Annotated in this window: 89 protein-coding genes and 3 pseudogenes (2 of these 92 cut by a window edge); 35 read left to right on the forward strand and 57 right to left on the reverse strand. The window is 50.5% G+C overall.

Translation table 11 applies throughout. From position 1 onward, the window contains the following. From H6F76_RS21580 to H6F76_RS31595, 4 genes and pseudogenes are all read left to right on the forward strand, one after another. Positions 1–297, forward strand: partial view of a hypothetical protein gene (locus H6F76_RS21580; RefSeq protein WP_190511401.1) — the 3' end only. The gene continues 540 nt to the left of window position 1, outside the view; 297 of the gene's 837 nt are visible here — the last part of the coding sequence; its start codon lies beyond the left edge, outside the window; its stop codon occupies positions 295–297. Between the two features lie 767 nt (positions 298–1,064). Further along, on the forward strand, positions 1,065–1,832 hold the full coding sequence (locus H6F76_RS21585; protein WP_190511403.1) for an alpha/beta hydrolase: 768 nt from the start codon (positions 1,065–1,067) through the stop codon (positions 1,830–1,832). 32 nt (positions 1,833–1,864) lie between these two features. Then, positions 1,865–1,993, forward strand: a pseudogene (locus tag H6F76_RS30650) (DUF1016 N-terminal domain-containing protein); the annotation flags it as partial. Then, a pseudogene (locus H6F76_RS31595) lies at positions 1,987–2,100 on the forward strand (type II toxin-antitoxin system HicA family toxin); the annotation flags it as partial. The pseudogenes H6F76_RS30650 and H6F76_RS31595, both read left to right, overlap by 7 nt. Positions 2,101–2,121: 21 nt before the next feature. Here the strand turns inward: H6F76_RS31595 and H6F76_RS21600 are convergent. The 3 genes from H6F76_RS21600 to H6F76_RS21610 form a co-directional block, all read right to left on the reverse strand. Further along, a complete protein-coding gene (locus H6F76_RS21600; protein WP_190511405.1) occupies positions 2,122–3,654 on the reverse strand; it encodes a pentapeptide repeat-containing protein in 1,533 nt (510 codons plus the stop codon). Between the two features lie 144 nt (positions 3,655–3,798). Then, positions 3,799–7,785, reverse strand: coding sequence for a magnesium chelatase subunit H (locus H6F76_RS21605; RefSeq protein WP_190511407.1), 3,987 nt, complete (start codon positions 7,783–7,785; stop codon positions 3,799–3,801). A 418-nt stretch (positions 7,786–8,203) separates the two neighbouring features. Beyond that, complete coding sequence (locus H6F76_RS21610; RefSeq protein ID WP_242036787.1) at positions 8,204–8,587, reverse strand: hypothetical protein; 384 nt, start codon at positions 8,585–8,587, stop codon at positions 8,204–8,206. A 398-nt stretch (positions 8,588–8,985) separates the two neighbouring features. Between H6F76_RS21610 and H6F76_RS21615 the strand changes: the two genes are divergently transcribed. From H6F76_RS21615 to H6F76_RS21625, 3 genes are all read left to right on the forward strand, one after another. Then, the gene (locus H6F76_RS21615) at positions 8,986–11,100 is read left to right on the forward strand and encodes a GAF domain-containing protein (RefSeq protein WP_190511409.1); all 2,115 of its coding nucleotides are present in this window, start codon (positions 8,986–8,988) and stop codon (positions 11,098–11,100) included. Positions 11,101–11,144: 44 nt separating this feature from the next. Then, entirely contained in the window at positions 11,145–12,536 is a 1,392-nt protein-coding gene (locus tag H6F76_RS21620; RefSeq protein ID WP_190511411.1) for a 16S rRNA (cytosine(967)-C(5))-methyltransferase, read from the forward strand. A gap of 87 nt (positions 12,537–12,623) precedes the next feature. Further along, positions 12,624–13,049 carry a TerB family tellurite resistance protein gene (locus tag H6F76_RS21625; RefSeq protein ID WP_190511413.1) on the forward strand — a complete coding sequence of 142 codons (426 nt, stop codon included), beginning with the start codon at positions 12,624–12,626 and terminating at the stop codon, positions 13,047–13,049. A gap of 120 nt (positions 13,050–13,169) precedes the next feature. Here the strand turns inward: H6F76_RS21625 and H6F76_RS21630 are convergent, their stop codons facing one another. Next, on the reverse strand, positions 13,170–13,376 hold the full coding sequence (locus tag H6F76_RS21630) for a hypothetical protein (RefSeq protein ID WP_190448902.1): 207 nt from the start codon (positions 13,374–13,376) through the stop codon (positions 13,170–13,172). Between the two features lie 304 nt (positions 13,377–13,680). Between H6F76_RS21630 and H6F76_RS21635 the strand changes: the two genes are divergently transcribed. Together H6F76_RS21635 and rimM are read left to right on the forward strand one after the other, a co-directional pair. Continuing rightward, entirely contained in the window at positions 13,681–14,979 is a 1,299-nt protein-coding gene (locus H6F76_RS21635; protein WP_190511415.1) for a valine--pyruvate transaminase, read from the forward strand. Further along, complete coding sequence (gene rimM, locus H6F76_RS21640) at positions 14,976–15,662, forward strand: ribosome maturation factor RimM (protein WP_190511417.1); 687 nt, start codon at positions 14,976–14,978, stop codon at positions 15,660–15,662. Before H6F76_RS21635 ends, rimM begins: the two co-directional genes overlap by 4 nt. A gap of 77 nt (positions 15,663–15,739) precedes the next feature. On the opposite strand, the gene H6F76_RS21645 is transcribed toward rimM, so the two are convergent. Next, positions 15,740–16,414, reverse strand: coding sequence for an HAD hydrolase-like protein (locus tag H6F76_RS21645; RefSeq protein WP_190511419.1), 675 nt, complete (start codon positions 16,412–16,414; stop codon positions 15,740–15,742). Between the two features lie 326 nt (positions 16,415–16,740). After that, positions 16,741–18,561 (reverse strand): ABC transporter ATP-binding protein, encoded by a 1,821-nt coding sequence (locus H6F76_RS21650; RefSeq protein WP_190511421.1) that lies wholly within the window; start codon positions 18,559–18,561, stop codon positions 16,741–16,743. Between the two features lie 377 nt (positions 18,562–18,938). Between H6F76_RS21650 and H6F76_RS21655 the strand changes: the two genes are divergently transcribed. Next, on the forward strand, positions 18,939–22,658 hold the full coding sequence (locus H6F76_RS21655; protein ID WP_190511424.1) for a glycerophosphodiester phosphodiesterase family protein: 3,720 nt from the start codon (positions 18,939–18,941) through the stop codon (positions 22,656–22,658). Between the two features lie 83 nt (positions 22,659–22,741). Here the strand turns inward: H6F76_RS21655 and H6F76_RS21660 are convergent, their stop codons facing one another. Beyond that, positions 22,742–23,446 (reverse strand): CADD family putative folate metabolism protein, encoded by a 705-nt coding sequence (locus H6F76_RS21660; protein ID WP_190511426.1) that lies wholly within the window; start codon positions 23,444–23,446, stop codon positions 22,742–22,744. 130 nt (positions 23,447–23,576) lie between these two features. Here H6F76_RS21660 and H6F76_RS21665 point away from each other — a divergent pair, with 130 nt between their 5' ends. The 3 genes from H6F76_RS21665 to H6F76_RS21675 all read left to right on the forward strand — a co-directional run bounded on the left by H6F76_RS21665 (position 23,577) and on the right by H6F76_RS21675 (position 24,717). Further along, a complete protein-coding gene (locus H6F76_RS21665; RefSeq protein WP_190511428.1) occupies positions 23,577–23,903 on the forward strand; it encodes an SMI1/KNR4 family protein in 327 nt (108 codons plus the stop codon). Positions 23,904–24,273: 370 nt separating this feature from the next. Further along, entirely contained in the window at positions 24,274–24,519 is a 246-nt protein-coding gene (locus H6F76_RS21670; protein WP_190511533.1) for a DUF1902 domain-containing protein, read from the forward strand. Continuing rightward, positions 24,520–24,717 (forward strand): type II toxin-antitoxin system HicA family toxin, encoded by a 198-nt coding sequence (locus tag H6F76_RS21675; protein ID WP_190511430.1) that lies wholly within the window; start codon positions 24,520–24,522, stop codon positions 24,715–24,717. It abuts the gene before it with no gap. A 25-nt stretch (positions 24,718–24,742) separates the two neighbouring features. Here the strand turns inward: H6F76_RS21675 and hisG are convergent, their stop codons facing one another. Further along, on the reverse strand, positions 24,743–25,390 hold the full coding sequence (gene hisG, locus H6F76_RS21680) for an ATP phosphoribosyltransferase (RefSeq protein ID WP_190511432.1): 648 nt from the start codon (positions 25,388–25,390) through the stop codon (positions 24,743–24,745). A 74-nt stretch (positions 25,391–25,464) separates the two neighbouring features. Between hisG and rppA the strand changes: the two genes are divergently transcribed. Then, positions 25,465–26,157, forward strand: coding sequence for a two-component system response regulator RppA (rppA, locus tag H6F76_RS21685; RefSeq protein WP_190511434.1), 693 nt, complete (start codon positions 25,465–25,467; stop codon positions 26,155–26,157). Positions 26,158–26,424: 267 nt separating this feature from the next. Continuing rightward, positions 26,425–27,627 carry a septal ring lytic transglycosylase RlpA family protein gene (locus H6F76_RS30035; protein WP_190511437.1) on the forward strand — a complete coding sequence of 401 codons (1,203 nt, stop codon included), beginning with the start codon at positions 26,425–26,427 and terminating at the stop codon, positions 27,625–27,627. Here H6F76_RS30035 and H6F76_RS21695 read toward each other — a convergent pair. From H6F76_RS21695 to H6F76_RS21710, 4 genes are all read right to left on the reverse strand, one after another. Next, positions 27,622–28,254, reverse strand: a complete 633-nt coding sequence (locus H6F76_RS21695; protein WP_190511439.1) for a Crp/Fnr family transcriptional regulator — start codon at positions 28,252–28,254, stop codon at positions 27,622–27,624. The two genes, H6F76_RS30035 and H6F76_RS21695, sit on opposite strands and share 6 nt — an antisense overlap. Before the next feature lie 210 nt (positions 28,255–28,464). Further along, on the reverse strand, positions 28,465–28,947 hold the full coding sequence (locus H6F76_RS21700) for a hypothetical protein (protein WP_190511441.1): 483 nt from the start codon (positions 28,945–28,947) through the stop codon (positions 28,465–28,467). Between the two features lie 96 nt (positions 28,948–29,043). Beyond that, positions 29,044–30,372, reverse strand: a complete 1,329-nt coding sequence (locus H6F76_RS21705) for an aspartate aminotransferase family protein (protein ID WP_190511443.1) — start codon at positions 30,370–30,372, stop codon at positions 29,044–29,046. 143 nt (positions 30,373–30,515) lie between these two features. After that, positions 30,516–30,707, reverse strand: coding sequence for a hypothetical protein (locus tag H6F76_RS21710; protein ID WP_190448889.1), 192 nt, complete (start codon positions 30,705–30,707; stop codon positions 30,516–30,518). Between the two features lie 535 nt (positions 30,708–31,242). Between H6F76_RS21710 and H6F76_RS21715 the strand changes: the two genes are divergently transcribed. Further along, positions 31,243–31,524, forward strand: a complete 282-nt coding sequence (locus tag H6F76_RS21715) for a hypothetical protein (RefSeq protein WP_190511447.1) — start codon at positions 31,243–31,245, stop codon at positions 31,522–31,524. An 18-nt stretch (positions 31,525–31,542) separates the two neighbouring features. Here the strand turns inward: H6F76_RS21715 and H6F76_RS21720 are convergent, their stop codons facing one another. Continuing rightward, complete coding sequence (locus H6F76_RS21720; RefSeq protein ID WP_190511448.1) at positions 31,543–37,359, reverse strand: alpha-2-macroglobulin; 5,817 nt, start codon at positions 37,357–37,359, stop codon at positions 31,543–31,545. Between the two features lie 301 nt (positions 37,360–37,660). On the opposite strand from H6F76_RS21720, the gene H6F76_RS21725 reads away from it, so the two are divergent. After that, positions 37,661–38,017, forward strand: a complete 357-nt coding sequence (locus H6F76_RS21725; protein WP_190448887.1) for a hypothetical protein — start codon at positions 37,661–37,663, stop codon at positions 38,015–38,017. 88 nt (positions 38,018–38,105) lie between these two features. Here H6F76_RS21725 and H6F76_RS21730 read toward each other — a convergent pair whose 3' ends face one another. The 3 genes from H6F76_RS21730 to H6F76_RS21740 form a co-directional block, all read right to left on the reverse strand. Next, a complete protein-coding gene (locus H6F76_RS21730; RefSeq protein WP_190511450.1) occupies positions 38,106–38,840 on the reverse strand; it encodes a DUF4079 domain-containing protein in 735 nt (244 codons plus the stop codon). A 334-nt stretch (positions 38,841–39,174) separates the two neighbouring features. Next, a complete protein-coding gene (locus H6F76_RS21735) occupies positions 39,175–39,861 on the reverse strand; it encodes a ferritin-like domain-containing protein (protein ID WP_190511452.1) in 687 nt (228 codons plus the stop codon). A 399-nt stretch (positions 39,862–40,260) separates the two neighbouring features. Continuing rightward, complete coding sequence (locus H6F76_RS21740; protein ID WP_190511454.1) at positions 40,261–41,253, reverse strand: homogentisate phytyltransferase; 993 nt, start codon at positions 41,251–41,253, stop codon at positions 40,261–40,263. A 194-nt stretch (positions 41,254–41,447) separates the two neighbouring features. Here H6F76_RS21740 and H6F76_RS21745 point away from each other — a divergent pair. Continuing rightward, positions 41,448–41,614 (forward strand): annotated as a pseudogene (locus tag H6F76_RS21745) (methionine gamma-lyase family protein); the annotation flags it as partial. Between the two features lie 303 nt (positions 41,615–41,917). Beyond that, positions 41,918–42,625, forward strand: coding sequence for a DUF3592 domain-containing protein (locus H6F76_RS21750; RefSeq protein WP_190511461.1), 708 nt, complete (start codon positions 41,918–41,920; stop codon positions 42,623–42,625). A 316-nt stretch (positions 42,626–42,941) separates the two neighbouring features. Here H6F76_RS21750 and H6F76_RS21755 read toward each other — a convergent pair whose 3' ends face one another. From H6F76_RS21755 to H6F76_RS21765, 3 genes are all read right to left on the reverse strand, one after another. Beyond that, a complete protein-coding gene (locus tag H6F76_RS21755; protein ID WP_190511462.1) occupies positions 42,942–43,757 on the reverse strand; it encodes a hypothetical protein in 816 nt (271 codons plus the stop codon). Positions 43,758–44,102: 345 nt separating this feature from the next. Next, on the reverse strand, positions 44,103–45,053 hold the full coding sequence (locus tag H6F76_RS21760; protein ID WP_190511463.1) for an SPFH domain-containing protein: 951 nt from the start codon (positions 45,051–45,053) through the stop codon (positions 44,103–44,105). Positions 45,054–45,128: 75 nt separating this feature from the next. Further along, positions 45,129–45,554 (reverse strand): NfeD family protein, encoded by a 426-nt coding sequence (locus H6F76_RS21765; protein WP_190511464.1) that lies wholly within the window; start codon positions 45,552–45,554, stop codon positions 45,129–45,131. A 428-nt stretch (positions 45,555–45,982) separates the two neighbouring features. Here H6F76_RS21765 and H6F76_RS21770 point away from each other — a divergent pair, with 428 nt between their 5' ends. Further along, on the forward strand, positions 45,983–47,911 hold the full coding sequence (locus H6F76_RS21770) for a PP2C family serine/threonine-protein phosphatase (RefSeq protein ID WP_190511465.1): 1,929 nt from the start codon (positions 45,983–45,985) through the stop codon (positions 47,909–47,911). A gap of 92 nt (positions 47,912–48,003) precedes the next feature. Further along, complete coding sequence (locus tag H6F76_RS21775; RefSeq protein ID WP_190448836.1) at positions 48,004–48,243, forward strand: ferredoxin-thioredoxin reductase variable chain; 240 nt, start codon at positions 48,004–48,006, stop codon at positions 48,241–48,243. Between the two features lie 141 nt (positions 48,244–48,384). Here H6F76_RS21775 and H6F76_RS21780 read toward each other — a convergent pair whose 3' ends face one another. The 8 genes from H6F76_RS21780 to H6F76_RS21815 all read right to left on the reverse strand — a co-directional run bounded on the left by H6F76_RS21780 (position 48,385) and on the right by H6F76_RS21815 (position 62,369). Beyond that, on the reverse strand, positions 48,385–48,609 hold the full coding sequence (locus H6F76_RS21780; RefSeq protein ID WP_190511467.1) for a hypothetical protein: 225 nt from the start codon (positions 48,607–48,609) through the stop codon (positions 48,385–48,387). Positions 48,610–48,652: 43 nt separating this feature from the next. Next, the gene (locus H6F76_RS21785; RefSeq protein WP_190448809.1) at positions 48,653–49,144 is read right to left on the reverse strand and encodes a hypothetical protein; all 492 of its coding nucleotides are present in this window, start codon (positions 49,142–49,144) and stop codon (positions 48,653–48,655) included. A 99-nt stretch (positions 49,145–49,243) separates the two neighbouring features. Further along, positions 49,244–56,728, reverse strand: coding sequence for a hybrid sensor histidine kinase/response regulator (locus tag H6F76_RS21790; protein ID WP_190511469.1), 7,485 nt, complete (start codon positions 56,726–56,728; stop codon positions 49,244–49,246). 263 nt (positions 56,729–56,991) lie between these two features. Further along, positions 56,992–59,883, reverse strand: coding sequence for a methyl-accepting chemotaxis protein (locus H6F76_RS21795; RefSeq protein ID WP_190511471.1), 2,892 nt, complete (start codon positions 59,881–59,883; stop codon positions 56,992–56,994). Further along, positions 59,867–60,025, reverse strand: coding sequence for a hypothetical protein (locus H6F76_RS21800; protein ID WP_190448806.1), 159 nt, complete (start codon positions 60,023–60,025; stop codon positions 59,867–59,869). Before H6F76_RS21800 ends, H6F76_RS21795 begins: the two co-directional genes overlap by 17 nt. A 13-nt stretch (positions 60,026–60,038) precedes the next feature. Continuing rightward, the gene (locus H6F76_RS21805; RefSeq protein ID WP_190448805.1) at positions 60,039–60,569 is read right to left on the reverse strand and encodes a chemotaxis protein CheW; all 531 of its coding nucleotides are present in this window, start codon (positions 60,567–60,569) and stop codon (positions 60,039–60,041) included. 9 nt (positions 60,570–60,578) lie between these two features. Continuing rightward, positions 60,579–60,944 (reverse strand): response regulator, encoded by a 366-nt coding sequence (locus H6F76_RS21810; RefSeq protein ID WP_190448804.1) that lies wholly within the window; start codon positions 60,942–60,944, stop codon positions 60,579–60,581. Positions 60,945–61,052: 108 nt separating this feature from the next. Further along, the gene (locus tag H6F76_RS21815) at positions 61,053–62,369 is read right to left on the reverse strand and encodes a response regulator (protein WP_190511473.1); all 1,317 of its coding nucleotides are present in this window, start codon (positions 62,367–62,369) and stop codon (positions 61,053–61,055) included. Between the two features lie 914 nt (positions 62,370–63,283). On the opposite strand from H6F76_RS21815, the gene hmpF reads away from it, so the two are divergent. Beyond that, the gene (gene hmpF, locus H6F76_RS21820; protein WP_190511475.1) at positions 63,284–65,041 is read left to right on the forward strand and encodes a pilus motility taxis protein HmpF; all 1,758 of its coding nucleotides are present in this window, start codon (positions 63,284–63,286) and stop codon (positions 65,039–65,041) included. Positions 65,042–65,089: 48 nt separating this feature from the next. On the opposite strand, the gene tilS is transcribed toward hmpF, so the two are convergent. The 6 genes from tilS to H6F76_RS21850 form a co-directional block, all read right to left on the reverse strand. Then, positions 65,090–66,130, reverse strand: coding sequence for a tRNA lysidine(34) synthetase TilS (gene tilS, locus H6F76_RS21825; RefSeq protein ID WP_190511477.1), 1,041 nt, complete (start codon positions 66,128–66,130; stop codon positions 65,090–65,092). Then, positions 66,130–66,495, reverse strand: coding sequence for a KGK domain-containing protein (locus tag H6F76_RS21830; protein WP_190511479.1), 366 nt, complete (start codon positions 66,493–66,495; stop codon positions 66,130–66,132). Before H6F76_RS21830 ends, tilS begins: the two co-directional genes overlap by 1 nt. Positions 66,496–66,642: 147 nt before the next feature. Next, positions 66,643–67,674: a c-type cytochrome biogenesis protein CcsB gene (ccsB, locus tag H6F76_RS21835; protein WP_190511481.1), complete on the reverse strand. Its 1,032-nt coding sequence runs from the start codon at positions 67,672–67,674 to the stop codon at positions 66,643–66,645. Positions 67,675–67,750: 76 nt separating this feature from the next. After that, entirely contained in the window at positions 67,751–69,505 is a 1,755-nt protein-coding gene (locus tag H6F76_RS21840; RefSeq protein ID WP_190511483.1) for a DUF3352 domain-containing protein, read from the reverse strand. Between the two features lie 177 nt (positions 69,506–69,682). Further along, a complete protein-coding gene (locus H6F76_RS21845; protein WP_190511485.1) occupies positions 69,683–72,484 on the reverse strand; it encodes a DUF3769 domain-containing protein in 2,802 nt (933 codons plus the stop codon). Between the two features lie 105 nt (positions 72,485–72,589). Next, positions 72,590–72,706: a photosystem II reaction center protein I gene (locus tag H6F76_RS21850; RefSeq protein ID WP_106254363.1), complete on the reverse strand. Its 117-nt coding sequence runs from the start codon at positions 72,704–72,706 to the stop codon at positions 72,590–72,592. Positions 72,707–73,191: 485 nt separating this feature from the next. Between H6F76_RS21850 and H6F76_RS21855 the strand changes: the two genes are divergently transcribed. Then, positions 73,192–74,367 carry a glycosyltransferase family 4 protein gene (locus H6F76_RS21855; RefSeq protein WP_190511487.1) on the forward strand — a complete coding sequence of 392 codons (1,176 nt, stop codon included), beginning with the start codon at positions 73,192–73,194 and terminating at the stop codon, positions 74,365–74,367. A 208-nt stretch (positions 74,368–74,575) separates the two neighbouring features. On the opposite strand, the gene hpsE is transcribed toward H6F76_RS21855, so the two are convergent. Continuing rightward, a complete protein-coding gene (gene hpsE, locus H6F76_RS21860) occupies positions 74,576–75,580 on the reverse strand; it encodes a hormogonium polysaccharide biosynthesis glycosyltransferase HpsE (protein WP_190511489.1) in 1,005 nt (334 codons plus the stop codon). A 277-nt stretch (positions 75,581–75,857) separates the two neighbouring features. Between hpsE and H6F76_RS21865 the strand changes: the two genes are divergently transcribed. The 3 genes from H6F76_RS21865 (at position 75,858) to H6F76_RS21875 (ending at position 78,624) form a co-directional block, all read left to right on the forward strand. After that, entirely contained in the window at positions 75,858–76,418 is a 561-nt protein-coding gene (locus H6F76_RS21865) for a DUF1499 domain-containing protein (RefSeq protein WP_242036789.1), read from the forward strand. A gap of 89 nt (positions 76,419–76,507) precedes the next feature. Next, complete coding sequence (locus tag H6F76_RS21870; RefSeq protein ID WP_190511491.1) at positions 76,508–77,254, forward strand: sucrose-phosphate phosphatase; 747 nt, start codon at positions 76,508–76,510, stop codon at positions 77,252–77,254. Positions 77,255–77,496: 242 nt separating this feature from the next. Next, positions 77,497–78,624 carry a hypothetical protein gene (locus tag H6F76_RS21875; protein WP_190511493.1) on the forward strand — a complete coding sequence of 376 codons (1,128 nt, stop codon included), beginning with the start codon at positions 77,497–77,499 and terminating at the stop codon, positions 78,622–78,624. A 55-nt stretch (positions 78,625–78,679) separates the two neighbouring features. On the opposite strand, the gene H6F76_RS21880 is transcribed toward H6F76_RS21875, so the two are convergent. Then, positions 78,680–79,222, reverse strand: a complete 543-nt coding sequence (locus H6F76_RS21880; protein WP_190511535.1) for a phycobiliprotein lyase — start codon at positions 79,220–79,222, stop codon at positions 78,680–78,682. Positions 79,223–79,456: 234 nt separating this feature from the next. Further along, entirely contained in the window at positions 79,457–81,271 is a 1,815-nt protein-coding gene (locus H6F76_RS21885; RefSeq protein WP_190511536.1) for an ABC transporter ATP-binding protein, read from the reverse strand. Between the two features lie 630 nt (positions 81,272–81,901). Between H6F76_RS21885 and H6F76_RS21890 the strand changes: the two genes are divergently transcribed. Next, the gene (locus tag H6F76_RS21890) at positions 81,902–85,054 is read left to right on the forward strand and encodes an MFS transporter (protein WP_190511495.1); all 3,153 of its coding nucleotides are present in this window, start codon (positions 81,902–81,904) and stop codon (positions 85,052–85,054) included. A gap of 189 nt (positions 85,055–85,243) precedes the next feature. Here the strand turns inward: H6F76_RS21890 and H6F76_RS21895 are convergent, their stop codons facing one another. The 4 genes from H6F76_RS21895 to H6F76_RS21905 form a co-directional block, all read right to left on the reverse strand. Next, a complete protein-coding gene (locus tag H6F76_RS21895) occupies positions 85,244–85,747 on the reverse strand; it encodes an NINE protein (protein WP_190448790.1) in 504 nt (167 codons plus the stop codon). A 140-nt stretch (positions 85,748–85,887) separates the two neighbouring features. Beyond that, positions 85,888–86,871 carry an alpha-ketoacid dehydrogenase subunit beta gene (locus tag H6F76_RS21900; RefSeq protein WP_190511497.1) on the reverse strand — a complete coding sequence of 328 codons (984 nt, stop codon included), beginning with the start codon at positions 86,869–86,871 and terminating at the stop codon, positions 85,888–85,890. Between the two features lie 141 nt (positions 86,872–87,012). Further along, positions 87,013–87,144 (reverse strand): hypothetical protein, encoded by a 132-nt coding sequence (locus H6F76_RS31145; protein WP_277881264.1) that lies wholly within the window; start codon positions 87,142–87,144, stop codon positions 87,013–87,015. A 145-nt stretch (positions 87,145–87,289) separates the two neighbouring features. Beyond that, positions 87,290–87,454, reverse strand: a complete 165-nt coding sequence (locus H6F76_RS21905) for a hypothetical protein (RefSeq protein WP_190511499.1) — start codon at positions 87,452–87,454, stop codon at positions 87,290–87,292. Positions 87,455–87,751: 297 nt separating this feature from the next. Here H6F76_RS21905 and H6F76_RS21910 point away from each other — a divergent pair, with 297 nt between their 5' ends. Both H6F76_RS21910 and nrtS read left to right on the forward strand, forming a co-directional pair. Next, complete coding sequence (locus tag H6F76_RS21910) at positions 87,752–88,639, forward strand: PhzF family phenazine biosynthesis protein (protein WP_190511501.1); 888 nt, start codon at positions 87,752–87,754, stop codon at positions 88,637–88,639. A gap of 23 nt (positions 88,640–88,662) precedes the next feature. Continuing rightward, a complete protein-coding gene (nrtS, locus tag H6F76_RS21915; protein WP_190511503.1) occupies positions 88,663–88,941 on the forward strand; it encodes a nitrate/nitrite transporter NrtS in 279 nt (92 codons plus the stop codon). A gap of 101 nt (positions 88,942–89,042) precedes the next feature. On the opposite strand, the gene H6F76_RS21920 is transcribed toward nrtS, so the two are convergent. The 6 genes from H6F76_RS21920 to H6F76_RS21945 all read right to left on the reverse strand — a co-directional run bounded on the left by H6F76_RS21920 (position 89,043) and on the right by H6F76_RS21945 (position 98,158). Beyond that, complete coding sequence (locus tag H6F76_RS21920) at positions 89,043–90,530, reverse strand: hypothetical protein (RefSeq protein ID WP_190511504.1); 1,488 nt, start codon at positions 90,528–90,530, stop codon at positions 89,043–89,045. A 400-nt stretch (positions 90,531–90,930) separates the two neighbouring features. After that, complete coding sequence (locus tag H6F76_RS21925; protein ID WP_199322279.1) at positions 90,931–91,899, reverse strand: HetZ-related protein 2; 969 nt, start codon at positions 91,897–91,899, stop codon at positions 90,931–90,933. A gap of 375 nt (positions 91,900–92,274) precedes the next feature. Continuing rightward, the gene (locus H6F76_RS21930; RefSeq protein ID WP_190511505.1) at positions 92,275–92,991 is read right to left on the reverse strand and encodes a class I SAM-dependent methyltransferase; all 717 of its coding nucleotides are present in this window, start codon (positions 92,989–92,991) and stop codon (positions 92,275–92,277) included. A 2-nt stretch (positions 92,992–92,993) separates the two neighbouring features. After that, a complete protein-coding gene (locus H6F76_RS21935; protein WP_190511506.1) occupies positions 92,994–93,335 on the reverse strand; it encodes a hypothetical protein in 342 nt (113 codons plus the stop codon). 158 nt (positions 93,336–93,493) lie between these two features. Then, on the reverse strand, positions 93,494–93,970 hold the full coding sequence (locus H6F76_RS21940; protein ID WP_206756031.1) for a MarR family transcriptional regulator: 477 nt from the start codon (positions 93,968–93,970) through the stop codon (positions 93,494–93,496). 162 nt (positions 93,971–94,132) lie between these two features. Continuing rightward, a complete protein-coding gene (locus tag H6F76_RS21945) occupies positions 94,133–98,158 on the reverse strand; it encodes a hydantoinase B/oxoprolinase family protein (RefSeq protein ID WP_190511507.1) in 4,026 nt (1,341 codons plus the stop codon). A gap of 213 nt (positions 98,159–98,371) precedes the next feature. Between H6F76_RS21945 and H6F76_RS21950 the strand changes: the two genes are divergently transcribed. Together H6F76_RS21950 and rpsD are read left to right on the forward strand one after the other, a co-directional pair. Next, positions 98,372–98,614, forward strand: coding sequence for a YkvA family protein (locus tag H6F76_RS21950; protein WP_190448782.1), 243 nt, complete (start codon positions 98,372–98,374; stop codon positions 98,612–98,614). Positions 98,615–98,724: 110 nt separating this feature from the next. Further along, entirely contained in the window at positions 98,725–99,333 is a 609-nt protein-coding gene (gene rpsD, locus H6F76_RS21955) for a 30S ribosomal protein S4 (RefSeq protein ID WP_190448781.1), read from the forward strand. A gap of 187 nt (positions 99,334–99,520) precedes the next feature. On the opposite strand, the gene H6F76_RS21960 is transcribed toward rpsD, so the two are convergent. Then, the gene (locus tag H6F76_RS21960) at positions 99,521–99,892 is read right to left on the reverse strand and encodes a hypothetical protein (RefSeq protein ID WP_190511508.1); all 372 of its coding nucleotides are present in this window, start codon (positions 99,890–99,892) and stop codon (positions 99,521–99,523) included. 212 nt (positions 99,893–100,104) lie between these two features. Next, positions 100,105–100,968, reverse strand: a complete 864-nt coding sequence (aroF, locus tag H6F76_RS21965; protein ID WP_190511509.1) for a 3-deoxy-7-phosphoheptulonate synthase — start codon at positions 100,966–100,968, stop codon at positions 100,105–100,107. An 836-nt stretch (positions 100,969–101,804) separates the two neighbouring features. Between aroF and H6F76_RS21970 the strand changes: the two genes are divergently transcribed. Then, positions 101,805–102,104 carry a hypothetical protein gene (locus H6F76_RS21970; RefSeq protein ID WP_190511511.1) on the forward strand — a complete coding sequence of 100 codons (300 nt, stop codon included), beginning with the start codon at positions 101,805–101,807 and terminating at the stop codon, positions 102,102–102,104. A gap of 153 nt (positions 102,105–102,257) precedes the next feature. Here H6F76_RS21970 and H6F76_RS21975 read toward each other — a convergent pair whose 3' ends face one another. After that, the gene (locus H6F76_RS21975; protein WP_190511513.1) at positions 102,258–103,205 is read right to left on the reverse strand and encodes an alpha/beta hydrolase; all 948 of its coding nucleotides are present in this window, start codon (positions 103,203–103,205) and stop codon (positions 102,258–102,260) included. Positions 103,206–103,344: 139 nt separating this feature from the next. Between H6F76_RS21975 and H6F76_RS21980 the strand changes: the two genes are divergently transcribed. Continuing rightward, positions 103,345–104,220 carry an NAD(P)-dependent oxidoreductase gene (locus tag H6F76_RS21980; RefSeq protein ID WP_190448776.1) on the forward strand — a complete coding sequence of 292 codons (876 nt, stop codon included), beginning with the start codon at positions 103,345–103,347 and terminating at the stop codon, positions 104,218–104,220. Positions 104,221–104,301: 81 nt separating this feature from the next. Here H6F76_RS21980 and H6F76_RS21985 read toward each other — a convergent pair whose 3' ends face one another. The 3 genes from H6F76_RS21985 to H6F76_RS21995 form a co-directional block, all read right to left on the reverse strand. Continuing rightward, positions 104,302–104,784 carry a glutathione peroxidase gene (locus tag H6F76_RS21985; RefSeq protein WP_190511515.1) on the reverse strand — a complete coding sequence of 161 codons (483 nt, stop codon included), beginning with the start codon at positions 104,782–104,784 and terminating at the stop codon, positions 104,302–104,304. A 141-nt stretch (positions 104,785–104,925) separates the two neighbouring features. Continuing rightward, positions 104,926–105,990 (reverse strand): potassium channel protein, encoded by a 1,065-nt coding sequence (locus H6F76_RS21990; RefSeq protein WP_190511517.1) that lies wholly within the window; start codon positions 105,988–105,990, stop codon positions 104,926–104,928. Positions 105,991–106,172: 182 nt separating this feature from the next. Continuing rightward, on the reverse strand, positions 106,173–106,322 hold the full coding sequence (locus H6F76_RS21995) for a hypothetical protein (RefSeq protein ID WP_190511518.1): 150 nt from the start codon (positions 106,320–106,322) through the stop codon (positions 106,173–106,175). 146 nt (positions 106,323–106,468) lie between these two features. Between H6F76_RS21995 and H6F76_RS22000 the strand changes: the two genes are divergently transcribed. Beyond that, positions 106,469–107,854, forward strand: a complete 1,386-nt coding sequence (locus H6F76_RS22000) for an S-layer homology domain-containing protein (protein WP_190511519.1) — start codon at positions 106,469–106,471, stop codon at positions 107,852–107,854. 214 nt (positions 107,855–108,068) lie between these two features. Here the strand turns inward: H6F76_RS22000 and H6F76_RS22005 are convergent, their stop codons facing one another. The 3 genes from H6F76_RS22005 to rimO form a co-directional block, all read right to left on the reverse strand. After that, on the reverse strand, positions 108,069–108,854 hold the full coding sequence (locus H6F76_RS22005) for a 3'-5' exonuclease (protein ID WP_347276092.1): 786 nt from the start codon (positions 108,852–108,854) through the stop codon (positions 108,069–108,071). 200 nt (positions 108,855–109,054) lie between these two features. Continuing rightward, on the reverse strand, positions 109,055–110,515 hold the full coding sequence (locus tag H6F76_RS22010; RefSeq protein ID WP_190448772.1) for a DEAD/DEAH box helicase: 1,461 nt from the start codon (positions 110,513–110,515) through the stop codon (positions 109,055–109,057). A 115-nt stretch (positions 110,516–110,630) separates the two neighbouring features. Next, the gene (gene rimO / locus H6F76_RS22015) at positions 110,631–111,986 is read right to left on the reverse strand and encodes a 30S ribosomal protein S12 methylthiotransferase RimO (protein ID WP_190448771.1); all 1,356 of its coding nucleotides are present in this window, start codon (positions 111,984–111,986) and stop codon (positions 110,631–110,633) included. A 655-nt stretch (positions 111,987–112,641) separates the two neighbouring features. Between rimO and btpA the strand changes: the two genes are divergently transcribed. After that, on the forward strand, positions 112,642–113,487 hold the full coding sequence (gene btpA / locus H6F76_RS22020; RefSeq protein WP_190448770.1) for a photosystem I biogenesis protein BtpA: 846 nt from the start codon (positions 112,642–112,644) through the stop codon (positions 113,485–113,487). Between the two features lie 146 nt (positions 113,488–113,633). On the opposite strand, the gene H6F76_RS22025 is transcribed toward btpA, so the two are convergent. Both H6F76_RS22025 and H6F76_RS22030 read right to left on the reverse strand, forming a co-directional pair. After that, the gene (locus H6F76_RS22025; protein ID WP_190511520.1) at positions 113,634–114,212 is read right to left on the reverse strand and encodes a CDP-alcohol phosphatidyltransferase family protein; all 579 of its coding nucleotides are present in this window, start codon (positions 114,210–114,212) and stop codon (positions 113,634–113,636) included. Positions 114,213–114,418: 206 nt separating this feature from the next. Next, positions 114,419–115,343 carry part of the coding region annotated (locus H6F76_RS22030) for a S41 family peptidase (protein WP_206754403.1) on the reverse strand (this coding region is incomplete at its 5' end). The annotated region continues 376 nt past the right edge of the window, so 925 of the 1,301 annotated nt are shown.

Raw genomic sequence — 115,343 nt, forward strand, 5'->3', positions numbered from 1 at the left:
AAGCAAAGCACACCGTTGCTCAGCGCACTGCCGCCGTTACCAGTGGCAAGCCTAGCAAACGCGGTAGAAGTCAGTGGTGTGGTCGTGGTTGGCAGCGTGGCTCATGCGATCGTTAAAGCACCCAATGAAGCCAGCAGTCGCCATCTTCAAGTGGGGCAACGTTTTTCCAATGGGCAGGTGTTGATCAAGCGCATTGAGGTCAAGACTGGCTTTGATCCCATCATTATTCTTGAAGAAAATGGTATTGAAGTGGCTAAAGCAATTGGTGAAGCCATACAGACCCCCAACCCTGCCTAGTTGTAGCGACTCCAGAGAGAGACCCCGAATTGGCAATGCCAGAGTGAGCGGTCGTTAACTTGAGCTTGAGTGGAGTGGTTTGCCTCTTCTTTGCACGCGAAAGCCCGGTGCCAGCGACCGGGCGCTGTAAAGTACAAGTAGGGTGCCTCTAGGACTAGGCTAGCAGTCTTAGTGGTACCCAAGGCAGCTTTAGACGCTGAGCACTGGTATGGCAAAAACGATTTTCAAAACTGTCTTTTGGCTGACCGCTCTCAGCCTGATTACGCTGGGTGTGTTGAGCTACAGAGATGGCGGCAGCCCTACCCGTAACAAGCAAACAAGGTTGGACCACATGTTGTGTCGACTGAACCCCAGTCAGTGTTAAACATGCAACTAAGCTTATGTCGCTGAGGCAATAAGCTTTGGCAGATTTTAACCAACATCACTGGCAAACCCTGTGCCAAGTGTTGGCGCTTCCCAGCAGCACGAAGACTATGCCCGTCCTGGTGATAGCGCCCCGGTGATGTGGTACAACTACTCATTGAACCCCGATACGCCTTTTCTTCTCCTTAACTCATACACCATAAATAACCATAGCTCTTTCAGTTCTTCCCTCAGGCTGGTGGCTATAGCCCTATGAAATCTGCCTGTAAAGTTCCGGTCGTTAAACCAGTGACAAACTTAAAGATTGCTTCTGAAGCTTACATTGCTCAGCTAAGCCTTCTGTCGCTGAGTTTGGAGTGATGAACAACCAACTTGTACCTAATCTTGAAAGGAGCTTTGCCACGATGACACAACCCATTCTTGCCCACGAAATTATCGGAGAGGGACCAGAAAAAGTCATTGTGATGGGCGGTTGGTTAGGTGACCATACAGTGTTTCAACCGATTTATCACTGGCTCGATCGCGCGACGTTCACGTATTGTTTTGCCGATCCACGCGGTTACGGTGATTCTAAAAGCATGGTAGGAAACTACACAAATGCAGAAGTGGCAGGAGATGTAATGACACTGGCAGCTATGCTAGGTTGGGAAGCATTTCACTATATCGGGCATTCGATGATGGGCAAAGTCGCCCAATACTTGAGTGCTCATTACAGCACCCACCTTAAGTCTGTGATAGGAGTGACCCCAGTACCTGCAAGCGCTGTCCCCTTTGATGAAGAGACCCAAAAGTTGTTTGCTACTGCCTGGGAAGTACCAGCCAATCGCGGCACCATTTGTATGATTACGACTGGCAATCGCTATACGAAAGTCTGGGAGCGGTACATGGTCAATGAGTCATTGAGAACTACTCATCCTGATGCTTATCGTAAATACTTTAAGATGTGGTCGGCAGAAGACTTTGCGGCTGAAGTCAATGGTTGCGAAGTCCCCTTCCTGGCTATTACAGGTGAACACGATGCCGCAATAACGACTGCTCTCGTCGAAAGCACAATCCTACAGTGGTTTAAGAAGGCTGAGTTGCACGTCATGAGCAATGCAGGGCACTATCCGATGCAAGAGGTGCCAATTCAGCTTGTAACTGTATGCGAAGCATTCATGAATCGATTTTAGAGGCTGTCTGAAAAGTTGGCGTGAAACGGGATCCCGATAGCAAAGAGTTTTCATCGCGAAAGCTCAAATATATGAGGGCATTCGCTGAAGCTTATCCCAACAAGCAAATTGTGCAGCAGGTTGCTGCACAAATTCCCTGGTTCCATAACTGCGTTCTAGTCGCTACACCACCATTCCCAATCATCCAGGCGATATGTCAGAAGGAACGCTAAGAGCCATCCTGAAACAAGCAAACATCTCACCTAATGATTTTCTGGACAGTGAGTGAGACTAAGAACGCGCTGTCCGTTTATTCAGCTTCCTGCCATCCTTCTAACGCAGCCAGCAAAACATTTACCAATGGATTATCGATCAATTCTTTTAAGGTTTCTATACCTCCCGCTTTAAGCGCACCAACTACTCGCGCTTTTAGTGTTGGATTTTTCTCAATTGCTTCTACCGCTTTTGTCACCAGCGCCATTTTTTCGGTTTGCGTAGTGGTTGGATAGGATTGAGAGAGTTGTTCAAGCAACTGCTGAATTTCTGCGGCGGCTTCTGCTAAGGTTTGACGCTGTTTTGGTGCATAGTTGTGCAGAATTGCCTGCTGCCGAGCATTGTCTTGCAGCTTATTGGCGTAGTTGGTGATGTTTGCGCCACGTAGATCGGTATTGAAGGTTTCTGACATCAGCCTACTCTCCGCTGTTGCTATTGCTTGAACATTGATAGGTCGATTAATCGCCCATTCAGCCAATCTCATTATGTTTGTGTTCTCCCGACGGTAGCTTTCAATTTCAATATCTTTTGCTTTTAGTTCATACCGATACTTTTCACCCAGTACTTTCAGCGCCAACTCATACTCGTGCTTCAAACGGATCTCAACCGTTGCTTTGTCTGCATCAGGTGGCACGTTGACCCGTACCACAAAAGCACCATCATTTTTGTTTTCAATTGCATGAATTGATAGCTCTGCTCCTTCTGCTTCAACTCGCAGTTTTTCTAACGAGATGAGTAAAGCTGCCCAATCAACACCATTACGGAAGATGAGATCAACAGTGCTAAGCGCTTTTTGAAGGAGTTTTGTAAACTCGCCTTGAGCAAATTTTTGGTTGGGATTACTAGGACGGCGCTCAAAAAAGTTGCCTTTTATCTCTTCATCTTCTTCGTACCAATCAACCCTCAAATAAATATAATCACATTCAGCCTTCTCTAACTTTGTTTCACTGTTGATATTCCAATCCTGCAAACACGCTTCAGTAAATATTGCTTCAGTAAAATCAGTTGCCAGTGCTTCAGTTGCTATTAATATAGCTCCTGTAAGATCAGCACGACTTAGATTTGAGTAACTAAGACTTGCTCCGCTCAAGTCAGCTCCAACCAGAATCGACATAAAAAGATTAGCCTCGCTGAGACGGGCTTGGTCGAGTTGAGTTGATGCTAGGTTAGCCATGAAAAGTTGAGAACTCTGTAGGCTTGCTCTGCTGAGATCAGCCTCAAAAAAGTTTGCTTCACGAAGGTCAGCTAAAATGAGGTTTGCCTTGTAGAGATAAGCCTGGCTGAAATTGGTCAAGATACAAATTGAGTGGCTTAAATCGGCTTTAATAAGGTCAGCTTCAGTGAGGTCAGCATAACTCAGATCTGAATGGCTCAAGTTAGCTTCACGGAGCTTAGCCCCACTGAGGTCAGCCGCGATAAGGCTAGCCCCGCTGAGGTCAACCCCGCTAAGGTCAGCCGCGATAAGGCTAGCCCCGCTGAGGTTTACTTTTACTGCTAAATTATTTCTGCGCCATTCATTCCAGACTTCTACTCCCTGCTTGAGCCGATTGACCTGTTTCTGATTTGCCACAACGACTCCGTTGCTTTTGTTGACGCGGCTGTTACAGCTCTAATTTCTACTATTCAGCTTTAAATCTGCAAATATCAAGCTTAAATCCTGGAGTAATAAAAAAGGTGGTCATTGACCACCCTTTGTACTGAATCTATTAACGGACTATTCGATGCCTTCGATGCGGTCTTCGACTTCTTGATAGAGTTCGCGGAGGCGATCGAGGTTTTCCTCAGTGGTTTCCCAATAGCCGCGACCGTTGGCTTCAAGCAGCGTCGTCACCATCTTGCGGTAGGAGCTGGGGTTGAGGTCGAGCAAGCGTTTCGACATTTCCTCATCTTTGAAGAACGTCTCATTTGCGTCTTCATAGACCCAGTTATCTACTGCGCCTGCCGTTGCCGACCAGCCCATCGTGTTTACCAACCGCTTTGATAGTTCCCGCACGCCTTCGTAGCCGTGGCTCAGCATCCCTTCGTACCATTTGGGGTTAAGCAATTTGGTACGGGCATCCAGACGAACGGTTTCCGAAAGGGTACGAACTTGGGCGTTGGCGGTTGTAGTATCCGCGATGAAGGAAGTAGGCGCTTTGCCATCATTCCGTAGGCGCGACACAACCTTAGTGGGGTCAGAGTCGTAGTAGTGAGAGACATCCGTCAGCGAGATTTCTGACGAGTCCAGGTTCTGGAAGGTGACATCCGCCGTCTTGAGGGCAGACTCGAAGATCTGGCGGTTCTGATCCATCGTGCCAGGGTTATCTGACGAGAAGGCGAAGGATTTCCGCGCCAGGTACATATCCTGAAGCTCGGCTTCGCTTTCCCAGGTGCTGTTTTCCACCGCCAGGTTGATGTTGGAGGAATAGGAACCAGAGGCGTTGGAGAAAACGCGAGTGGCAGCCTGACGCAGGTTAATGCCCATTTCTTCGGACTGCTTGAGGGCGTGCTTGCGGACGAAGTTCATTTCCAGTGGCTCATCGGCTTCGGCTGCCATTTTCACGGCGCGATCGAGCAGTGCCATCTGGTTAATAAACAAATCGCGGAACACACCGGAGCAGTTCACCACTACATCAATGCGAGGACGACCGAGTTCTTCAAGCGGGATCAGTTCCAGCTTGTTCATTCGTCCCAGCGAGTCGGGCAACGGAGCCACACCGAGCATCCAGTAGATTTGCGCCAGCGATTCACCATAAGTCTTGATGTTGTCGGTGCCCCAGAGAACCGCCGCGATCGTTTCTGGATACTCTCCATCATTCTCCGCGCACTGACGGGCAAGCAGGCGATCAACTACCACTTTGGCAGACTTCACGGCTGCGGAGGTCGGAATTGCCTGTGGATCGAGGGCGTGGATGTTTTTGCCAGTCGGCAGCACATCAGGGTTGCGAATCGGGTCGCCGCCAGGACCAGGGATGACGTATTCGCCTTCCAATGCCGTGAGCAGGGCACCGAGTTCGTTATCCGCCACGATCTGCTTCAGGCAGAATTCTAGATAGTTGAACAGTGGTTTGATTTGCTCAACGTCCACCTTGGGATAGCCTGCCTGGTGCAAGGCTTCTACCCAGGGTTCTTTCTTGCCCATGTTGAAGAAGTTGAGCCTAGAAACTCTGGAAACGCGACCATCGGCATCGACCTGAGCCTGCACCAGTGATGCAACAGACGATCGGGTTGCCAGGGTAATGTCTTGCAGTAACTGCACGTCTTCTAGCACACCGCGATCGCTGCCCTGATAGATTGCTTCCATTGTGCGCCCCAGACTGTTCGCAATAATGCTGGGCAGGCTGAGAATGTTGTCTTCAGGACGATCGAGGCTAGCAATGTTGACTAGAGTGGCGATCGCTTCTTCTGCCGTTGGGGGTTTGCCGATGACGTGTAGACCACAGGGCAACAGACGCGACTCGATCTCCATCAGCTTGATGTAGACCTTGCCGACCACCGTATCGCGGGCTTCTGGCTCCAGTTCCTTCGCGCTTTCAGGAAACTCAATATCCTTGTCCAGGTTGCAGATCCGCGCTTTGTCCATAATCGAATCAACGATCTGGGCACCGCGTCCCGTGTCTTTCAAGGTCTGGTAGGACGCAACCAGTTCACCCAGTTCCTTCAAACCCTTATACAGTCCGGCGTTTTCAGCGGGTGGTGTGAGGTAGCTGATCGTTTCCGCGTAGGAGCGACGTTTGGCGATCGTCGCCTCCGAGGGATTGTTCGCTGCGTAGTAATAGAGGTTTGGAATAGTGCCAATCAGACTATCGGGGAAACAGGTATCGGACATCCCAATCTGCTTGCCGGGCATGAATTCTAGCGATCCATGAGTGCCGAAATGCAAGACGGCATCCGCTTTCCAGATTTGCTCCAGGTAGGTGTAGTAGGCGGCGAACCCATGATGGGGGCTGGCAGACCGTGAGAACAACAGCCGCATGGGATCCCCTTCATAGCCAAAGGTCGGCTGCACGCCAATGAAGACGTTGCCAAACTCTTTGCCAAAGACCAGCAGATTCTGCCCATCGGTGTTGAGGTGTCCGGGCGGTGGTCCCCAGGATGCGTGAAGACGCTCGGAGTACGGGGTCAGCGCTTCATATTCTGGCACCGACATCCGGTAGGCAACGTTTAGTTCAGGGCTGTTGTACTGAGCGCGGGCATCATGCAGCACTTCTAACATCAGCGCTTCTGCCGTTTCGGGCAAGTCTTTCACGTCGTAGCCGTTGTGCTGCAAGGCTTCCATCACTTTGTAAATGGAACCAAACACGTCCAGATACGCTGCTGTGCCAACGTTGCCTTTATCGGGTGGAAAGCTGAAAACGGTGATCGCCACTTTCTTGGTCAGCTTGGGCTTGCGGCGCAGGTTTGCCCACTTCATAGCACGCTGAGTAATCGCTTCTACCCGATCTTGCAGGGCGATCGCGCGTCCCGTCATGCCATCCCGACCCGAAAGAATGATGGGTTCGATCGCGCCATCCAGTTCGGGCAACGCAATTTGGAGCGCTACCTGAATCGGGTGCAGACCCAGATCGCTGTCCTCCCATTCTTCGGTGGTTTGAAACACCAGGGGCAGCGCCACCATATAGGGACGGTTAAGGCGCTTGAGGGCTTCGATCGCCTTTGGATGATCCTGCTTGGCGGGTCCACCCACCAGGGCAAACCCAGTCAGCGAGATCACGACATCCACAATGGCGTTCTGATTTTTAGAAAGGGGATCGTAGAAGAACGCTTCAACGGGCTTGGAAAAGTCCAGGCCGCCTGCAAACACCGAAATCACCCGTGCACCCATGCTTTCGAGTTCCTGCACCATCGCTACATAGTGGGCATCGTCGCCCGTTACTAAGTGCGTCCGTTGCAGCACCAAACCCACGCAAGGGGCAAGGGGATCTTTCAGTTCGTCCGAAATATCAGTGCGCGAGTTAAACCAGTTGAGGTACTCCTTCACGTCCTCAAACATGGTGGGCGCGAGGGGATGCCAGATGCCCAAGTCAGGATAGGTGACGGGATCACGATACTGCAAGGCACCGCTGTCTGTGTCGAGTTCTTTGTATACGTAGCGATCGGCAAGCATCAGCAGGAAGTTCTCTAGATTTTCCTGCGAACCACCGAGCCAGTATTGAAAGCTCAACATGAAATTACGGGCATCCTGCGCTTTGTCCATTGGCAGGTATTTCAGCACTTTGGGCAGCGTGTTCAGCAGCTTTAGCATCCCATCCTGAAAGCCAGACCCGGATTTCTCCTTACGCTTTTTCATAAACTGGGCGATCGCGCTCTTGGATTGCCCTAGCTGCGCCATCGAAAAACTGCCCATCTTGTTTAGGCGCATCACCTGCGGCATGGAGGGGAAGACAACTGCCACATCCAGGCGATCGCGGTGTGGCTCTACCGCTGCCACTACTTTGTCTGCCAGATCTTCTAGAAAAATCAGCGATGCAATGAAAATGTTTGCCCGCGCCACGTCACGCTGAAAGGCTTCGTAGTTATCCGAATCGCGGAGTTCCTCGATCAAATAGCCGCTAATTTCGACAGCCAGATTGGGATGGTTCTGGTTAATGGCGCGAACCGCTGCCGAAAGCGAACTCTGATACTGAGGCTCTAGCACGACATAGACCACTCTAAGCAGAGCGCGTCCCCGTAGATCATCGGGTGTGACGTGTCTGATGGTGGGCTTGACGTGTGTGAACATGCAGTTAAGCTCCTTAGTCTGGTAATGCGCGAGGTATGCGGGGCAGTCACGAGCAGGCAGTCAAATTGGCACCACACCATCTTTCAGGAGTATGGGTTGCGGATGACTAAATACTGACCGTTACAATAATCGCATACACACCGTTGTACCAGAAAACCAGTCCACATAAGCGTTCTAGGAAATATCCGACACAATTTGATAAGGATGTCTTAAGTATTTTGTTACATCGAACCCATTCTTTCTGAGCAGTTACTCCGCTAATTTGTTGCAAAAATTCATCAACTCCCTGACCTTTGGGCATCAGACTTTTCTACCAACTCTTTCGGTTGGATAAGGTGTGACGTGCAAGGGCGATAGCACTGATCGCCCAGCGCGTTAAAGCAGGTAGCGCTTAAAGTTCCCGCCTGATGCCGCTTCACTAACGGACTGGTAAGAACGGAAAAAAGGTTTTGATAAATCTGCGGAGACGCAGCAAATTAAGGTTCTTTTCAAGTGGTCGCCCCACTTGCGGTCGAGAGGGTCCGGGCGTTTGCAACTCTGCCTGAAGCTGAGCATACTCACTTGCCGTAATCGGTTTGCCATCAAGCGGCGATCGCGCTCCAGTAATGACTTCCAACCGCAGCACTTCTTCAGGTTTATCCTCTGGATTAGGTAATGCCAGTACTGGTTCGATCGCGACCAAGCCCAGCCCCATCAGAAGCAGGAGCACCGTGAGTTGATTGACTTGACGGCGATCGGTCGCCAATACCACACTCAACGACTGTGTTAGAGACTCTTGAAGATTAGGTTGTGTCTGTTTCATACTATTGCTCGGTTTCATCGCCTTGCTGAGACAAAACACGTCTTTTGGCGGGTGACTTAAATCTAACGAACTAATAGAGCGTACGTTTGAATACAGCTTCAGTGCCTTCAAACTTCTAACATAGCTATACAGTGTTGCTTTATACAGTGTTAAGTAACAAAACAGCGTTAATTGACAAAACAGGGGCATCTTTACTGTAGTGCTTAGGCTCTACGGTCTTACAGATTTTTAAACAGCGGTTTCCGGTCGAGTGGAGTGCTGTTGCGATTAGGTAAAGGCAGGGAACAGATGGCAGGAGCCTTGCTGCTTTCTCTTTCTCTCCAATGCTTTGTCTCATCTTTAAGCGACTCGAAAAAAATGTGATGCCCTTTTGGACGAGTAACTCGCCCTAATTATTCATGCTGTCTGCCTTTTTTACCCTGCCTCGTGTGTTTCCTAAATTTCGTTTGGCTAAAGTATCACCAAGTAATTGGTTGGAGTATCCCGAAAAACAAAATGCCCAACTACGGCGGATTGTTGACCGTGTTCGCAATTCTCTAGAGTTGCGGGTTGTGCTGCAAACGGCAACCGATGAACTGGCAACCTTACTCAAGTTGGATCGCTGTAGTTTCTTGTGGTATTTTCACGACACTAAGCGGGTTCAGCTTGTCTGTGAGAGTGGTAATGTCGATCGCCTGCACCGAAAAGCTTTCGCACCAGGCTACTATCCGCTGGCTATGTTTGGCTTCACAGCGACCGCAATCGCCCGTGGCGAACTCAGCATCACTAGTGGGTTGAGTAGTGGCACTTCGCTGGTGCGATCGCTCAGGCACTGGATACTACCCTGGCGCAAACGTGATGAACAACCGCCTCCGCTAGTATTGGGCGCGATCGCTAATTTGTTGGTGCCCGTCAACTCGCAGGGCGGCTCGAATGGGTTTATCGCTTGCCTGTCTGACAAGCCCCGCCACTGGTCACCCGGAGAAGTGGAGTTTATTCAGTCGATCGCTCAGCAACTTGAGATTGCAATCCGGCAGGCGCAGCTTTATGAACAAACCCAAAAGCAGGCGCAGCGAGAGCGTTTGGTAAACCAGATCACTGCCCAGACGCGCCAAAGCTTTGAACTAGGAACGATTCTCAGTGGCGCGATCGCTCAACTGCTAGAGGCGCTCAAGGTCGATCGCTGCCTGGTGCATCTGGTTGAAGATCCTGGCGATTACGAGAGCGAACCCGTTGTTGAAGCGGTGATGGATGAAACCAACGATCGTGCTGCCTTTCGGCTCCAGCATCTGTATGAAGTCTGCCGTCCACCCTTTACAGGCACCATTGATGCGTTTGACACTAATGGTCCGATTACCCGCTGGGTGATTCAAAATCGCCGTCGCGTTGTCATTGCTGATGTGACTCAGGACGATCGCATTGGTCCCCACAACGAGGAGTATCAGCAGGCGGAAATTAAATCATCGCTGGTGGTGCCCGTGCAGAACAAGGAAAAACTGCACGCTATTCTCTATCTCAATCAGTGTTCTCACACGCGCTATTGGTCAAAGAACGACCAAAAACTGACACAAGCAGTGGCAGATCAGTTAGCAATTTCGATTCAGCAGGCGCATCTTTATGCTCAGACAAAGCAGCAGGCAGCAGAAAGTGCAGCACAGGCACACCATCTTGCAGAAACGCTGAACGAGCTACGTTTAACCCAAGCACAGCTTATTCAGAGCGAAAAAATGTCTAGCCTAGGGCGCTTGGTGGCAGGAGTGGCTCACGAAATCAATAATCCGATCAACTTCATCTACGGCAACGTGCCCTATGTCGAAACCTATATTCACGATCTGCTCCAGTTACTGAAGGAGTATGAGGCTCGCACACCAGAGCCAGATGAAGCTTTACAGGCAATGATTGCTGAAGTTGAACTCGATTTTTTGCGGGGCGATTTGCCTCGCATCCTCGACTCCATGCGATCGGGTGCCGAGCGCATTCGTCAAATCGTGCTCTCACTCCGCAACTTCTCGCGGTTGGATGAGGCACAGCGCAAACGGGTCAATCTCCACGAAGGCATTGAAAGTACGCTACTCGTACTCAAAACCCACTTCAAAGAAGACATCGAAATCATTCGTCAATATGGTGATTTGCCCCTGGTGGAATGCTATCCCGGCGACCTCAATCAGGTGTTTCTCAACCTGTTGCTGAATGCGATCGAAGCATTGAGTACCTGGCAGGGCAAAAAGGCGATCGCCATTTGCACCGATATGATTGCAGCCACAAACAACCAACCCGAAATGGTTCGCGTTGTCATCACTGATACAGGACCGGGCATTCCCCACAACCTGCAACACCAAATTTTTGATCCATTCTTCACCACAAAAGAGGTGGGGCAGGGGGTTGGGTTAGGGCTAACGGTGAGCTATCAAACTATTGTCAACCAGCACCACGGCTACCTGAAGTTTTACTCTGAACCAAAATTTGGTGCCGAATTTATGATCGAAATTCCTGTCCATCATGCACCCGTCCATCATCCGGCAGACTCAAAGTAACCGCGTACCGAGCTATCCTAGGAACGGTGTTTTAAACCACGATTGTGACCCAAAATCCTCGTCAGTTGGCTTTTTTGGCACTGCGATCGGTGCATCAGGGAGCCTTTGCCGACGTGGCGCTGGACAAAACGCTGCGGCAGGCAAAGCTCACTAATCTTCTCGATCGTCGCTTGCTGACCGAGCTAGTGTATGGCAGCGTTCGTAGGCAGCGGACGTTAGATGCGCTCATTGACCAACTGGCGAAAAAGCCTGCCCATCAGCAACCGGCTGATCTCCGCACCATCCTCCATTTGGGACTCTACCAACTGCGCTTTTTGAATCAAATTCCAGCCTCTGCTGCGGTGAATACAACCGTTGATCTGGCGAAGCAAAACGGCTTTGCTGGGTTAACAGGCTTTGTGAATGGCTTGTTGCGGCAGTATGTTCGTTTGAGGGAGGCAGAGGGAGCGGAGGGCGCAGGGGCGGCAGAGGGAGTAGGGGAAGCAAGGCAAAACTCCTCACTCCTCACCTCGCCCTCCCTCATTACCCGCCTTGGCATCCAACACAGTTATCCTGATTGGCTGGTGGCGCTTTGGCTGGAGCAGTTGGGGGTAGAAGCAACAGAGCAACTGTGTCAATGGATGAACCAGCCGCCCCATATTGATTTGAGGGTGAATACACTTAAGGCTTCGGTTGAAACGGTCGAGTCGGCAATGCAGACCGCAGGCGTTGCAGTAAGCCGTATTCCACACCTTCCACAGGCGTTGCGCTTGCCCGAAGCCGCAGGGGCAATTCAGCAGCTACCAGGCTTTGACGAGGGCTGGTGGATTGTGCAGGACAGTAGCGCTCAGTTAGTGGGCTATCTAGTCGATCCACAGCCTGGAGACGTGGTTATGGATGCGTGTGCAGCACCAGGCGGCAAAACCATGCATCTGGCAGAGTTGATGCACGATCGTGGTACGGTGTGGGCGTGTGATCGTGCTGCCTCTCGGTTAAGAAAGCTCAAGCAAAATGTCGATCGTCTGGGTTTGCAATCGATTCAACTGTGTGAGGGCGACAGCCGCAACCTGCCGCGATTTGTAGGGCAATGCGATCGTGTGCTGGTTGATGCTCCTTGCTCTGGCTTGGGCACACTCCATCGCCATGCTGATGCTCGTTGGCGACAAACGCCTGAAACTGTGCAGCAACTGACGCAATTACAAACAGAACTGTTGGATCAGGTAGCGTTATGGGTTAAGCCTGCTGGCAGTTTGGTTTATGCTACTTGCACCCTGCATCCGGCAGAAAATGAGGCGATCGTGCAGAGCTTTCTGGCTCGTCATCCTGACTGGGCGAGCGAGCCACCGCAACCGCATACGCCACCGGCGGCATTCGTCACTTCAGACGGATGGATTAAGATTTGGTCGCAGGAACACGATATGGATGGCTTTTTTATGGCGCGCTTGAAGAAGCGTTAAGTAACGGTGGGTATGGGTAGGGTGCAGGGTGTAGGGTGTAGGAAGCCTGCTCAGGTTGCTTGGCTCATTTACCTTTGTACCAGACCTATGACAACAGATCCTAAGGTTACAACGCTGCTAAAAATTCTCATTGGTGTCGCCTGGATTGATGGTCAAATTCAACCAGAAGAACGCGAGTATCTGCACCGCATTGCTGAAGAAAAGGGGTTAGAAAACGAGCCAGAGCTTCAGCCGTTGCTTCACGAATTTAGACCTGTAAAAGCAGCAGAATGCTATAGCTGGGTGAATGAATATCTGGGTGAACAGCCGACCTCAGAAGCTTGCCAGCAGCTTATCGAGGCTATTAGTGGGCTGATTTATAGTGATGGCACCGTAGATACCAGCGAGGCAAAACTGCTAACTGATCTCCAGCTTTTAGATACATCGCACCCGCCCTCTGAATCAGTGAAAAATTCAGTGCTTACAGCGATTCGTAATATTTACCAACGCTGGGTAGCTACTCTAAATGCATAAGTGATGTTATTTCATAGACATTTTTTGTTTTAGCGATCAGCTATCAGCTTCAAAGCTAGAGCTAACGGCTGACGGTTGAGAAGGCTCTCAACCGTTGTCCTTATTGATCGCCCAAAAACCTTACAACCCAGGAGTTTCCTCTTTCTTTACTTCAGGTACTGCATCAGGACGATCCTTGCCTTCCCAGCCAGGTGGACGCTTGGAGTTATACCAGGCGATCGAACCGATCGAAACGGCTGCAATAAACCCAACAACATAAACCAACGTAAACGAAACTGGAAACTGCATACCCGTGCTTGCAGCATCCGCAACCATTAATATATTCATCAGCAACACTCCATATTATTTTGAAATTCTACAGCTAAGGATAGAACTGTGGATCAGTCAACACATCTTCCACAGGGTTAGTTCTTGCCATCGGCTATCAGATAGAGTTTGGCAAGTTCAATTGAGCTGTGAACATTAGTCAGACAGGCTTTAGGGCTAGTGCTTGCTGCTTGAAGGACAGACTGAACACAATAAGCAAATCAATGGCAACGGTCATCTACTTGGTAAAGTGTGTGAACAATTGAGTAGCATTGGTGAACGTTAGAAAGACGCTTTACAATCCCCACACTTTGCAATTTTTACTATGAAGCCTGCCCTGACTCAACTTGGCAACCAAATGACCCGCCTGACTGGTGTGCGGGCAATTATGAAAGATATTGCTGAAACGTTGCGATCGGGTGCAGGACAGGACTTTATCAATTTAAGCGCAGGCAATCCGTTGATTTTGCCCGAAGTTGAACAACTCTGGCGCGATTGCACTGCCGACCTGTTGGCGAGCGCTGAGTATGGTGATGTAGTGTGTCGTTATGGTGCAAGTCAGGGCTACCAACCGCTGATTGATGCCATTGTGCAGGATTTTAATCGGCGCTATGGGTTGCAGTTGACCGAGCGCAACGTGCTGATTACACCTGGTAGCCAGAGCCTTTATTTTTACGCTACTAATGCGTTCGGTGGCTATACCGAAAGCGGCACCTTAAAAAAAGTTGTTTTGCCTCTGAGTCCCGACTACACAGGCTATGGTGGCGTAGCGCTCGCTCCAGATTCACTGTTTGCCTACAAGCCGTCCTTAGATATTGATACGGCTGCCCATCGCTTTAAGTATCGCCCCAACTTTAGCCAGTTGACGATCGCAGAAGATACAGGCTGTGTCCTTTTCTCTCGCCCCTGTAACCCAACTGGTAACGTTCTGACTGATGACGAAGTGCAGAAAATTGCAGCCTTGGCGGCTCCTCATCATGTGCCTGTCCTGATTGATTCTGCCTATGCACCACCATTTCCGGCGCTCAACTTTACCGAGATGACTCCGCTGTTTGGCGAAAACATTTTGCACTGCATGAGCCTTTCTAAAGCGGGGCTTCCCGGCGAGCGCATTGGTATTGCGATCGGTAACGAACAACTCATTCAAGTGCTGGAATGCTTCCAGACCAATATGTGCATCCATTCACCTCGCTATGGGCAGGCGATCGCCGCTCGTGCCATCAACTCTGGCGCGTTGGCAGACATTGCGGCTCAGGTGATTCGTCCCTTCTATCAGAAGAAAGTTGCGATCGTTGAAACAACGCTTGATCAGGCAATGCCTGCTGTGCCCTGGTTCTTACATCGCGGCGAAGGTGCTATTTTCACCTGGCTGTGGCTCAAAGATTTGCCCATCACTGACTGGGAGTTTTACCAAGAGCTAAAGCAGGTCGGCGTGATTGTTGTTCCTGGCAGTTCCTTCTTTCCGGGGCTGCATGAAGATTGGGAGCATACTCGTCAGTGCGTTCGCATTAGCCTGACTGGTAGCGATCAGGAGCTTGAAATAGCGATGCAGCGTTTAGCAGCAGTGGTCGAACGTGTGTATCAACAGTCCATAATCGGTAAGCAAGCAGTGGTGGCATCGTGAGCGATCGCAATTTAGAACGTAAAGAACCCGTAGCGCCAGACAGCACCAGACAAAAGGCAAAAACTAAAAGTAAAAAGGCAGAAGGCAAACGGCAAAAGGCAGAAGGGCGAGCACAAAAGACAGATGCACTTCAACCTTCACTCCTACCTCCTCACTTCCTCCCCATCGGTAAAATTGTGGCAGCGCAGGGCATGAAGGGCGAAGTGCGCGTCTACCCAGAATCGGATTTTCCAGAGCGCTTTTTAATACCAGGAACGCGCTGGCTCCAGCGATCGCCGTCCACAGCACCAGAACCGATTGAGTTGGTGCGGGGACGCTACCTGGATGGCAAAGGGCTGTACGTAGTGCAATTTGCCGGAGTGATCGATCGCGACCAAGCTGAAGCCTTGCGAGATGGTCAACTGTTTGTACCAGAGGGCGATCGTCCCCCTTTAGAAGAAGGTGAATTTCACATACTCGATTTGATTGGGCTAGTAGTGTTCGATCAAGCTACACAAGTGCTCATTGGCACCGTGAGCAGCATCATTCAGGCAGGCAACACCCTTTTAGAAGTGCAACGCAATGCAGTAGAAGCAACGAAACAACCTACTGTGTTGATTCCCTTTGTGGAGGCGATCGTGCCGCTTGTCGATTTACAGCAGCGCCGCATTGAAATCACACCACCACCCGGATTGATTGAGTAGAGCGGCAGCGCTTCGACATTGAATTCCTATTGCACTGAATTTAGTAGCCAGGTACGCTCTGTTGACGATCGCCGTTGCTATGAGAAGTTAGTTGCCGTCACTAACTCTGCGGGGTCAGTGATCAGAAAATCGGGTTTTTGTGCTCCTAACACCTTGCAGGAGTTGAAGCCCCAACAAACCGCAATGACTTTAATGCCTATTTTGCGGGCGGCTTCAACATCTCTAGTTTCGTCTCCGACATAAATAGCGGTGGCAGGATCAATTCGGTTATGGCGCAGAATTTTTTGAATAATTCTGCCTTTGCCAAAGAGCGTCAAGCCAGAATCGACGAAATCAAAGACCTCTCTCATGTCTTGAGCTGCCAAAAAAGCGATGACATTCTGTCTGGAGTTAGACGTAACAATACCTAGATGATGCCCCTGCCGTTTTAGTTCTAGCAACGCCTCTTTAATGCCAGCAATTGGTTGAAGTCCAGCAATCTCCTGGTTAAGTTCAAAGCGTAGCCGCCGCAATAAAAAGGGTAGTTTAACGAATGGTACGTTCGATCGCCTGAGAATTTCTTGAGAACTTAAATTCTTCAAAGCATCTACATCTTCTAACGGTGTGATTGGAAAACCAAACTCATCTGCCAATCGGTTGCTAATGGCAAACACAGTGTCAAAAGAATCAGCGATCGTGCCATCAAAGTCAAAAATAACTGTCTTCGCAGTGTGATTTGGCACTAGCGGCAGGGATTGCTCTAAAGTCTGCATGTTTTATGAAAGTGAGTGCTAAAAGTGGATCGAAAGATAGAGAACGGAGAAACAGTGAGCGATGATGTCTTTTTAATTAATACCTTTTTGATTTGATGTCTTTTGGATCATGACGGTCTGCAATAGACAATAGCGTACCCATAAGCTGCTTTTTACAAACTTATGTCATGCCGTCTTTGGCGATCGCTAACGTCAAGGAACGCGATCGTAACGTCTTGACCAACTTAGGATCATCAGTCTGACGATTCAGGGTTTGCTACACGAATCACTCCTTTCACTCCTCCACAAGAACGATGGTTTACATTGCTAAAACGTGCTGTTGCACCTCACGTTTCCAACATTTGTAATTGATATAAGCTGGCGTAGAGTCCACCCTGACGGAGTAACTCGTCGTGGTTACCAGATTCGACAAGCTGACCGCGCTTGAGGACGAGAATGCGATCGCAGTTGCGAATTGTAGACAAACGGTGAGCAATGATAATTGCCGTGCGGTTTTTTAGTAAATGGTCAAGCGCATCTTGAATCAGTGCCTCGGTGCCTACATCCAGACTAGCAGTTGCTTCATCTAATACGAGAATGCGCGGTTCGCGGATAGCCGCACGGGCAAACGCTAACAGTTGTTTTTGCCCACCTGAAAGATTAGTGCCTCGTTCGCGCAGAGGGGTATCGTAACCTTGTGGTAGTTGCTCAATCAGGGCAGAAACATTGGTGCGTTCAGCCGCAGATTGAATGGCTGCAAAGGGGTACGTTTCGCCCAAGGTAATGTTGCTCTTAACATCGCCTGCGAACACAAAGCCATCTTGCAGAATCACGCCCATGTGACGGCGTAGTTCCGTTTGTGGCAGATCGCGGACGTTCACCCCGTCTACCAAAATACAGCCTTCGGTGGCTTCATATAAACGGCTGAGTAGGCGAATGATGGAGCTTTTGCCTGCGCCTGTGGGTCCGACGAGCGCTACTTTTTCACCAGGACGAATCGTGAAGTTAAGGTCTCGCAGGACATAATCGCCTTCTTTGTAAGCAAACGAAACGTGCTCAAAGCGAATTTCGCCAGTGGTGGATTCGGGGCTGCTGTCTAGCGTTTTGGGGTGTTCGGGGTCACGAATGTCGATCGGCTCGTTAAAGATATCGCTGACTCGTTCCACTGCTGTAAAGCCTGCCTGAATCGCCGTGAACTTTTCGGCAAACTGACGCAGCGGATCGAAGAGGCGTTGGGCAAAGAGGATGAACGTTGAGAGTTGTCCGAGGTTAAGGGTTTCTCTCAGAATTAGGTTGCCACCCAGCCACAGCACAGCAGCGATCGCGGCTAGTGAGATCCACTCCAGCGTGGCGGAGATTGCCGAATCGTGAAAGATAGTTTTGTCAACTTCTTTGATGTAGCGCTTGTTAATCGTGCGAAACAGGTCAGCGTTGAAGGCTTCGCGGCGAAAAAGCTGCACAACATTAATGCCGACAATGTTTTCTTGTAGGGTCGAGTTGAGTATCGATAGTTCTTCGCGCGCTTTGTAGTTGGCTTTGCGATACTGCTGCTGAAAGTAAATAATTAGCGCTGTAGCGGGAACCAACATGGCTGTGAGCAAGAGCGCCAACTGCCACTGCAAAAGAAACATGGCGATCGCAATCACAATGATCGAAAAGAAATCGCCCAGAATGCCGATCGCACCGGTGGAAAAGACATCGCCTAACGCTTCTACATCGCTAGTGAGGCGGGTAATTAACCGTCCGACGGGCGTGCGATCAAAAAAGCGCATTGCTAACGACGTAACGTGGTGAAACAAATCTTGCCGAATATCTGCCGTGATGCGCTGCCCCATCTTTTGCACAAGGAATCCCTGCCGCGAATCAAAGATGGTTCGCAACACCAGCGTCAAGAGCAGCAACCCTGCCAGCGTATTGATGCCATCTGTCAGAGGCATCTGCCGCAGAAACGTCCAGCCCGTTGGCTCTTGCCGAATAAGGGAAATAGCTTCGCCAATGAGGATGGGCTGCATCGCTCCCGCGATCGCCGTCGGCACTAGGAGCGCAAATGACCATGCCAGCAACCGCTTATCGCGTAACCCGTACTCTGCCAAACGCATAAACAAGCGCCAGTCTGTCTCTCGCACGCGGCGATCGGGTTTCGTTTGGGGTGCGATCGAGCCAGTCATAGGTAGAGTCAGCTAAAAGGACGAGTGAAAAGAAACGTGTCTTCCAACTGTAGCGTAGTCAATTTTACTCGTACCAGGTAACGACTGCTACGTCTACATTTGCCAGGAGAATCAGTCAAGTCTTTTAAGCAATAGTTCATCAAATCTACACATTAATAATTCAGTAGAATTACTGGCTTGTTAACGGTGCGTTAGACCTGTCTTAAAGTCTCTGTGGGATTTATGGAGGGTGGTAGGCATCTACCTCCCCTTCTGTAAATGGATGAAGGCAGTTTAGCCATCAATGGCGGAAGGGGTGACACGAAGAACCTTTTACCTTCGTTTTGTTAGCGCGTCTACGATTCCGCACATCTACCTTCATCACATCTAAACGAACTATGGCAGACGTAACACTTAAAGGTTTTGCATCGCTTCCAGCCGATACGTTTGCTGAGGGACCTCCAGCGGGTAAGGGCATTGTTGCTAATGGGCGCACGGGTCCTTTTCCTGGTCAGCCAGTACAGGGCTTTAGCAGCGTGCAGTTTGCCGATGAAAACCGCTTCTGGTTTCTGTCAGATAACGGCTTTGGCGCCAAGAACAACAGCGCTGATTTTCTGTTGAGAATCTATCAGGTAGACCCCAGCTTGCAGGGCGCAGAACCTTCTGGTGACGGCAGCGTGGCGGTTAGAAAATTCATTCAACTACGCGACCCAGACAACAAAATTCCGTTTGAAATTACGAACGCTACAGGCGATCGCTTCCTGACAGGTGCAGACTTTGACGTTGAATCCTTTGTGATTGCCAAAGACGGCACCATCTGGGTGGGCGAAGAATTTGGTCCCTTTTTGCTGCACTTCGACGCAACAGGTAAACTGCTGGATGCACCGATCGCCACGCCAAATCTAGTTAACCTCAACACACTGGACGGCAAGCAGCCGATCGTCATTGGGCATCGCGGTGCCAGCGGCGAACTGCCAGAGCATACGTTGGAAGCGTACAAACTGGCGATCGAGCGCGGTGCCGATTTTATTGAACCGGACTTGGTGGCGACCAAAGATGGTGTGTTGATTGCTCGCCACGAACCCATTTTGGGTGGCACGACTGATGTTGCCAACCGTCCAGAGTTTGCCGATCGCAAGCGCAGTGGTACGGTAGATGGCGTGCTCTACGAAAACGAGTTTTTTGCTTCTGACTTCACCCTGGCAGAGATCAAAACCCTGCGGGCAATCATGCCTCAAGGTTTCCGTACCCAGGCATTCAACGGTGTCTTTGAAATTCCCACGCTGCAAGAAGTGATTGAGCTGGTGCAGCAAGTTGAGAAAGACACAGGCAAAAAAATCGGCATCTATCCCGAAACCAAGCACCCAACCTATCACGATGATTTAGGGCTCTCGCTGGAAGAACCGCTGCTAGCAACGCTAGAGCAAACAGGCTTCACCGACCCCAGCCGCGTCTACATCCAGTCGTTTGAAGTCTCCAACCTGAAGGAACTAAACACTAAGACCGACATCCCTCTGGTGCAATTGCTGGATGCTTATGATGTGGACTACAACACGGGCGAACTCCTTTATCAGGATGTCAATGCACGTCCTTATGATTTTGCAGTGGCAGGCGACACTCGCACCTATGGCGATTTGCAAACTCCCGCAGGCTTGGCGGAAATTGCCACCTATGCAGATGGTATTGGTCCCTGGAAGCGAATGATTGTGTCGCTCAAGAATGTGGATGCCAACAAGGATGGGCAACCAGACGACCTGAATAACGATGGCACGATTAACGACGCTGATCGCGTGACCCTGACTCCTACCAGCTTGGTCTCAGACGCTCACACGGCTGGTCTCCTAGTGCATCCTTACACCTTCCGTAACGAAGGACGCTTTCTGGCTTCTAACTATCAGGGCAATCCAGCGAAAGAGTTTGAGCAATTCATCAACCTGGGCGTGGACGGCTACTTTACTGATTTCCCTGGTACGGGTGATTTAGTGCGCGATCAAATTACCAGTCCCTTTGTCCGATCGCCCCAAAATCCTGATGTTCTCGCTACTACCGAGTTCAACACATTGGATGGCAAGCCGCCGATCGTCATTGGTCATCGCGGCGCAAGTGGCGAACGTCCCGAACACACACTGGCGGCTTACAAAAAAGCGATCGCCGATGGTGCTGACTTTATCGAACCCGATTTAGTAGTTACCAAAGACGGCATTCTCATCGCCCGTCACGAGCCAATGTTAGCCGTGTTGAATGCGAATGGCACTCTTAACACCACCGACACCAGCACCGATATTTACCTGCGTCCTGAGTTTGCCGATCGCAAAGCGACCAAAGTATTGGATGGCAACACAGTGACAGGCTGGTTTGCCGAAGACTTCACTCTGGCAGAGATCAAAACGCTGAACGCGATCGAGCGCATTCCAGCCATTCGCGGTACAGCCTTCAACAACGATGGGCTAAAAGTACCGACCCTGGATGAAGTGATCGACCTTGTGCAGCAAGTGGAAGCCGAAACGGGACGCAAAATTGGCATCTATCCCGAAACTAAGCACCCCACCTTCTTTACGGCGCAGGGCTTCAACACCAGCCAGTTACTCGTGGATACGCTGGTAGCGCAGAACTTCACCGATCCATCACGGATCTACATTCAATCTTTTGAAGTCGCCAACCTGAAGGCATTGAACACAACGATTCTGCCAAACGCAGGCATCGACATCCCCCTGGTGCAACTGTTTGGCGGCTCTGGTCGCCCCTATGATTTTGTCGTGAGTGGCGACACACGCACCTACACCGACCTCTCGACCCCAACCGGACTGGCAGATATTGCCACCTATGCGCAGGGCATTGGTCCCAATAAGCAACGAATTGTGCCGCTAGCTACCGTCGATCGCAACAACGATGGTCGTCCCGATGATCTGAATGGCGATGGGGCAATTAGCGACGGCGATCGCATCACAGGCACTCCAACCTCGCTTGTCACCGATGCTCACGCGGCTGGCTTGCTGGTGCATCCCTACACCTTCCGCAACGAGAGCTTCTTCTTGCCCAACAGCTACAACGGCGACCCGCTGGCGGAATTCAAGCAATTCATCGAACTGGGTGTAGATGGCTACTTCACCGACTTCCCCGGCACAGGCGAAGATGCCCGCAGCACCTTCATCACCCCACCAGCAGTCGCTAACCTTGGTCGCTCCCAAGGGTTTGAAGGCTTGGCAATCAGCCCTGACAAGTCTACGCTATACCCCTTACTGGAAGGCACGGTCGTCGGTGATCCGGCAGGCTCACTGCGGATTTACGAGTTTGATATGGCAACCAAACAATACGAAGGCTTGGTCGGCTACTACAAGCTGGAAAATCCCGCAAATGCGATCGGCGATATCACCGTCGTTAACAGCAACGAATACCTGATCATCGAGCGTGATAACAACCAGGCAGGTGCCGCCCAGTTCAAGAAGATCTTTAAGGTCGATTTTTCTCAGCAGGATGCCAACGGGTTTGTTGCCAAAACGGAAATTGCCAACTTGCTGGACATCAAAGACCCTGATGATCTCAACAAGGACGGTAGCACCAGTTTCAACTTCCCGTTCCAGACCATTGAAGATGTGTTGGTGCTTGATGCCAACACCATTCTGGTAGCGAATGACAACAATTATCCGTTCTCAGTTGGTCGTCCGCCCGCGATAGACAACAACGAAATCATCGTCCTGCAACTGGAGCAACCCCTCAAGCTCGACCCACGCATGGGTGTGGCAGGGTTAAATGTCAGATCCTATGAAGGCACCGAGGAGAACGATCGCCTGCGGGGAACGAAACGCAATGACTACATCGAAGGTGGTGCAGGCAATGATTTTCTAAGCGGCGTCAAAGGCAACAACTTCCTCGTTGGCGGTGAAGGACGAGATCTTTTCGTACTCGCGAAGGGTGGTACACAAACGATTGCCGACTTTGAGAACGGCACAGATCTCATTGCGCTGCCAGCGGGCTTGGGCTTTAACAGGCTCTCGATTCTGCAAGGCACTGAACTGAATGCTAATGACACACTGATCAAACGTCAGGGTGCAACGTTGGCAGTACTGTCGGATGTGCAGGCAAACAGTCTCACCGCCAGCAACTTCATCTCGATCTAAACGATCGAGTAATAAAAAAGTGGGGCAGAGCGTAAATTCTCTGTCCCACTTTTTTATCATCAAAGCGACGGAAGTGAACTGGCTTACGCTGCTACAGGCTCAGGCATGATGTCCTGGCAGTAGGTTTCGTACACGCCATCTAGGAATTGCCAGAGCGCATCGGCGGCTTTTTCAGCTACTTTCAGTGCTTCAGCTTGCTTTTCAGGTGTATCGGCGTACTGCTCAATGAGCTTCTGTGAGGTTGCGGTGTGCCACACGTCTGCCTGCTGATGCACCGTGAAAAACTGATAGTCGTCAGGGTTCGTCATGCCATAGAACTGTTTGAGTCCATCCACTTTGACGGCTGCAATGTCGGGAATTTGTGACTCGTAGGCATAGAGTGCTGCCAAGCCTGCGTAGAAGGGCGATGTCAGGCAAAGCTGACGGAAGGTCTCTACCAGGTTCGTTGTTGTTGCCAAGGCAGACGTTGCTGCTAGGTCAGCTTCCGTTGCACCAAGGGCTTCCGCAAACCGCTTCCATAAGGCAGGATGGTTGGTTTCGCCACGCTCTTCTTCGATCAGGTTTTCGAGAATTTCTTGGCGAACGGCAATTGCGTTGTCAAAGGAGGGCGTGTTGAAATGCACTGCACTCAGATAGGTCGGAAACGCCAGCACATTCTGAAAATACTGGATCGCGTAATGCTTCAGGTGTGTGCGAGTGAGCTTACCTTCTGTCCAGGCAATGTAAAAGGGATGGGTCAAAAGATGCTTGCGATCGACGATCGACTTCAGGTCTTCACAAAATGCCATATAGCTTCCACCAGCTAGAATATGACTGGAGTTTACCTCACTCAGCCGCCATTTTGAGCCATCCAAACACCTGATTCGCGGTTGTAAGAGTTGTGTTGGCGATCACTCTGTTCTTCGTGTAGTGCTACATATGTACTTAGATCAAGCAAAAGCACGTTTCTCAGAGTTTTATCAAACCATCCCCGAAAAGCACAAGCCTGCCTCTCCTTACGTTGCAGTACCAAGCAGCGAAGCTGAAATCAAAGCAATGGAGAAGGCCCTGAAGCTGTCTTTCCCTGCTGCTTATCAAGAATTTCTGCTGTGGATGGGAAAGGACATTCCTTCTTTTATGAATTCTGAGGTTTTTAGCCTCCGTACTTTGCCCCGCAATCGAGAGGATGCGATCGAATTGCTAGAGGAAAATGAGTGCAATGACAGTCTGCCCGATGATGCAATTGTTTTTGCCTGGTATCACTAGGGGGGAAGTTTTCACTTTATCCGAGCCTCTGAGGGAGATAATCCACCTGTTCACTTTTACTACGAAGGTAAAGATGATGGTAAAAGCATCACTTGGAATGCTTCTCCAAACTTGGAGGCTTTTGTCATTCTTTATATGGATAACTTCCTGTCCAACATAGCGCGATGGGAAGAGTGGAGCCGATCATTGAATAATGGTTAATGTGCTTGCGTCGTGAGTCAGCGCGTCTACTAACTTCTCCTCAAGCATCTTCATTACCAACTGTCTTTTACTTGTAAGCACAAATTCCCAGTGAGCAAGGGCGATGTTTTACACTCAAGAAACGAATCGCTCTCGGCTCAAACGCGAAATACTCAAATGTGAGGTCAGCATGGTACAGGCAGTTTATCAAGTTGATGCCCTCTGGGATAACGATGCGGCTGTTTGGGTGGCAACCAGCGACGATGTACCAGGATTAGCAACAGAAGCTGACACACTTGAGGCATTGAGCCAAAAGCTGCGGAATATGGTGCCTGAATTGCTGCGCCTCAACCATGTCATTACGGCTGATTATGTTGGTGCGATCGCGATTCAACTCACTAGCCAGCGACAGGAACTCATCGAGGTTGCATCATAAGTGGCTGTATCGCTCACGCCATTGCTCAAGAAACTATTGTCAGAATCTGGTTGTTTCTTTGAACGTCAAGGCAAAGGCGATCACGAAATTTGGTACAGCCCTATCACAGAGCGTCGATTTGTGGTGGATAGTGCAATCAAATCGCGTCACACAGCTAATGCAGTGCTAAAGCAAGCAGGCTTACCGAAGACGTTTTAGCGTTCTGACGTGCTGTTTATACTGCTCAAGTAGCCACGATCGTTACCTGCGATCGCAGTTTTTCAATCCACTCGCTTAAACCATCGGTGTTGAGACGGTAACTCAGGGGATGCGCGATCAGGCGGGCAGTCGTTTCAAAGAGGATATCGGTTTCAATCAAGCCGTTTTCGCGGAGAGTCGTGCCTGTAGCGACCAAATCAACGATCGCCTCAGACATCCCTGTAATCGGTCCCAGTTCCACCGAGCCGTTGAGTGGCACAATCTCGACGGGCAAATCCAAACTGTCGAAATATTCGCGGGCACAGTGGACAAATTTGGAGGCTACTCGCCCATACAACGGTAAGTCTAATGCCGATCGATAGGGGCTAGACTGCTTCACCGCTACAGACATCCGACATTTGCCAAAGCCAAGATCAGCAAGATGCGCGACCTGAGGGACTTTCTCTCGCAGTACGTCATAGCCAATGATTCCTAGCTGCGCCTGACCGTATTCCACATACACTGGCACGTCGTAGTTCCGCACCAGGAATGCTTTTGCCGTTCCAGTGGGGTCAGTAATTTGCAGCAAGCGGTTGGCTGGATCGAGAAACACGCTGAAATCTAGTCCCACTGCCTTCAACAGTCGAATGCTGTCTGGTAGGAGAGCGCCTTTGGGGAGTACAACAGTCAGCATAAACAGTCTTCAGTGATCGGCAATCAGCACGATAATAATAGCTGAAAGCTGATGGCTAGAGGCTAATCGCGCTGATGCGGATTCTTTTGGTGGATGACGAAGTAGAAATGGCAGACCCGTTAAGCCTCCTTTTGACCCGTGAAGGCTATGCAGTGGATGTGGCGTATGACGGCGATCGTGGCAATCAGTTGGCACAGCAGGAGCACTACGATCTGCTGATTCTAGACTGGATGTTGCCCTGCTATTCGGGGTTAGAGATTTGTCAGCAAGTGCGATCGCGCGGTGATACGACACCCGTTCTGTTTTTGACGGCAAAGGACACTATCGACGATCGGGTAGAGGGGTTGGATGCTGGAGCCGATGATTATCTCATCAAACCGTTTGAGCTGCGAGAACTGCTTGCTAGAGTCCGGGCATTGCTGCGCCGTCCCGCCACCTTAGAGCCTGTTGCACCAACTCAACGGTTGCAGGTGGATGATTTAGAACTCGACATCAGCAATCAGCTTGCCTACCGTCAGGGGCGGGCGATCGAGCTTTCCGAAAAAGAAGCACAATTGCTGGCATACCTGATGCGCCTGCCTAACCAACTTCTCACCCACGAGCAAATCCACCAGCATCTCTGGGGCGACAGCGTAGAAAAACCTACCAGCAACGCTCTTGCCGCTCAGATTCGGCTCCTACGGCGCAAAATTGAAGCCAATGGTGAACCGCCCTTAATCACCACCGTCTACGGAAAAGGCTATCGGTTTGGCGTTTCGGCTGAGTAACCGTTGGTATGTAGAGCAGACATCTGCTCTGAAAGAGGACTGGGAATGACCCTTTGGCACTGTCTTAGTGCCCTCTGCTAAAGGCTTTCGCCCTTATCGCTTATAACGTTCACAAATCCCTAATTTCCTAAAATAAGTCTGTTTACTGGGTCACCTTCACGATAATTATCCCTGGGGTAGAGATTTAAAGGTTTGATGAAAGGTAAGATAAAATCCCGTTTTTGATTTTGTAGTGCATACTACCGTTCACTAAACCACAGATTATTCATGCCAATTTTCGGACTTGTATGGGTTGCCTCGTGGGTTGGTTGCTTTTTTTCGTCTAGCCAAGACCTCTTACGAGCGCCTGCTGCTTTAGCCCGTGTTCTACCACTTCAAGCCGTTTACAGGGTAAGTGGTGCTCGTGACGAACGATCAGTTGCTGCCAGCCGCGATCAGGTCATCTCCGTGCTGCCCTCGCAGCAAGTGCAACCATTTGGCTCCATGATGCCAACTGTGCCTCAGGCTCAAGCCCTTTCTTTAGCGCTGGCGTTTGATGCCAGTAGTATTCTGTCAGCCCCAGTTGATTTTCTAGGCGCGTTTAAGAACCTCTTCTCAAGCTTTCAGAAATTTACAGCGTCTCGCTCTACTCCACCTGTCGTTGTGGTTCAGGCAGAACCTAAGAGAGAGACCAAAACGAGCATTAAGCAGGTCAGCTCTGGGCTAGGCTTTGGTCACTGTCTGTCGATCGCTCAACGTAATGCCAAAGGTGGTACAAACCCCCGCCTTAAGCATCAGACCAAAAGCCTGTTTCAGGTCAAGATTAAAGACTCTATTGTTGGCTCTGTCTTTAGTCAACGGCAGGCAAAGCAACTTGCTAATCACCTTGAGCAGGCTTTGGACAGTGCCACTGCAAGTGAGGCTAAAGTCCCCTTTGACCAGTTGCAGCCTGGTTTAATCAATGGTGTGCCTGGTGGAAAATTGGGCGATCGCATATTGTTTACTGTGGATCAGCAGATGGCTAACCAGTGGGACTGTCACCCCGAAGTTTTAGCAATTCAGTGGGTTAACGCTTTGCGAACAGCGTTAGCCGAGCCGCCTCTGGCACTTGCCGACGCGCAGGCAAAAATGCGTGGCTTGCAAGCAACTGGGGAGCGATTGGAAGGTATTGCCTCCTGGTATGGTCCCTATTTTCATGGGCGGCAAACAGCGACAGGCGAACGGTTTAACCAAAATGACTTCACCGCCGCTCATCCATCGCTGCCCTTTGATACCTATCTGAAAGTAACCAACCGCAACAATGGAAAAGCTGTCATTGTACGAGTCAACGATCGCGGTCCTTACTTTGACAACCGTACGTTGGACCTGTCTCGGGAAGCTGCTCGGTCTCTGGATAGCGAAACTAATGGTGTTGTACCAGTAGAAGCTGAAATCATGCAGCCCGCCACGTCAACTGCTGACCTAAGTAAGTCGATCGCTCGCAGGCTATAGCGTTGCGCTGAGCGGCAAAATAATATGGCGGTTTGCATCAATGATCAGCCGCCCTTCGCTACGAAGCTGACCCAGTAGCCGAGTGACAGTGACGCGAGTGGTACCGATGGCACTTGCTAGGTGTTGATGGGTTAGCCGTACGCTGAGGCGAGTGCCACCAGCAACTGGCTGCCCGACTTCCATTTGTAGCAACAGCAGCAATTGCCGTAGCCGATCTTCCACCCGTCGATAGCCTGCCATTGCTAGCATTGCTTCGGTTTGCCGCAGTCGGCGTACTGTATGACGACCCACTTCTTGAGCTAGTATGGGGGATTGATCGATTTCGGTGATCGTCAGACCCATGACATCAACATCTGACAGCGCTGTTGCTTGGTAGGGATAAATGAGCGTTAGCGGCAATCCGAACGGCATAGAAGGACCTGCTAACCCTAGCAAGGCATCGTCACCATTTTGATACAGGGTACTAAGCTGCACTACACCCCGGCAGACAACCCACACATCCTGAGGATTCATGGGAACTGTTTGTCCGGCTCGGAAGGAACTCAGGCTTCGCCCTTGATAGAGTTCTTCCAGAAAATGACGCAGATCAGGCTGAACAGCATCTCTAGAAGCGTAGGCTTGCAGCATAGAGCTTATAAATGTGATGAGGAGCACCACAAGCCTAGAACCTGTATTTCAAGGGAAGTTAATTAGAAGGTTGGCTTTAGGTTAAGTTTTGCTGATGGGGCACGATTGCCAGCAGCCCATAGCGTAATGAAGCTGACACTGTTACAGACCTACTCCTCACTCCGTTCGGTTGAGCGCTTACGTCGAAGCCCTAGTCCCTATCTCCATTCCTTACTCCCTTTCCTTCCACGCATCAATCAACTCATCCATTGACAGACCCAAAATGCGTGCCAACGGGTTAAGTTGGTTATTCTCAATATCTTCGTTTCGATAAATCGCTTGTAGCTCAGCGCGGGACAGTCGAAACGTATCGCAGAACTTGGCAAACTCCTCATCGTTTAAGTCCAAGTCTTCCTGGCGTTGTTTTAATAACAGAGCGACTAAAGCCGTACCACTTGTGGGGCTTACTGCTTTAGCCATGTACTGCTGCACTAGCTCGCCAACACCCATTGCACTACCACCCGATCGTGCTGTCAAGTCATAGCAAGCCAACTCTAGCGCTTTATACAACTGTTCTCCCTCAGTCAACTGTTTCACGATATAACGAGCATAGGCTGGCTGGCAAAAGCCAACCACCTTACCCTTATGCGTCAGAGGAATGAAAGATTCATGGTCATTAAAAGCCCAGGACGACGGCTGTGGTGTCTTCGCCATGTAATTCTCCGAGAAGCATAAAGGATGATAAATGGTGAGTGGCACTCATTGAGCCATTTTATTGCTTCACCCACTATTTATTCATCCTTCACCGAATTACGGTAGCGCTTTAAGCACTTTTGTAAGCTGTTCAATCAGTTGATCAATGTGGCTTGTCTCGATCGTGAGTGGTGGCGACAGGGCAATAATATCGCCGGTTGTGCGGATCAACAACCCTTGCTCAAAGCAGTTGACGAGGCATTCGTAGCCACGGGCACCGGGAGTGCCAGACGATGCCAATTCAACACCAGCGACCAAACCCATATTGCGAACATCAATCACGTGGGGTAAGCCTTTAAGCGAATGAACAGCGTTTTCCCACTCGCTAGAGAGCCGACGGGCGCGATCGAACAAGCCCTCTTTTTCGTAGATGTCCAGTGTCGCTTCAGCAGCAGCACAGGCAACAGGATGACCAGAGTAGGTGTAGCCGTGGAAGAGTTCGATCGCGCTGTCGGGTCCATGCATAAAGGCATCATGAATGCCCTGCCGTGCAAACACTGCACCCATCGGGACGGTGCCATTGGTAATGCCTTTTGCTACCGTCACCAGATCGGGCATCACGCCAAAATGCTCGGTTGCAAAGCCCGAACCCAAGCGCCCAAAGCCCGTAATTACTTCATCAAAAATCAACAGAATACCGTATTTGTCGCAGATGGCTCGCAAGCGTTCGAGATAACCTTTGGGGGGCACTAGCACTCCTGTTGAGCCAGCCAGCGGTTCGACAATCACAGCGGCGATCGTGGAGGCATCATGCAGCGTTACAATGCGTTCCAGTTCATCTGCCAAATGTGCGCCCCACTCAGGCTGACCACGAGTAAACGCGTTGTGTTCCAGATTATGCGTGTGCGGCAAGTGATCCACACCAGGAATCAGGCTACCAAAAAACCTACGGTTGGGTGCAATACCACCCACTGAGATACCACCAAAACCAACGCCATGATAGCCACGCTCTCGCCCAATCAACCGGGTACGCGCGCCTTCTCCCCGCACACGATGGTACGCCAGCGCTATTTTGAGGGCAGTATCTACCGACTCAGAACCAGAATTGGTAAAAAAGACGTGGTTTAGATCGCCCGGAAGCATTTTAACCAGTCGATCGGCAAGGGCAAAAGGACCTGGATGCCCCATCTGAAACGTCGGTGCAAAATCCAGTTCCATCACTTGGGCGTGTACGGCTGCCGCAATCTCTTCGCGACCATGCCCTGCATTGACGCACCACAAGCCAGCAGTGCCATCCAACACTTCACGCCCATCGACTGTTGTGTAATACATCCCTTTTGCTGCCGCCATCAATCGGGGCTTGGCTTTGAACTGCCGATTGGCGGTAAAGGGCATCCAAAACGCATCAAGGGATGCAGGGTGAGTGGTCGGTTGCTCTGGTTGCATAGCGGTAACTAAGGGCGATCGGCTTCCATCAGCTTACCTTGGAAGCAGCCATCCAATTAGGTGAGCGATCGTTGGCTTCTGTCCACCTTCAGCCTACGCTTCAAGAAGCAAGCCACAGCTTGAAAGCGCACGCTGGCAGTTTGCTAGTGATAGAACGCTGCGAACGCAAAGGCAGCTAGTAACGGTATAAGGATGGGTACTGTGACGACAAGCCCCCATTTACCCAGCCGAATGGGTTGACCGTCTGCCTTCATGAGAGCAATCACAGCCGCTCCTCCCATGACGACCCAGAGCAAGCCAAAGGCAAGAAAAATAGCGTAAGTAGAATCTTCCATCTTCTTGTTTTAGCGCATGAGTAGAATTATCACTAGCATAAATTTATGCAAGAGGGAAAGGTTCAATATTGGCGATCGCCTTCTTAATTGCAGCACCCATCAGGATAAGTGATCAGTTGCTTCGTTGGCTTGGCAGTTACTAAGAGCGATCGCGTTTCAACCGATGGCATTAAGTTTCAAAAGATAAACTTTGATTTCAACCCTAGAAATCACAATAGAAGGGGAGTATTCTAAAAACAAGAAGCAAAGAAAGGAGGCTTCTTAATTCAAAATAAATGGTTCAGCTTACGTTAAACAGGAGGTTTTTATCGTTTTAACGTCTGAATCGATCTCGTCAATATGTGCAGCATTCAACCAGGTTGTTGATACCTCTTCATCTGCAACATCGAGAGTAATGCAATAGATACCTAAATACCCAAAAACAACTCAACGACGGTATCGCAGCAGCTCTAATTATGATCGTCATAAGCGAGGAGATCCCTCATCTTAGCCGTTCTAAGTGCTGTACAACCTTTAATTTGTTGCTTTTGATCCATTGATTGAAAGCCTAGATAGCCCCGACTATAGCAATATATGGTCGGGGTTACCTTTTGTTTGTGTTGCGCTGCATCCTCGAACCACGATCGCAGACGTAACCTCTAACTCAGTGCCAACGCTTTGCAACCATCCGCTGCAAAAACTTCGTTCTAAGGGTGCGATCGCTCAATCTGATGAAATTAGGATTGCTTCATCATTTGCAGAAGCCTCGTCGCAGAAACGTACGAAAATCTCAAAATGGAGCGGCGGTGAATGCATTGCCGCTCCACAATTAGGTTGAAGCATCAACTCAAGCGGTTTACTTCTCCGTCACGACAAGGCTTGAGGAAGCTGATCGCCCGAATTCTTCTGGGGCGTATTGCAGATGTGCCTCAGCACCAGGATAGACGAACGTGCCGGGCGTCACGGAGCGCACTAGATAATGCAGGGTGTACACGCCTGGATCAAGCTTATCACCAAAGGCAACCACGCGATCGTGGTAAATCGTTTGATAGGCAAGCTGCCAGCTATCACCTTGTGACTGGAAGTAGGGTGTCGTTGTCTGGAAACTGTCATCCACCGCTTCAAAGCCTGCAGGTAGCGGATCAGTGACGACCACATGATCCACTGAATGATCGGCAATGATCTCTAGCCCAATGTCGTAGACTTGCCCCACTGGAACAGTCAGTGGTTCTGGTGCATAAAGCCCGGTTTTGTATACCACTTTGTCTTCGTTGGCAGGACGAATAGTGCGGGTGATTCTTAACCCGTTAAGTTTACCGGGTTGGTTGCCCTGTAGACGATAGCGGTAGGCAACAAGGTAATGCAGAGTGCCCTGGCCCGTCTTAGTGAGGATCAGGTCATTGCGATCGCGCGGTAACGCAGCCATTTCTACTTTTTCGGTCGTGCTGGGAGTACGGTAGCCTGAAAATTTAGCAGTGGCGATCGGTTTACCCGCAAGTGCAGCGGTAGCTTCAAACGTGGGTGGTGTCGGTTGGAGTTGGCTATATGCCACCAGAGCCGTGAGCGCTTCGGCGTTATCGTGGGTGCTTTGCCAGGTGCCGTTACGCCGCTGAGATAGTAGCCCTTGCAGGAGTCGATCGGTGTCCTCAGCTTTAGCTTTTTGAGCGACAAAGAGCCGTAATGCCTGAGCCTGAGCCGTTGTAGGAGAGTTGAGCCAGCGCCAGTTAGACGGCAAGTTGACGGTGGCGTTACGTCCCGTTTGGTAAATCGTTTCCTGAAGCTGATTCACCATGGTGGTGGCTTCTTGCTGCCAGTCGGGAAACTGAGACAGATACCGCGCTAGCTTGATCTGGCTAACGGGGTCAAACTGGCTCCGCTGGCTGTAGAGGTCAGCAAGGAAGTCGTTGCGTCGATCGCCCAGGTCTGCAAGAGCAATCAACGTTTCCAGACGAACCTGATTTTTGCACAACGCTTGTTTGCAGAAATCGTACTGTCCGGGGTCGGCAAGAAGCTTCTTGAGATAGGCGGTGAGAGGGGAGAGGAGTGAGGGGGAAGGAGTGAGGGGAGAGGAGTCAGTTTTACTAAAGGCACGATCAGCAAGGGCGATCGCTTGGGCAGCGTGGGGAGTGATAAACGGATCAGAGGTCTCCTGTCCAGGGTAGGCGGCGAAACCGCCATCGGGTTTTTGGAGGGTTTGCAGGCGATCGAGCGCTTGGGTTGCCTGCTGAGTGGGGTTAAAGCTGGCAAAGGTTTGCCCATAGGTTTGGGTAAGAGTTTGCAGGTTGGCGGCGATCGCGAGCTGACTGGCAGCAGGCTCCAAGAAGGGTAGGTTGGTTTCGTCTAGCACTTGCCTTGCGGGAGCAACCAGGGTGGGAATCAAACTGCTGGCAAGGGAAATGTCCAGTCCACCTGCATCAGGCGCTACATTTTTATCTACGTTCAGGGGAATGGTCGCGCGATCAGTCGTGGTGCCTGCTTCCACCACTTGTTCGGTTACGTCTAGCGGCTTCACGTCTAGCGGCAGTTCAAAGACATCGGTGGCGCTGCCAAGCTGAGTAGTGAATTTCACCATTGCTTCGCCTGCTGACTGCACGACAACTGGAAAACGATACGCCTTCGTGCCAGCTTCCACCTGCGCTTGCTGCTGTCCTGAGTTATCTAGCTTGAGCGGCTCGGTAACGGTGCCATTTACTGACAGGTTACCGTTTTGTCCCGTGTTGTTGGTGACAGAAACGCCTGCCTGAAAGCGATCGCCCGGTCGAGCAAACTGTGGCAGCAAGGGATTTGCTAGCAGCGGTTTAGTCGTCACAAAGGTGGCATCGCCGTTGCCAAAATGCATATTCTCATCGGTAGCGACTGCCATCACGCGCCAGGTGGTCAGGTCATCCGGCAGCTTGAATTTGACTATAGCGTTGCCGATCGCATCTGTTTTCACCGAGCCGTTGTAGTATGCCAGCGCTTTGAAGTTGGTGCGAATTCGCGTATTGCCAGCGCCTGCCGACGAACCACCGCCATAGCCCCAGCCTTTTTGTAAGGGCGATGCCTGTGGTTGCAGCACTACGTCGGGTCGATTGTCGCTCAAGCGGACTGAGACGGGTTGTTCCGCATAGACGGTCTTCACCAGATCAGGCGGACGGTAGCCGGTCAGTTGCAGAACGGCTTCATTCACGACCATCAGTGTGACTTGCCCTTTCGCCGGTTGGTCTTGTGCAGAGACTCGTACCTGCACCGTTTGTTCGTCTCCCGGCTGCAATGAGGGCGCAACGGTAGCTTCTACCTTCAAATACTGAGGAGCAAGGCTCGTTTCAAAGGGTGCGAAGCCAATGCGAACGAGTTGATCCAGGCTACCAGGTTCCACCTGTTCTAACGGTTTGCCCTGACGCACCAGCACAGCTTCGATCGCTGCATTGGGCAGCATTTCGGGTGTCACCTGAAACTGCACTTTAGGCGCACCACCCTGTACTTTTGTCAGTGTTTTGTAAAGGGTGTTGTGGCGCACGACAGCAAAGTAAAGTTCACCATCGGCATAGGGCGACTGGATCAGCGCTGTAGCCGTTTCGCCGACTTGGTACTGCTTTTTGTCAAGCTTGATTTCAAGTCGATTGTTGCGGTAGCGGTTGCCCCATGCAGCCGCATCCCCCGTTGCCCAAAGCTGTACTTCGGTAGCGCTGACCACGTTACTGCCTGCAAACGTTGCCTGTAGGCGATAAGCACCAGCGGTAGTAGGCTTGAGGGTTGCACCTTTCGGACTGACATCAGACTGGATATCCGCAGTGGCGACGGTTTTGTACTCGACCTGATCTTGCTGAGTGCGGCTGCCTTCCACCAGTTTCGACACGCGGCTGTAGTTCATCTGCTGGAGTTCCAGATGCACTTTTTGATTCAACACTGGCGCACCTGCGGGGTCGGTAACGATGACTTTGACAGGGAAATCCTGCCCTGCGGTCGCTACAAAATCGCTTTGCAGCCCAATGAATTTGTCTGTCGGTAATGCCAGAAAGGTCTTGGAGTCAGAAACCGAGAGGTTTGACACATCCGATACCTGGGCATCAACGCGATACGCCATCGGGTAGGGCAACTCTTTTTCAACCGTGACGGTCTGACTGCTATCCCCGTTTTGACTCAACACTTGATTGGTTTGCAGTACGTCGCTGGTGACGGTGGGCGCTTCTTCGGGCCAGAACCACTGCCGCCCAAAGGCAAAGCCATCCCAGCCCTTGGGTACGAACTCTGCTTGCTTGCGGGTGACATAGTAATTAACCTTGCCGCCCTCTACAGGCGAGCCAAAGAGGTAGTTGCTCTGGGTCTTGGCGGTGATGGTTTGACCAACGGTGGCGATCGCATCAAAGTTTTGAGTTTCGGCTGGTGAGTTTTGCGTTGCATTTGATGGCTCAACAGGTTTACTACCTTCTAACGTCAACGCCACTTTGAAGTTAGGTGGCTTAAATTCGGCAACGCGGAATTCGCCTGTAATTTCAACGCCACGATCGTTTTTGGCAAGAATCGCATAGTAACCAAGGGGCTGGTTTTTGGCGACTGTCCACTCCTTAGAAAACGTGCCGAATTCATTGGTCGTCTGAGTGCCCAGGCTGGTTTCCTGTCCGTTGGAGTCCCGCAGTGTGAGGGTATAGCGGGCGTTTTTGTCTTGCTTTAAAGCACCGTTTTGCAGGTAGTAGGCGGCTCCGGTAAACCAGGCAGTTTCACCCGGTTGATAGAGATTGCGATCGGAGAAAACTACACCCCGTGACTCAGGGGCGCTGCCCTGCCAGCCAGCATCAATCCCGTACCCATAGGCACCGCTATATTCCGTCGTGCGGGTAAACGCCCAGTCCTTGCCTTCTTGCGCCACAACTAGCAGGTTAGGTGCATTGGCAAAGCGTCCGGCTCCACCCATGCAGGTTTGTAAGGTTGAGCGATCGAGCAATAAGGTGCCGGTCTTGTCGGTTTTGCCAGTTGCACAGGCGCTTGGAGTGGGCTGGTCTTTCGCCTCCAGTTTCGATTGATAAACTTGCACAGCGGCATTTGCAACAGCCGATCCGTCTGAGAGATGGCTGACTCGCACCATGCCCGATTCAGGGAACCATTGGGCAAATACGCCCAAATTGGTCAACTGCACCAAGCCATAGGTGGTCGGTTCGCGCCACTTTTGCTGTTTGCCGTCTTGATATTGATTAGTGCGTGCCTGAACGCCATAGGCCAGCATCCCAGTAGTGCTGCCCAATTGTTGTTGCAGCGGTATAGTTGTGTCGATCGCCTGATTCTTTTGCCCCTTCAAGGACGCACGTTTCCACGCAGAGGGACTGGGCAACAGGCTGCCACCATTGGCGTTGGGGTAGGCAGAGTCGGTATAGACCAGATCCGTCGGCTGGACGATCGCAAAGGCAGCTTTGTAACTGGGAAGATTAACCGTTGAGAGATTTAGTTGAAGATTCTTGCCTGTCGGGAAAATATTTAGCCCAGAGGGTGCCCACAGGTCAGCCCCAACATCGCCAGTTTGGTAGTCTACCGTCATTGGCTTGCCGAGGGTTTGCCCAAATTTATCCTTTAGGTCAGCACCCAGTTTGATCGTGTATTTGGTCGCTGGCTCCAGTGCCCAGGGATTAAGGTTGACCAGACGCTCGCCCTCGTAGACCCGCACTAGGGGCACATCTTTTTTCGGGGGCGGTTCAACGGAAATGTTGGCGATCGCGGCTTCTGCATCTAGTTCGTTATTGAACTCCAACTGACCACTGCCATTGACAAAGCGTCCCGTTGTCCCGCCTGCATCGGGTTGCCCGTAGTAGTTTAGTTTCTGAAATGCTAGCGGTGCGTAGGTTTCCACCTGGCTAGCAAACATACTCTCGCTAGCCAGATTGCCTTTTGCTGCCGCTAATCCTGGCGTGATTTCCAGACGATAACGAGTGGCTTTGGCAAGTGCTTGCTGGGGTTCCAGTGTATAAATCCAGTCGCGGGCGGAGGGATCAAATTGCGCATCGGGTGTACTTTCGGGGTACTGCTCCTTTGACTGTTCTTCACTCTTCTCCAACGCCGCATTCATCGTTACGCCCTTGTTCGCCTTTGGCTCGTTGGCTGGAACCAACTTGACGCGCTCTTTCAGCGATGCCAGATTTAGCTCAACGTTGGAGGTAAATTTGAGGACAGGCTTGAGATCTAGTGGTCTTGCTGCCTCTGCCGCCTCTCCGGGAACAGACATCCCGGGCAAGTTAGATAATTTAATGGCTTCAGTATTGAATGTCCAGGCAAGATCCTGATCTAGTCGATGATTTTTTAGATCTGCCAACCCAGCTTTAAGCTTGACTTGAACACGAGTCGCTTTTGGTATTGCCTGATCACCCTGGAAGCCAACCATGCGAGGGGTAAGAAAACGAAACGTTCCCGGCAGCGGTGGCACAACCTCAAATTTCTTCAGCAGTTCCTGTGACCCGTTCTCCAGGTTTTCCAGTGGAATGATTGGTTCCTTAAAGCGAATGCGGATCTGTGCGGTTGTAGCAGCGTCTCCGAGCGGGCTAATCTGCTCAATCCAGTCTGGCAATTTAGGCACTGGTAAGGCGGCAACCAATGGCTGCGGGCTGGTATTGGAGGTGATGTTGGCGAAGCTACAGCCTTTGATGGTAAGGGCAACGCATAGAGCCAGCAAAACAAACCAGGGCTTAACGCCACTGCCACTTCTCATCACCATTCTCCCCGCTTCCCTACTCTATGAATGATCGCTGCTAACAAACAATTTGTTACCACAACCATTCCTACTCGCAAGGATAGGTCGATTCCGATGTTGACTATAAATCTTTACGATTTGACAAGCTGGACGGTAGCAGGGACAGCAGTCAAAACGGTTGTTGGCTTGTCTTGTTTGAACACCAACCTACAGTTCATCTAGCGTTACGAAAAGGCGAATCTCATCCTAGTTATTTATACTGATGAGTAGGGTGACTAGCTGATAGGACGTAACCAGCAATAAGTAGGAGTCACGTAAGATGTTTCGTACTGCTCTGTCTTTAATTTGCGCGATCGCCATTGCAGCACCTACAGGGGTACTGGCTGGCGAACGGTATGAGCGTGGCTACTCCCGCGATGGGGGCTACAATCGTGGCTACTCCCGCGATGGGGGCTACAACCGTCGAGTCATTCAACGAGTTTATACGCTTGATGGCTACGACCGTAATCGTTCCGTTCTTAGACGCGATCGCCGCAGTTGGGATCGTCGTGATTGGGAACGGGAACGCTACTTGCGTGATCGTCGTGACTACCGCGATTACGGCGATCGTCGTGACTATAAGCGCGATCGGTACAGCCGTCCCAGCATTATTATCATTCCGCGCATCTCGTTCTAAGAAAAGCGTGATTGCTTCAAGTCGTGGCGTAGAGGTGCAGGCGCTTCCCTATGCTCTATGAAGAGATCAATGCTTACATCAGGGGCAACTACTTTGATGGCGCAAGCGGTGGGCAGGTTTTGTATGCAGGCGATAGTTTGTCAAAGTTGCATTGGTAAATCGTGCTTTTCTGCCAGCTTGGCGGGATTTCTAGAAGGTCGCGGGTGCCTGTGATTCCTTGACCCACAAAGAGCAATAGTGCGACGCCGTTCAACACAATATGGGTAGTACGCCAGCGGTTTGCCCGATCCTGGTAGATGTCACGGACGATCGCCAGTGAAAAAATCATCAGCAACGCTGCTATTAACCCATAGTAAAAGTGAGACAAAAACCAGTATTTATCAAGACGATACACGCCATCCTGACAGCCGAGAACCACTAGTCCAATCCCGGTCAGAGTAGCGAAAACGCCACGCCAAAGCTTTTCTTGCGCGCGGTACAAAAAGACAAGTGAGGCGATCGTCGCAATATAGAAGAGCACAATCAAAATGACTTGCTGTGGTGCTTTAGCAAAACCCTCTTCCTTCTGGATTTGTTCAAAAATCGGGAATGTGATGCCAAGAAAGTAGATACCAACCACGGCACCTGTGAGCCAGCGACCGAGTTGAAGATGCTCTTGCCCAACTGCTGACGGGATTTTACTCTTGTTGTCTGCCTTCACTTCCAGGCGACGTGCCCGTGTCTGCCATGCCAGTCTTACAACCATGCCAATCAGAGGAAACACGACTGTTACTGCGATCGCTGGATGCAGTAAAAGAACAATATCCTCAAAATTAAGATCCATACTGCTTCTCTCAAGTTGAGCGTAGAACAGCTTGAGATGCAAAAGCATCCAAGAATGCTAGTAGATTATCAGGTCAAACTAAGAGTCTGCTGAGTTACAGCAAATTTTCAACGGGTAAGCCACTGTCTCTGACAGTACGTGAAGAGGTTAAAAAGTGAAGGGTGGAAAAGTTTGGCTTTTGCAAACGGAAATGCTTGTAAGCTGTGGCTTGCAGCAATCCTCCAAAAAAGAGGGGTAAGCTTGCTTGCCTTAACTTCGAGTGCTAAGTACAACATTCAAAGCCCAAGCATTGCCGCATCCCCTTTACTAATTGCTCAAACGTCTAAGCTGCAACTTATACCTTCAGTACCCAGTTACTGCGCGTATCAGCGCTGATAAAGGGAACAGGTATAACCGCCAGGTCAACCCCCAAGGCTTTGAAAGCAGAGCGAATCAAGGTCGCATGAGACGCTTCGACTGCTCCAATGCTGGCTCCGGCTGTGATGAGCGCTGGAGTTTTGAGTTTAGCTGCCTCTTGACCATAGGCGATCGCCGCATCGGTTTCGAGCGCCAACGCTAACTTTGCAATGTTGACATCAGAGTCGAGTGCGCCCTCACCTGCCTTCAAATAAGACGATAAATCGTACTGCTTTTGAGCTGCAACAGGAGTCCCACCCAATTGCTTGATGACGGTTACCAGAGTATCACGATGTTTTTGGTGGTCTGCCTGGTTCGCCAAGGCAACAGCCAGCACTGCTTTACCCACATCTGTACTGGTCAGCTTAGTTGCTGCAAAACTGTATGCCCAGATTGCTTGATGCTCATAAAACAGCGCTCCGTTTAGCACCTTAGCATCGTTGGCATTGTTCGCGTTTTTGGGTTTTTGGGCTGGGGCAGCATCAACCTGCTTCACTATTGCGGGAATGCTGATCGCGGTAGCAGCAGCACCGACAACAGCGCCTGTTCGTAGCAGATTGCGGCGCGACCAATGCTTGGCACGGCGGGCGCTTACGTCAGACAGCATCTCTCTTTCCTGATCCATGTTGGTGTTCTCCCAAGTAGTGTACGAATCGGCTCACGTGCAACTCACGTCTGAACGTCTAACGGCAGCACCAACTTTGGTTGCAAACAAAGCGTTCACAACCAGAGCAATCGCCCTGACACTCAAATAATTCATCGCCGAACGGTGCTTAAACCCGTTTAGCCTGCTTCTTCAGAGCCAATAATGCACACGCAATCTGCTTTGATAGATAACCAGATTGACGCATAAGCACTTGCATTCAAAAGGTGATACGCAATCCCTTTGAATTCGGATCTGTTACACACAAAACCGAACTTAGCTTTCGTTCTATAGGAGCTTTGATCAGGCTCTTGCTGCATTCAAAAACGAAGGTTCCGTAAGGCGGGAGGCTGGTTACTGCATCACGCTAGGCACACTGAATTAAGCCAATAAACACGCGATCGGAAACATCAAATACTCAAGGAAAAACAGCTTCCAGATAAATTGGTAATAAGAGCTGATAGATGATTGCGTAGTTAGATCGACTTGAGTGCTACGGAGCCACAGCAACCCCAACGCAACAAGATGAAAGACCACCAAAACTAAATGATTGCTGCCAGGAAGCCCTAATAGTCCTGCCAGAACCATGCCTAAGTAGCTGCTTGTAATGACCCAAAGCGCAAGACGAAAAACAGCCCCTTGCCCCAGACGCAGCGTAAAGGTCTTAATGTTGTACTGGCGATCGCCCTCCATGTCGGGAATATCTTTAAAGATGGCGATCGCAAACGTGAAAACCAGCACAAAAAGGGTCAGTGCCCAAACCGAGGGCAAAATCGGTAAGCGACCTTGAAAATGCAGAAAGAGTCCGAGATTGACGATCATCCCTCGCACTGTGAAAATGCAAAGCGAAGCCCAAACTGGAAACCGCTTGAGCCGGATGGGTGGCAGCGAATAGGCAGTGCCAATCAACACGCTTATCCCCACCGTTGCCAGCAAAAACAGACCTTGTGAGAGTGCCAACAGCAGCGCTAATACACCCGCAATCGCCACAATAATGCTGCCCTGCCGACGCGAAAACTCTCCCGATGCTAGCGGCAGGTCTGGTTTGTTGATGCGATCGATCTCAATATCTTCAAGCTGGTTCAGTCCCACAATGTACACGTTGCCGCACAAACAGGCGAGCAGAGGCGGCAAAAGTACCGTTACAGCAGAAAAAAAGTCGGCAGGGACTAAGCTCGTTGCAGTGCCGAGCGCCGTGTCACTACCTGCAACAGCCAGCAAATACAGCCCGAGGACACTTAGACTAGTGCCGATAATAGTGTGTGGACGTGAAAACTTCCAGAACGCATACAGCCAGGGGGCATAGCGCTGAAGCAAACTATGCTTTTTAAACTGACGCGAGGTAAGAGAAGGTTTTGAGACAGTCCGGCTCATGTGTACCCTTAAAAGAAGCAACTTTAAACTCTGGACTGTAGACGTTTCGTTACGCAAAGTCTAGTAGCTTCAGTCTGGTCATACTGGTAGCAGGCGTACAGCACCATACGTACTGTTGGAGAACCTGCTGGCAGCCCGCGATGCGCTTCCATCTTGACCCCCTACTTAGCTGCAATATCCCGGTCACAACAAGGGGTTATGAAAGCCAGTTGGTGCTAGCAGGCGGCACCTTTATCGACGGCAGCACCTCCAAATTTTCCGCTGATGTCTACTCCGAGAACCCTACGTTGTTTTTCGTCAGGGTGGCACTACTTGGACGTATGGAGCGATCGCCCTGGAAGCCACGATTGACGCGATCTAACTGTTGAGGGAGTGCAAAGAATTAGGCGAAATTGATGAACTAGAAGCATTACACCCAGTTAACAAATCCTACGTAAAGGGCACTATAGGAGAAATCATACTGCGCTCAGTAACACTACACGGAATCAGTCCTGATAATAGAAACCCTTCAGTGTTATACGGAAAAAACCATTAGCCGCTGATTCCAATTGTACAGCGAGGTTCTGATAACCTTCTTGGTCAAGTTCTTTTGGAAGAAGCCCGATGTATCAACAGTTAGGGTTGCAGCTAAAGTGCTGAATCTGTTCTCAACTGAGGTTAAACGATGAAATCAGTCGATCCAATGAAACTAGTTAAATATACTTTCCTGGCAACTGGTATTGGTATGCTAGCAGGCACAGTCTTTCTATACTTAAATACTAGTGCGTTCCTCAAAAATGCCATAAAAGCAGAAGGAACGGTGATAGAGCTGATACCATCTTACTCGGATGGCTCCACGACATATCGACCAGCCGTACGTTTTATTAACCAACAAGGTAAAGAAATCAAGTTTGCATCGTCGTCAAGCTCTAACCCACCAAGTTACTCAGAGGGTCAAACGGTAGAGATTCTTTATCGACCAGAAGAGCCACAGAAAGCAGAGATTAATAGCTTTTTTTCACTATGGGGTGCTCCGACCATTTTGGGCGGTTTAGGTAGTGCTTTCTTCACAGTTGGTGCTGTTCTCCTCGCTGTGCCTAAGCTTAAAGGACGTGAAGAAAAATATTTGAAACAGCAAGGAACCCCCATTGAGGCTGAATTTCAGAGTGTAGAGATCAACACTATGCTGTCAGTGAATGACAGGCATCCTTTCCAGGTCATAACGCAGTGGAAGAACCCGTCTACTTCGGAAATACATGTCTTTGAAAGCGGCAATATATGGTACGACCCATCAGAATTTATTACAAACCAGAAAATTACGGTCTACATCGAGAAAGAAAATCCTAATAAATACTGGGTTGATCTTTCGTTTCTTCCCAGGATGGCTGAATAATAAGCCACACAGTGAGTTAGCTAATAAAAACACTAGAGTGATCGCCTTCTGCATAGCGATCGCTCTAGAAGCCGCGATCCAATATGCATAGGTAAATAGAGCATTCTATATAAGGGGTGATCGTGCTGCATCTGTACTGCAATGTTTAAGAAAGCTGCCGAAAAGTGGATACTATACGAAAACTTTTAGATCATCGTTTCAGAAAGTATTTATTCCGCAGCTTTCAGGTATAAATGCCGAGAAATAAGGGTTCTATTGGAAATTTTAGTAAAACAAACTTTTGTATATAGCCAAACTATGAAGTGTTTCTAATTGGTTACTTGGGCAATCCTTCGATCGCATCCAGAAGAGGTATGACAGATTTGGAATAAAAGCGCGCTCGATGAACACCACCTGCTTCAATGACCCGAAAATAGCCTGTTATACAGTTTCGTTGGACAATATGGCCATTAAGGTGGCGTAGATCATCCCAGTCTCCTGTGTTACCAATTGCGATCGGCTGCCAGGGTTTCTTCGCCTTTTCAGAACTTTTAGTCCCTTGAGGATGAGCAAGAAGTCCAACAATACCTGGGATTAAACGTGAATATCCGGTATATCCGCTATGAGTGCAGTTCACTTTCATATTCTCAAAAACACCAGCATTCAAAAGCCCATTGGTTCCAACTGCGGTACAGCCCTTTGCATTGAAATAGACTTGATTCAACACTAAATCCCATCTAGGGGCATGATAGTTTAAGGCGTAATACCGAGGGGCTATATGCTGAACCTGAGAGAGTGTATTTTTTTGAGGATAAGCTACACCTAATAGAATTACGCTATGAAGCTTTGAGAAGTTGGGATGGAGTTCTAATGCTTCTAGTAGGATGGCACCGCCAAGACTATGACCAGATAGTATAACTTCTTCTTTTTCGACTGCAACTGCCTCTACTAGGCGAACCGCAACTTCTTTAATGCGACGCTCAGACTCATGGAAATTGGCAACTAGTTTAGTTGGATTTCCTTCTAAGGTGTTCCACTTAAACTCTTGGATCTCCAAATCCCAATGAAGTTCCTTAGCAAATTTCCGATATTGATTGGTGATAAGTGATTCCTGCCCAAGTTCTGAAAACCCATGAACATGAATTAGCTTCATAGCGGTTCTTCTGTTTGTCAAACTAGCTCACCTAGATTGCCCGCATGAGTCACAAAAACTTCAAATTTCCTCGGAATCAAACAATGAAGCCAGTTGTACAGTCTTCCCGCGATATGAACTTACCACTTTCTTGCTAAGTACTCCTCCAACTTTGCCAAAGTGATCGCCGCTCACTACAGTTTGAAGTAACACGATCGTCCCTAACTCAAGTCCATTGCAATGCCTCAACTCAACCGATAAAACCATTAAAGCGATCGCAAATACGTTTTACGATCGCTCCCTGAAACGGTGGTTCAACAAATAAAAGCAAGAGCTAAAGGACAAGCTTTAGCCCTTAGCCTTTCTCTAAGCCTCTTTTCCGTTGTCTACGATCGACAACATCCCTTGCAACGTGGCGGGAATGCTGCGCGGATCCATAAACATCACCTTACTGCTGTCACTCTTCCCGATCGTGGTTCCCATATCCAAATAATTCAGCGCCAGGAGCATCTTGCCTGCTTCAGGGGCGCTGGCATCGGCTTTGAGAGATTGATTCACAATCTGAATCGCTTCAGCGGTTGCCTGTGCCTTCAAGACTTGATTTTGCCGTTCTGCCTGAGCACGCAGGACGATCGCCTTTTGTTCTGCTTCTGCCTGCAAAATAACTGATTTCTGACGGGCTTCGGCATCAAGGACTTGCGCTTCTGCCTTGCCTTTAGCAGAGTTTACAGCCGCTTCGCGTTCGCCTTCAGAGTTTAGAATGGCAGCTCGTTTGCGTCGTTCTGCCGACATTTGGAGTTCCATCGATTCTTGTACAGCTTGCGACGGAATAATGTCACGTAATTCTACCCGTGTTACCTTCACGCCCCAAGGATCGGTAGCTTCGTCTAGCTCTTGCAGCAAGAGATCGTTGATCTGCGAGCGAGCAGTAAAGGTTTCGTCCAGCTCCAGCTTACCCATTTCGGCACGAATTTGAGTTAGCACAAGATTGACCATCGCAGACTGCAAGTCCTGTACTTTGTAGTACGCTTTCGCCATATCAATAATGCGCCAGTAAACCACAGCGTCTACTGTAATGGACACGTTATCGCGTGTGATGGAGGGTTGGGGTGGAATATCCAGGACTCGCTCCCGGATGGTTCCCTGGTAAGCAACTCGCTCCAGCACTGGTATGACGAACTTCAGTCCGGGTTCCAGTTTGCGATCGTACACACCAAGACGCTCAACCAGAGCTTCATTTCCTTGCTGAATGACTTTGGCGGACGAGAGCGCTACACCGCCACCACCAATTAATAGGGCTAAAAACCAACCAAACATTGCAGGTGTCTCCTCTTTTGTGATTGTGAGTTGAAATGGTTACTTGTACGTTCGCCAACGTTGGCTATTGGTACTTCAGGAATGCAGCAGATGTTGTGGCATGACAATCAACGTCGTGCCCTGTCGTGCTACCACGTAGACTTTTTGGTTTGGGGCGATCGTCACTTCATCATCTTCACAGCGCGCTGCCCAGGAATTGCCCTCATAGCGCACCCGCCCGCTTTGCCCCGGTAGAATTTCGGTCAGCGTTTCGGCTTCAGTCGCATCAAACTTACGGGCGGCTCTGTGTTGCACCAGTCGGCGAGAGTAGAACACAAGCGACAGGGATAATACCATCCAGAGCACCACCTGCAAGCCTAATGGCATAAGGTGTGCAACAGCAGCGACGACTAACGCGCTAATGCCTAGTACACAAGCAACGAACGCAGTGGGCACAACCACTTCGACGAGACAAAGAACTGTTCCAACGATGAGCCAGATGATAGTAGGAGTCAGCGCCATAGAACCATTTCCTGACAAAGTGAGTGAAATTGAACGCGATCGCTACTTTTAGATCCAAGCTGTAAAGACTGCATTTCGGATGGAGCAAAGCGATAAATTTCTTAAGCCAAATTTCTTAAGAAACCGATTGAGTCCGTTTGCCGATTCAACCCTATAGTTGATAGGCAATTAGTCTAAATTGGTCTACGATGCGCTACTTGTAGAGTGCCTTGTTATAAAATTCCCCGAAACGTATAGCAGTGACCAGAACGCTCAATTTCTTTACGCTCCGTTATTTTCTGCCCTGTGCTTATAGATTCAATGACGCTCTGAAACGATGTCTTTGCTAGCGCTATAACCAGTGCAATCCTACCCATAGCGAACTGTTTGAGCGATTGCACCTTTCCATCCCCGTCTCTTGACCAGCACGTACCATCTGCCGTAAACGTATGAGTGATTCCAAACCACAGCTTTGCTGCCCTAACCCAAACTGTGCTGCGCCCCTAAACGCGGTCGGGCTTGAGAGCTGCGAATCGTGCCAAACACCATTGATTTACCGCTACTTCTGGGCAGTTGGGCAGGGCATAGAACAGTTTCCCGTAGGGTCGCAGGTTGCAGGTAGGTATGTCGTCACTGCACCACAGGTTTGGCTAGAGACACAGCCCAGTTTGCCGCCAGAGCTTCCCCTTGACTGGTCAGAGGCGGTGTTGCCGTATCTGCATCTTTATCCCAATCGGCTACACGTGCCAGAGGTGTATGGCTTTTGCCCAGAGACAGAGTCAGTCCAGCCAGGTACGTTGTTGTTGCTAGAAAACGTGCCATTAGATGGGAAGGGTACGCTTTATACTGCGATCGCCCATGCCTGGAAGGACGCAACGGCAGTACGTCAAGTCTACTGGCTGTGGCAACTACTCGAACTCTGGACACCGCTGCTTGAACAGGGCGTTGCTTCCAGTCTGCTGGCAGCCAATAATATTCGGGTCGAAGGCTGGCGTGTGCGCTTGTGTCAACTCTTTAACGATGCAGACGTGCTGACTGCATCAGATGCAACAACACCTACTACCGCTCCAGAGTTGGCTGATCTAGCAAATCGCTGGCTAGAATGGGTGGCTCATACTAAGCCAGACGTGGCAGAGTCGTTGCGGGCATTGTGCCATCAAATGCGAGACGGCGTGGCACTTAGTACGATCGCGACTCAACTTAATCAATTGCTTATGATGCAGGCTGCCCAATTGCCATTGCGGGTGCAGCTTGCGGGTGCAACCGATACAGGACCGCAGCGCTCGCACAACGAAGATGCTTGCTATCCCGTTACTATCACGGGCAGGGATCGAGCAGAGGCATTAGCGTTGCAGTTGGCGATCGTCTGTGATGGCATTGGTGGGCATGAAGGCGGTGAAGTTGCCAGTCAAACAGCTGTGCGAACGCTCAAGCTTCAGGCACAGGCACTGCTAGCGGAGGTTGCAGAACAAACAGAGTTGGTCGCCCCCGACTTACTGATACAACAGCTAGAAGCCTCAGTGCGCGTGGTTAATAACTTGATTGCTAGCCAGAATGATACTCAAGGGCGAGCCGATCGTCGCCGCATGGGCACCACGCTGGTCATGGCACTTCATGTCGCACAGCGTCTGCCATTAGAGGAACAGACGACAGACGGAGCCGACACCGGACACGAACTTTATCTCGTTAATGTGGGCGATAGCCGTGCCTACTGGATGACCCCTCGCTACTGCCATCGGTTGACAGTAGATGATGATGTGGCAGCGCGAGAAGTGCGACTGGGACGATCGCTCTATCGCGAAGCACTACAACGACCCGATGCTGGGGCACTGACCCAGGCGATTGGTACCCGTGATGCCGAATTTCTTCGACCAACCGTACAGCGCTTTATTCTGGAAGAGGATGGCGTGTTGCTGCTTTGCTCTGATGGACTCAGCGACAACGAACTAGTTGAACAAGCATGGGCAGAATATACGGATGCCACTCTTAAAGGCAAATATTCTCTAGATTCAGCTGTAAAAAACTGGATTAGCTTAGCAAATCAAAAGAACGGTCACGACAACACATCTGTTGTCATCCTCCGCTGCAACGTTTCGTCTGCCTTGCCAGAACCCTCCTTACCAAGCTCCGGCACCAGTAGAACCGAGTCTGAATGGTCGCCTGCCTCAAGGGCGCTGCTAGAGGATGAACCGTCAGCAACCAGCCACCCCGTTAGCTCAAACGCTGCGCCCTCAAACGGTAAACGTCGATCGTTAGTTGTGAGCGCTGGATTAATTGCTCTCTTGTTGCTTGGCGGCGGTATCGGGTTAGCTGCCTGGTCACAGCTCAACCCCACCAGCTTTCAGCAATTTCGTGAGCGAGTGTTTCCACAGACGTAGTAAGGGGTGCAGTCTTATGCAAAGATAAGAGACTGTCGAGAGTATTGAATGCACTGACAGCCGAGATGGCTGTTATCCAGGAAGCCTTAGTTATGCAAGTTGGTGAAACGTTCCCAGTTGGAAATCGTGTCCGCGTGGTGGCATCAGTTGTTGTCTACCATCATCCAGAGCATCGCAATGAAGCGTTTGACTTAAAGGGGCAAGAAGGGGAAGTGATCCAGGTGCTTCAGGAATTGCACGGTAGACCGATCAGCGCCAACCTGCCATATATCGTTAAGTTTGACAAAAAATTCCGCGCCCATTTTCATCAGAGTGAGCTAGAGCAGGTTTAACAGTTGTTAGTAGCTGTGGGTACTGATCGTTAACGATCGCTCAAAAGTGCAAAACCTTCTGTCGGTGACGTTATACATAACATCCCCACTGCTGCTCTATTGCAAGAAAAACACCTTTGAAGGCTATGTCCGATCGTGGTGCTAGCTTTGCCGTCGATTGAACCAGCCGAAGAAATTGAAATCGCCCTGCATCTTTTGCAGTTCTGCCTGATTTGCTGCTGCCGTGCGGTAGTACCAATCGCAGTAGTCCTCAAATTCGGTGCGGTACTCTACTTCACGATAAAAATCGCGGGTCAACGCATAAGCGACAATCGCCTCTGAAACGGATGGAGGGGCGAGCGTAAACCAGCGAATATGCTTAAACATAGTTGTTTGTAACAGAGGAAAATTACTGTCTCTAGCTATTGCGTTAGTGACACCTTAGATCAAGAACTGTAGTATGTTCAAAGTCTCCAACCATTGTGTAAACCAGATACAGTCCCTTCTCGTCTACCGCAGATGTAGACCAATTAGCAAGCTGTTTCAAGCCGCTTGGGATAACGCCACCAATTTTGCCATTCTGTACAAACGCCACTTGTGCTTTGTCATTGTAAAAAGCCTGGATGCTAGCTCTTGTTCCTTGATAGCGTCTTAGCTCTCCCACAAAGTAAAAACAGTGCTGTCCGTTACCAGGGGGGCGAGTTACTCTGCTCTGAAGCATTACTGATGACGTGTTAGGCGAATGTTCGGTCGCTCGAAGGTCGTTTTCGTATTCGCTAAGTACACGGTTGTTAGCAAGATATGAATCAGCACTCGTCACAAGGAGCAAAAATAGAGTGCCACCAACCGCTAAACAGATTGCTACTAAAGGAATGAACAAAAGACTGTGGGTTAAATGCTTCCAGGCTGTTTTTGATGCCATACGGCTTTGACGGTCAAGCAATTCAGTTCGCTGAGGTACGGCTCTCCATTAAAACCCATACCTCAGCAATCTCTACCCTATTAAACAGTGTACTCAAGCTTAAGCATTACTGTTGGAGATGAGAACTTCACCTTTCAGCATCCGTTGGGCAGCATCCAGAAGTGCTTCTTCCAGGTAGGGTTTAGTGAAGTAACCACTGGCTCCAAGAGAGACTGCCATCTGACGGTGACGATCGGCACCGCGAGAGGTCAGCATTGCGATCGGTAGGTGCGTAAGGTTGGGGTCTTTCTGGATACGGGAGAGCAGTTCCAGACCATCCATGCGAGGCATCTCGATGTCGCAGAACACGATATCGCACGGTAGTCCAGCGCGGAGTTTCTCCCATGCTTCCTGACCGTCGCGTGCCTGCTCTACCCGGTAGCCAACCTTGTTGAAGGTCATAGATAGCAGTTCGCGTACTGTGATGGAGTCGTCCACAATGAGTACGGTTGGCTCGGTCTTGGCGATCGGCGCTTCCTGAATCATGCTCACGCCGTCTTGTTCCCACAGCGAGCCGCCTACATCCTTGCGAATGCGACCCAGCGAGAGGTCAATCAGCTCCAATACGTCAGCGATCGGCATGATCCGACCATCCCCTAACACGGTTGCCCCTGCAACACCAACAGGCTTAGGAATCGGTCCTTCTAGCTGCTTGATTACAATTTCCTGTTCGCCCAGTACTTGATCCACTTGAAGCGCCAGGAAGTTGCCAGCACTGCGTAGAACGACGATCGACACAATATCGTCTTCCTGGTTACCGCCATACACATTACCTCGACTGAGGTGACGGCTGTACGATAACAATTCACTCAGAGGACGCAGGGGCAACAATGAATCACGCCAGGGAATGCAGGCTTGTCCGTCGGCATTGGTTTGAATGCGTTCTTTCGGCACGTCGAGCATATCTTCTACCCCATCCATTGGGAAGGCGATACGGGCACGATCGCTAATACAGCACAGTGCTTTGGAAATACTCAGCGTCAGCGGTAGCCGAATCGTGAATGTTGTACCTTTGCCATAAGTGGAGTCAGTGTTAATGGCACCACGAATTTCACTCAGGCTGGTACGAACCACATCCATGCCTACTCCCCGACCGGAGAAGTCATCAGCTTGATCCTTCGTGCTAAAGCCTGCATGGAAGAGTAAGTCGTAGACATCTAACCGTGCCATGTTTCTGGCTTCGGTTGCGGTAATCAGTCCTTTTTCGATTGCTTTCGCTTTAACGCGATCGATGTCGATTCCTGCACCGTCATCAGAGACCGAAATGATGGTCTGGTTCCCCTGGTGAAATGCACGAATGGTAATGCGTCCAGAAGGCGGTTTGCCGGCAGCACGGCGCACTTCAGGCGACTCAATGCCGTGGGTAATTGCGTTGTTCACCAGATGGGTCATTGGATCATAAAGCTGTTCCAAAATCATCTTGTCGATCAACGTTTCACGCCCTTCGACGTTCAGTTCTGCCTGCTTACCAACTTTCATCGCAATGTCACGTACGGCACGCGGCAGCCGATCGGCAGTTTGAGCAAAGGGCACCATGCGCGATCGGGTTAGCCCTTCCTGCAACTGAGTGGTTACCTGACGGAACATCCGCGTCACCTGATCCGTTTCATCCACAATGAACTCAATGTCAGACGACGACTCACGCACTCGCACAATCAGCTCAATCATTTCTTGTGAGAGGCTGTGGAAACCCGTAAAGCGATCCATTTCTAAGGGATCGTATTCAATCCCAGTTGCATTAGCCGTTTGAGCAAAGACTCCACTCTCACGCGCTGACGCTGATGCCCCAAAGGCGCTGCGGTGGCTCTGGCGGCTAGCAAGAAGCGAACTTTCAAGGAGCGATCGTTCATACAAATCTTGCATCCGTTGCCCCACATCGCTAAGTTGCTGCACCTGATACAGCAAGTTATCGAGCGACTGACGAAGACGTTCCTGGTCTTCCTCCAGGCTGTTACGGTTTACCACCAGTTCCCCAACAAGGTTACTGAGATTATCCAAATGCTTGACTGGTACCCGCATGGTCTGCTCACTAAAGACTCGACCGGGGCGGGTAGGGCGGCGATTCTGAGCCGCTACGCCACTACGGGCAATCTTTACCGTTGGCGAGCCGCCCATCTTTTCTTCAGCATCTTTCAGCAGGTCGTCCAGCTCATCAAACTCAGAGATGCGAGTGACGGTTGTATCACCTCGTTGATTGCCAGTATCGGACACTTCAAACGAATCATCTTGTAACAGGGATTCGAGTTCAGCAAAGTCATCTACTGATGACGCAGATTCCCCTGCGCTTGATGTATTCCCCAATCCTGATAAGCCAGCAGAGAAATCTGAACTAGAGTCATCTGCTAAGAAAGCGTCTAACTCCGTTAAAGCATCGGCTGAAGAGTCTTGATCAAGAAACGTCTCTAAGCTTGAAAACTCATCTTCTGCGGCATTATCTGATGCTAATAGGCTGTCCAGGTCATTAAACGCATCAGTTTCTTCGCCGAGTAGATTATCAAAAGCTGACAGTTCTCCAACACCTGCTGGTTGGCTTTCATTAATAAGTAGGTCATCAAACTCGTCAAGGGCATTCGTTGAGGCAGGCGCGCTTGATTCATCCATCAAGCGATCGAATTCGGTAATGCTATCGCTGGTGCTGTTATCGTCGCTCGTGCCTTCCCAATCAAAATCGAATGCAGCGGCTTCTGGCGTTGCTGCCTCTGGTGGTGCGGCTTCAAAGAGTGAGTCTGTTGCAGCAGTGTTATCAGCAGGCAAGGCATCAAAATCAAGTGCATCGAAACCAGAATTCTCCAAGTCGAGTGCAAAGTCTTCACTCTCAGCATTTTCTGTGGCAGTGCTGTCGCTCGTGCCTTCCCAATCAAAATCGAATGCAGTAGCTTCCGGTGCTGCCTCTAAGGGTGCAGTGTCAAAGAGTGAGTCTGTAGCAGCAGCGTTATCAGCAGGCAAGGCATCGAAATCAAGTGCGTCGACATTAGAATTCTCTAAGTCGAGTGCAAAGTCTCCACTCCCAGCATTTTCTGCGGCAGTGCTGTCGCTGGTGCCTTCCCAATCAAAATCGAATGCTGCCGCCTCGGGTAGTGTGGCTTCAAAGAGTGAGTCTGTTGCAGCAGCATTATCAGCAGGCAAGGCATCGAAATCAAGTGCATCGAAACCAGAATTCTCTAAGTCGAGTGCAAAGTCTTCACTCTCAGCATTTTCTGTGGCAGTGCTGTCGCTGGTGCCTTCCCAATCAAAATCGAATGCAGTAGCTTCCGGTGCTGCTGCCTCTAAGGGTGCAGTGTCAAAGAGTGAGTCTGTTGCAGCAGCGTTATCAGCAGGCAAGGCATCAAAATCAAGTGCATCGAAACCAGAATTCTCGAAATCGAGTGCAAAGTCTTCACTCTCAGTGCTTTCTGTAACAGTGCTGTCGCTGGCGATATTTTCGTCGCTGGTGCCTTCCCAATCAAAATCGAATGCAGTAGCTTCCGGTGCTGCTGCCTCTAAGGGTGCAGTGTCAAAGAGTGAGCCTGTAGCAGCGTTATCAGCAGGCAAAGCATCGAAATCGAGTGCAAAGTCTTCACTCTGAGTGCTTTCTGCGGCAGTGTTGTCTAGAGCCGTGCTATCGCTCGTGCCTTCCCAATCAAAATCAAATGCATTGGCTTCTGGTGTTGCTGCCTCTGGTGGTGCGGCTTCAAAGAGTGAGTCCGTAGCAGCAGCGTTATCAGCAGGCAAGGCATCAAAATCGAGTACGTCGACATTAGAATTCTCGAAGTCGAGTGCAAAGTCTTCACTCCCAGCGTTTTCTGTGGCAGTGCTATCGCTGGTGTCTTCCCAATCAAAATCAAATGCAGCGGCTTCTGACGGTGCTGCGTCTGACGGTGCTGTCTCTGGTGGTGCGGCTTCAAAGAGTGAGTCTGTTGCAGCAGCGTTATCAGCAGGCAAGGTATCAAAATCAAGTGCATCGAAACCAGAATTCTCGAAATCGAGTGCAAAGTTTTCACTCTCAGCATTTTCTGTAGCAAGACCGTTAGTGCCGTTTTGATCGCTGAGATCAAATGACAACGCATCGCCAAAGTTTAAGCTCTCCGTAGCTGGCGAAGTAGGGGAGAGGTTAATGTCAACGTTTTCAGGAGCATTAGAGGCAAATAAATCATCACCAAAGCTTAGACTGGCTTCAGCCGTTGAGTCTTGAGAAGGAACAGTATTGTCTAGAGCATCGCTCTCAAACAAGTCGAAGTTTAGGCTCCCATCATCAAAACTGGCTTCACTAGCATTCGTAGCAGGTTCAGTAACGTCTTCACCAAACGCCGCGATCGCATCAAGCTCGGTGCTAGTAGCGTCAGTGTCAGTTGATGCAAACAGGTCAAAATCCATAGCATCATGATCAGGCTCTGGTTGTTGACCCGCACCATTAGTCAGCACAGGCTCATCTAACTCAAACAGATCATCGTTTAGAGCAAGATTCTCATCTAAGGGCGCGATCGGCTCCAGACCATTCAGATTATTCAAATCATCCAGATCATCTAGACCATTCAAATCAGTAAGACCAAGTAATTCGTCGCTGAGTGTGTCAGCTGTCTCACTAGATTGCGGTTCCGATGAGACGCCGATGGTCAGCAGATCGTCTGGCAGATCGAAGCTCTCATCCGATTGATTTGGCTGGTCAAAGAAATCACCCAAGGCATCCGTTGGTTCCAGTGGCTGCGTTACTGAAAGGTCATCTAGCGAGATAGATTGCGGTTCTGATGAGGCATCAAAAGCAAAGGCAGTAATATCAGGCCCGTCTAAAGAGCGATCGAGCAAGGACTCACTGAGCAAGTCGGCTGAATCGGCGATCGTGTCTGGTGCTTCACCAAACGGATCTCCAAGGGCTTCTACTGGGTCAGTTGGCTGCTCTGAAGGCTCCGAAACCAGCCAGGAGTCTGATGTATCCAACAGATTTGTATTCAGAGCGCTATCTGTGCCAAAGCTACCAAAATCAATGTCCAGCCCGGTCTCTAAGTCAGCCGCTTCTGAAGTGCTGCTGCCAGCAGTGCCAAAGTCAGACTCGTTGAAGTCAAATTCGTCGAAGGCAAGGCTCCCTGCATCCGTTGCTAAGTCATCTGCTATTGGTAGTTCAACCGTTTCAGCATCTAACTCTGAAGCATCTAGATTAAAAGCATCTGAAGTATTAGGAGCTTCCTGAGCCGAAGGCACTGCCCATGGGTCAGAAAAATCGGTCTCGAATGCTGTATCGGCTTGCGGTGTCGGTGCTTCCCCAGAGGGTAAGGACCAATCTAAAGATTCAAGATCAGCATCGGCTGAAAGAGTTTCGGGTAATGTCTCATCAACTGGCGGTATGTCATCAGTGAGCCAAGACGCGATCGATGGCTCAAGCCCGTCATCCGTCAGTTCTTCTAGTGCTAAATCTTCTACCAGCTCAAGTTGAGGGTCGCTCGGCGGCTGTTCAGCCGTTGAACTCAGCAGACTGCTAAAGTCCAGATCATCCTGTTCAGACAATCCCTCAAGTGATTCCAGCATAAAGCCGTCATCGCTCAACTGATTACCGAAGTCCTCTGTGTCAGTTGGGCTTGTGGCAAGATCTTCGTCACCGAGTGGTAGCACAGGCTGCTCGTCAAACGATAAAGCTGGATCAGCAACAGCCGCGTCAGGTTCGCCCCAGGGATCAACGATCGTGGTTTCAAGCAGGGTTGGAACTGGGGGGAGCTCAAACATTTGCTCATCCAGTTCCGTGGTGAAGGGGTCATCCACATCGTCCAGATTCAGCTCTACAGGCTGAAGCTCTGAATTAGTTTGGAACTCTGAGAAGGTAAGGTCTGGCTCGGCATCCATGCCAGTAAAGAGTCCACCTAAATCCTCCAGGTGGGGAGCGGACTCAGGTGCATCATCAAACGTAAGTCCGGCAAGGTCTGATTCAACAGCATCCGGTGAACCCATCTCAGAGTCTAGGTTCAAGTCGCCAAAAATATTGTCAAAGGCAGTGCTGCTCTGCTCTGCTGGTGTATCCGTTACGCCCAATTCACCCCAATCTTCGGCACTTGAGTCAGCCAACAAATCGTCTAGATCAGCTTGAGCTTCGCTGGTAGTATCAAAGAGACTGCTGGCTTGATCTGTAGACGTGTCCGTTAGCGCTGAAACACTCAAGTCTGTAGAGTCCAAGCCCGTAAACAGAGCGTCCAAATCAGCTTGGGCATCGCTACTGGTGGGAAGGGCGCGATCGTCAATCAATTCGCTTGGTAGCGCGTCTGGTTGCAGCAGATCATCGCTGAACAAGTCGGTGAGCGCATCCTGAGAGGAGGTCGAAGCCTCTTCCTGACCAATTTCTGACTCATCAAATAGGAGATCAGAAAAGTCGGCAGCCGTATCAATATCGGTCGTATCATTAGCGCTGACGACCCGCACATCTGCAGGAAGAGCAATGACCTCTTCCTCTTGCCAGGTTGAACCGAGGTCGGGCATCTCGCCTTCAAACAGGTCTGCCAGGCTATTGAGTTCTGCCATGCCTACTTCGGGACCATTTTGGTCAGCGTGATCGGCTTCAGCAGGTACTGTGCCGAAACTGTCATTCAGGTCAAAGCTATCGCCAAAATCGATTTCAGGCGCAGCGTCATCCATTTCAGCAAACAAAGCATCGTCAGCCGTTGCAGTGGATGGCTCTGTGAGCCAATCAGCATCATCTGTAGCCGCTAGCAGATCAGCAAAGTCGTCAATCGCAGGTTCAACAGTTGGTGCCGATGGCTGTAGCGCTTGCAGTTGAGCGCACGGCACAATTTCGGACGCACGCCCCGAGAGAACTAGTTCTTGTGCCTGCTTAATGTCTTTGATGACAATTGGAGCCAGCATTCGATAGGCATTATCACGATGAGCAATCGCGGCTCTTGACAGCTCGATCAAGGCACACCAATCAGGCAGGTCAAACTGCTCACCAATGCTGATCAAGTGACGACAGAGATCCTGCAGCTGTTGGCGGTTGGCATCATCCAACTCCGACTGTTTAAACAGTTGCAGCATCTCGCGCAGACGCAGAGGAATGTCGTTTTGGAACAGTAAAACGAACGCACTATCCTGTTGGGCGGAAGAAACAGCAGGACTGCTGACGGCGATCGGGCGACTAGCAGCGGTAGCCGCAGTTGCTGGAGCAGCATTACTTGCCAGCACATTCAAATGTGTTTCTAGCGCGTTAAAGACTGGCTCAACGCCAGCTACAGTCGCTTTAGCCGTTTCATCAGTTAATCCAAACGGTCCTTGGAGCTGTCCAACCAACTCTTGCAAGGCATCAAAGACTTGCAAAAACAAACCTTCGAGCTTTTGATCGACCTTGACAGGGGACTCTTTAAGAATCTTGAAGTAGTCTTCGAGCCGATGGGATACTTGCTGGATGCTGCTTAAGCCCAGCATTGCTGCACCACCCTTAACAGAGTGTGCCGCCCGAAACAGTTCGTTGACCATTTCCTGGTCTTCGATGGTGCTTTGCAGATTGAGCACACCTTGCTCGATCGTATTGAGGTGGTCTTTTGCCTCCTCAATGAAGTAGCCCATGATTCGCTGTTGCTGTTCAGGCTGCATGGCAGTATCCTATCTCTCTGGAAAGTATGATGATTGCTACCGAAAGGCATGGTACGCTCTACCAAATCGATCGCACTCAGGGTTTTAATCAGGAAACCTTAGTCGTGGTGTGTCTAGCTTGAGGCTTTGTGAGCCGCTATCCAGGCTGACAGCAACGATATAACGAGGCTTATATAAGCCAGTTCGCATAACACACCTGAATTGCTCTACTGTACCTGATACATCTGAAATTGACACCTGACGCCGAGCGCTGTGGTCTAACGCTATTTGCGCTCGATCGTTTCAACGCGGAACCGTTCTACAGATGTAAGTAGATCGCGGGCAACACCCACCAGGTTTTGCAGCGAACCAGACACTCTTTGCGCCTCCTGAGAGGTTTCCTGAGCGGTCAACTCAACCGATTGCATGACCTGAGCGACCGCGCGTGAGGTCTCAGTTTGCTCAACAGTGTCTGCTGTAATCGAACGCACTAGTACGTCGATTCGATTAGAAACCTGAATGATATCTTCGAGCGATCGCTTTGCCTGTTCTGCTAATCGAGTGCCTTCAATAACCTGCTGCGTCCCTTCCTCCATCGCGGTCATTACAGAGCCTGTTTCACCCTGAATTTGCAATACGATTTGTTCGATTTCTTTCGAGGCTTTGGCGGCACGGTCAGCTAACTGTCGCACCTCGTCAGCAACGATCGCGAACCCACGACCCGCTTCGCCTGCCCGTGCTGCTTCAATACTGGCGTTAAGTGCCAGCAAGTTGGTACGAGAGGCAATTTGCGAAATCAAAGCGACGATCTTAGAAATCTCTTGCGATGATTCTGCAAGGCGTTTCACCTTGCGCGTGGTTTCTGCCACCGTTTCGCGGATTTCGAGGATACCTGCCACAGTCCGTTCTACTGCTTCCCCACCCTTAAGCGCGGTTGCCGATGCCGATCGTGCGACTTCCTCCGCTTCCCGGGCGCTTTCTGCCACCCGTTGAATCGAGTCGGTCATCACCTGCACCGAGTTCAACGTGACTGCAAGCTCTTCTGCCTGTCGGAGTGCATCAGACGACAAACTACGGGCAAACATTTCATTGTCGGTCGAGCCTTTACTAACCTGCCGCGCTGCTACTTTCACCTGTTGCACAATTTCTCGCAGGTTTTGGATCGTCAGGTTGAACGAGTCAGCAACGGCACCCAGCACGTCTGCCGTTACCTCTGCCTGCACCGTCAAGTCACCACGAGCTGCGCCTTCCACATCGTCTAGCAGTCGAATCACCTGACGCTGCAAATCTTCCTTCGCTTGCTCTTGCTCTTCTGCCTTGCGTTGCGCTTCACTGGTAGTGGTAAGAATGACCCGTGCCATCTGGTTGAAGCCCGATGAGAGATGACCAAATTCATCTTCGGTATAAACCGTAGCACGAGCATTCAAGTTGCCCTGACAAACCGAATTAAATTGCGCTTGCAAATCATCCGTCGATTGCTTGATTTTCTTGGCAGTAAATTGCCCTACAGCAAAGGCTGCCATCCCACCCGACAAACCGCCCACTAAAGCCATCGCCCAGCCAGTGCCCTGAAGTCGCGAAATGACCGCACTGGAGAGTTCCTTTTCTCGAGGTGTGGCATTCTCACCCGTGCCAGGTAAGGTGCTAGTAGAGATAAGATTCACCACAGCCACAGCCACTGCTGAAAAGATCCCCGCTGTGACCGCAGTGTAGAACTGCTTACGTTCAATAGGCGCATTCTCTAAAAACGCTAGTGCCCCTTGTTCAACGCTAGGACTAGGTTCAACTCCTTGCTGGTCAGACTGGGTAAATGTTGGTACTTGCTCAGACGTACTGGAGATGCTGAAGACTTCATCATCGGAGATGGTAGAACGGGTGCCGTTACTGCCAAAGCCCATGGAGTCAAAGTCACCAGCAGTACTACTACTTGCTAAAGCACCGCTTCCTGGTAAATCAAAACTAGCATTGACAGAGGGGCTTGTAAAGCCAGCAGAATTTTCTGAAAGATCAAAATCGGCGAGATTGCCAAGATCATCAAATTCGTCAAACTCATCTAGAAAGTCGGCGCTGGTTTGCCTGCTGCTACCAGAATCTGCATTAGCACGGTCACTGTAGAGGGAGTCTGCTGGCTCTTGTGTAAAGCCGCTGGCTGCCCCAAACTGATCACTCTCATACACCCCCGTACTACCCATAAACAGGGTCTCATCTTCGGTGATGCGGTGATTGCTGCTGTTACGAGCTGTATCTAAAGGGGGCGTGGAGTGATCGTTTTCAATCGTGTAGGATGGCTGATCGATCGGTGATGCGCCTGGCAGATCCAGTGGTGCAAACGCATCATCAAACTCGTCTAAAGCGGCAGCAAACTGGTCATTGTTGGGAGTGGATAGTGTGCCGTAGCTCGACGTACTAAAGTCCGACGTGCCGTAATCAGGCGTACTGAAATCGGGTACATCGAAGTCGATCGCACCAGGTGTACTATTAGTGTCAAAGTTCAGCGGTTCTGCTGGCAGCTGCGAGAATGCGTCATCTTGCGGATGATCCAGTGCTGCATCAACCGAGAATGGATCAGAGAGAGAATCAAAACTGTCTAAGGCACTGGCTTCCTGTAACTGCGTACCATTATCAAATGGGCTAGCGAACGGCTCGTTTGCTAACGACGCAAAATCCTGCCCGTATGTGTCTGATGCAGAGTTAAAGCTGGAGTCGAAGTTTGAGTCAAAATTGGGGTCAAAGCTAAGGTCATCAGCACCGAACGCATTGTCAAACTCATTACTTAAATCCAGATTGTTGAAGCTCAGGTTATCATCCTGGTCCCAATCCGTAGACGGAATAGCTGGTTCGGATGACGCATAGACATCAGACGCGATCGCTCCACCAAAATTATCTTCACCCGCATCGCCTGCCTGGCTATCAATGTAAGCTAGACCATCGTTAGCGTAGTTGATAAACTCCTGATCGGTTGTCAGCCCCAGCACTGATTGGTATTGGTCTCTAGCGATCGCGAACTGCTGTAGCCCGTAGCAATAGACATGACCACGTAGCAACGATGCGCTGGGATCTTCAGGAAATTCTTTAATAAGGCGATCAACGATTTCCGCCGCCTCCTCATAGTTGCCCTGCACATATGCCTTTTGCGCTTGCTGATATTCTTGTGCGTATTCAGTGCCAGTTGCCATTTGCCTCCTCCCAGTTGCGTATTGAGTGCTGTAGCTTAGGCATAGCGGAGGTTCTGCGACGTACGGCTTGGCTCTGACCGACACCGCACTCAATCCGCGTGACTTGTTTCTCAGTTTTACCGCTAGTTCGTGTTTTTTTCACGTCAATTTCTCTCCTAGGCTGCCCATCGAGCAGATCGCAGAATGGCAATCTGATCTAATAGTCGGAGAAACTTATTTGCTTGTGCATCTAAAACCCACTCACCACGTAGAAACGGAGCAACGCTATCGGGCACATTGGTAGACATCTGCACCTCCTCAATATCCAGCCAGTCCATACCAACGATGCGATCGACCGCTAAACCTAGCATAATGTCTTGGTCTTCAACAGCAATAACTTGAACTTCTGGTTTATCTGTATTCAATGGCGTTGGATCGCCCAAGAATTGACCAAGATCGGCAACCCAAACGACACGTCCGCGTACATTAAGAGTACCCAAAAGCAGTGGTGAAACATTCGGCACGGGCGTAATCCGATCGGGTGATGGCGACAATACCTCTCGAATCCCCATCGCTGGTAGCGCAAATTCACTGCCGGATGTGATGTAAAACCGCAAGTGCAGCTCACCTTCAGGACTTTCCAACTCCTGAAATTCGGGTGCCTGATCTTGCCCCCTGCCCGTTAAAAAATCTGGATTGCCGACCATTGCTTTTGCTTAACCCCGCAACAATTGCTTGACTGTTCCCACTAATTCGGTCGGCTGAAAAGGTTTGGCAATATAAGCATCAGCGCCCTGTTTCATGCCCCAGTAGCGATCGAACTCTTCCCCTTTGGATGAACACATGACAACGGGCACATCTTGAGTCTTAGGATCGGCTTTGAGGCGACGGCAGACTTCATAACCATTCATGCGCGGCATGACAATATCTAGCACCACTAGATCAGGTCGATGTCCTTGAATTTTCTCTAATGCCTCAACGCCGTCACCAGCTACCGTCACACTTAAACCACTCCCCTTTAAGAGATCGGTAATCATCTCTCGTTGAGTCACACTATCTTCCACGACCAGAACTGTACTCATATTCCTTTCCCTGCTTGCCGGCTGAAACGTTAACGGGAAGACCCAACGCTATTCACCTTAGTATTCACCCTAAAACTATGTAATCCATAAAGTATCCTCGATTTAGCGCTAAACGGATGTCAATGTTGAGTCAGCATCTGTCCAATCAATTTCCAGATCATTGTCTACATTATTGAGTGCATCGTTGTGCTGGCTACTATATTGTTCGCCTGCACCAATGTACTTTTCAACCAACATTAAAAGCTCACTTTCACCAAAGGGTTTTGTTAAGTAATCAGTTGCACCGACCATTTTGGCTTTCACGCGATCAATAAAGCCATCCTTGCCTGTCAGCATCACGATCGGAATTTGGCGAAATGCGGTGGACTTCCGCAGCATGGCGCAGATTTCATACCCGTCCAATTCAGGCATTGCAATATCGCAAAGAATCAAATCAGGCTTGAGCTGAAAGACAAGACTAAGTGCCTTCAACGGGTTGCCGATCGCTGTTGCTTCATAGCTATGTTGCCGCAAAATGTGCTCCACCGTTTCTCGTACCGTTACGCCATCGTCAATGCAAACAACTCTCAACGGTCTAGGTTCGGGCAGTCGTCCAAATTCTCTAGAACGCACGGGCTTGACACCGCTACCCGACTCATTTTCTTTGGTAGTACCATAAATAAGTTGAATTACACCCTTCTGTACATAAGGATAGATTGCCCGCGCTACGGTTAAACTATCGCGATTCAAATAACGTGCAATTTGACGAATCGACGTTTTACCGTCAGCATAGCGGTCTAAGGTTGCCAACGTGCGTTTAGACAGCGTGTCTTGAAGCATGGCAAGGTCTGCGATCACTGGGCATTGGTCGGGCGATTGAATATGGGGATGAAACTGCTTCCATTCCTGCACCTGCTTCATAATTTTTGCCAGTAGAGGTGTCATCTCTAGCGTGGTCAACTGTGGTGAAAGCGCTGGTCCCAACTCAAAGATGAACGAGCCTTGATGCAGGCTTAACAGGTCAAACAGCGTCTCATGCACCATGCTTTGAATAATGCTGCGACCCTGTGCTGGGGTTAGGATATGGTTTTCAAGCAGTGCCCATAAATAGCCGTACTCTGGTGCATTGGTGGTTGCGATCGACGGCACCACTAGACTACTCAGCGTCGCCTCTGCCCGATAGCGCCGAAGGTAATCTGACAGCCGCGATAAACTGGTGGCGCGATCAGCTGCATAGACAATCTCTCCATTTAGGAAAAAAACAAACCAATACTGCTCTGCCAGTGCTTTTGACGCACGCACATCTTGCACATAAACCATGCCAGGGTTGCCCATGCCGCTTGGTTGCGATGGATACGCTTCGACAAAAAGCTCACCCGTTCGCTGCCCCAACTCAATGAGTTGCAGAATGCTACGAATGTCAATTTCATTCAACTTCCCCTGCATGAAACTCCAGCCTTTTCCTCAAACGCTTGGAACTTGTTTCGATTCAGGCATCTTTTGCAGCAGTAGTCGCTTGGCAAAGAATCTCTGATGTACCAGCCGCTGACTGGCTAAGACAACGGGCTGATACAACTTTTATACTCCCCCTTGATACCTTTATTGATCGAATCTCTCAGTTTTTCCAACTTATGGCTGTTGCAACTAGCGATCGCATAGGTCATCGCGTGACTGTCTATCTGCGTTAACATCGCGTAATAGGAGCACTCTTCGCTTTCCGTCGGCGTTAAGAACAGAGATGTCTGAAGGTAGAGACTTACCGTTTCCTACGTTACAGTTCTTTACTGTTCGTACCTGGGGGGGAATTATGTGTAATACCTTAACCTGTCTGAAAAGCTGCTAGCTTTACGGATGGCAAAATGGCATACTCAGGGACTAGAGTGCTAATGGGTGCGATTGACGTTATCTTTGAAAGTACGTCTAAGAGAAAAATTGGTGCCTGGAAGGGGCGTCTAACCTGGAGTAGCAGGGTAAAGACTGACTAGTCTGTTGACAAAGATGGTCTGTCTTAGCTTTCAGCAGTGCTAGTCTGTGGTAGAGATACTTTGATGCAGGCATAATTCGTAGAACTACAATGCTGTAGTTCTTGATTTGAGCATTGCAGTCAACATCGTGCGTTATAAACTAGGTTGAAGACAAAGGTATACGGTAGCTGATGACGTTGATTAAACGTTGGCGCACTGGCATTAAGCAACTAGATTTGCACGATCGCGACTAGATATAAGGATTGTTCTGATAGGGTTGTCTGATTACACTAGGTTTAGTGGCTTTGGTCAGACTATCCCAAACTAGTCTATTGGACACCAGATTGCTTAAGTGGCGATCGAGATTGGGCACAGACACAGAAGAGGATTATCAGCGTGCTGTATCTTGCAGAAGTACAAAAAAAGAGCGGTGGCTTGCTGGGTGGCGGCAAGGCAGAGTTGAAGCTGCTTGCTTGCCAGCGGTCTGAACAAAGCTGGAGTGCAGTAACTAGTGAAGAAGTCGTTGGTTGCGATGAGGCAAACAACTACAACGGTGGCGCTCTAGTACTGGTTGACCTTACAGCCAATAAGCAAGTGCAGCGTGTCCAGGAAGCCGGACGGCAACTGGTTAGCATTCTCCAGAACTTTTCGCGACTGCAAGAAAAGTTTAAGACACAAGAAGAAGAGATTGAACAATGGAAGCAGTCTCTGACGTATCAGAGTCAGGAACTCAATCGTCGGGAAATGGAGATGGAAACCCGACGTGAGCAACTCCAGCAGATGGAGGACGACTTTGAACAGCTAGAGCAGCAGCGTCAGGAGTTTGAAACCCTACGTGATGAAGTGAACCAGCAGCGCGATGAATTTGAGCGCAACCGTCAGGAGTTAGAAGGAGCTTGGAATCATCTGCGTGGCGAGATGAGTCGTCTAGAAGAGCGGCAGGCAGAGTTTCAGCAGACTGCCTTTCTCGACGATGAGCAGGCACGCATTATTCAAGACTTGCTGAATCGGTTGGCAGGTGCAGTACCCTCTACAGATGTGGTACGAGACCAACTGAATGCTTCGGTAGAAATTTTGGTGCAGCAGCAAAACACGCTCAATCAGCAGTGGCAGAATTTGGAGCAACAGCGATCCACCGCGCAGCAGTTGCAAGACGAAGCCGATCGCCAAACTCAAGACATTCACCAGCGCTGGCACGAGTGGAACCAGGCGCAAGAGTCGCTAGAACAAGGGCGGGCAGAACTGAAGGTACAACAAACGTCGCTCAACGTGCGGCAAGAGTATGCCCGGATGCTAGGTATACAAATCCAAAACCAAGAGGATCTACATCAGCAGCTTTACGGCTTGGCAGACAGCTCTGATAAGGTCAAGATTGGGCAAAAAGTGGATGTTGAAGCCCTTGAGAAGCTGCCGATCGACGAACTGCAAAAGGTCGTCAGCGATCTAGAGCGCGATTTGCAGAAGCTCTCTCAGTTTGTGGAAAGCCAAGAAGAGGAACTGCGTTACAAGCAGCAGGAAATTAACGACCTACAAGCAAAGATCCAGGCAGCCAATGAGTATGATCGTCTTAACTTGGAAAACGAACTGGCAGATGAGCAAGACGGCTACCAGATGCTCAACGAAACTCTGGTTGGTCAGCGCCGTAACCTGCGAGAACGCGATGGTCTGTTGAGCCAGCACCGCACTGTGCTGTTACGTCGTCAGGGCAATACTGATTCAGCGATACAAGAAAACGATATCGATCTGGGACCCATTCTGAGCCAAATTGAAGCCCAACGGCAGCAGCAAGTCGAAGAACTGCAAAAGCTGGAGAGCCAAATCGAACAAATGCGCGGCGCGATCGATCAGGCACAGGGCATGGTCAATACACAAGCAACGGAACAAGAAAACAAGCGCAACGAACTCAAACAGTTAGAACAAGCCCTGCTCGATCGCCGTTCTGCCGCCGCTGAAACCTGGGGGCGCGTGAACCTCTATCAGGAAATGCTTCAGCCGATTCAGGATAATGTAGACAGTTTGCGGCAACGGCTTGACGGTATTTCAGGCACAATCACTCAGTTTCAGGAAACAGGAGAACATCAAGGGCAGGCGATCGCCGAAATGCGCCAAATCCTCGCCAACCTTACCAGCACGCCAGAACTCGCTGCATCTTAAGAACTAACTTTGGGTAGTAAACTACTTTGATCTTGGTTATGCGTTTCTTCAGCCGCAACTGTCATTGTAGTGCTTGAGCCAGATCCAGTTAGCTTCGACGTGAGCGATCGCACCGCCTGGAAAGGGATCGGTTTGTGATCGATTCGGTGCTGTAATTAAGCTCACCAGTTTCTCGATGTGGTCAAAGTTGGGAGCGGAGGGTAAGGCTTGCTGGAGAAATTGACGGGCAGTGCGGCGTTGGAGTGCAAGGGGAGCGTGTTTTAGAAGAGAGCGATCGAGTCCTGGGCGAGCAGGATGTTGTGCCTGCTGAAGTAACGCTGCTGCTTGTGCTTCAAGGTACTCTACGTCTGCCTGGAGTAGTTCTGCTGTTTGGGACAAAGCATATTCTACTTGTGGATTGAAGTGATGCAAGGAAGGCAAGAGTTCTTGACGAATGCGGTTACGGGCATAGGTCAGGTCGTCGTTCGTTGTGTCGTCCCAAACTTGTAACTGAGCATCATGGCAAAACTGCCCTGTTGCAGCACGAGTCATGCTTAAAAGGGGGCGCACTAACTGAATAGCAGGGGTGAGGAGACGTTTCCAGACAAGCGCTTGCAAGCCATCAGCGCCACTACCGCGCATCAGGTTGTAGAGGAGGGTTTCTGCACGATCGCTGGCAGTATGTCCTGTCGCAATGCAGGAATAGTCGTGCTGTTGGGCAATCGTTGTCAAAGCTTCATAGCGCCACTGCCGTGCCGTTGCCTCGCTGATCGTGCTGCTTTCAGCAGTCTGTTGGTAGTAAGGGATTTGCCAGTTGCACGCAAGTTGACTCACATAAACAGCGTTTGCATCAGAGTCTAACCGCCAGCGATGGTTACAGTGAGCGATCGCCAAATGCCATCCCCATTTAGGTTGCAGGTCTAAGAGCAGTTTGACCAGACAAAGCGAATCTTGACCACCCGAAACGGCAACTAGCACACGTTGTTTCTGTACTAACAATTGCCGTTCTTTTAGCGTTCGATGCAGGTGTGCATGCAGGGGTATCCAACCCTGATTAGAAGAGCCTTGCGAATGCCGAGCATTAGAGCGATCGAAGGCTGCCTCTGGCATTAGTAATCGTCATCAATATCGTTATAAACATCATCAAATTTGGGGTCTGGCTTCTCAGGGCGGCGTGTTCGTTCACGAGGCACATCTAGCATTTTAGGTTTGCTGGCGTCTGGGACAAACTCTAGACGAATGCGAACCCGACCACGCTGCCAGCCTTGAGTGCCAAAGCGGAGCGCTTCGCAGGGTAAACCCTCACCAAACCAGCCTTCGTTATCGTCAGACCAGTCAGTTTCGCGATCGCTAATAGCCTGAGCCAGGGCATCAATAAATTCGCCCACTTTAAATGTGGGATTCACCATCAATACCCGACCTACGTTGATAAACAGCACCTCGTCATTATTCAGCGGTTCAAATTGGTTATCCATCGTCTACTGTTAAACGTCAATTACAGGGAGTGAGGTGAGAGGAAATGAGAACGTAGTTTTGAGCTTTGAGCTGAACGCTAGGAGTGCATTGACTCTAATCACCCTTTTAGCTTTTATCCCTCATCTTGTATCTCTCATCCTTCCCACTTAAAGAAACCACCCATAGCTATGAAGTCCCTTGCCCAACAAATTTACACCCAGGTAGCAAACCCAGACGACTACGAACCCAACGGTTGCTAAAAGGGCTGGACGACGACCTTGCCAACCTTTGGTAATGCGAGAGTGCAGGTAAGCGGCAAAGACCAGCCAGGTGATGAGTGCCCAAGTTTCTTTAGGGTCCCAACTCCAGTAAGAACCCCATGCTTCGTTTGCCCAAACACCACCAGCAATAATACCGATCGTCAGTAGCGGAAAGCCTAGCCCAATAATGCGATAGCTAATATTGTCTAGCGTATCGGCAAGACTCAGGCGTTGGGGTGAGAGCGGCATTGCAACAGGGGCTACAGTCGGAGCATTGAGTACTGCCGTAGCGGTGCTACCATTTAGCTCTGTTTGCGGATTCGTTGATGTGCTGGAAAGCGCTGTTGCAGGTATCACCAGTTCGCCGTCACGTCGCAGTTGATACGTACGATCGCGATACGCCCCTGTACCCACTGAACTGCCACGTAGCTCAATTTTTTGACCCCGTGTAACCACTAAAAAGGCGATCGACAGCAGCGATCCCACCATGAGCGTGGCGTAACTCAACATCATCACGCTAACGTGCATCATTAGCCAATTGGATTTCAACGCAGGCACCAGAGGCGCAGAGGCTTGCATATCCTTCGGTAGCGTCAGTGCTGCAAAAGCAGTGATGCCTGTTGCAACTGGAGCCGTTACTACACCAACAAGGCGGCTGTCGCTCATGTTCTCGGCAACCAAATGAATGGCGGTGATGCCCCATGTGAGAAAAAAGAGCGACTCATACAAGTTGCTGAGGGGAAAGTAGCCAGCTTCTAGCCAGCGTGCGCCCAAAAGAGCAGCGATACAGAGGTTGGCGATCGCCATGCCCGTTGTGCCTAACAGCGACAGGTAGGGTACACGAGGAAAGGCTGCCCCAACCCAATACACCAGCGCTGTCGCAAACAGAATTGCAAAGGACGCATTATCAAAAATAGTTTGCAGTCTAACCAAATCCATGCCGTATTTTTCTCCAGGCTTTGAACCAATGCCCTTTCTCTATCCTACGATTCTTGAGAATAGTTAGGAAGTTTTGTTAGGGGGATGGAACAGCACCAGGAAGCTCGAGCGCTGGGCTATTAGTTGGCGATGGAGTATTAGCAGGCACTGTAGGGCTAGGCAGAGGGGCAGGTTTGCCAGCCTTTTGCAACAACACGGTGACATCGTAGCGCGTGGTGCGAGCGTCGCTAATACCTGCTGTGACACCGATCGAGCGAATAGCATCAAGCAGATTTTGATTGCCAAGCGGCAGTTGCGGTAGCGGTAGGTTCTTCGCTTTGTAGGCATCCACATTCACGAAGAAATTGCCGTTGTTAGGAGTGGGACCAGATGGGACACTGGTTTTAAAGGCTTGACTATCGGCTAGCGAGGCAGAGGGTTTCGGCAAGATTTCGTTCACCACTGAAACGGTTGGCGAACCAAGCGCAATAAACGCCACATTGTCGGTCAGCCAACCGTGGGAGGCAGTAAACCCAAGTGCTGGCAACGACCAGTTAGTAAGGGGTTGATCGCCTGCCTTAGCCGCTTCAACCTTGAACTTATACTTCTCTGCCATTGTCTGGTCTAGCTGTTTGAATGTGGCTTCCGTTGCTCGTCGATCGTTCGACTGCACCATAAACAAGAGGTTGAACGGTAAACCAGCGGGACTACCATCGGGTGTCGCAACCAGTGCTAGTGAAAATTCACCCTGCATCCACGTCAGAAAGTCCTGCTCTAGATCCAGGTTAACGGTTGATTTCAAAGCGTTTGGCAACCAATCTGGTGACGCGGGTACTGCAAGGTTAATGGCTGTTGCGCCCTGGCTGTAATTCTGCCAGAACTGCCTCAAGTTGCCGCCTGATGCCATCAAGAGCGTGCTGGCTGGCAGACGACCCGGCATACTTTTGCCCTTGTTCTCCACTTGAAAGGTTTTTTGGCTATCGGGCTTGTACCAGGTTACACCTTTAAACTGAACGCCCTCGGTCTCCAAGCTTAACGTCGCTGCCACACCTTGCGTCTGTGTCTGTGCCAGGTTCGGTGGTGCTGCCTTGCCTGTATTGGCTGCCGTAAAGGCAGTAGCGGCTGGAAAGTTGAGGTAAAGCTTACCAAACGTTTGTGCTGTCTGGATCTTACTAACCGCTTGGGCATAGCCTGGAGTTGCCTTCAGCGCTGCTTGCCCTTGTTCACCTTTATAGGTATCGATCGCTCGATCCATTGCTTTGGGATCGGTGGTGACCACCAGTAATCTGCCGTCAAACACCGTTGCCGAAATATTCTCTGCCTTGCCCTGCGTCTCTTTAATCTGGAAACCTTTGTAGGTGCGGTCTACTAGCTTGCCTGCCTGGGGTCTCGGCTGCTCCAAAAGCTGCTTTGCCTGTAGCGGGTTTTGAATCGGCAGTACCACGATCGCTAAAGGCTTAGGAGCCGCAGGTGCAGGGGTATTTGGCGCAGCGGCAAGGGGCTGTGGTGACAACAAGGCAATGCTTGCTTCTTTGCCAATCCAGGGTTGAATATCTTTTGCATAATCGTAGCCATTGGCAGTCAAGAGTCGATCGCGCAGTTGCGCCAGGTTCTTGTCAAAGGCTGCCTGACTTTGAGGTGTACCAAACTCGCGCAGTTGTTGCCATTGCCCAGGGTCAGTCGAGACCGAGAGCGTCATCAGTGCATCTTGCGGAATCACTTCAGCACCGATCGGCAGGTCTCCTGGGCCGCCCCGCTGATTTAGAAACCAGTAGGCAGTAGCACCTCCACCCACTAACAGTACAGCAGCACCTACGGGCAATAATAGGGACGGCTTTTTTTTCTTAGTCATGGGGGAGGGCTTTCCTATCTAGACAGCGCGAGCAATGCCCCTGCCACTTTAGCAAACCTGACACGCAACCGGGGAAGAAGATGACATGAAAGTTAGAGCGGCAAGAATAAAGAAGTAATGGACTAGATTCTGTAGAAGTGACAAACGCTCAAAGGAATACTTGCTTAACGCTTTCTTCTATTCATCGCGACGCAAGATCACACCACCTTCAACTGGGGTAATGTCTGCTCCTTCAAACGTATCGGTGCCACCCGTCCAGTTAAAGTCACTAATTCGCAAGCCTAAGGAGCCAATGGACAGGATTGGGTTGTAGCGTACGATGATCGCGTAGGTGCGGCGGCTGTATTCCAAAAAGTAGTCAGTGCTGATCTGATTGTTTGTATCTAAACTGATAGCAGTTTGAAAGCCAACTCGAAACGGACCGTAGATCTGTTGGGTGATGCCAAGACTAAGAATGCGATTATCAACTGTGCGATCGAAGAGAAAAGGCGATTGCCCGCTTCCAATGTATTGAATGTAGGCAATATTGAACGCAGTATAGTCAAAGAATTTGCGGGAAAAATGCCCAAACTGACCGCTCAGACCTACACTAGCAATGAGGTTTTGCTGAGTATCACCGCTTGTATAGGCACTGGCAACCCCTCTCAGCGTCACCCCCAAACCAACGTAGGGCGTGAGGGGTACTGGGCTATAGCGTAAACCTTCTGTTGGGGTTGGCGGTAGCGCAGTCCCCTGCCAGAGGGTAAAACCACGCGCTAGCTGCACCGTTCCCTCAAACCGACCCAGGCTAATCCGGTTGTTGCTGCGATCGGCGCTTAAAAGGTCAAGGCGATCAGTATCCGCATTCACGTACTGAGCACCAACCTGGTACGTTAGCTCAATGCCAGACTTGCCCAAAATAATTCTGGGTGAGATTAATACGGCTCCCAGGCTACTTTGCACCGTCTGGAACCCTAGCGAGCCGTTAAACAGGCGATCGCGATAGCTATACTCAAACGCTAACGTGTGATCGCCTACCAATTGCTGTGCCCGTAGGCTGGCTCTGACATTATCTTCAAGATCGTTCAAATCCAGGCTTGTAAAAGATACCCTGCCTCGAATACTGGTCAATGGACCGGGGTTAACCTCCAAAGACCCTCGCAAGCCAAAGTTTTCTGCCTTGAAGGGGCTACCACCGTTAAGGATGGCTTGCTGCACAAAAAACTGCGGTGACAGAGTAAACCGAACGGTATCAGACGATAGCACTCTGAACGGACGTTCGATAAACAAGCCGCCCCGATCTTCGTCATCGTAACCAAACTGAAAGAGAGCCGGCGATCGCTGCCGCCGGTCTAAAGCAACTACAGGTAGGAAGAAGGGCAGGGTCAGACGCTGGTCAAACACCAGCCGGGGGCGTTTTGTCCGCACCTCATCCCGTAATGGCGAAACGCGGGTAAACGTCGCCTGTTCTGCTTTTAAGACTAGCTCTGGAGGCGAAAAAGGGTCGTTGGTGATCTGAATGTTCTGGGCAACCCAGCCATCTGGGGTGAACTCAATTTGATCCGCTTCAAAGCGCAACCGTCGGACTGCCCCCCCTTGAGGCACACCACCAGGAATCCGGGCTGCATCTCGTCCAAAGCCGACGCCGACACCGAGGCTGCCGGGGCTACTGACATTTTGCGTCGGTTGGGCAGATGTTACTCGATCGCTCACAGAACGTGCGATCGTCACGCCTTCATTTCGTGACCCTAGCGCCAGATCGGTACCTGTATTGGGAAGAAAAATTTCACCCCTGGCATTCAACAGTGTGCCAGCACCCTGAACAAAGTTATAGTCGAGCCGTTGTCCACGCAAAACCTGGCTGCCACGGGTCAACGCTACGTTGCCCTCTGCCACTGCTAGCCGATTGTCCAAATTGACCTGGATACGATCGGCATCTAGCAACGCACCCTGAAACCGCATCAGAACATTGCCTTCAGCCGTAAAAATCTTGCGTTGCTCATCATATTCCTGACGGTCTGCGGTTAGCTCAATCACCGATCCAACATCCGGAGTTGTCCCAGGAGTCGGTGAACCACCAGTGGTCGGTGAATCACCAGAGGGTGGTGAACCAGTGCTCGGCGGAGCTTGCGTTGGTTCTGGTTGCGTTGGTGGCTGAGTCGGAATCTCTAGTTGAACGGGTGGTTGCTCAGTTGTTGGGGTTGGCACTGGATTGCCCGCTGGTTGATCCAACGTTGGCATCGGTAAGAGTAGCGGCGTTTGATCAGGCGCTTGAGCACGGATCACCAGCCCTGGCTTACCAGACATGCCCGTTTCTTCCTGTGCCAAGGTCTCTTGGGCAAACTCGTCCAGGATAATTGCGTCACTCAGCCCTGAGATAACAGCCGATTCACGGGTTGACTGGTTTGGCTGCGTTGTCCCTGAGAGAGAGTACACCACAGACTCACCGGAGTCTGTGGCACCTGAAACAGGCAGCGATCGCTCTACAGCAGTACGTTTATTGCGAGTCGCTGGAGCGCTAACTGGTGGAACGGCGATCGGCGGTATCTGTCTAGGCAATGGGCTGGGCAACGGGGCTCCATTAGCTAAACGCTGCCTTCCTACGGGCTGTTGCTTCCATTCCGTGACCGTATCAGCCTTGTCAGGCGTTTCTTTAGGCTTGACAGCCTTTGATTGAGGGTTAGAAACGCTCGCTTGTTGATCATTTTTAAGCTGGGCATCCTTCAACAAATAACCAGTTGTTGTTGAGGTGCCAAGGAGCGACGCTTGCGACACCCCCGACTGCTCAATAAAAGTCGCTGCTGTCGGCAAGCTTTCCGTTTCAGGAGCCGCTGGGCTAGGAGCTACAGCATTCTCTTGGCGGAGCTGCGTCAGTGGTACCGTCTGTTGGGTTGCTGCTGGTGCTGAAACAACCAATGGAGCGTGTGGTGAGTGCCTAACGTCTTGAGACGGAGTAGCGATGAGGGCAGGAGGAGTCGGTGGCGAAACCGGATAGGGCATATAGCGACAGTCTCAAACGAATAAGCAACCCCTGGGGGTTGCTTTACTGGCAAATGGCGGGTAGCCCACGCCACCCCCACCATAATGTTGCAATGCAGGCTCAGTCTACTCTAAATCGCGCTGCTTCGGGTTACGGGCAGGGTCATTAGACAAAAAGCCAAAGATAAACAGCGCAACAAAGAAAGCAACAACAATATAGACGGCAATTTTGAGAGTGACCATACCACTAGCTCCAGAAAAATCAAAGATACACGATCGACCCGCATGGCGCGATCGCTCTCCTATCATACAGAAATGCCGTTCCGTTTTCGCTTTAGCGGTTGCGTCTGCTGTTTGCACGACACGGTATCATGCCTCCATAGTGATGTAAAGATTCAGTGAAGTGTCATTGCTCATAATCATCTATCACAGCAAATTTCAGACGAGTAAGCGACAGTTTTTGTGAACAGGCGTACAGCAAAAGGATGACGAATAAGGGATAAATAGAAGCTCTCGCTCAAAGGAAATTTCAAGGTTGATGTCTGTCCTAACGTTCTCTTCGACTACTATTGCTTGCTCTCTGGAATAGGTAGGAGTGTATAAGTACAGGTGGAAATATTGCTTACGTTTAGCAATGTGCTAGCCAAGTAACAGTTCTCAGCGAGCAATTCAGTCAGGCGAGCGTGCCTGCCCCATAGATACGGCATGAGTTTTACGAGCAACAACTAATGCATCGCCAATCAAACAATCTCACAGCTCAGACCATTAACACCCAAAAACCGTATCGCTTTGGAGCCATCCTGAGCGTTGGCATGGGCAACATGACCCGCTACCTCAGCTTCCGCAAGTACGCCGAGCGTGACTCTGAAGTAGACCTTACCTGGGCACCCATCAAGCATTTTATTGCGCCTGATGAGCCAAACCCCTTACGGTACTTACCCGAACCGTTCTACACGCGGGCAGTAATTCTTTACCAATCGTTTCCCGTGCTGCGACACATGCATCAGTTTGATGCCGTGTTGTTCCATATGTTTGAGGCATACACTGTTGCCTGTTGCCGCAGTGTGCTTTGGAAACAGCCCCTCCTCATCTGGAACAATGATGATCCACCGGTTGTTAACCCCTCCACGCATCCGCTGTATCCCAAAGACTTCAACAAATTGCTGTGGCGGCATCGGTTTCGGTTAGGGCTAGACTTATGGTGCGCTAAACAGACAGCAGCATTCATTCCCTGGTCTGAGTGGGGCAAAAATATTTGGGTTGATGAGTGTGGCATTCCGTCTCAAAGGGTGCAGCCTATTCACCCAGGCTTAGATTTAGAACTGTGGTCGGACATGACGTTCCTCCGCATTGATGCGGCTGCAAAACCAAAAATTCTGTTTGTGGGCGGCGATTTTGTCCGCAAAGGCGGCGATGTGCTGCTGCAAGTTTTTAGTCAACAGTTTGCGGAAAGTGCAGAACTCCATCTGGTTACCAAAGAGCCGCCAACGGTAACGTTGCCAAATGTGTATGTCTACACAGATCTTGCTCCAAATGATGGTCGTCTTGCTCAGCTTTACGCTCAAGCGAGTCTCTTCGTCCTGCCAACAACGGCGGATCTTTCGTCTTGGGCATGCTTAGAAGCAATGGCATCTGGTTGCGCGGTCATCAGCACAGAGGTTGGCGGTGTCCGCGATATTGTACGTCACGGTGAAACGGGTCTCACGGTGCCCGTAGGGGATGCATCAGCCCTTGCCGCAGCCATGCGATCGCTACTGAATAATCCAACGTTGTGTCACCAAATGTGCGTGCAAGGACGCAGCGTTGTAGAGCGCGACTTCAACGCTGCCATTAATGTGCCACGCATTCTTGCAGTGATGAAAGAGGCGGTCGATAGTAAGCGTGCGTCAAGCAAGAGTTCCTAAGAAAGAACCTAAGGAATGGAAATTAAATAAGTTTGATGTTTGGTAGGGGCAGGTTTTGCCGTCAAATCTATTGCACGGTGCGGATTGGTCTACTAAACTCGCCCGTACAGTTTGCGGATTGATTAAATCTACGATCCTAAATGAAACGCTGAAACCGCAAAATTTCTGCCAGTAAACTACTGAATGCTAATGTGACACAACCGATCGTCTAAGTTTGCTGTGATTGACTGGGGGTATCGTCATAACGTCGCGCACGAGGCGTGGCAAAGCAACTCAGGAAAATACCAATTTGACGCTGAAACAGACACGCTTTGACAATATCCGTTGTCAACTCACTGCGGTAGCGCAGATAAAACGCTGCTACTCTCAAACCGCCTAAGAGGATGAATGCGGGCAGCAGCAACGTCAGCAGTGGTTGTTGCCAGGGATGCAGCTTAGACAACCGCAAAGCATGAGCCGACAGCCCACTGTTGCGAGCAGTTTTAAGCAGATACTCAGGCTCTAAGCGTCTTGCAGGCATATGGTGCCATACCTTCATCTCACCGTTATGCCAAACCTCCCAGTGACTGTTGATGATGTAGTGCAAGACCTCCACATCTTCGGCACAGGTTGCCACCATACTCCGGGACGCATCCCTACCCCATAATCGGCGATGTTGAGGGACAGCCTCCTGCCATGCCTGCTTACGAATAACGCACCCTGGATTGACTGGACAACGGCGGCGCACAAATGTTTTGGGGTAGCGGAAGGCTGCGTCTCCAGAATCACCAACGGCGAGCAAAAACTTGATCTGATGAAAGTTTTCTGGTGAAGCAACTTCCAACCGTGGATAAATGTTGCCCCCGTAAGCCCCTGCCTTAGGGTGTTCTTGACCAAAACGATAGGCTGCGGCTAGCCAGGTTGGTTCTGGAAGATTATCGTCATCTAAAAAGCCGACCAAAGCTTCACTTGCTGCTTCACGCATTGCCAGTTCACGCCCATAGCCGCATCCCTGCCGTGGTTCGCAGAGAAAGCGGATTTGGCTGTCCTGCCGCCATCGCTGAGCATATTCGGCAACAATTGCTGCTGTACGATCGGTGCTGTTGTTATCAACAATGAGCACTTCCCACTGCAACCCCTCCGCATTAGTTTGAGCAAGTAGGTGGTCTAGAACTTCGGGCAAGCGTTTCTCAGCATTATAGGTACGGACAGCAACAGTAAAGTCAATTGGCATGACGAGATGGCGATAAGAACCCTACATCATTATGAGTACCCAACGTTGGAGAACTCTTACCTTGTAATTTCTTCATTTCTACGCTACTTTCCATGAAGTTTTGATGATGTTTGCAAAAAACATTTTCTAAGTATTTATGTCAAACTGCCTTCAACTGAGCCGCTAGGAAATAAGTGGTACTTCAAATAGCCCCTCACCGTAGCTGATTGAGCTTGCGGAAATCTAGCGGCTTAAAGCACCGCTTCATGAGCTAACCTACTCCAAAAAACTCATTTCTATGTCCAGAAAAAAGCCTGCTGTTGACGATCGCTCCTTCTGGCAACTGCCCTTGCTGTCAGCGCTGCCCCTATGCTTCATGTCTATGCTTCTGGCGATGAGTTGCTGGCTAGTCGCACCGTCAGCTCTGGCGCTGCCACTGCCAGCGACATCCACTGTCGGGGCACTGTTTTCTTTCGCGGGCGAGCGTCCAGCAAATCTAGGCGTAGCGGAGGGTAAGTTTGCGCCCTGTCCAAGTACGCCCAACTGTGTAAGCAGCCAGAGCCAAGATCCCGCACACGCGATCGCTCCACTGCGCTATGCCACTGCGCCAGAAGTCGCTTTTGACACGCTTAAAGCAACGCTTCAGGGGCAACCAAGAGTCAGTCTGCTGACGGCTACTGCTGACTATATTCGTGCGGAATTTACCTCATCAATCATGGGCTTTGTCGATGACGTTGAGTTTTACCTTGATCGCGATGCCGATCGCATTCAAGTCCGTTCTGCTTCTCGCTTAGGCGAATCTGATCTAGGTGTGAACCGCAAGCGCATTGAGGCAATACGGGCAACGCTAGAGCCTTAAGAACGGTAAAGACAACAGGTGCCACAGGAAGCTAAACTCTGAGGGGGTTAGCCCAACACTTGCAAACCTTCCACAAGCGCTGAAAGACCGTGAAGCCCTTTCTCTTTGTGACTGATCTGGACCATACGCTGGTGGGCGACGATCGTGCCATGAGTGACCTCAACCACCAGCTAGAGAAGCACCGCCAGCAGTACGGTACAAAAATTGTGTACTCCACTGGGCGATCGCTCACCAGCTATCGGCAGCTCAGCACCGAAAAAACGCTCCTACAGCCAGACATTCTGATCTGTGCTGTTGGCACTGAAATTTATCATCAAGGCGGCGAGGCTCCTGACCCAATTTGGTCTGAAATGCTCTCGCAAGGCTGGAAGCGTGAACAAATCGTCAACAGTGCTGCCCGTTTTGTTGACCTTACGCCGCAACCTGATTCAGAGCAACGCCCGTTCAAAGTAAGTTATTTTCTTAGCGAACAAGCCGCTGTTGAAGTTCTCCCCGATTTGGAAGCGTTGCTGGCAGAACAACGGTTGGAGGTTCAGCTTATCTTTAGCGGTGGTAAAGATCTGGATCTTTTGCCACGTCAAGCGAATAAAGGCATGGCAATGGCATTTATCCGTCAATATTTAGAATTCGACCCGCTGCAAACGGTGGCGTGTGGTGATTCTGGTAATGATGTGGCACTGTTTCGCGATCGCCCAGAACGCGGCATCATTGTTGGCAATGCTCGTCCAGAACTCCTTCAATGGCATCAAGCAAACCCGAACCGCAACCGCTATCTTGCACTAGCGGAATGTGCTGGAGGCATCCTTGAAGGGCTACAACACTTCGGCTTTCTTTGAATTTTGGCGTTGCTGTTTATAGGGATGATGCCTTACCCTTTTCTGCATACCTCTAAGCTTTTGGTCCCTATTAGAGACCTTTTAGTCCATTCCACCCGCTTTTGCTTGTAGTGGTATAGACGCAATCAGGTCAAATCTTTCATGCGAGGGCACGCCATTGCCTTGCTAATTGTTCATCATTATGAGAGTCCAAATATACACTTGGGGTACGCTGCGTTTTACTTGATCTATTGAGCACCGTTATGCCGCAGCGAACGCACATGACAGAACTGGTCAGAAACTCTACCGAACGATCGCCTGACGCTGCTGTATCTGCTGCCAGTTTGCTGCTTCACTATGGCTTTGATTTGGGTGGTGACACGATCGCGCCCTTGCTGTCAGTATGGCAAGCGCAGTACCCAGAGGCGTGGATACGTCTAGCAACCATTGAAGCGCTTTACCAGGGCCGCTATAAAGCGATTTCTGTGGAGCAAATTCTCGCTCTATGGCAGCGACGTAGTCAGCCTGTTTATCACTTTAACCATGAGTTTGAGCGGTTAGTTTGCGATCGGTTGCCCCATACCCCTGAGTCACTCAACCCGTCCTCACAGGAAGAGCTGTTTTTAACGCCAGCAGCCCAGGCGTTAGTTGCTACGGTTCCGTACCCAGTCGTTGCGTTGCCACTTTGTCAGAGTGAGCCAACTGTTTTGCACAATGCGGATGCGATGCAGGCTCTAAGAAACCTTCAGGGCGATACGACCATTGATTCGCCATCTGTCGATCGCGTCGCGGTATCAACTGCGGCACCCAACGAACCATCGCTAGTGCAGACCTACTCTTATATGCTGCGATCGGATGAACCATCACCTCAGCCGCTTGCTTATGCACAGACGGAGGGACACGCGCAAACGACTGTAGACTCAGCATTATTGCCTTCTGCGCTACCGCCTTCAGAGAGTGCTGCACAAGTGGCGATCGATGACACTGCTCAAGCTGGATTGATTGAAGCAACCAGCGCTCGATCAGACGTTGAGCAGGCGTGTGCAACCGACCACGCTACTACTGCTACAAACTCTGTGACTTTAAGCAACGGTGCTCAAATGCAGACCCCTAGCTCTCAGGCAGCTTCGATCACGAGAATTTTGCAGCAGCTCGATAACCAGGAACTAAGCGCCAAAACAATGTTTCCTGGTTTTGGGCTACTGGCTCATACGCTCCAACCAAAGCTCAGGCTGCATCTAACAGCACGTTACCAGCCTCTTTGGCTAACCGATCCGTCTGACAAGCAGCCCATTCATCAATTCACGCCCGCCCCAGAAGCCTCAGACTTTCACAGTAAGCTCAAGGCAGTCGCTCAACCTCATGATGAAGCGCCAGCGGTGGAGCCTTAGCCCCCTCCGTTTCCTTTTTGTTTGTCTTGCGTCAGGTTAATTGTTTGATCGACGGTTAAGCCTTGGTTTCGGCAGGTGGAGCCGTAACACCCTTACGAATTTCGGTGTAAAACGCTGCCATGCTAAAGCCATTTGCCTGCTTAGAGAGGCTGGTGCGTAAGCGTAAGTTTTCGCTAGCAAACCACAGCCGTTCCTCTGCATAGAGCGTCTCGTTCTCAATGATCAGTGTCACTGCGTCATCATTGCCCACTACATAGCGTCCTACGACGGATGTTTCGGCATTGTTGAGCGCGTGCAGCAGCTTGCCTTCATTAGGTTTGCTTGAATCGGCGATCGGCACTAGCACACTGCTACCGGGGTGTTTCTCCTTATCCCATGCGGTTGAGCCGTCTCCACTAACTCGCACCCCACAAAGCGCTACGGCAGGATCAAGCTTGTGTTGTTCGCATAGCTTGATCACCACAGGATCGGTCTTGGGTAGCAGCTCAACCTGAAAATCTGACTTGCCGCTTTCAGACTGCTTTAGGGTTAGATCGTGGCTGCTACGCTGCGAAAACCATTTACCGCTGCTGAGTTGAAAAAACTCCACAATATCCATCGTTAACGACGATCCTTTTTCTGGATGCTTGCTACTCACTTATTGTAAGGTCGCAGCGCTTTACTTATAGCAAAAAGGCGAACGATGAAGGCTGAGGGATAAATAGAAGCCCTTGCTCAAAGGACCTTTCAAGGTTTACGTCTGTCCTAACGTTCGCTTCGATTGCTATAAAAGCAAATGTCTTTGCTTCTGAACAAAAGGGGTAGACATGATGCCCACCCCTAACGCAGATGATTAAGCTAGCAGTTCGCCTGTTTCCTGTAAGGCGTGGAGGCGGCGGTAGATACCTTCCCTATTGAGAAGTTCGTCGTGGTTGCCGACTTCGACAATATGACCGTTTTCCAAAACCACGATTTTGTCTGCCTCGCGAACCGTGCTGAGACGGTGGGCAATGATGATCAGCGTGCGGGTGCCAAGGATGGCACGCATAGCAAGTTGAATTGATCGTTCCGACTCGTAATCCAGACTGGATGTAGCTTCGTCAAAGATCAGTACATCCGGCTCCATAATTAAGGCGCGGGCAATGCCAATGCGCTGCCGCTGACCACCAGAGAGCCGCACACCTCTTTCCCCAACGATCGTGGCGTAACCTTTGGGCATACTGCGGATAAAGTCATCCGCTTGAGCAATGCGACAGGCTTCATGGACTTGCTGAATGGTCGCGCTGGGATTGCCGTAGACGAGGTTATCTAGCAGCGTCCCGTTAAAGATATCCACTTCCTGGTGAACGATCGCCAGTCGTTTGCGGTAACTTGTTACATCCAGGCGACGTACATCGAGTCCATCCATCAAGATGCCGCCGCTGTTTGGCTCGAAGTAACGGAACAGGAGCTTGACCAGGGTGGATTTACCGGAACCCGATCGCCCAACGAGTGCCACGGTTTGATACGGTTCGATAAGCAGGTTGATATCTTTCAACACTGGGCGGTCTGGGTCATATCCAAAGGTTAAGTGCGAAAATTCCACTTTGCCTGTGAACTGGTACGGTTCAGCATCTTTGTCTCGCACCAAGCTACCTGCATCCTTGCCGTCTGGAAGCTGCATAAATTCGTGAAACCGAATCATAGAGGCATAGCGACGGGCAAAGACTTCTGCTAGTTGGCTAATCGGCTCGACCTCGGCATACGCCATGCTAGAGACTGTCAGGATGGTGACAAAATGCCCTAGCGAAATTTCGCCCCGCGCTGCTGCTATCAGCGTGAAAATTAGCACCAAGAACACACAGCTTTGTACGATCGTACGCTCATACATACCCAGCATGACGTAACCTTTGTGGATGCGATAATCCAGCACCTTAAACTCGCGACCAAACCGCTGTCGCTGGCGAGTCAGCTCTTGTGCTTCCGTCGCAAAGGCTTTTACCGTTTTAATGTTGGTGATGATTTCAGAGTTACGGCTTTCGGTGTCTTCGGTGTAGCGATCGAGCGTTGTCTCCTGTTGGGTCAACCGGGTTAAACCAGACAGGCTAAAGCTGAGAATGCCAATGAACGAGAAGAGGACGACGATCGCAATACGCCAATCGATCAGCGCGATGACTGTGACAATACCCACAATACGAAAAAACTTGGGTAGGAGCTGCCCTGTGATTTCGGGATATGTCCAGGTATGGTTCGCCAGACCTTTGGCAACCCGTGCGGCAATGCGTCCCGGATTGTTTTCGTCATAGAACTCTAGCGGTAAGGTCAGCACTTTTTCCAGCGCCTTTTGGGAATGATCCCGACGGGCACGAAAGGCCGTATCCCATTGAAACCAGGAACCCAGCCAAGGTTGAAGCGGTGCTCGACCGACCGAAACGATACCAATCAGCGCTAACAGCACAAGCAGCGAGAGCGTCTGACTTTGCGGTTGCCCTGTTGCTCTGGCAACGCTTGCAATGAGGGCTTGTACAGGTTGATCAAGCGCCTGATTAGACAACACATTCAAAATTTGCCCGATCGCGTAAGGTCCAAATAAATCAATGACTTCAAAGGCGCTCATCATTGCAATGCTAAAGACGGAGATCCGCCAATACCTGTGGTAGTAGCGAACAATGTCTTGAAATTTCGCCATGATTCCTCCTAAAACGATCGATGCAGTTTGTCGAGCGGTGTAACCGATCCGGTCTGGTTTGTAGCGGTCAGCAGTAGCTCTGCTATAGCAAAAGGATGGGGATGAATCGAAGCCCTTGCTTAAGGGAAGTTCCAAGGTTTATGTCTGTCCTGAGGTTCTCTTCAACTGCTATAGGAAGGTTTCCTTGCTAGAAATGCAGATGCTTGCCCTGTCACATGCGACGCGCAGTACGCTTCTAAAAGGCACAGCATGAAGTCTTGGTTAGTACTACAAAATTGATTAGCACTACAGAAGTAGTATTGTAATACAAACAAGTTCGCTTGGCAAAATTCCTGATGCAGAAAAAGATTGTTGGCAGTAGGCTAGTCGCCCTAATTCGTCAGCAAGGCGTGTGGTCTTATCCACTAACTAGTGATTGGAAGAAGGAGTAGCTGCTCTAAATACCCGCAAAACGCCCCTTTATAGCCATTTAATCCCTGCAAAAGCGATCGCTTCACACTCCAGAGAGATGAAAGACAGCGCGGACTCAGCCATTGTGGCAACAACTAGAGAACTGATTCCACTCAAAAGGCTTATCAACTCTCTATTCACTACAGGCTGCTTGAGTTGAGCTTTCATGGGGACATATGTATGGTGAATGATTTGGATACGATACTGGGGCTAAGTCGCCTCCCGCTATGGGTAGCGCAAGTACCTGTGGATGGGGGCGTCAACACGCCTGAAGAGGCAGCATTGGTTTTTTCAGGTCCACAATTTTTTATTGCGTTGATCGCAGGCTTGGTTTTAGCCTTCGCGTTTCAATTATTGTTAACAAATCTTTCGGTTGCAGCAGGCATTTCGTATCTTGGGCGATCGTCCGATTCTGATTCTGATAGCCATGAGTCAGGTAGCCTGGGCGGCACGGTCAAGAAGATTGGTACAGCCGTAGGCATATGGACACTGCTAACGGTGACTGTAGCGCTGTTTTTGGCGTGCCTGTTGGCGGTAAAGCTTAGTTTAATTAACAGTGCTGGCTTAGGCGCGATCGTTGGCGTTGTCATTTGGGGCGCTTATTTCGTCTTACTAGTTTTGTTTAGTTCCATGACCGTCGGCTCTCTGGCTGGTTCAGTCGTGAGTACTGCAGTATCTGGGTTTCAAGCAGTCTTTGGTACGGCAACAGCGGCGCTTGGTGCAAAAGCTGTCAACAATCAGGTTGTCGCTACCGCAGAAGCTGCTGCCGCTGCTGTGCGTCGAGAATTGGGTTCAGGGCTTGACCCAGCCAGCGTGCGCGATTCGATCGAAGACTATCTAGACAACTTGCGTCCCGCGGGGCTGGATATGTCCAAGATTCGTGGTGAATTTGAGAAGCTGGTTAACGATCCAGAGTTGAAAGAGCTTGCGGGCACTGGCTCCCCATTGGAAGTTGCTGATCGTCTGCGGAGTATCGATCGCGGCACTTTCATGAATCTAGTGAGCAGCCGCACTGACCTTTCTCGGCGGGATGTTGAGCGCCTTGTCGGTCAACTCGAATCGGTTTGGCAAGCTGTTGTCAACCAATTTCAGAAGCGAGATTCTACGTCAGAGTTGGTGGAATACCTTCGCTCTACCCAGCCTGATGCCATCAACTCAAGTGAACTGAACGCCAAACTCGATCGCTTGACTGAAGAAGTCCGCTCGCAACGAAGTCTGGTGCAGTCAGGGCAACTTGGGCAACCACCCAAGCAGGGAAGCGGTCCAATGAATCAAGCGCTCCAGTTTGCCTTCACCTCTCTGATGGGCACAGTCATGGGACGCGGCGATTTGTCTGATCTGAACGTAGAAAAAATTCTGGGTCAGCTCCAAACCGCGAAGGACAAAGTTAGCGACACGACGAAGCAACTGGCTCAGAAAGTGCCAGGACAGTCTTTCAACACCATTAAAGCGGATGTTGAAAACTATCTGTTGAACACCTACTACTGGCACTTCAACCGCGAAACGCTGCAAACTGAGTTTACGGATGCTATTTATGATCCCGAAGCTGATCCTGTAACGGTGCAACGACAACTGGAAGAGTTGGATCGTGCCTACTTTGTTGAGGTGCTAACGCAACGCAGCGACCTGACACCATCCAGAGTGGCAGAAATCGCGGAGCAGCTTGAAGCTATTCGTCTGTCAGTCTTGAGTACGGTACGGGCGGCAGCGGCTCAGGAGCAAGCGAGCGATACGCGGAGTCGTGTAGAAAACTACCTGCGCTCGACCGGTAAGGATGAACTCAATCCTCAAGGCATTGAGCGTGATTTCCGGTTGTTGCTCGACGATCGTGAGGCTGGGTTTGATGCCCTGCAAAGCCGTTTGAGCCAATTCGATCGCAATACGCTAGTATCAGTGCTTGCCCAACGGCAGGATATGACACCAGAAGAAGCTGAGCGCATTGTTAGCCAGCTTGAAAGCACTCGCGATAATGTGCTGTCGTCAGCCCGTGAAACACAAGAGCGAGTGAAAGGAGAGGCGCTGGCAGTCCGCGATCGAGTCGAAACATACTTACGGAATACCAATAAGGCAGAACTCAGCCCTGAAGGCATCAAACGTGATTTCCGGCTGTTGCTGGATGATCCGCAGGCAGGCTCATCTGCGTTGCGTGAACGCCTCCGCCACATCGATCGGGACACCCTCGTACAACTCCTTGCTCAGCGGCAGGACATCACGCCAGAGGAAGCCAATCGCATTGTCGGGCAGCTTGACGAGGTACGCTACAGCGTCATGCATGCACCGCAAATTGTGGCAACCAAGGCGAAGGATCAGTATGACCAGGTAAGCACAGCGATCGCTGACTACCTGCGCCGCACTAATCTGTCGGAGCTTGACCCTGATGGCATTCAGCGAGACTTGAAAACGCTGCTGGATGATCCGAAGCAAGGCACAGTTGCCCTACGGCAACGTCTTTCTCAGGTCGATCGCGAAACACTGGTGCAACTACTCAGTCAGCGCGGCGATCTCACCGAAGCGCAAGTCAACCAGTACATTGACCAGGTGCAGGAAGCAATTCGTCGTATCGTTCGCTCGCCTCGTCGCTTGGCATCGCGTACTAAACGGCGTGTACAGGACTTCCAGACCAATGTGGAAGGCTACTTGCTCAATACAAACAAGGAAGAACTCAATCCTGAGGGTATCAAACGCGACCTGCAATTGCTGTTCAATGATCCCCGTGCTGGAGCCAGCAACTTGGGCGAGCGCCTGTCTCATGTCGATCGTGCAACCGTTGTAGCGCTGTTGTCACAACGCAAAGACATGACCGAAGCGGAAGCCGAGCGAGTGGTCGATCAGGTGCTAGCGGTGCGTGAACAGGTGACGGCTCAAATTCAAAAGATCCAGAACCGTCTCCAGTCTGTCATCGACGGCATCATGGCACGCATTCGAGATTACTTGAACGCTCTTGATCGCCCTGAACTTAACTACGATGGCATCAAGCGCGATGTCCGTACGATGTTCTACGATCCTCAGGCTGGCTTTGAAGCGATGCGCGATCGACTCGGCAGCTTCAACCGTGACACACTGGTAGCTGTACTTAGCTCTCGTGAAGACATTTCCGAAGAGCAGGTAAACCGTGTGATTGATCAGGTCGAAGATGCACGTTCTAGCGTCTTGCGTCGGGCAGAACGTCTGCAAGGTGAGGCACAACGACGCTTGGACGAAGTTAAATATCAAGCGCAGAAACAGGTGAAGGAAACCCAAAAAGCGGCTGCCAGTGCTTCCTGGTGGTTGTTTGCGACCGCGCTTGTCTCGGCTGGTGCTTCGGCATTAGCTGGAGCGCTTGCAGTCGGCTAACTACAAAGTCTCAAAAGCTCACACCAACTGCCTCTCTTCGGAGAGGCTTTTTTTACGGCTAGTTTTGTAGATATAGCAAAAGGATGAATAGAGGCCCTTACTAAAAGGACGTTTCAAAGTTTATGTCTGTCCTAACGTTCTCTTTGACTGCTATGTCATCAGAAAACAGAATTATGCGAGCGGCAAGCGTTACACATCGAAGTAATAACGGATCGCTCCAGTATTTGAATCGTTAGTAATCTCAGCGTAGCCAACCCTTACTGCCTCCTGAAGCAACTCTTTGACCTGGTCTGGTGCTAACTCAGTATGCATAGCGGCTTGCGCTAGCGACAACTGCCCACCATTTGCCTTAGCGGCTTTCAGCAATTTGTGCATTGGGCTGACTGAGGATGAAGAGGATGGCTGTGCGGCTTGTAACGGTTCAAATAGGGGAATGTCACCAATGTTCAACGTGATGGAGTGTTTAGGGGTCGAGGTTCCGCTGTACAGCCCCCGCAGAGAGGCATTACGCTTCTCAACCATGCCAGGGATCAGTGCCAAATCAATTACTTGACCAAAACCAAACAGACCCCACGTAAAGAGATAGATCAAGCCACTACCAATGTGTCCGGTGTAGAGTCTCTGAGCACCGCCAAGCCCAAAGAGCCATAAGAACCACAAAACATATGCGGTACTTGAATTCACTTTATGCATAGTACTCCTTAGTCCTTGACCAACTCTTTGTCTTGAGGGTGCCCAAACCGGAAGTGAAACTAATTTAAGTGTGATTTGGTTAAGCCTTGATGGTCTCTACAAGCTAAGTCTAGAAGCTGACTTAAGCTATATAGCCGCAACTAAACTTTGAGCGCAGCCATTTTTTGAACCGCTTCAACAATTTGCTGGGGCTGCACGATCGTCAGGTTTTCTAGACCGCCATTATATGGTGTGGGAATATCCTGAGACGAGAGCCGCAAAACGGGAGCATCCAGTTCGTCAAATAGTCGATCGTTAATGGATGCAATGACTTCAGCCGCAATGCCGCCTGTTCGCATGGCTTCTTCCACAATGATCACACGATGGGTTTTGCGAATGGATGCGCCGATCGTGTCAAAGTCCAACGGCTTCAGTGAGAGCAGGTCAATGACTTCGGGATCGTAGCCGTCCTTTTCCAGTGTCTTGACTGCCTGCATGACATGATGCCGCATCCGAGAGTAGGTGATGATAGTGACATCTTTGCCCGATCGCACCACTTCCGCCTTGTCTAAGGGCAACAGATACTCTTCCTCTGGCAAGTCTTCTTTCAGGTTATACAGCAGGACGTGTTCAAAAAACAGCACCGGATTGTTGTCACGGATTGCAGACTTCAGCAGCCCTTTAGCGTTGTAAGGAGTGGAACACGCCACAATTTTGAGTCCTGGCACTGCCTGAAAGTAAGTTTCTAACCGCTGCGAATGCTCTGCGCCCAACTGCCGACCCACACCACCGGGACCGCGAATCACCATTGGAATCTTGAAATTGCCGCCGGATGTATAGCGCAGCATCCCAGCATTGTTCGCAATCTGGTTAAATGCCAGCAGCAAGAACCCCATGTTCATGCCTTCAATAATCGGACGCAAGCCTGTCATAGCGGCTCCGACAGCCATTCCGGTAAAGCTGTTTTCGGCGATCGGTGTATCTAGCAACCGCAGATCACCGTACTTCTTGTGTAAATCCTTCGTCACTTTATAAGAACCGCCGTAATGCCCCACGTCTTCCCCCATCACCATGACGGTCTGGTCGCGCTCCATTTCTTCGTCGATCGCTTCGCGCAGGGCATTAAAGAAAAGTGTCTCTGCCATTAGTTCCTCTCATTACGGCACGTCTGTGATTTTACAAGAATCTTGGGGCGTTTAGCTTTTAGCCGTCAGCTTTCAACCGTCAGCTCTTGCCGTCAGCTTTCAGCAATCGGCTCTCAACTATCCATTCTCCTGCACGCAATGTCAATTTTGAGCGACCCAGTGCGACAATAGCCCCAGCACGATCGCTGCCACCCACATCTGCACCAGCATTGGATTAACCAGTACGATCGCGACACCCATTGCAAGCAGTCCCGTACCAATTAGTCTAACCATTTTGCTCACCAGTCAACGTCTACTCCTTCCTTCGGGTGGCGGTAAGAAAATCGGCAAGATTGTTGAAAAAGCTAGCCAATAAAAAATCCCCTGAGCTGTAATTGCTTAGGGGATTCTCCGATTGCAGTGGGTAAAGTTAGTGCCTTTAGTCTTGTGTCGTCCAGCGCGCAAAAAGACGGGTGCGATCGCCAATTGACTCAGTGATCCAGATCATTGCCATTTGTGGTTTATATGCAGGTCTTGAAGCCGTAGATTCATGACGAAGAGCATCAACGGATTGTGTTTCTTGTGTGTGAGATAGAAGTTGCATATCGGGGGCATCCCTTTTGTAAACATAGGTATTAATATGAAACTTCTTCAAGAGGAAAAACGTGATTCAAAACATCACCTCGGCGTGATTTTTCTCTGAAAAACAGGTGACTTGACGTTTCCTTATTAGGAAAAGGTGTTTCGATCTAGAGAAACTTGTCAGCAAGAATGGCATAAAAGCCTGTGTTTGCAAGTGTAAATCTGCCAGCAATTACTTTGGTTACTACAAATAAGTAGATCGAACCTGCGTCTAAAAAGTCTGTAATTTGCACACAAATACTAGCGAATCTGTAAAGTCATGTCGTGTTTATCCTTTTACATCGTTGATGTGTTTGCCGAAACGAAGTATGCCGGAAACCAGCTAGCGGTTTTTACGGGTGCCGAAGCGTTGTCTGCGGTAGAAATGCAACAGCTTGCTAAGGAGATGAACTATTCAGAAACAACGTTTATTTTGTCGTCCGAGCTGCGATCGAATGGGTATGATGTGCGGATTTTTACACCTAATCAAGAGTTGCCCTTTGCTGGACATCCAACTTTGGGAACCGCGTTCATCTTGCAGCAAGAAATTGTTCAGAAGCCTGTTGAGACGATCGCACTCAACCTTAAAGTTGGTCAAATTCCTGTCAGCATCCTTTACAAAAATGAGCTGGCTGATGTGCTGTGGATGGAGCAGCGATCGCCTGTTTTTGCTGATGTGTTTGCAGCAGAGACGATCGCGCCTATCCTTAATCTTGCCTTGACCGATATTGATACTCGCTTCCCTATTCAAGCAGTTTCAACAGGCGTTCCTTTTATCATTGTGCCGCTTAAAACCCATCAGGCATTGAAGCAAGCCAGGATAAACAAAGACCGTTACTTTGCTTTCATTGAACATACGCAAGCAAAAGAAATACTGGTCTTTTGCCCAGAAACTTACAGCCCTGACAATCATCTAAGCGTGCGCGTCTTTGCTGACTCGCTAGGCATTCCTGAAGACCCGGCAACTGGTAGCGCGAATGGCTGTTTGGCAGGGTACTTAGTGCAACACTCTTATTTAGGTCAGCCGTCGATTGATCTTCGCGTTGAACAGGGCTACGAAATTGGTAGACCATCGCTTCTACTACTCAAAGCCACAAAAACGGCAGCCCAGATACAAGTTTCGGTTGGCGGTCGTGTCATTTTGGTAGCTCGAGGCAAATTTGTGTAACGACGTTTGGAGTGCATTCATTAATGCAATTAGTGAGAGGCTATATTGCCAGTCTGTTTGACGCAGAGTTTGTGGTTACAGGTTTCAAGACGGCTGTTTTTGTTGGCTCTCTGCTCTTTGTGATTAATCACGGCGGCGCACTGGTGCGAGGAGAAATGAACCAGGAACGCTGGCTCTCTGTCCTTGCAACGTACGCTATGCCATACCTGGTGAATGTTTATGGTCAGTACAGCTACCGCTACAAGCTGAAGGAGCAAAGCTCCCTGTCAGGTAATGTCAAAAGCGCGCGATCGACACACTGAGGTTTCAGTCTCATCCTCTGGTTTCGTACATGGCGCTTAGGGACGTAGAGATCTAGCAGGCGATCGCTGGTAAGTGCCTCAATGGTCTTAGTTAGCTCAATTCACTTGTTTTTCTCTGCTTCTGCTTGGGCAGCATAAAGCGCCTTCAGTGCGTCAAGCTGTTGCTCAACGTTTTTGATAATTTGACCCAGTGCGGGTAGAACGCTCAGTTGCTCGGAGTCAAGTGCAGGATAAAAGCGCGTGCGTGCGCGAATTTCAGTCACTTTGTGCTGAAGGTTCTGAGCGATCGTGAGAGCATCGCGGCTCAGGCTAGCGAGCTGTTGCTGCTGGTAAAACTTAAGTGCTGCGCCTCGTAACACTTGTACGGTTGCTTCTTCTCCATGCGTTCCTGGCATGACACGGAGCCGCAGGAGTAAGCGTTGTTTTTGATAAAGCCGTTCAATTTCAACCTGTTTGGGCTTTTGGACTGGCAGCAACGGCAGATGCGTTAGTAGCTTTAGCTCGTTCACAACGCCCTGGATCACATCCAGGGGCAGCGCTTCCAATACCGACTGCAAAACTCCATCCTGGCTCCAAAGGATACGCCCATGCTGGGACTGTCGTTCAAAATAGAGTCGCCCAATGCCACCCACAAGCAGCCGACCCAAGAGTTCTACCAGCAGTTCTGAGGGTGGTAAAGCTGCTAGAGCAGTGACGGGTTCTGAAAGATGCTTTGGCTCGACTGCCAGCAACGGCAACGCATCACCAACGCTTGGTATGGCTGGCAGTGGGTTAGCAAGCGGGCGATCGTCTGACAGGATCAGGGTTTCGTGCAGGCGCTTATCATCATTGGGCAGAGCCTCTGGTCGCTCATCTGGGGCAATCTCAGGGGCGGGTTCCAGGATGGTTGCTGGCGGTTGCACCGATACCTCTGTACGATCCAAAGCCGGTAAGACTAGAGGCGGCGAAGCCACAGATTCTCTAACCAGGGCATTGAGGTCTTCCGGGCTATCGACCAGCAACGTTGGGTGAGAGTTTTGATCCTGAACGGGAGGCGTTGGGGCTAACGTCGTGTCGCTTGCTCTCGGTGCGCCCTTTTTGGTTGCGTCCTGAGTGAGCCGTTGCCCGGTATGTTGAGCGATCGCGCGTGTAATACCTTTGGGTCTGCTCGGCTGTTTTTGACTGCCCGTGTAGCTTAGATAGGCAGAAAGCACGGCATGATGCACATCGGTCGAAAGCGTTTGCGGCGCGAGCGAACAGTTCATATACGCCAAAATGCGGCGGACATAATCTAGCGCTGCGGCATCGTCCAAGTTAACCATGCCCAGCTTGAGACGGCTGCCTTCTAGCGAGAGCGGCAGTAGTTGGTGGTAAAGACACGCCTCAAAGGGAAGGATGCTGTCAACCAGACGAAATACTTGTTCGGCATCGACCTGAGTTGTCCAATCTACTTTAGGCTTTGCTGAAGCCACAAAGTCCTTCATAGCTGCTGTCTGTGCTTCAATTTGGTCGCCCTGTGAAGACACCATAAGAGTGATCTGAGCCTGTTTGTGCTGCTGGTAATGTGTGAAATCGCAGACGTAGAGCCAATGAGCATAGATGCCAAGCATGATCGCCTAGTTGCTCCGGTTCACCCTGATTCAAGTCTATGAAGTGATGTCTAAAACTTAGCCTATTGCAAATGCTGAGCCGATGTTCATGCATCATCGATCGCCCAAACGGACTCGTTTAAACAGCGGTGGTCAACCGTGGAAACGCTTCCCGTCCTGGCTGTCTTTAAAGTTGAGACGGCGTATTTTATGTAGCTACAGGCTGTAAATTACCCTTCCTTCTTATTCTGTCGCATTTTACAGCTAAGAGACTGCTTAGATTTGTAAGCCCAGGCGTACAGGCTCAGACTCATAGGCTCACGTTTGCAGGCTGGCAGTTACACCGATCGCTGACTAGCAAGAGGTCTATAGAGTTACTGGAAAAAACACCTTTTACTGATAAACCCGTTGCTCTAGCATACTAGCGACCCGACTCCGGCGCATTGCCTAACCAGGCGACAACAAGCTCTTGTTCTGTTTTAGAGGCGAAGACGCGTACAGCATGGTAGTTGATCTTTTCACGTAGACGGTAGACTTGGCGCACAGGCATATCTAGCGCTTCGGCGATCGCTTCTTGCGATCGTCCTTGTAGATAGAGCCGCAACCATGCCGCCGCAGTATCACCCAGCTTCTCGCTCAGGTACGCCTCAAAGTTTTGGGAAACAGCGGCGCGTAATTCCTGTTGCTCTTGTACGGCTTGGGCATCCTGATATTGAGAAACAGCTTGCGAGTCGAGCAGGCTGACGGAACCTTCAGCATCATCAGGTGAGATTTCTTCGGAAACCAAACGGATGAACTCTTGCGCGGGCACCTGGGTCATGCCACCTCGCTGCGATCGACGCAGGTAGTTGACAAAGCGGTACGACAACAGTGGTTGATTGCGGATGGGACGCAGGCAGTATTCCTCAGTGCTTGCCAGCAACAGAGCATTGCGCAACCGCGCATCGGTCGTACATTTGGAGATCCAGAGAATTTGCTGCTGCATATATGAGTCGGTTTGCAGCAGTTCTTGGATTATTTCTTGCAGCACATCAACGACAGTGCGCTGACGATCGCGCGAGAGCGCAATCCAAGTGCGAATTTTGTTTCGAATGAGAAACAGGCTGCTCAACCGTTGAATCAGACTTTTGTACGCGCGTTCGGGTCCAAAATCGAGATAGCGCTGCCGCAAAATCCGATAGCGGTAGTCCATTGCCTGCTCTGCAATGTGCCGTGCTGTGGGCGTGAGGTCGTCAAACCGCGCTAGATTCTCGCCCATTAGCCAGCGTACAATGCTCTCACGAGTCGCAGCGCTATGACCTGGGATGTCTGTCTCTAAGCGCGATCGCCAATCGGTTGCGATTACTTCAGCCAATACCATCGTTTCAGTCAATACCATTGAGGTTGTCATCCCAGTCGTCCCTAAACGCCCTCTTCAAAGAGTGTGCCTTACACCCCCTACTTAGCGCACTCACCCACAATGGTTAATCTAGGTTGCCAACTTCAGAAAACTGGGGTTGGCTGACTGGTTGCCGAGCGCCGACCCAAAGGTAGCGCTTAACGGCATCACTAGCATTGTACTGACCGCATTCCAAAGTTCAGCATTCTAAACGATGAGTTTTGCCACGATGAGTTTTGCCTAAGTGATCGCCGCTAATGGACGTGCGATCGCCTGCTCTCACCGCAACACACCAGAGAGACAATGAAATCTAGTCATCGGAGCCTTAACTCAACACCCTCCTCGGCAAGCGAGTTGATATTGAGAACTGGAATGACAACGTTCAGGTTAACGGATGCCACCAAAGACTGCTAGTTCAAAAAACTTAAAGAAACAGTCTACTTGCTGGAAGCCGATCGCCCGTAGCCACTCGCACTGCACGTCAACAGGCACCAGAATGTTTGCCTTTTTGTCCTTACGGTAGACAAACGTTTGCCCAATTTCTTCCCGCGATCGCGGGTCGCCTTGCGCTTGATGCCATTGATAGATTGCCTCTACCAGCGTGTCGTTAAACAACGCTTCAACCCAGGGTGTCGCAGAGGCAACATGTTCGATCTGGAGGAAGCCACCACTCGATCGCAACAGGTGAAAGATCTCGCGATAGAGTGCCTGTTTGCGATCGTTCGGCAAGTGGTGAATACAGTAACCCGACAGCACCGCATCGAATGGCTCTAGACCGTTTTGCCAGTCTGGTGTGTAAAGGTCTGCCTGTACAACGTCTACCCGTTTGCCAAAAGGTTGCAGCCGCTGCGTTGCCTGCTCTAGCATTGGTGGCGAAAAGTCGATCGCCGTGACGTGTGCCTCTGGGTAATGGGTCAGAATCGCATAGGCGATCGCCCCATCACCACAGCCCAAGTCAGCAACCCGACGCATGGGCAGTTCCAACTGATCCAGCACACGTAGGGCAATATCGATCTGCTCTGTAGCGAAGGGAATTGCGCCCCGTACGCCCGTCAAAAAACGTTCCGCCACCGTGCGGTTTTGCCAAATTTGATCAGTTCTCATGCTTACGTGCGGTCCGAAGCCAAACTGTTGGTGCTGAGGGGTACCATGCCCCCCGTAGTGGTCAGCCCCAAAAACATTGATTCATTTGGCTGGATCAAATTACCTGTAAGGACACATCGTTCTTCTTGCTGAGCGATCGCTGCGACGGTAGCGCGAATGGTAGGGAGCGCTTGAGGCGAATAGGTTCCCGACTTTTGCTGCACATACTGCCAGAGTACGTCGCGTATGAGTGCCTGATAGCCCTGGTTGCCAGAAAGCTCTTTGAGTTTTTCTTTTAACTCCCGCTCCAGTCGAATGCTGGTGACTTCCATGTCAGTTGTGGCGGTGCGGGTCAGTGTATGCATGACGGGACTCCTAATACTATAGATGGTCGTAATACAAGTGTAGTATGTTGAGTCAGTTATGCAAGCGATCGCACCCCGTTACGGGTAAATGAAAGAAATGGATGGTATGGCTGGATACCTGACAAGCCATCGTACCGTTGGCGTTTGACCGTGATGCTCTAGAACACCTCTCGCAGCTTTTTAAGAGACAGACGGATGTCTTCTAGCTCTTGTTCGCTTAACTTGCTAAAGCGTTCTTTAAGGTGAGCCATGTGAGCCGGAAAGGTTTCCTCAAACGTGCGATCGCCTTCACTCGTTAGCACAATCATGAAGCAGCGGCGGTTTTCTGGTGGTACTTCACGACGCACCAAGCCTTTGCGCTCTAGGCGATCGATAATGCCGGTTAACGTGCCTTTTGTGACCAGCGTTTTTTCAGCCAGTTGCCCCATTGTCATTCCAGGCGTGTTGCCCAGCGTGCTGATCACATCAAACTGCGGTGCCGTTAAGCCCAGTTGCCGGATATGCTCTTCATCGTAAGCACTAAACGCTTGAAACGCCCGCGCTAACTCTCGCACGACTGGCAAAAATGGTTCTTTGGCAGCCTGCCGTGTGGCTGTTTGTGACTCTGCCTTACCTTGAATGTTTGCTTGCGTCACCGTATCACCTCTAAAAACGCGTTCGTCAGTCAACTTTATGACACAGTCTAAAAGTTGATAGTACACATACACTTATAGTATTACACAGACAGTACTAATTCAAACAAACAATCGATCTTTGATCTTAGTAAAGACATTGTCAGGGCAACTGTGTCAGCATTTTCACTCAAGCAAGGGCGACCCATAACCGCCTCCGCCAGGGGTTTCAATTACAAAGGTATCGCCGGGTTGCATAATGACTTCTGCTTTGCTGCCTAAAGGTTCGATCGTGCCATCGGCTCTTTCCACCCAGTTGCGTCCCACCGCTCCAGCGGCTCCACCTGCTAAACCAAATGGTGCTACCAGACGATGCCCAGACAGAATAGCGGCGGTCATCACCTCACGAAAGCGGATGCGGCGAATCACGCCATTTCCACCTTGATACGAACCGGCTCCACCGCTACCGGAACGGATCACAAAGTCTTCCAACTGAACCGGAAAGCGCCATTCCAACACTTCTGGATCGGTGAGGCGAGAGTTGGTCATATGCGTCTGAACTGCATCCGTGCCGTCAAACGTTGCCCCTGCACCCGAACCACCGCAGATCGTTTCGTAATATTGGTAACGCTGATTACCAAAGGTGAAGTTGTTCATTGTCCCCTGTGACGCTGCCATGACGTTCAATGCTCCATACAGTGCATCGGTGACAACTTGCGAGGTTTCTACATTACCCGCCACGACTGCCGCTGGATAGCGAGGATTGAGCATACAGCCGTTAGGAATGATGATGTTTAGGGGTTTGAGACAGCCTGCATTGAGCGGAATATCGTCATCGACCAGACTGCGAAACACATAGAGTACAGCCGCTTTGCAGACAGCAACCGGAGCGTTAAAGTTGTTGGGCTGCTGGGGTGAAGTGCCTGTGAAGTCGATCGTGGTGCTGCGAGTAGGACGATCGATCATCACCGTGACCGCAATTTGACTGCCATCATCCATCACGTAAGTAAAGCTGCCATCCGTCAACACATCAATGACGCGGCGCACCGACTCTTCAGCATTATCCTGAACGTGCCGCATATAAGCCTGCACCGTCTCTAAGCCATAGTGCTGCACCATTTTATGGAGTTCCTGCACACCACGTTCGTTAGCCGCAATCTGCGCTTGCAAATCCGCTACATTTTGCGCCGGATTGCGTACCGGGTAATTGCCCTCCGTCAACAATGACAGCAACTCTGACTCTCGGAACTGTCCCTGATCCACCAGTTGAAAATTGTCGATCAGGATGCCTTCTTGCACGATCGACGTACTGTTGGGCGGCATCGATCCTGGCGAAATACCACCAATATCAGCGTGATGTCCACGCGATGCGACGTAGAAAAGCGGTGCAGGGAGTGGGGAGTGGTATGTAGGGGGAGAGTTTTGAGTAGCGCGTTGTGCCGCTTTGCTAGAAAGTTTTGAGTTTTGGGTTTTAAGCTCTCTATTCCCCTGCTCCCCTGCTTCTGCCTCCTGCCTCCTGCCTTCTGTCTCCTCTCCCCTCTCAAACACTGGCGTAATCACCGTTATGTCGGGCAAGTGCGTCCCCCCGTTATAGGGGTTGTTGAGGACATAGACATCTCCTGGCTTTAGCGTGCTGCCGTGGGTAGTGATAAGCGATTGGACGCTTTCGCTCATAGAGCCAAGATGCACTGGAATATGAGGCGCATTGGCAACCAACTGTCCATGCTGATCAAACACGGCGCAGGAGAAGTCGAGGCGCTCTTTGATGTTGACGGAATAGCTGGTGTTTTGCAGCGTGAAGCCCATCTGCTCAGCGATCGCCATGAACAGATGGTTAAAGATTTCGAGCAGGACGGGATCGGGGGAATGGGGAGTGGGGAGTGAGGAGTGGGGTGAAGAGAGAGCGTTTTGAGTTAAAAGTTTTGAGTTAGAAGTTTTGAGTTCTACATTTTCGGTCTCCCTCCGCTCCCCTAGCGCCCCCTGCACCTCTACTCCTGACTCCTGGCTCCTGACTTCTAACTTCTGTAAAATCAGATGCTTTCGCTCTGTTAGCTCCGCCTGCCATCCGGGTGTAATGACATTGGTGCCTGTGGGCTCGATGATAAGTGCAGGACCAGGGATGCGATCGCCCGGAAGCAAGTGTTCGCGCTGAAACACAGGAGTTGCCTGCCAGGCATTGACACTATAGGTTTGAACGACGGCGATCGGCTCTAGCGGTGTCGTGCGAGTTTCGGTAATGATGGGTTCGTCGATCGTATTAGTTGTGCCGATCGCCTCTACAGATATGGCTTCGACAATCAACGCCTTGTTTTCAGCAATAAAGCCGTAGCGCTGGCGATGTGCGTGTTCAAAAGTGGCAGTCATCGCGTTGCCATCACCAAAATTGACGATCAGCGCCGAGTCCGTGCCTTGATAGCGTAAATGAGCTTTGGGTAGCACGTGCATCTGCGCTTCCAGAATGCCCTGCTGGAGCAGTTCGGCTTTTGCGTCTGCTATGAGAGTTGCAAGGGTACGTTCAAGCTCTGGTAGTAACGTTTGGTTTAAAGGTGCTTCGATCGCCCGTTCGCGCATGACGCGCACATCTGCCAAGCCCATGCCATAAGCTGATAAAACGCCCGCAAACGGGTGCAAAAAGACCTGCTTCATCCCCAAAGTGTCTGCGATCGCGCAGGCGTGTTGTCCTCCGGCTCCACCAAAACAGCAGAGGGTGTACTCACTCACGTCATAGCCACGCTGGACAGAGATTTTTTTGATGGCGCTTGCCATTTTTTCGACGGCGATCGCCAAAAAGCCCTGAGCCACCTGTTCAGGCTTCTTCACGTTACCTGTTGCAGACTGAATGGTTGCTGCCAGGTCGCTAAATTTCTGCTGTACCACGGCGCTATCAAGTGGTAAATCACCAGCCGCCCCAAACACTTTTGGGAAAAACTCTGGCTGGAGATTGCCTAACATCACGTTGCAGTCCGTTACCGTTAGTGCGCCTCCTTTGCGGTAGCAGGCAGGACCCGGATTCGCCCCTGCCGACTCTGGTCCCACCCGATAGCGTGACCCATCAAAGTGCAACAGCGACCCGCCACCTGCGGCTACAGTATGAATTGCCATCATCGGTGCCCGCAGCCGCACACCTGCTACTTCGGTTTCAAATTCCCGCTCATATTCGCCCGCGTAGTGAGCCACATCAGTAGACGTGCCACCCATATCAAAGCTGATGATTTTCTCCAGCCCAGCAAGTTTGCTCGTTTGCACCGCTCCCACAATGCCGCCAGCGGGACCTGACAAGATGCTGTCCTTGCCCTGAAACGATCGAGCATCTGTTAAGCCCCCATTGGACTGCATGAATAGGAGTTGGGGAGTGGGGAGTGGGGAGTGGAGAATGGAAGTAGAGTTTTGAGTTTTGAGTTCTGCACTCTTTGTCTCTATGTCTCCTGCGCCCTCTGTTCCCCCTGCTTTCCTCCCGGCTCCCGACTTCCGACTCCCGACTCCCGATTCCCGACTCCCTCCCAATTCCTCGCCCACCTGCTCTACATAGCGTCGCAAAATGGGAGATAGGTAGGCATCAACAACAGTGGTATCCCCCCGGCTGATAAGCTTCATTAAGGGGCTGACCTCATGGGAAACAGAAACCTGGGTGAAACCGATCGCTCGTGAGATCGCGGCAGCTTTCTGTTCATGGTTGGGGTAGCGGTAGCCGTGCACAAAAACGATCGCGCAGGCTCGAATGCCGTCTATATATGCCTCTGTTAAAGAAGTAGTAAGGTGTGCTTCAGCAGTTTCATCAAGCGGCACCAACGCTTCACCTTGAGCGCTGTAGCGTTCTTCAACTTCAATCACTCGTTCGTACAGCATTTCGGGCAGAACAATGTGCCGCGCAAAAATTTTGGGACGGTTCTGGTAGCCAATCCGCAAGGCATCACGAAAGCCCTTGGTGATGACAAGCACGACACGATCGCCCTTCCGTTCTAACAAGGCATTAGTAGCAACGGTTGTGCCCATCTTGATCGCGGCAATCTGCTCAGTCGGAAGCGGCGCATCGCTAGCGATCCCCAGGATGTCTCGAATGCCCTGCATGGACGCATCGCGATAGCGTTCGGGGTTTTCGGACAGCAGTTTGTGTACTGTCAGGCTACCGTCTGGTCGGCGCGCCACAATATCGGTAAACGTGCCGCCCCGATCGATCCAGAATTGCCAACGTGCGTCAGTATGAGTCGCCATCCCAAATCCTTGCAGTGTCTTTGCTTAGACCTATTGTGGCAGCGATCGATGGCTGCTGCTATTGGCAAGGCATAGTCTCAACAGTCTGACGATTACAGAACGTACTCTGTCGTACTTCCTACCCCAAAAGCGCTTCGGTTATCCCTAGCAAAGAAGCGCTAATAGCCGCGTCAAGCTTGCGATGATTAAAGCTGTAATCGCGAGGCTTAGCTCATGTCTTTCCCACTCCACTCTGTTTACAACTGGTATCGTCAGCTCATCGCCAACCCTAAATACCGCTGGTGGATTATGGCTGCTACGGCAATCTATGTCCTCAGCCCGCTCGATTTTTTGCCAGACTTCATCCCGTTTCTTGGTGAAATTGATGATGCAGTACTTGTAACCCTCTTTGCGACCGAAGTTTCACAGCTTTTGCTCGATCGTATCAAGTCGTCTAAAACCCAAAAATCTGCTTAATTGTTAGGTAACGCTCAAAAAAACGCAACATTTTTCTTTAAAGTTGGAATCGTCAGAGCATATACTAGATGTTCTTGCTAAAACTTTTAGACGAATTTAGAGGAAGTTAGATGTCGCGATATCGAGGTCCACGACTGCGGATTGTGCGTCGGCTGGGAGATCTGCCTGGGTTGACTCGCAAAGCACCCAGACGTGCATACCCACCTGGTCAGCATGGTCAAAACCGCAAAAAGCGTTCTGAGTATGCGGTTCGGTTGGAAGAAAAACAAAAGCTCCGCTTCAACTACGGGATTACCGAACGACAACTGTTGCGCTACGTGCGAAAAGCGCGTCGAGCCGCTGGTTCCACAGGGCAAACTTTGCTGCAACTGCTGGAAATGCGTCTGGATAACACCATTTTTCGCCTAGGCATGGCTCCGACTATCCCTGGTGCGCGTCAACTGGTGAACCACGGGCATGTTACCGTTAACGGTCGTGTTGTTGATATTCCTAGCTACCAATGTCGTCCTGGCGAAGTCATTGGTGTGAAAGATCAAGACCGTTCGCGCAAAATCGTCGAAACGAACCTGCAATACCCTGGTTTGGCGAATCTACCGAGCCATCTAGAGTTTGACAAAAACAAGCTCGTTGGTAAGGTAAATAGCGTTATTGATCGTGAGTGGGTCGCCCTCCAAATCAACGAACTGCTGGTGGTTGAGTACTACTCACGACAAGCATAGAATTCGGCTATTTTTCGTTCATTAGTTTTACCGCGGCATTAAAACAATAAATAAAGCCTCCTGAACCCGTCAGTCAGGAGGCTTTTTTTAGTGATGATGAGGAAAAGTGAGAAACAGGAGCCTCTGGCTAGTAGCTACGGGTCTCACGCAAGGTTCCTGTTTTTTGACACTCTCGGTTTTTGAAGCTTTACCCCCAGGAGTCAAGGTCTAATGCTTGCGATCCACCCTGCTCTAGCTGCATCAAGATCTTGCCCAGTTGTGACCAGATGAGCCAGCCAATGAGAATAGTAAGCGGTAGGGCGATCGCGTAAGACAGTTGAGTGGTGAAACCAAAGACTTCCATCCCAGACGACAAAAACAAACAAATGCCTAAAGCAATGCCCACAAAGGGTAAAAAGAGCTGAAAGCCTTGCAGGGTTGCTAACGTACGGGTCGATCGATTTTTAGACCAATCTTGTACAGCTTTTTTCAAAATGGATTCGAAGGCAGCTCCAGAAACCAGGCTAAAAAACAGCCCAGCTACTAACAGTACGTATGGTGGTTCGGGGAAGGAATACATACAGAATAAAAGCGATAAAGTTTTGTTCTTACCCTACACCTTTTTGGCTCTTCGCCCCTATAGGCTCGGGTTAAAGCAAATGGTAGCAAGTAGCGGTATTAGTGAGCAGTGTCGGTAATGACGAACGATGCGATCGTGCTTGCGGTCATCAAACAAACGGTATAAAAACCAAATGATTTTGCTTGCTGAAGACACGATCGCCGCATTCCAAATTAAGCCATCACCAATTGCTTTGAGTCTACAACGCTGTCTTTGCTCAACGTGCGCCCGATCGCCCGCGCGACCGGCTCCAAGCTCTGCACAAGAGACACCATTGCTTTTAACGAAAGCGCCTGACGTGCATCTGAGACAGACTGATCAGGCTCAGGATGACATTCAATAATGAGACCATCAGCTCCGCAAGCAACAGCGGCTCGTGCCAGATCAGCGATCAATTCACGCTTACCGGCGGCATGGCTGGGATCTACGATGACGGGCAAATGAGTTAACTGACGGAGTGCAACCACTGCACCTAAATCCAGCACATTACGAGTGTAGGTGTCGAAGCTACGAATGCCACGTTCGCACAGCACTACATTGGGGTTGCCATGCGCCATGATATATTCCGCTGCCATCACAAATTCTTCAATGGTTGCTGAGAGTCCCCGCTTCAGCAGGATCGGCTTGCCTGCCTGCCCCAGCGCCTTTAACAACTCGAAGTTTTGCATATTGCGGCTGCCAATTTGCAGCATATCGGCATAGGCAACAACAGGAGCAATTTGGGCGATCGACATTACCTCAGTCACCACAGGCATACCGTAGCGCGATCGTGCCTCTGCCAGGATTCGCAGCCCATCCACGCCCATCCCCTGAAACGAATACGGGGAGGTACGTGGTTTGTACACACCTCCCCGCAGGGCGTGAATAGGAGCCACTGAGAGCTGACTGGCAACTTGCTCCATCTGCTCGGCACTCTCCACCGTACAGGGACCGCCAATGATGATGACATTGCTGCCACCGATCGCTACTTGTTCAGACAACTGAATAACGGTGCGATGGTCGGGATGAGACTTCGTGACTAACCGGGCATCCAACATGAACTTACTCCTTAGCTGTGTATTTTGACGGGTGGGATTTGCACTTGTGCAAACAAAAAGCCCGGAACCTCTGGGTTCCGGGCTGTACGAACGAAGGCGCAACAGACTTTACCCGGAACAGTGCCTGGTCCAAAAGTAAAAGCCGTAAAACCAACTCATTAGCGCTGCCATTGTTTCCGCTCTCTTCGCTCGATAACAAACCTGATTCTGGTGACACCTTAAAACTAAAAAACCGCAGAGCTGACTCTGCGGTTCACCTGGACACGTTCGGCTCGAACGGTTGTCACTCCAGGTGAACCGATGGATACCAAACGTAAAAGAAAAAGGTTTTGCTGCTCATTTGCCTGCGTCGCTGAAAACTTGACTTGATGCTTATCTGAACGTAGCAGAGGGATCGGTGAGAGTCAAGTACTCGATCGACGGATACATCCGTGTCTAGAGTAACTACTGATATGAATGCAGTAAACAACGTTACTACCTCTGCCGGTCTACATAATTAGGAATATTTGTTGCAAGAGTAGGTGAAGTTGATAGGAGGAACTGTTAGAAATACTAGTAACTACTGTCTTAAAGAAGCAACGCTGACTAGATATATTACCAGTAGCGCGATCGTACAGCATCACTTAAAAGCTGGGGATCGATCAGTTGCAGTTAAGGGAGTGCATCTTACGTTCGTCAAGCTCGATCCTTTCTAGACTTATGAGTGGCACTGTTTTTAGATTCTTCCACTTTTAGCAACTTTAGTGGACAGCACACTGGTTAAATGAATCAAGCCTTGGCGGACGGCTTCATGTTTAAGTTACTGCCATAACACAGCGGCAAAACTGCTCGTTTTTATGAGAACCTTGTACCGACTGAAGCACTGGATGATCCTGCCCACAGGTGTGATAACCGCTGTACTTGGCACGACGATCGCACTTGGCTGGTTAGCGTTTCCTGATCATACTGTTCCTGTCGCTGCGGCTACCCCTTACTCGTCTACAACTCAGCGTTCTGTTGACTCTGTAGCGGTCTTTTCTCTAACAGCGGTGCCGCAAAATATGACTCAAAGTCTAGACAATTATGAGCCGCCTGACAATGGAGGACCCAGTACAACAGGTGGCTCAGGAACGCGCTGTTACATCAAGAGCGTTTGAAGTGAACACATATACTTCTATAAGTTAATTGGCGACAGGCAAACATTACCTGATTAGCAAGCGTTTCCTGGCATGGCTCTCATGTCGCTGGCTGAAGTCCGTTGCCTGCGTTGCAGCTCTAGCACGAAGGGTTATCATTCGCTCGTTTGTTGTCTACCGCTTTAACCCAGGTGAGTCAGATTCGCTGTGCAGAAAGGAGAGAATGGCAGCGTTGACAAACTCAGGTTGCCCGCCCGCAGCATAGTGCCCACAGTTGGGAATGATTTGGAGTGTGGCATGGGGCAGGCGATCGCGCAATTGCTCACCATCGCTAACCGGAAACCAGCGATCCTGGTCTGCCCACAAAATCAGCGTCGGGCAGGTCACTTGCGACAGCTTTTCTTGCACAGAACGAATGAGGTTTGGTTGCCCCTGTTCTAGCCGCTTAATTTCGCGAGCGGCAAGCTGGAATTCTACTGCTAGTTTAGTCAGCGTACCAGGGAACTCGATCTGCGGATACGTACTCCAGTAAACGTCCTCGATCGTGGCATGAGCTGGATCGGCAATGACTTCCTCGCGCAGGGCATAGACAACCTGGCGAATTACCGGATCAAGTAACTTTGTGAGACGCAACTGGTCTGCTAACTCTACAAAGCCCAGTGGTACCTCTGCGAGGAGACGCATGCCCCAGTTGGGTAATTCTTTCGGAAAAATCGGGACATTAAGCAGCACCAGGCGATCGCACAGCGTTGGCTGAGACTGTACTGTGGCAAGCGCGACCAGTGCTCCTAGCGATTCGGCAACAATCACGGCAGGTTCGTCACACAGTGCCTGAAGGATGCGCTCTAGCTCTACTACTTTGTGGTTTGCCTGCTCTGGTTGCAGCGGCTTGTCGGAAAAACCGCTGCCTTTCGCATCAAAACAAATCACCCGAAAGTGCTGCGCCAGCGTTGCAATATTGGCGTGCCAGCAATAGCTCCAGCTAGCAACCCCATGGACAAAGACGAGTGGCTTGCCGGTTCCTTTTTCGCCATAGGCAATGGCAACAGAGCGATCGCTGGCATCCTGAATTGTTACTGTTTGCCGTCCCTTTGGAAAGGTTGCCTGCCACCAGTCTTGCATCGTTGCTGTATCCTTCAAAAAACCGTTGTCTAAGTAAGGCTGAATCTGTATCAGTCTAGACTCTCTTTGCTTTAGGATAAGGGCATCCACTGGCGGTGAGTGCACTCACACTGCGCTTTCTACACTGGCATAAGTATGTATGCAAAAACTTCTTGTTACTGGAGCCAGCGGGTTTCTCGGTTGGAACCTTTGTCAGATTGCTGCGGTTGATTGGGATGTTTACGGGACTTCTTTTTCAAACGCGATTGCCATTCCTGGCACAACGATGTTGCCGATCGACCTGACTGACTTTCAGGCACTAAAACAACTCTTTCAAACGGTGCAGCCTGATGCTGTTGTTCATCTAGCGGCAGAGTCCAGTCCCAACCGTTGCGAGGCTGAACCCGACGCTTCCTATCGGTTAAATGTCACTGCTGCTGTGGAGATCGCTGCGCTCTGCGCTGATCGCGACGTGCCTTGTGCGTTTGCCTCCAGCGAGATGGTGTTTGATGGGTTGCAGGCACCGTACTTAGAGGACGATCGCGTTTCGCCTATTAACCGCTATGGCGAGCAAAAAGCTCTTGCAGAGGTAGAAATGCTTGAGCGCTACCCCAGAACTGCCGTTTGTCGAATGCCATTAATGTTTGGCGCTGTGCCACCAACTGCTAGCAGCTTTATACAGCCATTTATCCAGGCATTGCGATCGGGTCAAGACCTTAAATTGTTTACGGACGAATTTCGTACACCGACCAGCGGGACAACCGCCGCGAAAGGCTTGCTGCTTGCTCTTAAGCTGACAGAGGGTCGGCTGCACCTTGGCGGCAGAGAACGCGTGTCGCGCTACGAGTTTGGCTGTTTGATGGCAGCTATCCTCGCACTGCCAACAGAAAGTATCATCGCGTGCCGCCAGCAGGATGTACCCATGGCAGCTAAACGCCCTCCCGATTTATCCTTAGATAGCACCAAAGCCATTCGCTTAGGTTATGCGCCGCGTTCTCTGTGTGCAGAGTTGGATGCGCTGGTCGGCAAGGTTTGAGCAGTGGTCAGCCATCTGCTATCAGCCGTCAGCTTTAAGAGTGCTAGACGTGGCAGCTTCAAATGCTTGTTCAACTGATGGCTATTTTTCTAACTCCCGTTCGATCGCGCTGATCAACTCAGGCGCATCCGGCTTAACTGCACTCTTAAACCGCGCTACGACTTCACCTTGCTTATTCACCAGAAACTTTTCAAAGTTCCAGGCGACATCGCCAGCAGAGTCTACTGTCGTAAGGCGAGCATAGAGGGGGTGCTGCTGCCCCCCTTTGGCATGAACCTTGTCAAACAGCGGAAACGTCACATCGTACTTGGTGGAGCAAAACTGCACAATTTCTTCGTTGGTGCCCGGTTCTTGCCCACCATAGTCATTAGACGGAAACGCCAGGACTTCTAACCCTTGCGCGTGATATTGGCGGTAAAGCTGCTCTAGCCCCGTGTATTGCGGTGTGAAGCCACAGCGAGATGCCACATTGACAATCAGCAATACGCTGCCTGCGTAATCTGCCAAGGGCTTTTCTTTGCCGTCGATCGTCGTTACAGTAATGTCGGTAATAGTTGCAGTCATTTCAGTTTCGCCATTAATAGTGCCATCACTATATTGTATGGATGGGCGCGGGTAGAAAGCTAAAGGCTAAAAGTATTGTCAGTGGTCAAATAAATTCAAAGCTCTCTACCGTCGCGGGCAAAGCGCTACTTAAACTCCTCCTCAGCTCTGCCCCTGCACCACATCTCCCCTCCACCGCATCTGCCGCTTAAGTGCATAATGGTGCGCGAACTTGGGGATAGCGCCCTTATGCCCCATCACAATAACTGTATCGCCCTCTGCTAAATGCACATCATGGCTGGGATTGATGAGCGTAGTGCCATCGACCCTGCGGAGTGCTACCACAATAAACGTACCCTTGCCCCGCACTTGCACCGTGCTGATACTACTGCCAATTAACGGCGAACCAGATACTACAGCAAGCTCATCAACTTGGACATCAATTTGAGAAAGCAGTTCATTAAGGCTGCTGCCATCGACTGTTTCTTCGAGAAAGCTGAGGGCTGCTGGATGCCTGATGATGTGTGACATTCGCAGTGCACCAATTTCAGCGGGTAGAACAACATGGTCGGCTCCAGCTTGACGCAGTTTCTTTTCAGTAGATGGATATTCGCCACGCGACAGGATGATGAGGTTGGGGTTGAGTCCCCGCGCCGTCAGCGTAATGAAGACGTTGGCAGCATCATCTGGTAAAACGGTTGCCAGCACTTTAGCGCGTTCGATGCCTGCCGATTCTAAAATACCTTCGTCGGTGGCGTTGCCAAGACGCACAAGGAAACCCATTGCTTCAGCCGTTTCAATCCGTGTCAGATTGTTGTCGATGATGACAAAAGGCTGCTTTGCCTCAACCATCTGACGCGCCAGTATTTGCCCAATGCGACCATAGCCGCAGATGATGACGTGCCGTGTAAGGGTGTTGATCTCTTTTGTCATACGTCTTGCTCCCAATGCCTGGTTGATTTCGCCTTCGGTAATCATCTGGAAGAAACCGCCGAAGATGTAGCCCACAGAGGTGCAGCCAGCGATGATCACAAGCATGGTAAAAATTCTAAGCTGTGGGGTCATAGGACCCATTTCACCAAAACCTACGCCAAAGACAGTAATGACCACCATGTAAATGGAGTCTAACAGGCTCCAGCCGGAGAGCCTGTAGCCTGCCACGGCGATCACGAGGGTTAGTGACAGGAAACCTGCGCCAGTAAGAATGCGTTTGAGTGAACCGTGCATATGATGAGGCGATCGCCAGAAAGAATGTCGAGCAACCCTAATAGCCTCGTTTTGGTTGGGGCTAGCGGAATCGAGAGGGTGCTTAGGGAACTAGCATAGTAAGCCCCGATGACGCTAAACACCCGTCACGCTGAACGTTTCTTGAGCCGTCCAGATCGCTACCGCTCAGTTCTTTTCGTTTTTTATCTCTCTACATGCAGAGTTAATTGATTGATAGTACTGTAGGCGATCGCCTTGCCAATGTAGCGCTTCAAACCGATTAGCTGAAAATTGCTAGCGATCGTCTGTTCATTGTTTAGGGTGGCAAGCAAGTGGCTCAACCGTATCAGCAAAAGGCATCTCGCCTTTCAGGTCACTTCTATCTCTCGCTCCCGATCTATTGTGCCAGTCACAATACTGCCATCTACGATACCTGGTTTGAGGAACACTGTTCGCTTCTGGGCATCGTAGTAGATAGTTGTTGTGGTAATTAACAGTTATGCTTTATTCGCCGAAAGTTCGTTCTATATCTGCTCTTGTCGCAGCCTTGGCAACCACGACCAGTGCTTTAGCGCCTCTATTGATGGTGGCTCCTGCGTCTGCTCAGGCTAGCTTTCCTGATGTGCAGGGTAATTGGGCACAGTCATGTATTTCCTCACTGACTCAGCAAGGCATTATCAGTGGGTATCCAGACGGTACTTTCCGACCCAGTTCGCCAGTGACTCGCGCTGAATTTGCGTCGATGCTTGGCAAGGCGTTTCCTAATGCGGCTCGCACACGCACTGCGGTTCAATTTGTTGACGTGGCTTCTAACTACTGGGCGTACAACGCTATCAGCAGCACAACTCAAACGGGCTTTTTGTCTGGCTATCCTGGCAACGTGTTTAACCCAACACAAAATATTCCCCGTGTTCAAGTTCTTGTAGCGCTAGCTAGTGGACTCAATTACACACCGACGCAGACAGTTTCTAACACGTTGAGCACTAGCTTCTCTGATGCGTCAGCCATTCCTGCCTATGCCCAAGCAAGCATTGCGGCGGCTACTGAAAAGCGCCTTGTGGTGAACTATCCTAACGTCAGCACGTTGAATCCGAATCAGCTTGCTAGCCGTGCCGAAGTCTCTGCTTTCCTTTGCCAAGCGCTGACCGAAACAGGACAGACCGCTGCTACTATCTCCAGCCAATACATTGCAGGTACAGCAACGTCTCAGAATAATCAAACTCAAGGTAGTCAAGTTCTGGCTGGAACTACGATTACTACACGCTATGCAGCCGCACAGCGCATCATTGTCGCACCAAACGAAACTGCACCTCTTGCCTTGACGGTTGCTCAAGACGTGCGGAATAGTCAGGGCACAGTTGTCATTCCTGCTGGTAGCCAGGTGATTGGTCAAATGCAACCTGCTCAAGGTGGGTCACAGTTTGTTGCTAGTCAGGTTGTCATCAATGGTCGGCAGATTGCTTTGAATGCATCCTCTACCGTTATTACAGAAACCCGCGATGTGCGCGATCCTAACTTTGGCACCATTCTTGGTGGTGCAGCGTTGGGTTCAGTCGCGTCTGCTGCCATTCAAGCCTTGTCAGGCGATAAGGTGATTGCTGGTCGGACTACAGTCTTGGGTACTGTTTTAGGATCTGCTGTAGGCGCAAACCAGAATCGGAATCTTGGCAGCACCATTCGTGATGCTGCGATCGGTGCCGCTTTAGGTGTAGGCGTTTCAGGTCTCACGGGCAATCGCACTATTACGCCAGAAAAAGTCTTCACTGGTGCTGCGGCTGGTGCAACGCTGGGTGGTGTACTTGATCGCACCGCAAACAGCCGCGTTATTGTGGTCAACCCGGATTCCGACTTGACCCTCACGGTGAACAGCAACACCACTATCTAAAGGCGGTCGTTAAAGCGTCTCCTGGTCTGTATGCAATCAGTTTCGTTTAAGCATTAACGGACTGACTGAGCTATGAGTCACATTGTGGTGAGAGTGATCAGCGATCGCTCTCGCCATTTTTTTGGCTTACCCAGGTGATCGTCTTACAGGCATCTAGATCCCCAGATCCCTCTGTCCATCCAAACACCAATAACCAAAAACTAATTGTGTTCTCTCACAGCCACGAAAGCTGCGTTGGCTCTGCTTGTTCCAAAAAGACTCGCTCCACTGTGCCGCGTTGGTACATCGGTGTTTTATGACGACCGACTAAACGGGGCGACACACCTGCTTTTTCGAGACGCGATCGCGCTTGTTTACCCGAACAGCCCAAAATGGTGGCGGCATCGCCTAGAGGCAACCATTGCTGGGCAAAGCGCGGCAGTAAGGCTTCGTCGGACTCGTTTTGCACTTCAGTTAATAGACGCTCTGCCAATAGCCAACAGGCGATCGTATCGGCTTCGGCACGATGCGAATGACCCACCGGAAACTTAAAGTGTTGTACCAGATTGGGCAAGCTGCGGGATGGTAAGTCAGGCAGCATGAGGCGAGCAAGGATCACTGTACAAAGCTGGTCTTCAGGCGATCGTGAAAAAACGATATTCAAGTAGTCAAACTCTGCGCGCAGAAAAGCATAGTCAAAGGCTAGATTGTGCGCGGTCAGTACGCCCGTTTGTAGCAGCGGTACATACTGATGCCAGACTTCTTCCGCCAAGGGCGCTTGATCAACCATTGCCTGATCGATCCCCGTAAAGCGGGTAATCATTTCTGGTACGTGTACCTGCGGGTTTACCAGATGAGTCTGCTGATGCTGAATGCCGTCTGCTAGAGTCGCCTGTAAAACGGATACTTCTATCACGCGGCACCCACCAGAGGCACGATGCCCGGTTGTCTCCACGTCTACAACCGTTAAAGGCTGCTGGCTTACTCGGCGATAAAACGCAAGAAGATCGGTTGAAAGCACTGTAAAAATGGCTCAGAGACAACAAAATAGGGTGAGCAACGCCCACCCTATAACTTACGGATGCTTTTAAGAGTCTGTCAACACCGCGCCAATGGGCACAAGGATGGCAGACATTTTTCTGTTCGATCCCCTACTGCCTCAGCAGGTTCAGCCAAACTAAGCCAAACAAAAAAGCTGGGGATCGATGTCATTACTTCATTTTAGCGATCGAGGGATGGCGATACCTGATTCTCAGAGTTGCCAACATTTCTACCACGTTTGACGGGCTTGGGCTTGGCTGAACCACCGCCATTGCCGCCATGTCCACTATTGCCGCCACCGCCATGAAATGTCTCCTCTGCATGATCCTGGTTGTTAGACCGCATCCAGGTCGGACGGGTCTGGTCATACGCCATCTGTAACGCCGCTGCGGCAATCGCGTGAGGTTCATACTCTTCTGACAGTTGCGCCACGATCGGCAAAAAGGATGCCATCCGCTCGCCTACCAGCGCTTCGCGAATTTGACCCTGGAGTTTTTCCAGTTGACGGGCTTCAATCTGAGCGCGAGTTGGAATAGAGACGACCTCTAACCGTTGACGCATATGGAACTCGATATCGCGCAGTTTACGGCGATCAAGCGAATGCACCAGCGAAATCGCTGTACCTTCTTTGCCTGCTCGTCCTGTACGACCAATACGGTGAACATAGTTCTCTACACTATCGGGTAAGTCGTAGTTAATCACATGAGTCAGGTCATCAACGTGGATACCACGAGCGGCAATGTCAGTCGCTACCACCCAGCGCACTTGACGCTGGCGGAACCGGAGCAAGAGCCGTTCCCGTTGGGATTGGCTAAGGTCACCATGATATTCATCGACGCTGTGTCCCGCTGCCTGAAGCTGGCTGGTGAGTTCTGCCGCCGCCTTACGGGTGCGAACAAAGATCAGTGCTGCTTCGGGATCTTCTAGTTCCAGAATGGGCTGGAGGGCACGTGCCTTCGTCCAACCACGGGGGATCATGTAAGCGACTTGATTAATGCGAGTTGGTGCCGTTTTGGGTTGTTCGATCGTGACCGTAATGGGCGAGCGCAAGAACTTTGTTACTAGCTTGCGTACCGATGGCTCCATCGTGGCTGAGAAGAACGCCGTTTGACGTTCGATCGGTGCCTGACTAAGAATCTTTTCGACATCTTGAATGAAGCCCATGTTGAGCATTTCATCCGCTTCATCCAGCACCATCCAGGTCAACTGGTTCAGCTTCAGGTCGCCACGGCTAAGGAGGTCTAGCACGCGTCCAGGGGTACCAACGACGATTTGAGCGCCACGTTCAAGGCGAGAAATCTGCTGGTCGATCGCCTGTCCACCGTAAATGGTGACCACCTTCAGGCGGCGATCGTCGATAAAACCACGTATGGCTTGACCGACCTGCATTGCCAATTCCCGTGTAGGAGTCAGGATCAGCGCCTGCACGGCTGGTAGCTTGACATCAATGCGATCAAGAATGGGCAGCGCAAAGGCAGCAGTTTTACCAGTACCTGTTTGGGCTTGTCCCACAACATCACGCCCGCAGAGAAGATGGGGGATCGCCTGTGCCTGGATAGCAGTTGGGACGGTAAAGTCCATTGATTCCAAGTGGCGAATGCGGGCTTCAGAAAGACCAAGGCTATTGAAAGAAAGGGTCATTGAATCTCCTAGTTAACTAGTTAAAAAGATGAAACGTGTTTGTCTGCAAAAAATGACTGCAAAAAGTGTGTGGCAAGCAGGTAATGCCAGATGCATTCAGCCTGAAGCCCAAGACTCAAGGAACAGCTAACGGCAGCTTAGGTAGTAGATCCGCCGCTGTGGCAACGTGACCATAAAGGTCGTACACATCAGCATCGACGATCGCTACCGGCACAAGCGATCCCAGTGTTGCGCTGCCCCGAATGTAGACCAGACCATCTACATCTGGAGAGAAGCGAGCCGACCGACCAATAAGTTCATTGGTCTCGGGGTTCTCTTGCTCGATCAATACATCAACGACCTTACCTACTTGCGCCCGATTACGCCTGAGCGAAATGGGCTGTTGCACAGTCATCAACGCATCCCGGCGATCGTCCATCACAGCTTGAGGCACCTGATTAGGCAAGCTGAAGGCAGGGGTACCTTCTTCAGGCGAGAAGGTAAAGACACCGACATGATCAAACTCGTGCCGCTGCACAAACTCCAACAAGTGCTGAAAATGCACATCTGTTTCACCAGGGAAGCCGACGATGAACGTCGTTCGCAAGACAGCATTGGGGATCGCTGCTTTAATGCGCTCGATCACGCCGTCATTCACTTGCCCTTGCCACGGACGGTTCATCGAGCGCAGCACATCAGGATGAGAGTGCTGGAGCGGCAAATCCAGATAGGGCAGAACGTTTGGTGTTTCCTGAATGGCAGCAATAACACTAGGCGTCAAACCAGTTGGATAGGCATAATGCATCCGAATCCAGGGGATATCTACATTGCCTAGCGCTCGCAGCAGCTCTGCAAGCCGAGGTTCACCGTAGATATCCAAGCCATAGTTGGTCGTGATCTGAGAGATCAGAATGATTTCCCGCACGCCTTCCGACGCAAGCCGCTCTGCTTCAGCCACAATCGACTCAATAGGGCGCGATCGCTGCTTACCCCGCAGATGAGGAATAATGCAAAAGGCACAACGGTAATCGCAGCCTTCGGCAATCCTTAAATAAGCAACCCCTTCAGTTGTTGTGCGGTAACGAGGGGTCGTTTCATCTGCAATGTAAGTTGGCTCTTGAGAAACCTCTTGGACACGTTCGCCCGTTTCAGTCCGCTCAATAACATTGACAATCTTGTGATAATCGCCTGTGCCAACCAGCGCTACGGCTTCTGGCAGTTCTTCCAAAAGTTGCTCCTGGAAGTGCTGCGCCATGCAGCCTGTGATGACAATCTTTTTATCTGCTTCTGCCAGTTCTACTAGCGTTCGCACAGATTCTTCACGTGCTGCCTGAATAAAGCTACAGGTATTAACAATAACGTAATCAGCTAACTCTTCGTTTGCATCAACTTCGTAGCCCGCTTGGACTAGAAGCCCCAGCATATGCTCAGTGTCAATTCGATTTTTCTCGCAGCCCAAATGTGTGACGGCAATCGTTGGCTTGTTGCCCATGTAATCCTATTTCTAATGGAGTCGAAGGGTGTAGTCGGTAAGCTGTAGCGATCGCTTATGCGACGGATTGACCCCTCGCCTCAAATTCAATAGCAGTTAAAGTAAAACCACTATTCAGTGCAATCGCCCAGATGACAATACTTGATGATGATAGCGCAAAAACGAGAATATTACGATACTTTACGCAGAGGTTCTCTTTTGCTTAAGGAGATGTAAGCCACGTTTTGTTGGCACTCACATCTAAGCAGCCCTTTTAACTACTTCTGTAATAACCCTTGATATTGTAGCCCATCCAACATCGATCATGTCTGACTTAGACTAGCAGTCTTCAAGTCGGTTTCGAGTTAATCAAGGCAAAGAATAGGTGGGCGCGCTCTTCTAAGCACTATCACTGCTGTTAAATAAGCAATTTATTAAAGGAGTAAACCGCTGGGTTGGTTCAGTGACGCAGTGAGCGTAAAACAAGTTTGGATGCCTTTAAGTAGAAGTAGACGGTTGTTTGGTGGCTTTGTAAGCAGCGCTCTATAAGCAGCATGGAGAAATCTCCTTATCTTTACAGTGACGTTAACTACCCTTTACAGCGAATACGGGGACGGTAAAAAGTTATGATTCTAACAGTCGATTCTCTTTAGATGAGTCCGAATTCTTTACGCACGTGGACTTAATTCAAATTTTCAAGACTCCGAACCCAATTATTGGTGTTGTTCATTTGCTGCCTCTGCCGACCTCAGCGCTATGGGGCGGTAGTCTAAGGGCAGTTATTGATCGAGCCGAGCAAGAAGCTACTGCGCTAGCCTCTGGTGGCGTTGACGGCATTATTGTCGAAAACTTTTTTGATGCGCCGTTCCCTAAGGATCAGGTTGATCCCGCAGTCGTAAGCGCAATGAGTTTAATTGTGCAGCGGCTTCAACAGATGGTAACGCTGCCGATCGGTATCAACGTGCTGCGAAATGATGCGCGTAGTGCGCTGGCGATCGCAACCTGCACCCAGACGCAGTTCATCCGCGTGAATGTCCTTACTGGGGTCATGGCAACTGATCAGGGACTCATTGAGGGTAAGGCGCATGAACTATTGCGCTATCGCCGCGAACTAGGTAGTGATGTCAAAATCTTTGCGGATGTGCTGGTAAAACACGCCCGTCCCTTGAGTTCCCCCAATCTTACGGTTGCAGTTCAGGATACGATCGAGCGCGGTCTAGCCGATGCGGTGATCCTCTCTGGTTGGGCAACAGGTAGCCCGCCTAGTTTAGAAGATCTAGAACTCGCTACCGCTGCTGCCAAAGGCACGCCCGTCTTTATCGGTAGTGGCGCAGACTGGGAAAATATCTCGACGTTAATGCAGGCGGCGAATGGTGTCATTGCTTCTACGTCGCTCAAGCGTCACGGTCGCCGTGAACAGCCGATCGACCCCATCCGCGTGAGCCGGTTTGTTGAAGCGACTCGTCGCAGTGTTTCGACGAGCGAGCCGACGGCGCTCCCGTCTCTGCCTTTGCGCTCGTAACGAAAGAAGCAACCATAACTCATCAAAGGCAAGCTATGGCTAGAGCGAATGCCTTAGCGTAAGGTATAGCAGTCGAAGAGCACGTTAGGATAGACCTAAACCCTGAAACGACCTTGGAACAAGGGCTTTAATTCATCCCTTATCCTTCATCCTTTTGCTATATCACGCAGCTTCAGCGCATGAACAAGACTCAAAACATCGTGCTGCCATTCTGGTAACACCAGGGTCATGACAATTTCTTCCACACTATTTAGCACGCAAAAAGCAATGGCAAGCCAGAGTGTCGGTGCGTAACCAAACCCGAACAAGCCAATGGTTGCAATGAGTAAAGTAATACCCCAGGCTTTGGCAGTGAAGGTATGAAAGCTAGGCAACTGACCAAATTTGACTAAGCTCGTTGCAAAAAGCGCTAATTGAGCCGCGATCGCCACTCCCAACGGGATCGCAAAGTCAGTGATTACGGCAGGGTAAACGAGCCATGTGCTCAAAGCGACGCAAAAATAGAGCGTCATATCTGCCCAACTATCAGCCTGACGTAGCTGCACCGTACTAACGCCGAGGCCGCGAGCAATGATGCCATCAAAAATATCAGACAGGACAGCAATCATATAGCCAGTAAGAAACCAGGCAGTGGTGCTGTGATCGAGCGCATCCCATACCAGTAAGGGTGCGATCCCAACGCGAAGACCCACCAGAAAACTGGGAAGCGCACTTAAACGCATCATCGACTTGTCAACCTCTTTCTTCAACCGCTTTTACTAAGGAATGGGAATTAAATAAGTTCAATCTTTGGTAGGGGCAGGTTTTGCTATCAAAGCCATGGCAGAATGCAGTTTGGTCTGCTAAACCCGCCCCTACAGTTTGCAGATTGATGATAAATTCACGATCCTAAGTATGGCTCACTGTGGGGACTGCTAGCAGTTACGCTTAGCTAGTTAGCTGCCGCTGTTCGTGCTTGAATTAATTGACCCAGGCTAGAAACGGCTTTGACGTATTGGGGATCGGCTTCGGTTGCGACTTGTTGCTTCTGCGCTAACGCTTTTTTCTGGTTGGCGGTCAGCTCCACGACAAAATCGGGTGTAATGCCCACACTGTTAATGTCTCGACCACTTGGAGTGTAGTATTTGGCGATCGTCAGCTTGATTGCCGAACCATCACCAAGGGGTTGCACCGCTTGCACCAACCCTTTGCCAAAGGTGCGAGTGCCGACTAAAAGAGCGCGACCGTTATCTTGAAGCGCACCTGCCAGAATTTCACTGGCGCTGGCAGAACCATTGTCCACCAGTACCACAAGCGGCTTATCGGTGAGCGCTCGTCCGTCTGTAGCATACTGTTTTCTCACTGTTTGTCGATCAACCAGCGACACGATCGGCTTTTGTGACATCCACATACTCGCAATCTTGAGGCTGGCATCCAGCAGCCCACCTGGATCGGAGCGTAGATCGAGAACATAGCCTTTAACTCCCTGCTGTTCAAGCGCGACGATGGCTCGATTCATTTCAGCGGGAGCCGTGCGCGTAAACTCTGGCAGGCGGATGTAGCCAATCTTGCCAGCATCGGTCATTTGTGTGCGATACGACACTGGATTGAGGGCAATGTTAGCTCTAGTAAGCGCAAAGGTCAGATTCTGACTGCCGCGCCGGATCGTGAGTACAACCTTCGTACCAGCCACCCCTTTGATTTGCTTCACCGCCTCATCAATAGTCATGCCCTGTGTCGATCGCCCATTAATCTTAGTAATGACATCAGCAGATAGAATGCCTGCTGTTGCGGCGGGCGATTTTTCGATCGGTGCCACTACAGTGATCGCTTTGGTCTTTTCGTCTGTCCCCAGTTGAAGCCCCACGCCAGATAAG

The organism is Leptolyngbya sp. FACHB-321 (genome assembly GCF_014695975.1).
Classification (GTDB): Bacteria; Cyanobacteriota; Cyanobacteriia; order Leptolyngbyales; family Leptolyngbyaceae; genus Stenomitos.

Excerpts from the sequence above, each read along its gene's own strand:
- H6F76_RS21830 (WP_190511479.1), bottom strand. The coding sequence starts at position 66,495 with ATGGATAACCAATTTGAACCGCTGAATAATGACGAGGTGCTGTTTATC.
- H6F76_RS21895 (WP_190448790.1), bottom strand. The coding sequence starts at position 85,747 with ATGCATAAAGTGAATTCAAGTACCGCATATGTTTTGTGGTTCTTATGG.
- ccsB (WP_190511481.1), bottom strand. The coding sequence starts at position 67,674 with ATGGATTTGGTTAGACTGCAAACTATTTTTGATAATGCGTCCTTTGCA.
- H6F76_RS21655 (WP_190511424.1), top strand. The coding sequence starts at position 18,939 with ATGGCAGACGTAACACTTAAAGGTTTTGCATCGCTTCCAGCCGATACG.
- aroF (WP_190511509.1), bottom strand. The coding sequence starts at position 100,968 with ATGTTGGATGCCCGGTTAGTCACGAAGTCTCATCCCGACCATCGCACC.
- H6F76_RS21845 (WP_190511485.1), bottom strand. The coding sequence starts at position 72,484 with ATGCCCTATCCGGTTTCGCCACCGACTCCTCCTGCCCTCATCGCTACT.
- H6F76_RS21635 (WP_190511415.1), top strand. The coding sequence starts at position 13,681 with ATGAAGCCTGCCCTGACTCAACTTGGCAACCAAATGACCCGCCTGACT.
- H6F76_RS21725 (WP_190448887.1), top strand. The coding sequence starts at position 37,661 with ATGTTTCGTACTGCTCTGTCTTTAATTTGCGCGATCGCCATTGCAGCA.
- H6F76_RS21755 (WP_190511462.1), bottom strand. The coding sequence starts at position 43,757 with ATGAAGCTAATTCATGTTCATGGGTTTTCAGAACTTGGGCAGGAATCA.
- H6F76_RS21865 (WP_242036789.1), top strand. The coding sequence starts at position 75,858 with ATGTCCAGAAAAAAGCCTGCTGTTGACGATCGCTCCTTCTGGCAACTG.
- H6F76_RS21905 (WP_190511499.1), bottom strand. The coding sequence starts at position 87,454 with ATGCAACTTCTATCTCACACACAAGAAACACAATCCGTTGATGCTCTT.
- H6F76_RS21735 (WP_190511452.1), bottom strand. The coding sequence starts at position 39,861 with ATGGATCAGGAAAGAGAGATGCTGTCTGACGTAAGCGCCCGCCGTGCC.
- H6F76_RS21705 (WP_190511443.1), bottom strand. The coding sequence starts at position 30,372 with ATGCAACCAGAGCAACCGACCACTCACCCTGCATCCCTTGATGCGTTT.
- H6F76_RS21765 (WP_190511464.1), bottom strand. The coding sequence starts at position 45,554 with ATGGCGCTGACTCCTACTATCATCTGGCTCATCGTTGGAACAGTTCTT.
- H6F76_RS21900 (WP_190511497.1), bottom strand. The coding sequence starts at position 86,871 with ATGGCAGAGACACTTTTCTTTAATGCCCTGCGCGAAGCGATCGACGAA.
- rpsD (WP_190448781.1), top strand. The coding sequence starts at position 98,725 with ATGTCGCGATATCGAGGTCCACGACTGCGGATTGTGCGTCGGCTGGGA.
- H6F76_RS21625 (WP_190511413.1), top strand. The coding sequence starts at position 12,624 with ATGACAACAGATCCTAAGGTTACAACGCTGCTAAAAATTCTCATTGGT.
- tilS (WP_190511477.1), bottom strand. The coding sequence starts at position 66,130 with ATGCCAGAGGCAGCCTTCGATCGCTCTAATGCTCGGCATTCGCAAGGC.
- H6F76_RS21740 (WP_190511454.1), bottom strand. The coding sequence starts at position 41,253 with ATGAGCCGGACTGTCTCAAAACCTTCTCTTACCTCGCGTCAGTTTAAA.
- H6F76_RS21650 (WP_190511421.1), bottom strand. The coding sequence starts at position 18,561 with ATGACTGGCTCGATCGCACCCCAAACGAAACCCGATCGCCGCGTGCGA.
- H6F76_RS21790 (WP_190511469.1), bottom strand. The coding sequence starts at position 56,728 with ATGCAGCCTGAACAGCAACAGCGAATCATGGGCTACTTCATTGAGGAG.
- H6F76_RS21795 (WP_190511471.1), bottom strand. The coding sequence starts at position 59,883 with ATGGCAACTGGCACTGAATACGCACAAGAATATCAGCAAGCGCAAAAG.
- nrtS (WP_190511503.1), top strand. The coding sequence starts at position 88,663 with ATGCAATTAGTGAGAGGCTATATTGCCAGTCTGTTTGACGCAGAGTTT.
- H6F76_RS21990 (WP_190511517.1), bottom strand. The coding sequence starts at position 105,990 with ATGCACGGTTCACTCAAACGCATTCTTACTGGCGCAGGTTTCCTGTCA.
- H6F76_RS21615 (WP_190511409.1), top strand. The coding sequence starts at position 8,986 with ATGCTGTCTGCCTTTTTTACCCTGCCTCGTGTGTTTCCTAAATTTCGT.
- H6F76_RS21750 (WP_190511461.1), top strand. The coding sequence starts at position 41,918 with ATGAAATCAGTCGATCCAATGAAACTAGTTAAATATACTTTCCTGGCA.
- rimO (WP_190448771.1), bottom strand. The coding sequence starts at position 111,986 with ATGGGCAACAAGCCAACGATTGCCGTCACACATTTGGGCTGCGAGAAA.
- H6F76_RS21710 (WP_190448889.1), bottom strand. The coding sequence starts at position 30,707 with ATGGAAGATTCTACTTACGCTATTTTTCTTGCCTTTGGCTTGCTCTGG.
- H6F76_RS21670 (WP_190511533.1), top strand. The coding sequence starts at position 24,274 with ATGGTACAGGCAGTTTATCAAGTTGATGCCCTCTGGGATAACGATGCG.
- H6F76_RS21970 (WP_190511511.1), top strand. The coding sequence starts at position 101,805 with ATGAGAACCTTGTACCGACTGAAGCACTGGATGATCCTGCCCACAGGT.
- H6F76_RS21700 (WP_190511441.1), bottom strand. The coding sequence starts at position 28,947 with ATGGCGAAGACACCACAGCCGTCGTCCTGGGCTTTTAATGACCATGAA.
- H6F76_RS21645 (WP_190511419.1), bottom strand. The coding sequence starts at position 16,414 with ATGCAGACTTTAGAGCAATCCCTGCCGCTAGTGCCAAATCACACTGCG.
- H6F76_RS21730 (WP_190511450.1), bottom strand. The coding sequence starts at position 38,840 with ATGGATCTTAATTTTGAGGATATTGTTCTTTTACTGCATCCAGCGATC.
- H6F76_RS21775 (WP_190448836.1), top strand. The coding sequence starts at position 48,004 with ATGCAAGTTGGTGAAACGTTCCCAGTTGGAAATCGTGTCCGCGTGGTG.
- H6F76_RS21975 (WP_190511513.1), bottom strand. The coding sequence starts at position 103,205 with ATGCAAGACTGGTGGCAGGCAACCTTTCCAAAGGGACGGCAAACAGTA.
- H6F76_RS21925 (WP_199322279.1), bottom strand. The coding sequence starts at position 91,899 with ATGACAACCTCAATGGTATTGACTGAAACGATGGTATTGGCTGAAGTA.
- H6F76_RS21945 (WP_190511507.1), bottom strand. The coding sequence starts at position 98,158 with ATGGCGACTCATACTGACGCACGTTGGCAATTCTGGATCGATCGGGGC.
- H6F76_RS21605 (WP_190511407.1), bottom strand. The coding sequence starts at position 7,785 with ATGTTCACACACGTCAAGCCCACCATCAGACACGTCACACCCGATGAT.
- H6F76_RS21665 (WP_190511428.1), top strand. The coding sequence starts at position 23,577 with ATGTACTTAGATCAAGCAAAAGCACGTTTCTCAGAGTTTTATCAAACC.
- H6F76_RS21840 (WP_190511483.1), bottom strand. The coding sequence starts at position 69,505 with ATGACTAAGAAAAAAAAGCCGTCCCTATTATTGCCCGTAGGTGCTGCT.
- H6F76_RS21720 (WP_190511448.1), bottom strand. The coding sequence starts at position 37,359 with ATGAGAAGTGGCAGTGGCGTTAAGCCCTGGTTTGTTTTGCTGGCTCTA.
- H6F76_RS21850 (WP_106254363.1), bottom strand. The coding sequence starts at position 72,706 with ATGGTCACTCTCAAAATTGCCGTCTATATTGTTGTTGCTTTCTTTGTT.
- H6F76_RS21890 (WP_190511495.1), top strand. The coding sequence starts at position 81,902 with ATGGTGAATGATTTGGATACGATACTGGGGCTAAGTCGCCTCCCGCTA.
- H6F76_RS21810 (WP_190448804.1), bottom strand. The coding sequence starts at position 60,944 with ATGAGTACAGTTCTGGTCGTGGAAGATAGTGTGACTCAACGAGAGATG.
- hisG (WP_190511432.1), bottom strand. The coding sequence starts at position 25,390 with ATGCTGACTGTTGTACTCCCCAAAGGCGCTCTCCTACCAGACAGCATT.
- H6F76_RS21630 (WP_190448902.1), bottom strand. The coding sequence starts at position 13,376 with ATGAATATATTAATGGTTGCGGATGCTGCAAGCACGGGTATGCAGTTT.
- H6F76_RS21960 (WP_190511508.1), bottom strand. The coding sequence starts at position 99,892 with ATGTATTCCTTCCCCGAACCACCATACGTACTGTTAGTAGCTGGGCTG.
- H6F76_RS21985 (WP_190511515.1), bottom strand. The coding sequence starts at position 104,784 with ATGACTGCAACTATTACCGACATTACTGTAACGACGATCGACGGCAAA.
- H6F76_RS22010 (WP_190448772.1), bottom strand. The coding sequence starts at position 110,515 with ATGACCCTTTCTTTCAATAGCCTTGGTCTTTCTGAAGCCCGCATTCGC.
- H6F76_RS31145 (WP_277881264.1), bottom strand. The coding sequence starts at position 87,144 with ATGGTTAGACTAATTGGTACGGGACTGCTTGCAATGGGTGTCGCGATC.
- H6F76_RS21950 (WP_190448782.1), top strand. The coding sequence starts at position 98,372 with ATGTCTTTCCCACTCCACTCTGTTTACAACTGGTATCGTCAGCTCATC.
- hpsE (WP_190511489.1), bottom strand. The coding sequence starts at position 75,580 with ATGCCAATTGACTTTACTGTTGCTGTCCGTACCTATAATGCTGAGAAA.
- rppA (WP_190511434.1), top strand. The coding sequence starts at position 25,465 with ATGCGGATTCTTTTGGTGGATGACGAAGTAGAAATGGCAGACCCGTTA.
- H6F76_RS21695 (WP_190511439.1), bottom strand. The coding sequence starts at position 28,254 with ATGCTGCAAGCCTACGCTTCTAGAGATGCTGTTCAGCCTGATCTGCGT.
- H6F76_RS21815 (WP_190511473.1), bottom strand. The coding sequence starts at position 62,369 with ATGCAGGGGAAGTTGAATGAAATTGACATTCGTAGCATTCTGCAACTC.
- H6F76_RS21980 (WP_190448776.1), top strand. The coding sequence starts at position 103,345 with ATGCAAAAACTTCTTGTTACTGGAGCCAGCGGGTTTCTCGGTTGGAAC.
- H6F76_RS21885 (WP_190511536.1), bottom strand. The coding sequence starts at position 81,271 with ATGGCGAAATTTCAAGACATTGTTCGCTACTACCACAGGTATTGGCGG.
- H6F76_RS21660 (WP_190511426.1), bottom strand. The coding sequence starts at position 23,446 with ATGGCATTTTGTGAAGACCTGAAGTCGATCGTCGATCGCAAGCATCTT.
- H6F76_RS21880 (WP_190511535.1), bottom strand. The coding sequence starts at position 79,222 with ATGGATATTGTGGAGTTTTTTCAACTCAGCAGCGGTAAATGGTTTTCG.
- H6F76_RS21780 (WP_190511467.1), bottom strand. The coding sequence starts at position 48,609 with ATGTTTAAGCATATTCGCTGGTTTACGCTCGCCCCTCCATCCGTTTCA.
- H6F76_RS21785 (WP_190448809.1), bottom strand. The coding sequence starts at position 49,144 with ATGGCATCAAAAACAGCCTGGAAGCATTTAACCCACAGTCTTTTGTTC.
- H6F76_RS22000 (WP_190511519.1), top strand. The coding sequence starts at position 106,469 with ATGCTTTATTCGCCGAAAGTTCGTTCTATATCTGCTCTTGTCGCAGCC.
- H6F76_RS21760 (WP_190511463.1), bottom strand. The coding sequence starts at position 45,053 with ATGTTTGGTTGGTTTTTAGCCCTATTAATTGGTGGTGGCGGTGTAGCG.
- H6F76_RS21585 (WP_190511403.1), top strand. The coding sequence starts at position 1,065 with ATGACACAACCCATTCTTGCCCACGAAATTATCGGAGAGGGACCAGAA.
- H6F76_RS21875 (WP_190511493.1), top strand. The coding sequence starts at position 77,497 with ATGCCGCAGCGAACGCACATGACAGAACTGGTCAGAAACTCTACCGAA.
- H6F76_RS21930 (WP_190511505.1), bottom strand. The coding sequence starts at position 92,991 with ATGAGAACTGATCAAATTTGGCAAAACCGCACGGTGGCGGAACGTTTT.
- H6F76_RS21770 (WP_190511465.1), top strand. The coding sequence starts at position 45,983 with ATGAGTGATTCCAAACCACAGCTTTGCTGCCCTAACCCAAACTGTGCT.
- H6F76_RS21610 (WP_242036787.1), bottom strand. The coding sequence starts at position 8,587 with ATGAAACAGACACAACCTAATCTTCAAGAGTCTCTAACACAGTCGTTG.
- H6F76_RS22025 (WP_190511520.1), bottom strand. The coding sequence starts at position 114,212 with ATGATGCGTTTAAGTGCGCTTCCCAGTTTTCTGGTGGGTCTTCGCGTT.
- H6F76_RS21920 (WP_190511504.1), bottom strand. The coding sequence starts at position 90,530 with ATGCTTGGCATCTATGCTCATTGGCTCTACGTCTGCGATTTCACACAT.
- H6F76_RS21805 (WP_190448805.1), bottom strand. The coding sequence starts at position 60,569 with ATGGTCGGCAATCCAGATTTTTTAACGGGCAGGGGGCAAGATCAGGCA.
- H6F76_RS21935 (WP_190511506.1), bottom strand. The coding sequence starts at position 93,335 with ATGCATACACTGACCCGCACCGCCACAACTGACATGGAAGTCACCAGC.
- H6F76_RS21855 (WP_190511487.1), top strand. The coding sequence starts at position 73,192 with ATGCATCGCCAATCAAACAATCTCACAGCTCAGACCATTAACACCCAA.
- H6F76_RS30035 (WP_190511437.1), top strand. The coding sequence starts at position 26,425 with ATGCCAATTTTCGGACTTGTATGGGTTGCCTCGTGGGTTGGTTGCTTT.
- H6F76_RS21910 (WP_190511501.1), top strand. The coding sequence starts at position 87,752 with ATGTCGTGTTTATCCTTTTACATCGTTGATGTGTTTGCCGAAACGAAG.